This is a genomic window from Bacillus cereus group sp. MYBK245-2 (assembly GCF_051916145.1).
GTDB lineage: Bacteria > Bacillota > Bacilli > Bacillales > Bacillaceae_G > Bacillus_A > Bacillus_A pacificus.
The window spans coordinates 1-115,343 of sequence record NZ_JBQAGB010000012.1; the positions used below are offsets into that span (position 1 = coordinate 1).

The following is a 115,343-nucleotide window of genomic DNA, read 5'->3' on the forward strand; positions in this document are numbered from 1 at the left end:
CAGATACACGCTCGTCACGATGATTTTTTAAAGCACCCATCATAAGAAATCTCTCCTTTTCCTCTTTTTTATCAGTGTTGACACATAAAAAGAGGTTCAGACACAAAAACAGGCTGTGGAGAAGACTTTCTCCACAGCCTGAAAAAAGATGGTTAAAAACCATCTTTTTTATTTTGTCATCTATTTAAAAAGATTTGATATATTATCTGGTGGTGAGGATATACAATTAAAAGCATCCTTTTTTTCTTTTTTGTTCAATGAGGTAAGAAATTGCTTCAATATGATCGCCAATGATTTGCTGTGTTGCTAATGAAAGGAAACCTTCTTGAGAGAAGTGTTTTTCTGGTCGAACCCGATTCATCTTATCAACGTCGACAGAATGGACATTTTGTACATGAAGGCCTGCTAAAATTGTTTTAACTTGACTCGAGGTAGGTGAAAGAAGTGAATCAAAACCAATTGTATCAATACATTTTCGACTAAAAGCGTGAGGCACAGCAATTGTGGATCCCATCCCTAAATCCTTTCGATTACATGCTAAATTCACAACATATTTACATGCGGTCACGATAGAATAAGGAAATCGATACATATAGTAGTACTCTAACTTATTTAAAGCTAAATCTGTACCATTTTGAACAGATTGTACAAATGGTAATAGATCAGAACTAGGAATTAAGAAATCGCCATCTATAAATAATAATATATCACCTTTTGCAAAACGTGCGCCAACAGCACGTCCAGTATCATTACCAAGTGGCTCTTTGTAGCTAATAACTGTTGCACCACAATTCTTTGCCAATGCCTCTGTTCTATCTGTTGCTCCATTAACAATAATGATAATTTCTAAAGGTTTTAATTTTTGTACCTCATAAATTACAGATTCTATCGTTTTTTCTTCATTTTGAACAGGGATGATAACCGATAATTGTTTATCCCCATAAGTATTCGAATAAAATTCTTTACCTGTACTTATTTTTGGCATATATTTTTGTTCGCCGTTTTGAAGCCCTAAAATAATATCCCGCCTTCGATTACTATCAGTATAGTTTCCTCTTGAATCTTGCGCTATATTTATCCAATTTTCAATAGCTTCAAGATGATAACAAGTGAGTTGTTTTGAAGGGAAGGAGGGGATTTGAGGTATATAAATTTTTAAATGATTGCAAATCTGAAATTTATATTTAATAATTTTCATTTGTGCCAATATCGGATTTGATAAACTTTCTGGAGTAATTGCCTCTAGAACTTCTTTTGTTATTGCGTAGGGAGGAAATAATAATGAGTTAACATTTAAATCTGAACGATGAAAAAAATGATTCGTAACTTGCTGCCACATCATTGCTATATTCGGCCGTTGCTTCTTATAAAAAAAATAATCCAAATTATTTAATACTACATCAGCGGATCCGTCTAGTAATGGTTGAAGAAATTGTATAAGTGTGGAAGATTGAATAATGTAATTTTCATCTAAACATAATAGGCAATTACCTCTCGCTTTTTTTGCTCCAATCGTATAACAAATATTATATTCTGTTGATTCTTCTAGTGTAATAACTTTACAACTGTAAGATCGTGCAATATCAATACAATCATCAATACATCCGTTAATAATAAGAATAACTTCTAAAGGTTTCAGTTGTTGACATGCTTTTAAAATTTCGGGTAAAACGCTTGTTTTATGCTGTATGGGGATAATAATAGAGATTGAATTTTTACACATAAGTAGTCTCCTTTTTAATCAGGGGTAGTTATTAATAAGAATAGATAAAATAGGAGATAAATATTTTCTTGTTACAAACATAGCAATTATTTAGTTTTATCTGACTCCGAATTTTCATTAACTGAATTAGAACCTTTGTTTATACCAGAAGCTATTAAATTATTGAGAACACTAAGATCTAATTGCATAGGGATTGAGTTTTCGGATGTAGTTTTCTCATTTTCTTTTTTTGTAGTTAATATTGTTCTTATGTTTTTTATTTCTTTATATTGTTTTAAGATAATGAAAAAACCAGAAATGATTAAGAGAAAAGACAAAAAAGTAAGCAAAAATATTATCTCCAACATAAAATATCCTCCTTCAAAAAGAAAATTATAATAATATTATTTAATAAGGTATTTAATGATACTCCATACTTTTATGGTTGAATGCAATAAGAAAAAATTCATACTAATGAGTTCGCTTTTCTAAATATATGCAAAATTTTAGCAAAAGTTACTGGTTTTTAAGTTAGAGGAAATAATTATAGGTACGTTATACAATCTAATGAATTAAAGATTCATTTGTAGTGTAAAGGTATATATTATATAAGCTACACGTCATTATATAAAAAGTTAAACAGGGTGTAATTTTATAGAAAAAGAGCATTTAATTGGACAAATAATTAATTATGTGAAACAATAATAACAGATAAGGAGACGTTAATTTTCCTTAAGTGCTTCGAATTAATTTTATTCAATAAGAGAAGGTGTGCTTAAAGAAGTTAAATTAAATAAGGAGCTGTTTTATTATATGCAACAAAATAATGATTTAAATTTTGAACCTCAAGACGTTAATATTGTCAATCCTAAACAAGCCAGGAAAGCAGTAGTTGCTACTGGTATAGGGAATGCAATGGAGTGGTTTGACTTCGGATTATACGCGTATTTAGCGGTAATTTTAAGTCAATTATTCTTCTCAGGTGTTGATAATAGTGGATTGCAACTTGTACTTACATTCGGTACATTTGCTGCAGCCTTTCTCGTTCGACCAATCGGGGGTGTATTCTTTGGTAGAATAGGAGATAAGTACGGCCGAAAAATCGTGTTAAGTACTACTATTATTTTAATGGCACTTTCTACATTATTCATCGCATTACTACCAACCTATGAACAAATTGGTGTATGGGCACCAATACTACTTTTAGTTGCTCGAATGATTCAAGGCTTCTCTACAGGCGGCGAATATTCAGGAGCAATGGTTTATATCGCAGAATCTTCTCCAGATAAAAAGCGTGGTATACTCGGTAGTGGTCTTGAAATTGGAACACTCTCAGGTTACATTGCTGCTTCGGTAATTGTTACCATTTTGACGTTATTGTTAACAGATGAACAAATGCTCAGCTGGGGCTGGCGTATTCCTTTCTTAATAGCTGCACCAATTGGCTTGGTCGGTTTATATTTACGCCGTCATTTAGATGAATCTCCTATCTTTGAAGAGATGGAAAAAGCACAAGAGGAATCTGAAGACAATGAACAATTTTCATTTATGGATATTATGAAATATCACAAAAAAGACTTCTTATTAAGCACAGTAATTGTCGCCTTCTTTAATATTACAAATTATATGATTCTTTCGTATATTCCTTCTTATCTAACTCAAGTACTTAAAGTCAAAGAAACAACTGGCTTATTAATTATTTCAATTACGATGGCACTTATGATTCCGCTAGCACTTTATTTCGGTAAATTAAGTGATAAAATTGGTAATAAACGCGTCGTGCAAATTGGCTTACTTGGTTTAACTGTATTTGCCATTCCAGCATTTTTACTAATAGGTAACGGACATATTGCCGCTATATTTGCAGGTATTTTCGTATTAGGTTTCTTCCTAAGTGTGTATGAAGGAACATTACCTTCATTATTACCATCACTCTTTTTCACCGATGTACGTTATCGAGCACTTTCGATCTCATTTAATATTTCTGTATCAATATTCGGTGGAACAACACCACTTGTATGTTCATACTTAGTTCATGCGACTGGTAACCCGCTCGCACCGGCATTTTATTTAACAGGTGTAAGTATCATTGGATTAGTCGTATTTAGTGTTCTATTCGTTACAACATCAGGACGCGCGCTAAAAGGTTCATATCCTACAGTAGAAACGAAAAAAGAAGCACACCAAATCGCTAAAGAAGACCCTGAAGAAACACTTTGGTGGCATGAAGAGTCATTAGAGATTGAAGCAGGGAAAAACGCCTCAATTTAAAAAATAACGTAGAAGTATAAAAAGACTCCTATGAAAATAGGAGTCTTTTTGTTGTATTATTTTTTCCTTTTCTTTAAATCCTTCTGATACATGTAAAGCTTATGAATTTCATCCTTAAATTCCTGCAAAAGTACGGTGTTTTCCTCATTTGAATAACGCACTGTATTATAAGCATTAATAATAATATGACTTTGAATATTTACATCTTCTTCACTATTTATTCTATCTAACCATGCCTCAATAGTTTCGCCTCGATTTCTATTTAAAGGGGGAGTTAACTTACTTTCAAGCTTAAAAATCTCTTTTCGAATTTCGTTATGTGGCGGTTTGTTTCGTTTCAAACGTTTTTGGCTCATCCCTTCTTTATCAGTGATGATAGTAGATTCAAAGACAGGTATATTTGGTAAACTGAATTGTTTTCGTTTTTTTATTATTTTCCAAACGACATAAATAGCAATGGCTGCACAGGCTATTATGGTTATGCTATTTATAAGAGTTGGATCAAAAGGACGTGGCTCCAATCCATCCTTAATTGTAGGATCTTTTAGATTTCCTTTATTCGACCAAAAATCATCTGTTTCTTTTAACGCGGCTGCTGAAAATAATGGATTAATAGCGTATCCGAACCCTAATGCAACTGCTTCTATGATAAATGAAAAAACAAGACGAATGAAAGGAAACACTTGAATAAGTACTATACTCATTACACCAATCGTAATAATAGAAGCGAAACGTAATAACTGTTGATTACGATTTGCCCCGGTTAACCAAAATGTAATCATAATGTGTAAAACTAATAGTAACAGTTTCCATAAAGGTGGAAAGGGCGTATAAAATATGGCTGAAACACCAAACCAAACAATACCACCTAACGATTTTTGAACTGGATATCCTGGTCCAACTACATGTACGATAAAGAAGAAAAGCGGTAACATAATGGTGCCAAATAGAGAGAAAGGGAGAAAAATAGAACAACCGATTATTTGAGTTATTAACAGTATGACAAATCCTGTTGTTTTTTTCTTCATTAATTTATGAACAAGAAATACACCAATATAGCCTGTTGCTAAAAATATAACAACAGCAACAAGTTCGTCCCTTTCTGTTAATAACGAAAGGAGGAGCAGCAGAATAAAGTCATTAACGTGATAGAGCCAAGTTTTCAAGCTTTTCCACCATCCCTTCGTTATTTATGAGAAACGTAGGTTGCGATAGAAGAGAGAGGTCATTCTTCTGCAAGCCAATGTAAATCATTGTAGACGATCGTTCTCCTTTTCTATTTGTATAATGGAGAAATCCTGGTTTTGGAATTAGTGTGCTATCGTCTGAAATACGTGCCAATTCCTCTAAAGCTTTTGCGTAATGTGTTTGTCCTTCATTTAATGGTAAGTGCAGAGGGCCACCTTCAGCTAATACACTAATAAATAATTCAAACGGTATTTGATGCTTCGTAGCATATTGACAAATGTATGTTGCAAATGAAATAAGATCTTCTATATTATCTTTCCAACCAAACCCGCGATCAGCAGCTAAAGAAAGACAGATCGTCCAACTATAATTTTTTACAGGTTCATATTGCTTCGCCTGTAATTCCTGCATTTTAGCAGATGCTTTCCAATGAATAGAACGGAAAGACTCACGTTCATATCGTTTCACACCGATAATAGATGTTTCATCATTGTAAAATGAAAAATTGGTTCGATAAGATCCATTTAAAAGTTGCTGAAGTTCTTGCAAACCTGCTACTTCTTTAGGAGAAGGGTACACAATAATTTCAGTTCTTAATTTATCAAATACAGGTAAATGTACAGATAATAAATGAAAAGGATCTTTCAAAACACATTCGAATTGTTCAATTTGAAACACGCCACGCTTCGTTGCGGTTAATGATAAATCCCATTTTTGCATTGAATGAGCAGGTTGTGAAAATGGGAAAGAGAATAGTGTTTTTGATATTTGTTCAATTCCTTGATCTTTATTCGGTAGTAGGGACGGATCTAAATGAAAATAACAAACACCATTAACGAGTGGTATATTTGCTCCATTTTTTAAATGAATAAAAAACTGTCCAGATTCATCAGGGAAAAGCCGAGTTGTTTGTTTCTCATTTATCACTTGAAACTTTTTCTCTATGTAAGCGACATATTTATAAATGAAAATCGCAAATAAATAGTAGAAGAAAAAGAAAAACATAATGATTCGTTGCGGCATAAAAAATGTAAATAGTATCGCGCCTGGCACAGATAGTTGAATAATATGAAGTTGAAAAAATAAAGGTACAGTTACAACGCGCTGTCCATTCATGCTTGCTCAATCTCCACTGGCACGTCAACCTCTTTTAAAATCTTTTGCATCATTTCATTTTTTGTCGTACGTAATGCGCCTTCCATTGATAAGACGATACGGTGATTCCAAACAGAAGGAACTAACAATTGTATATCTTCTGGTGTGCAATATTCTCTCTCTCGTAAAAAGGCTAGCGCTTGAACAGCACGTACTAAAGCTAATGTGGCACGTGGACTTACACCGTTAGCGATATAATCATGATTTCTTGTAGCGTGAGCAAGTTTAATAATGTAATGTTCTAACGGTTCTGATACGAAAATTTCTTTCACTCGTTTCTGTGCCTCTAAAATATCATCTAAAGTAATAACAGATGTGACACTTTCTAGTGGTGCATCGTTACGAAAACGTCGCATCATTTGTAGTTCATCTTCAGGATTTGGATAACCTATAGAAATTGTCATTAAAAAACGATCAAGCTGTGCATCTGGAAGAGGGAACGTTCCTTGTGATTCAATTGGATTTTGCGTCGCAATAACAAAGAACGGTTTTGGAAGAGGAGTTGACTGCTTTTCAAGCGTCACTTGTCGTTCTTCCATCGCTTCTAATAAACTAGACTGTGTTCTTGGCATTGCACGGTTAATTTCATCTGCCAATAAAATATTTGCCACGACTGGTCCTAGTCTTAACTCGAATTCGCTCGTTTTCGGATTGAAGTATTCAATACCTGTCACATCACTCGGAAGTACATCGGGTGTAAATTGAACGCGAGAAAAATTACCACCAATACTTTTTGAAAGTGTTTTCGCAAGTAACGTTTTCCCAGTACCAGGTACATCCTCAAGAAGCACATGACCGTCAGCAAGCAAGGAAACAATTAATAGATCTATAACATTTTCTTTACCTACAAAAACTGATCCTATATTTTCTTTCAATTTATTTATCATATGTATCATTCCTTTCAAAATATAAACGGATATTTCTATATTTTAACAAATTATTCAGAAAATTTATACGGTTTTTCAATTCAAAGAAATAAATATTCAATTATTAAATTATATTCTTGCACATTTTGGAATGCAAATATATAATATCGGTATACGATGTATCGTAAGTCGATATATCATGAAGCGATGTATCGGAGGTGGTTATAATGAATACGAAAGCGAGAAAATATATTCCGTTAACTGAGGCGACATATTACATATTGTTATCACTAGTGAAACCAATGCACGGATATGGAATTATGCAATTGGTAGAAGAGATGACAAATGGAGAAGTAAAGCTCGGTCCTGGAACTTTATACGGGAATACGACGAAGTTACTAAAAGAGAAGTTAATAGTTGAAGTGGCTTCTACAGATAGAAAGAAGTGCTATGAATTAACGCCGTTTGGGAGAGAAGTGTTGGAGCTAGAGTACAATAGATTACAGCGTTCGGTTAAAAATGGGAATAGTATATTAGGGGAGTGATTGGAAGATGGAGACAAAAAGGGTATTTAAATTTTACGCGGGATGGAGTTTAGAAAAAGAGGAAGCCTTTTTAAGAAAAATGCATCAACAAGGCTGGGCGCTACAAAGGTATAATATGATGTATACGTTTAAGAAAACTGAGCCGAAAGATGTAATTTATAAAGCAGATTTTAGGTTGGATTATAAAGATTCAAAAGAAAAGAAAAAAGAATATATTGATATATATGAAATGTGTGGATGGAAACATGTAACGAGTTTTGCGAAATGGAATTATTTTTGCAAAGAGGTAGAAGAGGAAAATGAGTTGCCTGATATATATTCAGATAAGGAAACGAAGATACAAAAACTTACTGAGTTGTTACAAGTCATTGCAATTATGTTTGCAACATTAATTCCAGCACTTTACTTATGTCTTTTTGGAGTATCAGAATCTGGATTATATAAAGGTATGGTAGGTTTTTTGGGTTGTTTATATTTATATATACTTATTAATTTATATTGGAAGATTAATAAAATGAAAAAGGAAATATTGTAACAAAGGTTGCGACTATTAAAAGGGGAGGATTGGGATTGTATAGAATCAGCTCCTTTAATTTTTATATATGTTTATTTTGTTCGATCTTTTTTACATAATAAAAGACCTCCTTTTTAATTCATAGAACTAACAGTTACAAAGATAATCCCAGTAATGATACCTAAAAAAATCATAAATGAAGAAGTAATTAATAATAACGAACTAGTAATTAATATCACTTTATTAGATTTTTGTTTTTTATAAATGAAATAAAGTAAAAGACCACAAACAGTAGAAAGTATCCATGTAGCTAAACCGTAAGAAGTCGAGATTTTCTTCCAGTTGAAAATCCAAAAGTAAAAGATGACTATGTGACAAGTTAATAGTAGAAATGTTGATGGAAACATTATCTTTTTATTTAAAATCATTTGTTTTACCTCCCTTATGTAAATATTACTAAAAAAGTGTAGGGTTTAATATATATAATAAGGAAGAAATACATTTTTAATTAACGTATTAAACGAAAAAATCCCTTATAGAAAAATCTATTTCTACAAGGGATAATCATGTTTTTATTAGAAAGACTGATTTTGTGCAGGTTTAATAAATTGTTCAGGATTTTCAACAAGTCCGCATACAGCGCATTGGACTCTGTATGTAGGTCCTTGGTAAGCCATATGAAAAGCATTCATCGTTTCATTTGTGTATTCTTCTTCTACTTGACCAGTTTGTGGATTTAATTTAACTGGTTTTACTTGTTGCTCAAGAATATTAAAGCGCGTGCGGTTCGTTTTACAACTTGGACATAGCATTGGTTCCATATGTATACACCTCCATTTGTAGCATTTCTTAAACTCATTAATTTTATGCAAACAAAAAAACTTTCTCAATATAAATAGGTGTTTAATGTATTTAAAATTCAGAAAAAATAAAATATAATAAGAGTACGAACTGGTTATGTCCAAACCAAATCTCCTGTTTTATGCCAATAAGCTGGGGGGCCGAGAAATCGGCCTCATTTTTTTGTGCTCGCTACTATAGGAAACAAGGTTTTTATGAGACTTTTGTCGAAATTTTAGGGATGGATATAAAGGGGGATTAATAATGGATTTGAAGATGAAGTACATCATTTTATATGTAGAAAAGTTTGAGGAATGTTTAAAATTCTATAAAGATATTTTACAGTTGCCTATAAAAGCAGAGCACGGTACATATATTGAATTTAATACGGGATCTACAATATTAGCAATGAATACGCGGCAAGACGTGAAAGAATTAATAGGATTACCACTTACAGAAGGCGAGTTACAATCTTCTCATTTTGAATTAGGATTCGTTGTTGAAAATGTAGAAAAAATGATTGAGCAATTTAGAGAACAAGGTATTACGATTTTAGTTGAACCAATTGTAAAGCCGTGGGGACAAACAATTGCATACATTGCTGATCCAGATGGGAATTATATCGAAATTTGCAGTTCATTAGAATAGAAGGAGAAAAAGAGATGGGGTTTCCGAAACTAGAAACAGAACGTTTACAATTAAGAGAATTAACACTGTTAGATGCAGAAACGATGTTCCGTTATTTTTCAAAAGAATCTGTTATACGTTATTTCGGAATGGATTCTTTCGAAAATATTGAGCAAGCGAAAACAACGATTCAAACGTTTAAAAATCGTTATGAAGAGGGAAGTGTATTTCGCTGGGGAATAGAGAAAAAGGGGACGGGCCAATTAATCGGAACGTGTGGTTTTCATTTAATTAACCATCATCATAAGCGAGCTGAAATTGGTTATGAATTAGACGATACATATTGGGGACAAGGATACGCATCGGAAGCGTTACAGGCGATTTTAGCTTACGGGTTTGAAACATTGCAACTTATAAGAATTGCTGCTGTTGTATATGTAGAAAATAAAGCTTCTCAAAAATTATTAAATAAAGCAGGATTTCAAGAAGAAGGATTACTTCGAAAACATATGATTCAAAATGGAGTTGCGCATGATACGATTTTATATTCTTTATTAAAAGAAGAGTGGAAGAAATAATGAGTACAAACGAACTTATAACTATTATGAAGAAGCATAGGGAAAATAGATTCATTTTAGGTATAGATGGTTTAAGTCGTTCAGGAAAAACAACATTTGTTGCAAATTTAAAGGAAAATATGAAACAGGAAAGCATTCCGTTTCATATTTTTCATATTGATGATCATATAGTGGAGCGTAATAAACGCTACGATACCGGATTTGAAGAATGGTATGAGTATTATTATTTGCAATGGGATATTGAGTGGCTTCGGCAGAAATTTTTTCGAAAGTTACAAAATGAAACGAGACTGAAATTACCGTTCTATAATGATGAGGTAGACTTATGTGAAATGAAAAAAGTACAGATCCCCATAGTAGGTGTCATAGTAATTGAAGGTGTTTTTCTACAGCGAAAAGAATGGAGAAATTTCTTTCACTATATGGTGTATTTGGATTGTCCAAGAGAGACACGGTTTCTACGGGAAAGCGAAGAGACCCAAAAGAAACTTTCGAAGTTTCAAAATAGGTATTGGAAAGCAGAGGATTATTACTTAGAGATGGAATCGCCGAAGGATAGGGCGGATTTAATCATCAAATGATTTGAAAATAGAAGGTGGACATAATGAATATTTTATGGGATTTTGATGGTACGTTATTTGATACGTATCCTGCATATACAATGATGCTATCTGAAATATTGGGTGATAGTGTAGATGAACAAGAAATTTACAAAAATCTAAAAATATCATATTCACATGCAATTCACTATTATAATATTTCACGTGAACAGGAAGAAAGGATTAAAATTTTGAAGGGGAAAATCACTCCAAAAGATATGAAACCTTTTGGAGGTGTTGAAGAGATTTTGAAATATGCGGATAAAAATGTGATTATGACTCATAAACATAGGGCGGGGGTTATGGAAATTTTAGAATATTACGGCTGGGACAAATACTTCGTCGACATGGTTACAATTGACGATGGTTTCCCCCGAAAACCGAACCCTTTATCTTATGATTATTTGCATAAAAAGCACAATATTGATTTAGCTATTGGTGATAGAGAGTTAGATTTATTACCTGCAAAAGAATTAGGTATTTCAACATGTATGTTTCAAGGGGATTGTGATGTAGCGGATTATTCTTTATCGCATTACTCGGAATTTTTTAAAGTGGTGAATGATAGAGGGTTTTCTTTATAAAATAAGTGATTATTAAAGACTGTATCTTTCCATTTAAAGATACAGTCTTTATTTTTTAGAGTTATTGCATCTTTATTTTCTATACACTTCAATACGTTCGTTCCCCCAGGTATTCAACAAGGTTTCTATGTGTACCAATTGCCATGGATTAAAGAATGATTGTCCATCTTTATTAAAGAAATAACCGTCGCCTAGATGAAAAGAGGCATGTAGTACTTTGTTCTTTTCATTTTTCCAAACAAGGATATCGCTAGGTTGTAAAGAATCGATAGAAGCTGATTTTAATCGATACTGTTTTATTTGTAAACCTTTTAGAAAGCTATTATCATGTACCCATTTCGTAATAATCCATTTTGTCTCAGATTTTTCACTACAAATACTCGCTAAAGTAGCTGCAAGACAATTTGCTCCGTTTGCAGTTGAAAAAGTATTAAAATAGGGAGCGATATAGGGAAAACTTTTTTTGAATTTTTTGATTTGCTCTTTACTTAATGAAGTTTGATAAACAAATTGTTTTGTTAATAAAAGTAAAAATTTATATTGAAACTCTTTATGTAAGTTATCCCATAGTGATTTTTGCATACTTATATAACGCTTCGAATCATATGTAAATGAATAAGGAGATACATGTTGTAATATGAACGTTTTACTTGAAGGAGATGGTATATCCTCTAGTACACATTCAATCATATCCCATTCATAAATAGAGCCTCTATTAACTTCAAATTGAATTCGGAAAATACTTTCGCGTGTTTCTTTGTCCCATTGCATAATCAAACTAGGGTTTGCTACACAAACAAATTGAATGTCCTTATGAATATTCCATACTTGATAACTATTTCTGCTATTAATATTGTTAAAAATGGTATGGTTAGAAAATTCCTCCTTAGGCATTAGTAAAGTATTAGATGTGAAATGTTCTACTACTGTTCCATACTTTTTAGGGAAAAAGAATAAATCATATTCAGGTAGAAATTGTTCAATCCATTTATTTAGTATATTTGTTTCGATTTGTATACTTGTCATTAAAAATCACCTCTAAATCTATATTCTACACTAGTACTTTAAACACCTTCTTAATATACAGAAAAAGCAATATTACTTATCATTAGATATGAAAATATAGGAAATATTATTCAGTGTTTGTAAGTATTCATGTTATTCTAATAATAGATTTCAATAAAGCGAGTGATCACATGAGTATTTTCATTTTAGAAGACGATGTCATACAAGCACAGCAAATGAAGCGGCTAGTTGAAGAGATTTGCGAGAAATATAGGTTGCCTTTTGATTTTATTGAGGTAACTAGTAAAAGTGAAAACATCATTACTAACATTGCTAAGGCGAAGTATGTCCCAATCTATTTTTTAGATATAGAGATTAAAAGGGAAGAGCGTAAAGGGTTACAAGTAGCACAAGAGATACGAAAGTATGATACGCAAGGAATTATCGTGTTTGTAACGACGCATTCTGAATTTGCACCTATTTCATACCAATACATGGTAGCAGCTTTAACTTTCATTGATAAAGGGTTGCCATACAAGGAGAGATATAAAGTTTTTGAACAATGTTTACTTCAATATGAAGCAAGAAATAAGCATATTATTCCGTCCGATGACTTTATCGTTGAAAATAGTAATGCCACTGTGCGGGTTCCTTTTCATGAAGTTGAATATGTTATGACTGATGAACCGCACCGTTTAGCATTAGTGACGTTAGATCGTATCGTTTATTTTTATGGAGCATTAAAGGAGATAGAAATAATAGATGAACGTTTATTTCGTTGTCATCAATCCTATATCGTGAATACGAAGCAAATGTCTTCTTATGATGCGAAGCAAAAAATGATAGTTTTAAAAAGCGGGAAACGTATTCCGGTATCACGTCGTTTAGTGAGTAAAGTACGTAACATGTTAAAGGGTGAGATGTAATGTATATTTATGATTTATTTGCAATATTGCTTACTAGTATGTGTCATACGTTTTTATACATACAATTAATCCGGTATAACAGATTGTCAGTTAGAATGTTAATAGCTTTAAGTGCGGTATTCATTATTTTACTTGCTATTGTCGTAACAGTAACGAGATATCCAGAATTGAATAGTACGATTGTGTTATTTTTAATAAGTTTAGGATTAATGCAAAATGAACTAAAACTTAAGCATAATGTATATTTTGCACTAGTGAGCATGGTGATTATAACGTTAGTAAAAATGTTGCTTTTGGATTTAGGAATGAAACTCTTTATGTTAACGCCATTCAATTTATATTTATGGACAGGAAGTATAATTCATCTTATCGTAACGACACTTACTTTTATCGGTATTCTATTAGCGCGTAAAAGAATTCAAAAAATTGCTCAATATATAGTAAGTAGTCCGTTATATTATATAACTTACATATTATTAATTGTCGGGTTTATTATTGAACTAATTTTAACTCAACCGTCAACTGAGTTTTTAGCAAAAATAAATCAACAATACAGTGAAGTAAGTTATAATTCAGCGATTATTATTTTTTTATTATTACTAATCATTGTACTAATAAGCTCACATTTATCGAAAGAAAAGTTACGAGAAGAGCATGAAAAACGTTTAGATAAAGAGTTATTAGATTATGTGGAGAAATTAGAGAATATGCATGATGAGCTTGCTAGTTTCCGTCATGATTATATGAATGTATTACTATCGTTAGAAGAGGGAATACGTACAAAAAATGTGAAAGAAATTGAGAAAGTGTACTACGATGTTATTGCTCCCACATTCAAAACAATAAATGATCATGAACTTGATATCGCAAAATTATCTCGCATACATATTCCTGAAGTAAGGAGTGTATTAAGAGCGAAAGTCGGTACTGCCCAGCAGCAACAAATAAAAGTAATGCTTGATATACCAGAGAACATTGAAAGTGTTTCGATGGCGATTATTTCATTTATTCGCATCATTTCAGTTTTAGTAGACAATGCAATTGAAGAAGCCGTACAAAGTGAGGAGAAGATATTGCAAATCGCATTCTTTAAAATGGATTCACGACAATATTTCATCGTGCGTAATAGTTCAAAAAGTGAAGGGATTGATTTGCAAAAAATTTATGAAAAAAACCATTCAAGTAAAGAAGGGACTAGAGGATACGGACTATTCTCATTAAAACGTATCATGAATAAAACAAATAATGCGACGTTAGAAACAACTTATGTAAGTCCCTATTTCACGCAAACATTTATATTAAAAGAGATGAAATAACCATCTATGATGAAAATGAAACCGAATAGGAAATAACTACATACTTTCTTCACTCATTTTTATACACTTCAAGTAAGAGGTGAAGCGAGATGAATGGTCTTATTTTTACAGCAATGATTAGCTTTGGTTTACCGCTTATTGCACTTTTATATGCTTTTTGGAAGAAACGCTATATTCCATATATGTTAGGGGTATTGGCTTTTGTTGTATCACAAATATTGATTCGTATACCAATACTGAATTATGTAAATGGAACTAGCACAGATTTTCAAATGTTTTCTGTTATGCAGCCTGTCCTATTTGCGCTTTTGCTTAGTTTATCAGCTGGAATTTTTGAAGAGGTAGCTCGTTTTATCGCCATGCGCTATTTTATGAAACAACGAGATTGGCAGTCTGGTTTTTTATTTGGGGCAGGACATGGTGGTATTGAGGCAGTGTTAATAGTTGGCATCCCAGTAATATCCCTATTATTTTCACAAACAGTCATTCAAAATGGTGACAGTTACTATTTCGGCGGCATTGAGCGTATTTTTGCGATGGTATTACATGTTGGGCTTTCCTTCATTGTATTACAAGCTGTCGTCCAAAAAAAATTTCGTTATGTTGTATATGCAATTCTCATCCATGGGGCTGCAAATGCAATAGCGGGCATTATATCACTTTATGTACCAGGAAAAAGCGGGATCATTATATCAGAAATTTCAATAGCAATTTGTGCGTTACTCGTTTTTAGTTATAGTTTCATTTTAAAAAGAAAGGGTGTATGAAAATGAGAAGAATGTTACTTATTATTATAAGTGCTATCGCGGCGTTCGCGCTCGCAGCATGTACCGGTAATAAAGTAGATGAAAGTACGTCAAAAAAGTTTATTCCAAAGGCGGAAGAAATTGTATCATTATTAAATGAGGCAAAGTATAAAGACGTGCGTGAAAAATTTGATAGTAAAATGAAAGCTGCATTGTCAGAAGAAAAGATGAAAGATCTTACACCTATAATAGAGAAAGCTGGTACATTCGAAAAAATTGAAAAACAATCGATTGAAGAAAAAGATGGCTTATATACTGTTATTCTTGTAGCAAAATATAGTAAAGAACAACGGACATTCATTATAACTTATAATGATAAAGAAGAAATAGCAGGTTTAGTTATTAAATAAAAAGAGTCCTTCTCGTATGAAGGACTCTTTTTATTCGATATCTTCAGGTCGATATTCTAAAATATCCCCAGGTTGGCATTCTAATGCTTTACAAATGGCTTCTAAAGTTGAAAACCGAACTGCTTTTGCTTTTCCGTTTTTCAAAATAGAAAGGTTAGCCATTGTAATTCCAACCTTCTCCGAAAGCTCTGTTACACTCATTTTTCTTTTCGCTAACATTACATCAATATTAATAATAATTGCCATATTATTCACCTCAGACCGTTAAATCATTTTCTGATTTTATATCTATCGCATCTTTTAATAGTCTTTGGAGAACGGCAGCAAAGACCGCGATTACCATTGAAGCAAAAATCATAATCATTCCAATAATAATAATGCCAGGGGCGTCATCTCTCTCTGCCACAAGATAGAAAAGTGGCATACCTAATACATATAATACACTAATTGCTAGTGCGCTGTACTTAATATTTTTTAAGGCTTTAACAGATAGTTCTGAGAATGCATTGTTCTTATCAATATAGTTTAAAAGCTTAAATGTTTGGTACAAAGCAAAATAATAAGGTATTGCTGTTGCGTATAAGTTGATAAATACAAGATATTTAATATATGCAATATCAGGATATAGTTCAGCAGCGAAGTTTCCTATTTTAGGAACTAAAAAAATGCACATAGCAAGAACAGGGATACCCATTAGAATCACAGCTGTCTTTAGGAAGAGTGTTGATCCTTGTTTCATAAAAAGCACCTCATTTATTTAATATCTTATTAATTTACCACGGAATTTATTGTTAAACAATAAATTTTTGTTTAATTCAATTGGGGATTTATTGTTTAACAAGTTAATAATAAAAAATCTTCTTTATAAGATAGATGAACTATACCGACATGTAATGAATAAGAAAGTTACTATTGTTAGCTTTAGAAAAATTGGGAACTAATAAAACATATGTAGGCAGTCAGAATTTTGTATGTAAATGAATGTGAAACTAATGGAGGCGCAATCATGTTTGTATTGGGTTTAAAGATGAAGAAGTTACTGTTAGTAGGAACGATCACACTAAGTATGTTATGTACTGAAAGTATGATGGATGATCATACGGTGGAAGCGAAAGTGAAAAAAGTAGAACGTCAACCGAAAAATGTAATCATAATGGTTATGGACGGAACGAGTTCTTCAGCAACTACATTAGCTCGCTTGTATAAAGGGAAACCACTTGCATTAGATGAAATTGTAACAGGAGGAGTTCGTACATATTCGGCGGAATCAGCTATAACAGACTCAGCTCCAGCAGCTACAGCTTTAGCGACGGGGAATAAATCGAATTCTGGATATGTAGGGGTATTACCTACTATTGTGAGTTCACCTGGCTTAAAATCAATAAAAGAAGAGGACAAGTTACGTCCAGTTGCCAATGTTTTAGAAGGTGCGAAACGTACTGGTCGCGCAACTGGAATTGTTGCTACAGCTGAAATTCAGCATGCTACTCCCGCTGGATTCTCTGCTCACCATGTAAACCGCAAGCATTTTGACGTAATTGCGGAGCAACAAGTGTATCAAAATATAGATGTCGTATTAGGCGGGGGAAAAGCGGCACTGCTACCTATAAAAAGAAAAGATGGTGAAGATTTAGTAAAAGTGATTCAAAATAAAGGCTACGACTTTATTGAAACGAAAGAGGCATTATTGAAATCTAAATCTAATAAAATGTGGGGCTCTTTCTCACATAATGCCTTAGCGTTTGATATGGATCGTGAAGCAACAAATCCGGAGCAACCAACACTTTCGCAAATGACGGAAAAAGCAATTCAAACGTTATCAAAAGATAAAGATGGGTTCTTTTTATTTGTGGAAGGAAGTAAGCCAGATTGGGCTGCACATGTGAATGATCCAATTGGGATGATTAGTGATGTATTGGCATTTGATAATGCAGTTGCAGAAGCATTAAGATTTGCAAAAAAAGATGGTAATACGATGCTAATAGCCGTAGCGGACCATGGTAACAGCGGTATTTCTATTGGCAATATGAATACGACAAAAGGTTATAATACTACGCCGGTCTCTACATATATTGATCCATTGAAAAAAGCGAAAATGACACTTGAAGGGACTATCAATAATTTGAAATCTGATATATCCAATGTAGAAGAGGTAGCTAAATTATACGGGTTGGACAATTTAACTTATGATGAAAAAGAAAGGTTAAAAGTGGTTAAAAAGAAAATAGATGTAGGTCCAATTTTCACTACATTATTGGCTAACCGTGCGAACATAGGCTTCACAACAGGAGGGCATACTGGTGAGGATGTATTTTTATATTCATACGGTCCTCAAAAGCCAGTTGGTTTGATTCAAAACACGGACGTTGCAAAGACAATGGCGAAAGCGATGGGCTTTAATTTAGAAGAAGTAACAAACAAATTATTTGTAGAGAGTGAATTAGCCTTTAAGCAGAATGGTGCGACTGTAACAGTAGATAATACTAATGCAGTAAATCCTGTGCTCATAGTAAAACGTAATAATGTAACAGCTCAATTATTTGTTAACAAAAATATAATTCGTATTAAGAATAAAGATTATGAATTAGGAAGTGTTGTTGTAGAAAGCAATGGTAAATTCTATGTACCAGAAGAAGCAAGTCGTTTATTCATAAAGCATTCTCGTTAAAAAAACGCCAATTCCTTAGCTACTACTTAGGAATTGGCATTTTTGTGTAGATGAGATTTCACTTGAAAAAAGAGGAAAGAGAACCACAAATTCTAGAGTGAACTTCTTGTAAATTCACCTATTTATGTTTTTCATCCTAGAAAAAATATTTCTCAACATTTTAGTACTTTAAAAAGATTGAATATTCGTATTATAACGAATATTATATTGCTATCGGCAAAAATCGATAATTTGCAGACACTGGGGAGGAAATACATTGAAAAAGAAAAAGAAATTAAAACCTTTAGCGGTATTAACAACAGCAGCAGTGCTAAGTAGTACGTTTGCTTTTGGAAGTCATGCAGCGTATGCTGATACGCCACCATCTCTACCAATTGATGAACATTTAATACCAGAGGAACGCTTGGCAGAAGCGCTGAAGCAACGGGGAGTAATCGATCAATCTGCATCACAAGCTGAGACATCAAAGGCTGTCGAAAAATATGTTGAGAAAAAGAAAGGGGAAAACCCTGGAAAAGAAATCTTGACAGGAGATAATCTTACGCAAGAAGCTTCAGATTTTATGAAAAAAGTAAAAGATACAAAAATGAAGGAAAATGAACAGGCGCAGCAACCCGAAGTAGGATCAGTAGATGGGCAAGGTCTAGGATTGAACCCAGGAAAATTAAATGGAAAAGTACCGACTACACCAGCGAAGCAAGCTGAGTACAATGGGGCTGTTCGAAAAGATAAAGTACTTGTATTACTCGTAGAATTTAGCGATTTTAAGCATAATAATATTGATCAAGAACCGGGTTATATGTATTCTAAGGACTTTAATCGTGAACATTATCAAAAAATGCTATTTGGTGATGAGCCATTTACGTTATTTGATGGATCGAAGATTAATACATTTAAACAATATTATGAAGAACAATCTGGCGGAAGCTACACAGTTGATGGAACTGTAACGGAATGGCTTACTGTTCCAGGAAAAGCGTCAGATTACGGTGCTGATGCGGGAACTGGCCATGATAACAAGGGACCTTTAGGACCAAAAGATCTTGTGAAAGAAGCATTAAAAGCAGCGGTAGCAAAAGGTATCAATTTAGCAGATTATGACCAATTTGATCAATACGATCAAGATGGTGATGGAAATAAAAATGAGCCAGATGGAATTATTGATCATTTAATGGTAGTACATGCAGGCGTGGGTCAAGAAGCTGGCGGTGGTAAATTGAAAGATGATGCAATTTGGTCTCATCGTTCAAAACTAGGGTCGAAGCCATATGCGATTGATGGTACAAAATCTTCTGTTTCGAACTGGGGCGGAAAGATGGCTGCATATGATTATACAATCGAGCCAGAAGACGGAGCGGTTGGTGTGTTTGCACATGAGTATGGTCATGATTTAGGCTTACCAGATGAATATGATACAAAGTATTCAGGACAAGGTGAACCAGTTGAATCATGGTCTATAATGAGCGGCGGTAGCTGGGCCGGAAAAATTGCAGGTACAGAGCCAACAAGTTTCTCACCGCAAAATAAAGAGTTTTTCCAAAAAAATATGAAGGGGAACTGGGCGAATATTGTTGAGGTAGATTATGATAAACTTCGTACGGCAATCGGTACTGCAACATATTTAGATCAAAGTGTGACAAAATCAAAACGACCAGGAATCATTCGTGTTAACTTGCCAGACAAAGATATAAAAAATATTGAGTCAGCATTTGGTAAGAAGTTTTATTACAGCACGAAAGGAAATGACATTCATACAACACTTGAGACACCAGTATTTGACTTAACGACTGCAACGGATGCTAAGTTTGATTATAAGGCATTTTATGAACTGGAAGCGAAGTATGATTTCCTTGACGTATATGCGATTGCAGAAGATGGAACGAAGACACGCATTGATCGAATGGGTGAAAAAGATGTAAAAGGTGGTATAGATACAACGGATGGTAAGTGGGTTGATAAATCATATGATTTAAATCAATTCAAAGGAAAGAAAGTAAAACTGCAATTTGAGTATGTAACAGATATTGCGGTAGCTTATAAAGGATTTGCGTTAGACAATGCAGCATTAACTGTAGATGGAAAAGTTGTTTTCTCTGATGACGCAGAAGGCCAGCCAGCAATGACATTAAAAGGATTTACTGTGTCTAACGGATTTGAACAGAAGAAACATAACTACTATATCGAGTGGCGTAATTACGCTGGGTCTGATACTGCATTACAATATGCACGTGGTCCAGTATTTAATACAGGAATGGTTGTATGGTATGCGGATCAAAGCTTTACAGATAACTGGGTAGGCGTTCATCCAGGTGAAGGGTTCCTTGGAGTAGTAGATTCTCATCCAGAGGCAATCGTAGGAACATTAAACGGACAACCTACTGTGAAGAGCAGTACACGTTATCAAATTGCCGATGCGGCATTCTCATTTGATCAAACGCCAGCATGGAAAGTAAATTCACCAACTCGCGGTATCTTTGACTATAAAGGATTACCAGGAGTTGCAAAATTTGATGATTCTAAGCAATACATCAACAGCGTTATTCCAGATGCGGGACGTAAGTTACCTAAACTAGGATTGAAGTTTGAAGTAGTAGGTCAAGCTGAAGACAAGTCTGCAGGTGCAGTTTGGATCCATCGATAAAATAAAATGAAATGAAGAGGAGCTGCCATAAGCTGGTGAAACTGACTTATGGCAGCTCTTTTCTGCTTGTGAAAAAGTTTGTAGAAGTTCATTTTATAAATGAAATGCTCCATTTGTCCAATTATAGCGCTATTTTGGGAGTAAGTAATTTGTAAGTATTGAGTAAGAAAAAAGAGATTTTTATAGTATATAATATTTATTATATCTACTTTTAACACCTGATACTAATAGTATGCTATAATATGAATTAGCAACAAAAAGGAAAGGAATTAGAAAAATGACATTAGAAAATACTAAAAATTTAAAAAAACAAGTTGCTCCGTATGAAAAATCAACGATTAAAAAAAGTGTGTGGCAACTTATTAACACAGTCGTGCCATTTGTTATTTTATGGTACCTTGCTTATAAAAGTTTGTCTGTTTCTTATCTGTTAGCATTAGTTCCATCTTTGTTAGCTGCTGGTTTTATGACAAGAATTTTCATAATTTTTCATGATTGCACCCATTATTCATTCTTTAAAAGTCGACCTGCTAATAGAATAGTAGGGACATGTATGGGGGTGTTAACGTTATTCCCATTTGATCAATGGGGGCATGAGCATGCGATTCATCATGCTACAAGTGGTAATTTAGATAAGCGAGGTACAGGAGATATTTGGACGCTTACAGTCGATGAATATGTAGCTGCACCATTTAGACTTCGTTTAGCATATCGTTTATATCGCAATCCATTCGTTATGTTTGGATTAGGTCCGATTTATGTTTTCTTGCTTAAAAATAGATTTAACCGAAAAGGTGCAAGACAGAAAGAACGTATGAATACGTATTTGACGAATATTATTATCGTTGCTGTAGTAGCAATACTTTGCTGGGCAATAGGGTGGCAATCGTTTCTGTTCGTACACGGTACGATATTCTTAATAGCAGGTTCAGTAGGGATTTGGCTGTTTTACGTACAGCACACTTTTGAGGATTCTTATTTTGAAGAGGATAAAGATTGGGAATATGTAAAAGCGGCAGTAGAAGGAAGTTCATTTTATAAACTTCCAAAAATCTTGCAATTCTTAACTGGTAATATTGGATTCCATCATGTTCACCATTTAAGCCCAAGAGTACCTAATTATAAGCTAGAAGAGGCACACAATAATACGCTTCCGTTAAAAAATGTACCAACAATTACACTTGCTACAAGCTTACAATCACTACGCTTCCGTCTTTGGGATGAGAAAAGTAACAATTTTGTTAGCTTTAAAGATGTAAAAAATATAATTAAAAATAATGTTTCTGTTCGGGTGAAATCGGAATTATAATTTCATCGGCTATAAAACTCCCCTTAATCATTTTCGATTTAAGGGGAGTTTTTGTTATATATGACGGATATTGAGGACGTGGAATACTCATATGTATGTATAAATTCAAGGGTACGGTAATCATATTATGTAAATAAGATAAAACATCATTATTTTTTATTATTGTGAAGGATATCATACATATATAATGGAAAGCAGAAGGTAGAGGAGAGTAATGATAAGAACAGAAACAACGTAATAAAATAATTCTTTCAAAAGGGAGGGGACAGGAAAGATGTTGAAATTACAAGGAAAATATAATGAAGCGAAAGTATTTACAAATAACGTTGATGAGACGGCGACTGGGCAGATTATTGATCTTTGTAATCAAGAATTTGTAAGGGATAGTCAAATTCGTATTATGCCAGATACACATGCGGGAGCAGGGTGTACGATTGGAACAACAATGACAATACAAGATAAAATTGTTCCTAATCTTGTAGGGGTAGACATTGGTTGTGGTATGGAAGTTGTTGTAATTGATAAGAAAAAAGAAGAAATTAATTTCGATTATTTAGACGAAACAATTCGTAAATTTGTTCCAAGTGGTTTTCGTATCCGAGATAAAGAACATCGATTCTCAAAAATGATTGATTTTGATGGTGTGAGAGCTCCATTTACATTACAACGCGCTCAAAAAAGTATAGGTACTCTTGGGGGAGGGAATCATTTCATCGAACTAAATGAAGACGATAAAGGGAATGTATATATTGTCATTCATAGTGGTTCTCGTAATTTAGGAAAGCAAATAGCAGAGTATTATCAGAACTTCGCATATGAACAACTCATTGATGTTACATCAATGAAAGATGAGATTATTAAGAGATTAATGAAAGAGGGGAGAGAAAAAGAAATACAAGAAACTTTACGTGGAATAAAGAAGCCTAATATTCGAAAAGAATTAGCTTATTTAGAAGGACAGGGATTCAAAGATTATATGAATGACATGAATATTGCTCAAAAGTATGCTGAGTTAAATCGTAAAGCAATGATTGATGAAATTGTTACGAGAATGGACTGGAAAATTACGGATCAGTTTACTACAATACATAACTATATAGACATAGAAAATATGATTCTACGAAAAGGTGCTATTTCAGCTCAGAAAGGTGAACGAGTCATTATTCCAATTAACATGAGGGATGGTTCAATTATTGCATTTGGTAAAGGTAATGCAGACTGGAATTTTTCTGGTCCGCATGGGGCAGGACGTATCATGAGTCGTAAGAAGGCTAAAGAATCATTCAGTCTAGAGGAATTTCAAAATACGATGACAGAGGTGTGGACTACATCAGTGGTAGAAAGCACAATTGATGAGGCACCAATGGTATACAAGCCAATGGGTGAAATTATCGAAAATACGAAAGAGACAATAGATATAAAGCATATTATTAAGCCATTATATAATTTTAAAGCGAATTAAAATGATAAAAGACCGCACATGAAGTGAAAGCCACGTGCGGTCTTTTATATAAGCAGGGTATTACATCGTCTCGCTAATTTTAGTCTCACTATTAGTGTTAGTAGAAATTCTTTTCTTAACTTTTAAGTGATAATAAGTGTAGCAAAAGATAATAAATGGTACAGTGCAATAGATTCCAAGTCGTTGTTCTGGGATAAAGATTAGACTGATTAATATAATGCCGTACAATCCAAAACCAAGTATTGGTACAAGTGGATAAAGTGGAGTTTTGAACTTTAAGTCCTCTAATTTTCCGCCGTCTGCTAAATAATGTTTACGGAAAAAGAATTGAGAGACACAAATTGACATCCAAACAATGATTGTTATGACGCCAGAAATGGAAATGAGCCATAAGTAAACCGTTTCAGCAGCTACAACGCTTGTTAAAAGAGAAAAAGCAGAAATAGCAATTGTCATAATTAAAGCATTCAAAGGTATTCCTCGTGATGATAATTTCTTTAAAAAGGCTGGAGCCATTTCATTTTTGGATAATGACCAAAGCATACGAGTTGCCGCGTACAGTCCTGAGTTTGCGACAGAAAGAACAGCAGTAAGAATAACAAAGTTCATAATATCAGCCGCATATGGAATGCCGATATTATCAAAAACAGCAACGAACGGACTTTTTGTTAATCCTGCTTCTTCCCAAGGAATTAAAGCAACGAGAACAAAGATTGCTAAGACGAAGAAAAACATCGTGCGCCATATAATATTTCTAATAGAACGAGGTAAAGTTTTTGCTGGATCTTCACTTTCACCTGCTGCGATTCCGACAAGTTCTGTACCTTGGAAGGAATAATTGACTGTAACCATTGTTAATAGGATAGCTGCAAGTCCATTTGGGAATAAACCACCATGATTTACGAAATTTGATAATAGCGGAGCTGGTTCGTCGCCTTTTAAATCGATAAAACCGAACATAGCGGCGCCGCCAAGAATAATAAAAGCGATAATGGCAGATACTTTTATACTTGAAAACCAAAATTCTGTTTCTGCATAACTACGAGCAGATAGTGCGTTAATCGTGAAGATCGTAACGCCAAATAGTAAACACCAAACCCAAACAGGAATATCAGGAAACCAGCGCTGCATTGTAATGCCGGCAGTTGTAAATTCAAGGCCGGTCGTATTCGCCCAGCTTAACCAATACAACCATCCGATTGTAAAACCAGTTGCAGGATTAATAAACTTAGTGGCATATTCCTGGAATGAACCTGAAACAGGCATGGCTACAGCAAGCTCACCAAGACATAGCATAACGAAATACATTAATAATCCACCAGCAATAAAGGCAAGTACGGAACCACCAGGTCCAGCCTGACTTATAATAAAGCCAGATCCGTTAAATAACCCCGTTCCAATCACACCACCGAGTGCAATCATGAATAAGTGTCTACTTTTCATCGTACGTTTTAATTCATTGTTTGTATTATTTACTTGCGCCATTGTTTTCCTCACTTTCGTAGTTGATAGAATAAAGTTTGATGTTTTTCCGTATTGTGGAATATATTCCGGGATGTGAAATCTTGTTATAATTTTCAGATAATTAAAAAGAAAAGTCAATATTTTTTTGTTTGCGTTTTCAAATTATCGTTCGCAGTATATTTTTATTTTTAGAAAATTGAATAAATAGATTGATTTCATTTCGGATTTTTGTTAAATTGATAGGTAATTGAGCGTACTAATATATTACAAGTGAAGTAGAGGTGAGTTATGGTACAGTCCATTGATCGAGCGATAAGTATTATAAAGTTATTAAATTCTACTAATGAAAAAGAGTATTGGGCCATTTCTGATATAGCGGACAGAACACATCTCCCAGTTAGTACAGTACATAGATTACTTAATTCTCTAATCGAGCATGGGCTAGTTATGCAAATTTCAGAAACGAAACAGTACAAAATTGGACCGATGTGGATGGAAATAGGATTACGACAATTGGAGAAAGTAGACTACAGATCTGTGGCAAGAGAAGTGATGAAGCGATTAGCCTCTGAAGTGGAAGAAAGTGTGTATTTGAACATTCCAAATGGAACACATTCTATTATCATTGAAAGAATTGATAGCCCATTAAAAATTCGAGTTATTGATAATCTAGGGGAACAGATTCCTCTTTCGATTGGTGCCGCAAATAAAACGATGCTTGCCAATATGAAACAGAATGAGATGGAATATATTGTTGAGCAGCTACTTTCTGCTTTACCAGAACAAAAGCAAATTCTTCTTGAGCAAATAAACCAAATAAGAAACGAAGGATATGCTGTCAGTTATGGAGAAAAAACAGAAGGGACAGCTTCAGTAGCTGCACCTATTATCGGATTTAATCATAAAGTAGTAGGAGCATTAAGTGTGGGGTTAATTAGTCATCGCATTAATGATGATCGACTTTCTTTTCTTATTAGTAAGGTGAAACAAGCAGCTCATGAAATATCAATAAAAATCGGCAGTACATCAGAACTATAATTTTGATAACTGTCGTCATTTTTTATTCATATACTGGAATTGATTTTCATAATGCGGAAAAATAGGGGGATATATATGTCAAAGTGGCAATCAAAAGAACAATTGATTCAATTATTAAGCAGTCTTGTTGAAATTCCTAGTATTACAGGGACAGAAGCTGAAGTGATATTGCCAGACTTCGTTGTGGAACAATTATCTGATTTACAGTATTTCAAAGAAAATCCGCACCATTTGCAAAAAAATCCGACAGGGGACGGACGATATTTTGTTACAGCACTAGTAAAGAAAAGCGATCGTACAAAAAATACCGTAATTCTAGTAAGTCACTTTGATGTTGTAGATGTACAAGATTACGGAGTGTGGAAAGAAGATGCATTCAATCCTAAAAAGTTAACGTCTATGTTTTATGCTCATAAAGATGAGCTTCCAGACCATGTACGTGAAGATATAGAACAAGGAGAATGGTTGTTTGGTAGAGGAACAATGGACATGAAATGCGGTCTAGCTTTACAAATGGCAATGATTGAGCAAGCTTGCGAAGGAAGATTTGATGGGAATGTTCTTTTATTGGCTGTACCAGATGAAGAAGTAAACTCGGTAGGGATGAGAGCTGCTATTCCAAGATTACTAGAATTAGCAAGAGAACATGATTTAGAGTATAAAACGGTACTAAATTCAGAGCCTATGTTTGCAAGACATCCTGGTGATCAAAAGAAATATATTTATACTGGTTCTATTGGTAAGGTGTTACCTGGTTTTCTTTGCTATGGTAAAGAAACACATGTAGGTGAACCTTTTGCAGGCTTAAATGGGAGTTATATGGCTTCATTAATAACAGCAGAATTAGAGTTAAATACAGACCTTTGTGATATTGTAGAAGGAGAAGCGAGTCCTCCGCCAACTAATTTACTTCAAAGGGACTTAAAGGAGGATTACTCTGTACAAATTCCGCATCGTGCCGTCACGTTATTTAATTTGTTTTTATTAGAAAAATCAATGACAGATGTCGTTTCATTGCTACGTCAAAAAGTAACGAAAGTAGCAGAGAAAATAGAAGAGCAATATGAAAAGCAAGCATATCGTTTTTCTAAATATAATCCGTTTATACCGCCTAATATGAAGGTGAATGTATTAACGTATGAAGAGCTTATCGCTTATGCAATTGAACAACATGGGCAAGAGAAAATAGATGATATTCAATCTAGTATAATAAAAAATAGAGAAGAGAAAGATGATCGTGCGGTAACCATTGATTTAGTAGATAAACTAGCTATTTTATGTAAAGAAAAGGCGCCGATGATTGTACTTTTCTTTGCTCCGCCATATTATCCAGCCGTAAGTTCACGCAACAATCCGTTAATTAAAGAAGTAGTTACAGAAATGGAAAAGTATGCAAACCTCAATCATAACATTACATTTGAAAACCAAAACTATTTTGGAGGAATTTCAGATTTGAGCTATGTGGGCTTACAAAATCCATTACATTCAATGAGTTCACTTGTAGACAATATGCCACTATGGGATAAAGGTTACTCAATTCCACTTCAGGAACTAGAAGAATTTGACGTTCCAGTTTTAAATATGGGACCGGTAGGAAAAGATGCCCATCAATGGACAGAACGTCTAGATGTAAATTACGCATTTGAAACGCTATTAGACATGTTACCGATTTGTATTGAAAAATTACTTGTTTCTAATAAAATTACACAAGTATAGTAGGGAAGGGGTGATTGAAGTTATTTTAATATAATTAACAACTAAAACGGCCAAACTCAAGTATATTCGAGTTTGGCTGTTTATCATGTAGTGCATTTCTAATTACATTCATGTGAAGTTATAGTTTTACTTTTTCGTTTGACCAGATAGTTCAACAGACTTTTGTGTACAACGTTGCATAGCTGAAATGATGGCTGTTCGTAAGCCTTTTTCCTCTAAAGTTGCTACAGCTTCTATCGTTGTTCCGCCAGGAGAACAAACCATATCTTTCAATTCACCTGGATGTATTCCTGTTTCTAGTACCATTTTTGCAGAGCCTAATACTGCTTGAGCAGCGAATTTATATGCTTGATTTCTTGGCATGCCATCTAGTACAGCAGCATCTGCCATCGCTTCTATAATCATATATACGTATGCTGGTGAAGAGCCACTTACAGATGTTACAACATCCATTAACTTTTCACTTACGATCTCTGATTGACCAAAACTATTGAAAATGTTTAGCACATCTTCTAAATCCTTTTCTGTCACCATTTCATTTGGGCATAATGCAGACATTCCTTCTCCAACAAGAGCAGGAGTATTAGGCATTACTCGTACAACTTTTAATTTTTGATTAAAGGCATTTTCAGTACTTTCAATACTTTTACCAGCAGCGATCGTAACGATGATAGCATCGTTTTTTATTACTTCTTTAATTTCGTTAATTACTAATGGGTATAAGTCTGGTTTAATTGATAAAATTAAAATATCAGCATTTTTAGCGACTTCATTGTTGTCAGTAGTTATAGTTATTCCGTACTTTTCACTAGCCTTTTCTAAATTCGTCGTGTTTAAATCTGAACACATGATTTTATTTGAAGACACTATCTTTTTGTTTAGCATCCCGCCAATTATAGCCATCCCCATATTTCCGCATCCGATGAATCCAATTTGTTTATCCATAATAATTCAATCTGGCTCCTTTTTAATAAATTATATCATTTCGAAAGTATTATCTTAATATAACAATAACATCTCTGTGCAATATAAAGAAACATTCTAAGAGAATATATTCCTTTTTGCAATACGAAAAGATAAAAATCGATTATATTCAATATTCTGTAAATATATACACTATAATATAAGGTTTATGTTTATAAATATGAGTTGAACTTATATCGATTTGTATTTTCATTCAGTAGGGAAATAATTTCATACAAGTAACTGGCAGCTCTATGTATTTTTAAAAATACCTCTTGACACGAAATCGAACTATATCGCATAATATAAAAAAATTAAACAGTAAATCGTTGAAGGGAAATAGTACATATGTCTTCTTGCGAAAGAGAGTGGAATTCACCGGCTGAAAGATTCCTCGTATAGAATATATCGAACCTATCCCTGAGTCTTAAATGAAAGTTTAGGCGTTCGCCTGCGTTATAGGCGCCAAGTGGATATCTATGTATATCAATTAAGGTGGTACCGCGGAACAATGACCGTTTCGTCCTTTTTATTTTATGAAGGGCGAAGCGGTCATTTTTATTTTGCTCTTAAATAGGCTAGGTGCAGCACTCATTAGAATAGAAATCGTTGCAAGCTGTATGAATAGAAGTGTAATGTATAAAAAACTTTGATTTTAGACTTGGGGGATAAAAAAGTGAAGAAACAGCGAATAGTTGTAAAGATTGGGAGTAGTTCTTTGGCGGATAGTCATGGAGGCATTTCTAAAGAACAACTTTCAGATCATGTTGCCGCATTGGCTCGATTGAAAGAGGAAGGGCATGAAGTTTTATTAATTACATCTGGGGCCGTTGCTGCAGGTTTTTCTGCTCTAGGATATCCTAGCAGACCTGTAACAATTAAAGGGAAACAGGCTGCAGCAGCTGTCGGACAAAGTTTATTAATGCAGGCGTACACGGAGGAATTCCGTAAATATGGTATTGTTACTGCGCAACTTTTGCTGACGAGAAGTGATTTTTCTAGAAAAGAACAATATAGTAACGCATACGCTACGTTAGGAGAGTTACTAAACCGTTCTGCTCTTCCAATTATTAATGAAAATGATTCCATCTCTTTAGAGGAGTTAACGTTCGGTGATAATGATATGCTGTCAGCTTTAGTAAGCGGACTTGTTTCGGCAGATATGCTTATGATTTTTACAGATGTGAACGGTTTATATGATAAAAATCCTCAAAAAAATGAGGATGCGAAAAAATATTATTTCCTTCCTGAAGTTACAGAAGAAATTGCTTCTCTTGCTGGAGATGCTGGCTCAAAACTTGGGACTGGCGGTATGAAATCAAAAATTGATGCTGCAAAGACGGCGCTATCTCTTGGGGTAAGTGTATTTATCGGTACAGGACGTGGACAAGAGAAATTTGTTGATGTTTTAAAGGGGAAAGGTGACGGAACGTATGTCGGAAATGCCCCTCAAAAAGAAATAAAGATGAACAAGCAATGGATTGCCTTGCATTCGGTTGTTAGCGGTCAAATTGAAATAGACGCCGGAGCAACTACAGCTATCATTCAGCATGGTAAAAGTCTTCTTCCTGCTGGTGTTACAAATGTGTCAGGATTTTTCAAAGTTGGCGATGTTGTAGAAGTCATGACGCAACAAGGGCGCGTAATTGGAAAAGGACAATGCACATATAGCGCAGAGGAATTAAGAGAGATAAAAGGTATGCAAAGCCAACATATTCAAGCAAGAGGCGAAAGGCATAATTATGAAGTCATCCATAGGGATCATTGGGTTTCACTTTAAGATAATCTTAAAAAGGAGGAAATAAAAATGAATGAAGTGTTGGCAAAGGGGAAACGAGCAAAAGAGGTTGCTAGGGAACTTGTACTAAAATCTACAAATGAAAAAAACGAAGCACTTGTTGCAGTTGCAAATCAATTAATACATGAAACAGCTTATATTTTAGGGGAAAACAAACGGGATATAGAAGAAGGTAAGGCAAAAGGATTTTCTGATTCACTTCTTGATCGTCTTATGCTAACTGAAAATCGTATTATTGATATGACAGAGGGGATTAAGCAGCTAATTGAATTACGTGATCCTGTAGGAGAATGTGTAAGGGAATGGGAACGGCCAAATGGATTATCTATTCAGGAGATGCGTGTACCACTTGGTGTTGTTGGCATGATTTATGAGGCAAGACCGAATGTAACAGTGGATGCTGCTACAATTTGTTTGAAAACAGGAAACGCAGTCATATTACGTGGTAGTTCTTCTGCTATTCATTCTAATAAAGCACTTGTTGCCGTTATTCACAGAGCGCTCAAACAAACAAGCTTACCAAAAGAAAGTGTACAGCTTATAGAAGATACAACGCGAGATAGCGCAAAGCAGTTGTTTACAATGAATGATTATCTAGACGTTCTTATTCCAAGAGGTGGTAAACAATTAATCGATACTGTTGTGAGAGAAGCATCTGTTCCAGTACTTGAAACTGGTGCGGGAAATTGTCATATTTTCATTGATGAAACAGCGAATACGCAAATGGCAATTGATATTATTATAAATGCAAAAACGCAGCGACCATCTGTATGTAATGCGATTGAAACGATTGTACTTCATGAGAAGTGGGCACAGCAATATGGTAGCGAGCTGTTCTCTTCTTTGAAGGAAAGAGGCGTGGAGCTACGTGGTGATCAGAGAGCATTGGCATTGGATTCTTCAATTGTACTTGCTTCAGAAGAAGATTGGGGAACAGAATTTTTATCTCTCACGCTGGCGGTTAAAGTAGTTTCTTCTATTGAAGAAGCGATTCATCACATAAATACGTATGGGTCTATGCATTCTGAAGCGATTATTACAGAGGACGAGGAAAATGCCAGCAAATTTTTCACTGCTGTTGATGCGGCTGCACTGTATCATAATGCATCAACTCGTTTTACTGATGGATCTGAATTCGGATTTGGAGCAGAAATTGGGATCAGTACACAAAAGCTACACGTAAGAGGACCAATGGGGCTTCCAGCATTAACTTCCACAAAATATATAATTCGTGGTAATGGACAAATTCGAAAATAAAAATAAAAGACACTCAATTCGTTTGGGTGTCTTTTATTTTAAAAATTATTTACCATACAAAAAGCCCAACGAGCATAGCGCTTAATAAGGAAACAGCCATTCCGCTCACAAGAAGCTTCCAAACATTTTTACCGATGACTGATGATTTTTCTCCGCCAAATAATGAATTGTAAGTTCCGTAAATCATACCTACTGTACTAAAGTTAGCAAAAGAAGCTAGAAATGTCGTTGCAACCGCAACCGTATGCGGTTGTAACGACTTTAAGTTTGATTTTAAATCCATCATTGCAACAAATTCATTCGTCGTTATTTTAATCCCCATTAATTCAGCTACATACATAGCATCGCTGCCCGATAAACCGAGTAAAAAAGCGAAAGGACTAAAGATAATGGAGAAGATTTTTTGAATTGTTAAACCTGTTACAAAAAATCCTAAAATCCCATTTAAACATGCTGTTAAAGCTACATAACCAATTACCATAGCTAAAATAACGATAACCATATTCATCCCGACTAACATACTGTTGGAAATAGTAGAAAAGAAATCCTTTTTTTCATGTTTGGAAGGTGTGTAAACAACGTCTTCTTCTTTCGAAACTTCCACAGGATTTAATACATTGGCTAAAATTAAGGCGTTAATACAGTTCAATGGGATTGCACTGAAAATATAAGTTGCTGGAACCATTGATAAATAAGCACCAAGAATGGATCCGCTGACGCTACTCATACTCATAATTCCAAAAGTCAGCAGACGATTTTCTTTTAAAACAGATAATTGATCCCGAACAACAGCAAGCGCTTCGGTGTTCCCTAAAAACATCATTTGAATCGAAAAGAAACTTTCTAACTTTGGTAAACGAGAAATCTTTGAAATAACTGCACCTACTTTATCAATAATCCAAGTTAAGATTCCGAAATAAGATAGAATATCGAAAAAAGTAATAACAAAGATGATAGGAAGTAATGCACTAAAGAAGAAATCAATGTGTGGACTGTCCATAGATGAAGGAAATGCAAATCGAATTCCTTCATTCGCACATGCCAGTAGCCAACTGAAAAATGAAGCAATTTTATTAATGATAATACTGCCTAGCTTTGTGCCTAACATAAACCACGTAATAAAAAGCTCCAATATGATGAGAATTACAATTGGTCTCCATTTTATATGTTTTTTATTAGGCGAACATAAGTAAACAATTAATATGACAACGAAAATCCCTAACATATTCAATATGAAATACATGTCAACAACTCCTTGAGGCTTATTATTTGTATATAAAAAAGCTCCTATTCTTCTTAATTTAGAATGAATGTATTTCAACTAAAATTTTGTTAATTCTAAAAATTCAGAAGGTAAAATTCGATAAACATAGAATTTAATATATAACAAACAAGGAGGGATAAAAATGGAGGTCTATCACATAACGAGTAGAAAGAGGGAAACTTATAACGTTCAAGTGAAATATTCGATACTTTTCGAATGTGCGCTTGGAATTGCTGCGATTACTCATAAGCGGTTAATTGATACTCTTGAAAAGAGCCAAAATGAATGGGAAGAAATTAAGAATTCATTAACAGAAGAAATGAGAGAGCACTTACAATTTGTCGAAGAACATAATACGTGGAAAGCATTGCTTCAGTTGTTGTATGAAGAAGATTTTCACGATGTATCGCAGTTTCATACTACAATCGATTCACTTTCAGAAGAAGATTTGAAGTATATATGTTTACCGTTTTTAGGGGAGAAGTATGAGGAGAAAAGACATTTAGCAGCAAGTGGAGATGTAACTGCAATATATGAATTAGAGGAGCTGACACAAGATCATCAGTTTTTCTCTACATATATTCGTTTTATATGTAATGTTGATGTACAAGTGCTGAAACCTCATTTAATCGCTGTAATGACAGGTTGGTATGAGAGTGTTATTCAGAAAGAGGAAGAAGAAATACTTTCTATATTAAAACGAGACTATGAAACAAAGGTTGAAATGAATAAAAAGATGAAACCAGAAGAGTTCGTCGAGTGGGCCACTGGTGGCGTGAACTATATGCCAGAGCCAAGTGTTCATCACGTACTTCTTATTCCGCAAATGACGTACAGACCGTGGAATATTGAGGCCGATATTGAAGATACGAAAGTATTCCATTATCCAGTTGCAAACGAAAGTATCCATCCTGAAGATCCATATGAACCGAACTATTTTTTAGTTCAAAAACATAAAGCTCTTGGAGATGAAGCGAGGTTACGCATTGTAAAAATGTTGTTCGAAAAAGAACGAACATTGCAGGAAATTACAGAAAGACTGCAACTTGGTAAATCGACTGTACACCACCATTTGAAATTGTTACGTGCAGCGAAGTTAGTGGATATACATGAAGGAAAATATGTATTAAGAAAGAAAGCAGTACAGTCTTTAGCGAAAGAATTAGATATGTTTTTGAATAGATAATTAACAACGAGAATGTACATAAAGGGAGGAATATAAAAGAAAAGTTGGTGTATGAAATTGAAAAATGTATTGAAAAATCGTTCGTTCTTTTTTATGTGGATTGGTAGTGCAATCTCAGAATTAGGAGGCAGTTTCGGAACGTTATGTAATTCAATTCTAGTATATGAGTTAACAGGGTCAGAAATGGCTTTAAGTAGTATGTGGTTATTATATTTCATCCCATCACTCATACTGCAATTAATAAGTGGCCCATTTATTGATAAATGGAGCCGGAAGTGGATTATGATATTTTCACAATGGATACGAGCGTCTGTATTCTTATTACCTTTGGTGATGCTAGTTTTAGGTAGTATAGAAGTTTGGCACATTTATGTTGTTCAAATTGTAGTGGGACTTATTACACCACTTTATACACCTGCAAGTCAAGCAATTACACCGAGTATTGTAGGGAAAGAACAGCTTCAAGATGCAAATGCGTACATTGATGGAATGACTCGCCTTATGATGTTTCTTGCGCCAGTATTAGGCGGAGTAGTCATTCATTTGATTGGAACAGAACTTACATTATCTTTCGTATGCATATGTTTATTTGTTAGTGGTACTGTCTTACTTTATATAAAAGAAAATAGAACGTCGCAACCTATACGGAAAACGTGGCTAGAACAGTTTCTTCACGGTTTTACATATTTTTTCACAAAACCAATCATCGTTTGGCTCGGTATATTTCTAACTTTTGTTCAATTTGGAGTAGGAGTAACAATGGTCACAAACCTTCCTTATATAAAAAGCGAGCTGTCAGCGGGATATGCGGAATTTGGTTATTTTATGGCCGGATTCCCACTTGGCTATGTAGTTGGATCTATACTAGTCGGAAAAGTAACATATAAAAGCCGGCGTATACTTATGCTTGGAGGATTGTTTATAGGGGGGCTCACATACATTTCGCTAGGGTTCAATCATAGTATTATCATTGCAATAATAATTGAAGTAATAGCAGGGATTTGTATTGCATTTTTCAATGTTCATAACACAACGATATGCCAACAGTCAGTTCCGAACAATATGATAGGACAAGTATTTTCAGTGCGATTATTTTTCATACGATCCGCTATGCCGTTAGGTGTGCTAGTAGGGGGAATATTGAGTGAAATGTGGGGAGTAAGAGCGCTATACTTTATTATAGGTTCAATTATATGTGTCACTTCTTTAATCGGAATCTTACTCCCATATTTCAAATTTTTAGATGGGGCACTTGAAGAGAAAACAGCATAATTCGAAAAATCTAAACTTTATAATTGAAAATAATTATCATAATCAACTATAATAGAAGTATAGTAGTATTCGTATTACAATGAAGGAGTGGGATATATGTTTATCGAAACGAAAACATTTACAGTAAAAGAAGGTACATCAAATATAGTTGTAGAACGTTTTACTGGAGAAGGTATTATTGAAAAATTTGAAGGCTTTATCGATTTAAGTGTTCTTGTGAAAAAAGTAAGACGAGGCGACGAAGAAGTAGTCGTTATGATTCGCTGGGAATCTGAAGAAGCTTGGAAAAACTGGGAAACAAGTGAAGAACATTTAGCTGGACATAGAGCGAGCCGTGGTAAACCAAAACCAGATCATATTATTAATGTGGATCACGCAGTTTATTATGTGAAATCATCGAAAGCGGCTTATCAGCAGTCGTAATATATATAATGGTAGAGGATATTTGTTTATTAAGAAACAAATATCCTCTTTTTTTTGATTTATAGTAAAATATGGATGTGATAAATGTTTATTTGTAAATGGAGGTAAATGAAGTGAAAAGAATATTACTAATGACATCTTTGGCAACGATATTATTATCAGCGTGTAGTAATAATAATGTGAAAAAAGAAGTATTTAAGAATGAGGAAGAAAAACGTGAAAGCAGTGCAAACATAGTAGAGCAGAAGGAGTATATCATTATTGATAAGAAACATAATGATATATTTCTAAAAGATGCTAGCTCAAATAAAGAAGACAGTGTGAAAGTAAGTTTAAATGATTTAAACTCAACAAAATGGAAGGCGCCTAAAAGAAACGGTATCCTAGATATAGGTGATCATATCTCTTTGGAAAAAGAAGAGGGTAAATATACACCTACATTAGTAAAAGATCTTGTTGGTGAAATAAAATATGATGGTACAATTAAATATAAAATTTTAGAAGCAACTAGTAAATCGGTAAAGTGGTTTCCGCTAAATAAAGAGAACAATGGAGGATATGTTCCGCCAGAGATGGTAAAAGTAGTGAACGCTTCGAAAATAAAAGCTGGAGACATTGTAACGATTCAAGATAAAACAAAAAGCAGTGAAGATGTAATTATATATGAACTGACAATTGTTGAATAAGTATGTAGAAGATGAAAGATATAAGAGAAGTAAAATATATAGGTAACGAATAACTCCTTAATAATGTGTGTGGAGGTTACAAATGTTAGAAGCACAAATATTTAAACATGAACAACATAAAAAATTAGTGCAAACAATAGTAGCGGAAACCTTGTGTACGGAAAAGGTAAATGGATTCATGCTCATCGGATCTGTCGCGAGAGGTGACGCATATCCTGACTCGGATTTAGATTTTTATATTCTTTTAGAAAACGGACAAAAGAAGAAATTTCGTTCTGAAACGAGAGAAGGTATTTTTGTTGAATATAAGTATGCAGATGTTAATCAAATATTAGTAAACTTTAAAAACAATCCGATGGAACTATATTCATTTTTAGAAGGTGAAATTTTATTTGATAAAAGTGGTGACTAAAAAAAATTAAAGGGAATAGCTATATCTGAATTTGAAAACTATCGTGTTTCTAGCGATAAAGTGAAAGGTATTTTTCATTGGTTGCATAGTTCGTTAATTAAAATTCAATCTGCTTTAAAAGCAAATGATGAGTTAAAAGTTTCATACATAGTTCATACGTCAACTTGGACATTGTTAGATGGGATATGGGCTGTTAATAATAAGCCTATACCACCAGCGGGATCTGTTTTGAAGTATATTAAAACTTTATCTATAGTACCAGTTAATTTTGAGGATTATATAAATAGATTGTTTTTAGGTGATACGAAGGACCGTATTAAAGCAGCAATGGAGTTAATTGAGTGGGTGCTTCATAAATAATACTGTGTCGGTAAATCGATATGTTGTTTCGAATCGTCGATATATTGAGAAAATCGTTGATATAAATTTCATATACTGTATAAGTAGCAACTAAAAGAGTGTAATCTAGTCAATTTTTTAACTAGATTACGCTCTTTTTAGCCCAACTGTATTTCAAATTCAAGCATAGCTTGATCTTTCCTAAACGGCATATCGAGTTCTTTAAATCGTAAGCTTATTCCAAACAAATTATTAGGAAGGGCAGGAGATACAACGAAATGATGACTCATATGTCCATCAGTGCCGCCACCACCTTCTGACCAACAGTCGTATGTATCATCTATTGATAATTGGAAGAAACTATGAGGCTTAACTTCATTCGTGGAATCCCAATCGCTATATAAATAAATTACACTAGCGTTTGCATATTGCCGAATAAAAGTTACGGTATACATGATACCTTTATATTCATACGTTTTACAAACAGGTATATGTTTTTGGAATTTAGTTGGTTCGACGCGAGGTTTAAATTCACCTTCGTCCATCATGGAAGAGAATAGTGAATTTAGATAGTCTGGATAAAATTCGTATTGCTTTGCCCATTTATAAATCGCTTCATCATGAGGAAAACCTGGGTTACCATCTGAAAGTTCTTTTCGTTCTTTTAATAGAGCACAAATCTTTTCATCGATAGTATATAATCTTTCATCGTAATAATCAGTAGGGCGTTCAAAACCCATTCGTTTCATAATCATTCCTCCTTTTCTTTATTTTAACAAATAAGAAAGGACGATATATTTTTTAATGTAAAAATTAAGTGAAAACTTAAAATCATTTATAAATTAAATATTGTAGATTTAAAATGAAGTTTCATAACAAGGTCTATTTTGCAGAGAAATTAATTATGTATAAAATAACAATAATATATCTTAATGCAAGAAAATCTAGAGAATCAAGCAGGTTTCCCATATGGTACAGTACGAAACGATTATAAGTAGTACAGTGATATAAATAGGAGGTTATCGCTATGACATCTGTATTTAAAGATATGGCGTTCCAGCTAAGAACGGAACGACTCGACCTGAATATGTGGGAGGAATCTGATGCAGTCTGGCTTAGAGAACTAATTGGTGAACGTGGAGTGGAAATGCCAACCGTTGAATCTGTTCGTAACGATCTTATTGAGAAGCGCAAGATAGCAGTTGAAAATGGTATTTCTCTTCTCACGATTCGTAGACGAGACGAAGGCGATTTCATCGGTTACTGTGGCTTAATTATCGGTCGTTCCACGCTTGAAGAGCCGGAGATTGCATACGAGTTGTTCCGCAGTGCTCATCGCATGGGTTATGCGACAGAGGCAGCATCAGCGGTATTGGAGGCTGCGATTGCTACGGGGCGCAAAAGACTATGGTCTACTGTAGGCGCTTGGAATACTGTGTCTTTTCGGGTGTTAGAGAAGTTAGGATTTAAGCGGCATCATAGTACGTTTGGCGAACGCGGTGAGATTGTTTGGAATGTGCGCGATCTATAGAGACCTGGCCAAATTTGAAATAATAAGAAATGTCAAAGAAAGCCCATATGTTAGGTATGGGCTTTTCCTTATAGTAAATATTGATTTTTTATTTATTTAAGTGTAATAGTCTATCTCTCACCTTAATTTTTCACATCATTATATAATTCCAACGCCTCTTTCACATTCAATCCATTTTTCACAATACCATGTATCGCTTGAATCATCGCAGCTGGATGTTCGGATTGCCATATGTTGCGACCCATATCTACGCCGATTGCACCTTCTTGCAGCGCGTTGTACGTAATGTTTAATGCATCTTCAATTGAATCCAGTTTTGGGCCACCAGCAATTACGACTGGGGCAGGGCATGTGCTCGTAATTTTTTCGAACCCTTCGCAGTAATACGTTTTAATAATGTCAGCACCCATTTCAACACATACACGGGAAGCAAGTGCTAGAAAGCGAGCTTCACGTTTTTGTAGTTCTTTCGCAACTGCGGTAATGCCGAGTACTGGCAGACCATAATCGTGAGCTTCTGAAACTACGTTTGCGAGATTCGTAACCGTTTGTGTCTCATAGTCGGACCCGACGAAAACAGACACACCTACGCCAATCGCGTTTTGTTTTACTGCTTCTTTTACAGGTGTAACAATTGTCTCATTCGCTAAATCTTTACCGACGACAGTAGCCCCGCCAGATACACGCATAACCATCGGTGTACTGCAGTTTTCAGGAATGCAGGAGCTAAGTACACCACGCGTCAAAAAGAGAGAATCCGTATAAGGAAGTAAGTTTTTAACTGTTTCAAGTGGCTGTTCAAGCCCATGAATTGGTCCTAAAAAGTAGCCGTGATCTATCGCTAACATAACCGCTCTGCCATCAGGTAAAATTGTATTTAATCGATTTTTAAATCCCCAAGTCATTCGAAATCACTCCTTTGTTAATGTTGGATTTTCCGTTTGTACCGTATCTTTATTTGGTAAATGTGGTGACTTTATAAAAACTGCTTTAAAAGGTTTGTCAGAATGGTTAATAAGATAGTGAGATTCATGTGGGCGAACTTGCAGGACATCCCCTTGTTTAATTGGAACTCTTTCGTTATTTACATAGAAATCTATTTCACCTTCTAATGCATAGAATACCTCTTCGCACGTTGTATGATAATGGTTTTGAAACTCTTGCCCAGGCTGAATGACAACAAGGCCTAAATCAATATTCGGCCCTTGTATTAAATATTTCGGCCCATTATCACCGAAGCGATAAGAGAAATCATTTTCATTCGCTTTTAACATACATTTCACTCCTTTATCCCGTATTAACGGGCAGTAAAACTCCCATCTCAAAATTTGTCTGGAGCAAAGAAGGTAGGTGGAGATCAACTGCCCGTAAAAGCCTGATTAGTTGAACTTTATGTAATCTGTTACAGTGCACCAGGCGCAATCCACATATGTGAGGTGAGCCCTTTATCAGCTAAAGCGAGCTGACTGTCATACACAGTTTTCCATGTTTCATAGAACTCTTTATATAGTTCGTGATTTTCAGTAACTGGTTCGAATGTTTGCTCCCACTGTACAAACTCTTCGGCAGTTTCTTCCATAGATGCATATATGCCAGCGGCAAATCCAGCAGCAATTGCGGTTCCTAAAGCAGCTGCTTCTTTCACAACAGGTACTTTTACAGGAATACCAAGGACGTCTGATAGAATTTGTGGCCATAGTTTTCCTTTAGCGGCACCACCAGCAAAAACGACTTCAGAAGGGAATGTCCCTGTGAGATTTTCTATTAATTTTAAGTTTCCAAGTGTAACGAAGGCTGCATTTTCTTCAATAGCACGGAACAGTTCTTTTTTTCCGCATTTGTCAGCATCTAAACTTAAGTTTAAAAAAGAAGGTGCGGCATGACGCCAAGAAATGTAGTTCATAACGTTTGAAAAAGTAGGGATAATCCCATGTGAGCCGACAGGTACGTCTTTCGCTTGTTCTTCTAGTAATTGATAAGCATCTACACCGAGTTTGTCAGCAAGTTTCTTTTCCTCTTGGCAAAAAGCGTCTCGAAACCAGCGCATAACGAGGCCTGGGAAAAAGGCAATCGTTTCGTATTGCCATAGATTAGGTACGACGTGACAATTTATACGAATCGCAGCTTGTGGATCTGGTATTGGCTCAGTAACATTCACTTCTTGTTGCCAAAAACTACCTCCACATATTAATGTTTGATTCGGTTTCACGACTCCAGTTCCAAGCGATGCCATTTGAGCATCTCCGCCCCCAGCTACGACAGGAATTCCTTCACGTAATCCAGTTAATGCTGCACACTCTTTTGTAACGATGCCAATTACTGTACCAGCTTCATTTACTGTTGGTGAAAATGGCAATGTTAAACCACACTTGATAGCGACATCGTTATCCCATACTCTATTTTGTAGATCAAAAATACCGGATGTACATCCGTTTGAAGGATCGATTTGTAGTACGCCGCTTAGTTTATATAAAATCCAATCGTTTAACATCGTAAAAGAATGAATATTGCTATAGACTTCTGGTTCATGTTTTTTAATCCAAAGTAGGCGGGGTAAAGCGCCTAATGAAAAAGTTTGACCAGATCTAGTATATAAATCTTCTTCAAGATGTGACCGTATTTCTTTTAGCTCACTAACTTCAGCGGATGCACGTCCATCAACATTTGCGCAAGCCCAAATTTCTTGCCCATTTTTATCATATAAAACAAAACCTTCTCGCATACTAGTAGCGCTAATAGCTTGAATGGAAGAGGGCGAGATATTACTTCTTTGTAAAACTTCTTTCGTGCATTGTTGTACTAGCTTCCAGTTTTCTATTACATCAAAATTCATAGAACCTGGGTAACGAGGATCTGTATTATGAACCCATTCTTTTTGACTGACAGCAATTTGATTACCTAGTAAATCAAAAAGAACAGCTCGAATGCTTCCTGTACCAGCATCAAAAGCTAATAAATGAGACATTAACAATCACCATTCTTTCGTAATAAGGAGAGGGCCGTTTCCTCATCGGTAATTAATGTATGAATAAACTTTCCTTTTAAGGCACCATAAATTGCGTCTATCTTTTCTGTACCTCCAGCAACACCGACGACATGATTCATATTGCGCAAAATAGAGAGAGGCGTGCCAATTAGACGATTGTGATGCGAGAGCTCTAGTAAATCGCCATTTGTATTATAAAACTGTCCTAAAATATCGCCAGCACCGTTTTGACTACGAATATATGTCATCTCACGTAGTGTTAATTTTTCTTCTTTTACAATCGTAGCGTCTTGAGATAATCCGCCAATACCGACAATAGCTGTATGTGCAAGTGAAGCGACATGAAGCATATCTTTTACACTCGGTTCTGATAAAATACTTTGTGCCATTTCGGTTGTAGACGCTAGAAACGGCGTAGGGATAATGTGAAGATCACCTTGCATGTAGTGTAAATAGTTTTGTTTTCTCGAGAGATAGTGATTTACTCCGCCTGTTAACGTTACGATTGAAAGATTAATAGAAGTCTCAAAATGAATGTTTTCTAGCATTTTGCTAATTGTTTCTCCCCATCCAATACCGAGTAAATCGCCTTGCTGGAGATGAGTTTCTAAATATTGTGCAGCAGCTTTTCCGAGAGAAGCGTGATAATTGTTTACTGGGGTCGGGATAATAAAAGCATCTTTTAAGTGGAATTTTTTCATTAAGTCACGCTCAATACTTAAACAGTGCAAACCAGTCCCTTTTACGTGAAATGTAACGATACCTTCACTTCGCGCCTTATCTAATAACCGGACGACTTTATTTCTTGAAATATGAAGAAGTGAAGCGATCTCTTGTTGTGTTAATTGGTCTTTATAATAGTACCAAGCGACTTTCGTTAATAAATTCTCTTCAAAGTTCAGCTGAGTCATACTCTTCATCCCTTTCAACAATTGACCACTGCTTAAACATATGTGCCATATATTTTGTTTATTCCAGTTGAAACGATGAATAGTATGTAGAAAAAATTGTTCTAGATATAAAAAAAGGAATATACAATGCTACAAAACAAGTAGAACAAATAATCATTTTCTCAAAAAATGTTCTGGATAAAGGCAGGTGATATCAAGTGGAGAACGTACCTTTATTACAAGTAAATAAAGTGAGTAAGGCGTTTTCAAATCAACTTGTATTAAAAGAAGTGAACTTACAAGTAGAGCGCGGAGATATATACGCTTTAGTTGGGGGAAATGGCGCCGGGAAATCAACATTAATGAAAATATTAACGGGGTTATATTCGTATGATGATGGAGAAATGTATGTAAAAGGAACGAAGCAACAGTTTTCAAATCCGTCAGAAGCACACCGAAAAGGTATTTATTTAATACCGCAAGAACCGCTCATTTTTCCGCATATGACTATTGAAGAAAATATATGTATCGGGTTAACAGAAAAGAAAAAGAAATTAAGAGTACAGATTGAGCAATTGATTAACAGTCTAGGGTGGGATATTGACCTTAATGAACTAGGAGGATTATTATCGATTGCGCAACAACAGTTAGTAGAAATTGTGAGAGGATTAATACGAGAAGCTGAGATTCTTATTTTAGATGAGCCAACATCGACATTAACAACTCACGAAATTAAGAGTCTTTTTATGTTGATGAAAAGTTTACAAGAAAAAGGAATTGGGATGATTTATATTACGCATCGCTTTCCAGAAATCTTTGAAATTGCCAACAAAGTAGCAATACTACGTGATGGAATGATTGTAAGCCAAGGTGACGTATGTGACTATACATATGACATGCTGATGGAGGGGCTGTTGCCAAAAGGGTATAAACAGAAAGAGAAAATAGAAGTAGTTCAAGAGACAGCAAGGACGAAAAAAATATTAGAAGTGATCGATATAACGAGCCACGCATTCAAAAATATATCATTCACTGTACATGCGGGTGAGATTGTAGGTGTTGCTGGCATTATAGGATCTGGCAGGACTGAATTAGCAGAAGTGATATTTGGATTGAAAACTATAAAATCAGGGTCTATCTTATTAGAGGGAAAATCAATTGATGCGTGTTCTTTGCATAAAAGGCTAGAAGAGGGACTGGTTTATGTGCCAGAGGATAGGGCGAGGAATGGAATCTTCTCAATTGCTTCTGTTAAAGAAAATATTGCAGCAGCAAGTTTACAGCAAAATAATCGCTTTTTTATAAATCAAGAAAAAGAAAGCGCTTTAGTTAATTCATTTATAGAACAGTTCCGAATTGTTATACAAAATATGAATGAAGAACTGGCATCTTTATCAGGAGGTAATCAGCAGAAGGTCGTGCTTGCAAAGTATCTCGCATGCAATCCTAAAGTTATTATTCTGGATGAGCCGACTCGTGGAATTGATGCGAAAGCAAGGATTGAAGTGTATGAGACGATCGAAAAAATGAAAAGGGAAGGACTCGCAATTTTATTAATCTCTTCAGATGTTGAAGAAATTGTTCAATTAGTAAACCGTGTATATGTAATGAGAAATGGACGATTTGTTTCTCATATGGAAAAAGAACAACTAAGTGTGAATGAAATTACACGCCTTGCATACGGAGGTGTAGCGGAATGAAACGCATGTTAAAAATGCATGAAACGTCTATCATACTGTTACTACTAATGTATATAGCTATTGTAGGAATAATAAACCCTAGTTTTATTCAATTTAACTCGTTATCTTTACTGATGAAATCAAGCGTTATTTTAGTCGTGCTAGCAATTGGCCAATCGTTCGTCTTATTTACGAAAAATATAGATGTATCAGTTGGTTCAATTATGGGATTAAGCGCAGCAGTTTGCGGAATGTTGTTAACTGATGGATATCATGCATCTCTGTCCATACTTGCTGCTATTTTACTTGGCGCTATTCTCGGTTTTATAAATGGAATTGGTGTTGCGAAGTTTCGGGTACCGGCCATTATTATGACATTAGGTATGTTAGGGGTCATTAGAGGTGCGATGTTAATCTTTACAGGTGGAAAGTGGATTGAAGATATACCAAACGATTTTAAGCAACTGTCATCGATCATCACACTTGGTTTGCCGATCATTGTATGGATTGTTCTTATTATTTTACTACTACTATACTTCTTTTTAAGGAAAGTGCCATACGGAAGGTACTTCTATGCGGTTGGTGATAATGAAGATGGCGCGAGACTTATTGGTATACCTGTTAATAAAGTGAAGATATATGCGTTTATAATTTCAGGCATAAGCGCTGCGCTCGCTGGTTGCATATTTGTTATGATTATCGGATTCGTTCCAAATCAAACAGGAACTGGGATAGAACTACAGGTTATCGCAGCTGCTGTACTAGGAGGAGTTCATTTAAAAGGAGGAACGGGTTCTATAGTTGGAGCTGCATTAGGAGCGATATTTTTAGAGGCGATAAGCAGCTCACTCGTCTTTTTAAAAATACCAGCATTTTGGAATAATGCTATTTCAGGTTTCTTATTATTGCTAATCGTCATATTAGATAGCGTTATGAAAAAGTGGAAGGCAGAAAGGAGGATGAATCTATGAAGTATGTATACAGATGGGAAGGTGTTCTAATCGTATTACTTCTTTTAGAATTCATTCTCTTTAGTTTTATAAATAGTGATTTCTTAAATATTAGTAATCTCCTTTTTAGTACAAATGATTTCCTATTTATCGCAATTGCGGCGATACCAATGACTTTCGTTATAGTAACAGGAGGAATTGATGTATCGGTCGGCTCCATAATGGGTCTCACTTCGATCTTAATCGGTGTACTTTGGCTGAACGGAATACCTATTTTGTTTGCTGTCATAGTTGCCCTAATAATTAGTTGTTTAGCAGGCGCTTTAAACGGACTTATTATAAAAATGACAGATGTAGAACCACTAGTTGTTACACTCGGAACGATGTTTTTATACGGAGGAATTGCACTTGTCATTTCAGGAGGGGCAGGTGCTTCTGGGTATGAAGGAATAAGTGGTTTACCTGACACATTTGTACAACTGGCAAACGGTAGTTTTATAGGAATACCGAATTTATTATGGTTACTAATTATATTAATGATTTTATGCACGATATTGTTTCATCGCACCATATATGGGCGCCACGTAAAATTAACAGGTGCGAACGAAAATGCAGCCAAATACACCGGGATTAAAACAAAAAAAGTAGTCATCATGGCTTACATACTTTCCGGGCTAGGAGGTGGATTAGGAGGTGCTTTCTTAACCGCGTATTTTGGTTCCGCACGTGCTGATATGGGAAGTGAAACAATATTACCAATCATTACAGCAGTCGTGTTAGGCGGGACACTTATTACAGGCGGAAAAGGAAGTATTATCGGTACTGTACTTGCGAGTATTTTTATAGGACTCATGCAGTATGGTTTGCAAATGACGGGTTTAACAAATGAACAATCTAATGTAGTTATTGGTATTATTCTTATTCTTTCAGTTATTATGAGGCATTTCAAATTACATCAATTCACACCGCGGAAAAGAAAGAACTTGCATAAGGGGGAAATGTCATGAAGAGAAAATTAGGGATTGTATTCATTGTATGCATTTGTTTAATCGGTTTAATCGCTTGCTCTAGTCAAACCGCAGATAAGAAAAAAGCTGATGATGTGAAATTTGCATTTATCCCAAAACTAACTGGAGTTGGCTTCTTTACATCAGGTGGTGAAGGAGCAAAAGAGATGGGAGATAAGTTAGGCGTACAAGTGAAATACGATGGACCATCTGAAGCGAGTGTTTCTGGGCAAGTAAAATATATAAACAATTTCATTAACCAAAACTATGATGCACTTATGGTCTCTTCTACGTCAGTAGATGGTTTATCACAATCATTGCAACGTGCTAAGAAAAAAGGTATGACGGTGTTAACATGGGATTCTGATGTCAATCCGAAAGACCGTTCCTTTTATATAAGCCAAGGAACACCGGATCAACTTGCTAACTTATTAATTGAAATGACTTCTAAGCAAATTGGAGATAAAGGAAAAGTAGCCTTCTTTTACTCTAGTCCAACAGTAACGGATCAAAACCAATGGGTAACGAAAGCGAAAGAAATTATTAAAAAGAAATATCCGAACTGGGAAATTGTAACGACGCAGTACGGTGAAAATAATGCACAAAAGTCTTTGTCGGTAGGGGAGAATATTTTAAAAACGTATCCAGATATTAATGCAGTCATTTGTCCGGATGCAACGGCACTTCCAGCAATGGCACAAGCAGCTGAAAATTTAAAAATGGATAAAAAAGTAGTCGTAACTGGCTTCTCTACACCAAACGTGATGCGTGATTACGTAAAACGAGGAACAGTAGCGCAATTTGGTTTATGGGATGTCAAACAACAAGGTGCACTCGCAACGTATGTTGCAAATGAAATAGTAGTAAAAGGGAAGAAGTTAAAAGTAGGGGATAGCTTTGAAGTAAAAGGGATTGGGAAAGTGAAGGTAGAGCCAAACTCCATTCAAGGATATGATTATGAGGCAGAAGGGAACGGAATTATCGTACTACCAGAACGAGTCGTATTTACGAAGGATAATATTGATAAATATAATTTCTAGTAACGAAAAAACGTCCGAATGTATCGGACGTTTTTTTCTTTATTAGTTATGAACTGTTTCTTTTTCGTTTAATCCAAGCGTACGCCCTGTAGAAGTGTGAAGGTCTTGGAACAATCTTGGATTTTCTGTTAATGAAATGCCGTAAGAAGGGATCATTTCTTTTATTTTTCCTTCCCATTCTACCATTCGGCTTGGGAAACATTTTTCTAATACTTCAAGCATAACATGAACGGCAGTAGAAGCACCCGGTGATGCACCTAGTAACGCCGCGATTGATCCATCAGCCGCACTAACAACTTCAGTACCGAATTGAAGTGTTCCTTTACCGCCAGCGTCAGTATCTTTAATTACTTGTACACGCTGACCAGCAACTACAATATCCCAATCTTCACTTTTTGCGTTCGGAATGAATTCGCGTAATTCTTCCATACGTTTCTCGTGCGATAACATAACTTGTTGAATTAAGTATTTTGTTAATCCCATTTCTTTTACACCAGCAGCTAACATCGTTAAGACGTTATTCGGTTTTACAGAACCAATTAAGTCAAGGTTTGAACCAGTTTTTAAGAACTTAGGAGAGAACCCTGCGAACGGTCCAAATAGTAAAGCTTTTTTATTGTCTATATATCTCGTATCAAGGTGAGGTACAGACATTGGCGGAGCGCCAACTTTAGCTTTACCGTATACTTTTGCATGATGTTGCTCTACAACTTTTTGGTTTTTACATACCATAAATAGTCCACTTACTGGGAATCCACCGATATGTTTTGATTCAGGAATACCAGTCTTTTGTAGTAGAGGTAGACTACCGCCGCCGCCACCGATAAAGACGAATTTTGCAGTATGATGCTCGATTTTACCACTATTCATATCGTGTACTTTTACTTCCCACAAACCATTCTTCGTGCGTTTAATATTTTCGACACTATGTTTGTAGTTTAGCTCGACATCTTTCGTTTTTAAGTAATCAAACAACATTCGTGTTAATGCACCGAAGTTAACATCTGTTCCAGAGTCAATCTTCGTTGCCGCCATAGGTTCATTAGATGTACGACCTTCCATAATGAGTGGAAGCCATTTTTTTAATGTTTCAGGAGCATCGGAAAATTCCATTCCTTGAAACAGTGGATTTTTTGAAAGCGCTTCAAAACGGTTTTTTAGAAACTGAACATTTTTTTCACCTTGTACTAAACTCATATGAGGTAGAGGCATAATGAAATCTTGTGGATTACGAATTAATTTGCTTTTTACAAGATATGCCCAAAATTGTCTTGAAAGCTGGAATTGTTCATTCACTTTTACAGCCTTACTAATATCTATAGATCCGTCAGATTTTTCGGAAGTATAGTTCAGTTCGCATAGCGCAGAATGCCCTGTACCTGCATTATTCCATTCATTAGAGCTCTCTTCCCCGGCACTAGCGAGTTTTTCAAAAACTTTAATTTCCCATTCAGGTGCTAATTCTTTTAGCAATGAGCCTAACGTTGCACTCATAATTCCTGCACCAATTAAGATAACGTCTGTTTTTTGCTGCATGTTGCTCATGATAATCTCTCCATCCCCTATATTGGCAAAAAAGAGTAGGTGTTTTCTATGTCTAAGCCGTAAAAGAGAAACACCGCCTAGGCCCCACCTAGGTATTTACCTTTTTTGTCTCAATTATATAACCATCTCATACTCTATTATAATAATTAATAGACTAAAATATCTAGTGTTATCTGATAATTTTAAACTATTTAACGTTTTATTCGCCAAAAATCTTATTTAACAAGCTCTTTTAAGTTGGTAAATAGAAAAAAATTACAGTTTGAAATTATCTCGAAAAAGCTTACGTATCCAAAGGTGAGTAGAAGGGATACCTTTTTATGGGATTTTTTGCTTTGTTTATTGTGTAATTATTCTGAAATTTTAAAAGGAGGGATACACATGCGTACACAAGAACAAATCGCAAACTTATTTCGAAATTTTTCAATAAAGGAATGTAAAGGGTCAAGTGACTTATATGAATACTTATCAATACAAATTGCTGAAGATGAGGAAGTACTTACACTATCTTCCTACGCTCAAGCAGGTCAACCAGTCCCAAACTTATTATTAGGTGCAGTACATTATTTATTATTAGCAGGGAAAGAACATCATTTAAAAACGTACTATAGTAGCTTAGTTGAAAATGCTAATACAGATTTAGATCAAGCTTTTGCTCATTTTAAAGATTTCTGTAAAATATACAGAGAGGAAATCATTACTTTATTACAAACGAAACTTGTTCAAACGAATGAAGTAAGAAGATGTGCGTACTTATATCCAAGTTTCAGTTACATATTTAGCAAAGTGAATAAACCGTTAGCGTTAATAGAAATTGGGACAAGTTCTGGATTACAACTATTTTGGGACCAATATAGCTATTCGTACGGTACAGATGAAACATACGGAAATATAAATTCGAATGTACATGTAACTTCTGAAATAAGAGGGGAGAATGTGCCTCATTTATTAAAAGAAAGTCCACCTGTCGTAGAAAGAATCGGACTAGATTTACATGTAAATGATTTACATAGTGATGAAGATTATTTATGGCTACGTGCACTCATATGGCCAGAACATAAAGAAAGGCTTGAACTGTTTGACCAAGCTGCATCTTTAGTAAAAAATAAATCTGTTCAATTAATAGAAGGAGACGGTGTAGAGCTATTATCATCTATCATTGAACGAATAAGTGAAGAGGCGGTTATCTGTATTTTCCATACACACGTCGCAAATCAAATACCTGAACAAATAAAACGTAAGCTGGAAAAACAAATTCAAGAAATAGGTGCAAAACGTGATGTATTCCACTTATATAACAACATGTGGGACCGGGATCTTCATATTGATTATTATATTAACGGAAACGAATATCGTGAAACAGTCGGAGAAACAGAAGGGCATGGGAGATGGTTTAGTTGGAAGCTTGGGAAGGAGACACTTTGTTAATATTTGAGAAGTTTTTATTTTCAAGAAATTAGATAATGAAATTCCAGAAAATGAAAGTAACTAGTTACTTTCATTTTTCTTTTGTGATAATATGTTAGTAATTACTTACTTACATATTGAATGGAGGAATATAGATGGGGAAATTAACAGCACGAGAAAAAGTTATGGAAGCTGCTACTTTATTATTCGGGGAAAAGGGGTATACAGCGACAACCATTCGTGAAGTGGCAGAAAAAGCAGGAGTAAGCGAATTAACGATATTTCGTAATTTTAAAAATAAGGAAAATCTTTTTAGGGAGAGTATTATTTTACGGACGACACCAGTTGCTTTGCTAGAGGAAATAGAAGAGCAATTTACTGGTGATTTACATAAGGACCTTACGAAAGTGGCGGAAACATATATTCAAACCAATTTACCAAAGCTAAATTATATTTGGGCTGCGTTAATAGAATCAAGACAAAATAGTGAAATGAAAGCATTACTACATGAGTTGAATTCACATCTAGTGAATCACTTAGAACAATATTTAAAGCAACTTGGTGAGAAGGGACACATTTCCACCTGTAATTACCGTTTGATAGCGAATATGTTTTATGGACAATTGTTTTTATACATTATGAATGTAAGTATATCGGAAGAAGAAATTCAGTTAGAAGAGTATATAGAGACATGTGTAAATTTATTTATGAATGGGATTTTAAATAAATAAAAAGAATAAGGGTGGCAGAAATGAGGAATATATTAGCATTAATAGCTTTAATTGCAGGTTTTTTTATGGCAATTTTAGATTCGAATATTGTGAATATTGCATTACCAGAAATGACAAAGACATTTCATACTTCAATTGATACAATTTCTTGGGTTGCTAATAGTTATAATGTTGCCTTTGTATCGTGTTTATTAATTGCAGCACGCCTGGCGGATCAGTTTGGTCGCAAGAAACTGTATATTATTGGTTTATTGTTTTTTTCTATTAGTTCATTTATGTGCGGTATAGCCACTTCTTTTCATACATTAGTTGCTTTTAGGGTAATACAAGGAGTTTCCGCCGCAGTTATCGTACCAGTTGCTATGCCATTAGGCCTTAATTTAGTACCGAAAGAAAAACAAGGTATGATAGGAGGCGTCATGGGAGCTTTTGGGGGATTAGCAGCGGCGATTGGCCCTTCACTTGGAGGCGTTTTAATTGACAAATTAAATTGGAGTTGGGTGTTTTTTATTAATATACCAGTGAGTATATTATCTTTCATCTTCGTGATTCTTTGTATTAAAGAATCGTATGATCATGCTACAAGCTCTAAAATAGATTGGGCAGGTATGATTACTTCTGCATCTGCACTATGCTTACTCGTATATGCACTCATACAAGTAAATACAAATCATTTAAGCACGATAAGCTTAATACTTCTTTTTATGCTCTCATTCATAGGTTTTATATTATTTTTTATCATTGAAAAGAAAAGTGAAAATCCAATGTTGCCATTAAGAATATTCACAAATAAAGAGTTCTCAATCTCGAATTTTTCTTTATTCTTTGTTGGAATGGGACTAATGAACTTTTTATTTATACTTGCTTTTTATTTTGTTCAAGTAGAAGGTATGTCTGAATTACAGTCAGGTTTAATAATTAGCACGCTAGCGATTGTTTCGATGCTTGTTACAGCAATAGTAACACCACTCGCAGCAAAGCGGGGAAGTTCATTAATAGGTAGTATAGGGCTATTAACATTTATCGTAGCGTCATATTTATTTAGTCAAATAGATTCAAACTTTACTACATGGGATTATATTTGGAGGCTAATAATCGTTGGAATTGGAACTGGGTGCACATTAGCACCATATACAACAACGGCAGTTTTAAGTGTGCCTATTGAAAAGTCAGGTGTTGCTGCAAGTATTTGTAATATTTCAAGAACAGTTGGAAGTATTGTTGGGGTTGCGATACTTGTGATGTTTCTGAATCATCAATTGTTAGTTGAAAAAGAGAAGGTAAATAGGGAAGTAGTAACTGTGATTAAAAAAAGTGATTTGTCAAATTTAGAAAGGGGGGAAGTATTGCAAGCGATAAATAAAAAACAGCAAATCATCTTAAAATCTGATGGAGAGCGAAAAATTTACAAACAAGTAAAGGAGGAATATCAGCAAGGAATAATTCGTAGTTATAATTTAGCATTTTTAATGGGCGCAACTATATTTTTTATCGCATTTATTTTTAATATAGGAAGAGTCTTATTAGAGAAGAAAAGAAGAGGATCGTTTGAATAAAGAAAAAGGCTGTGCGTCATATAGAGCACAGCCTTTTTATAGTGATATGTATTTAATCAAAACCCAGGTAATCCATCAATCTCACAAACTTTCTTGGATGTAAAACCGATATTTAGTAAAATTTTGCGCGAGGGGATGTTGTTCGGATCAATAATTACAATATAGTTTTGGCATAGTATTCCTCCAAACTAAAATTTTTATTGTTCGTCAGAAAAGATTGTCTTTAACACTATTACTTACACTACCATAACCGTTGTTTTCAGTAAAACACGCTCCATCTATTGTAAGATTCCCTGAATGTTGTAATGTATTAAAAGTTCATTGGTACGCTCATTACTAAGTCGTAACATGTCATATATGTATTTTTGGCTATATTGAGGATAGGTTGGTTTTATATATGTTTTAGTAATTGAAAGAAAACTATTAAGTATGAAGAAGGGGATCAAACGTTTATAGGGGATATATAAAGTTATTATATATAGAATTAGAAATAAGAATTTGATAGTATTGGAGTAAGGAGTTTTAATAGCAGTATATTAAGTGGTACTAATATATTGTTGCAAATACTTCCATGAATTTATGGAAGCATTTGATAGAATTCAAAAAAATATAATGGAGGCTCATATGAAAAAAGTAATTGGCGCAGCAACAGCAACTGTTTTCGGATTGGGAGCATTTACTACAACTGCTACCGCAGAAACAATCGTAACAGCAGATGTACTCAACGTACGTGAAAAACCGACTACGGAATCAAAAGTTGTAGAAAAGGTAAAAAATGGGCAAGAATTAAAAGTCATCAATACTGAAGATGGCTGGTCAAAAATTGAATTGAATGGTAAAGAAGTATTTGTAAGCTCGGAGTTTACAAAAGATGTGTATCATGTAACAGCAAATTTATTAAATGTTCGTACGGAAGCAAACACAGAATCAAAAATTCTTGGCAGACTGAAAAAAGATGATGTAATTGAATCAATGAACCAAGTAAAAGATGGATGGCTACAATTTGAGTATAAAGGAAAAACAGCTTATGTAAATGTTTCTTTCTTATCTAGTACAGCACCAGTTGAAAAAAAGGCTGACGAGAAAACGAAGCAAGTAGCGAAAGTGCAAAAAATGGTTAAAGCTAAGGAAGAAGCGAAAACACAGAAGGTAACAAAGGCAAAAGAAACAATTAAACCTAAGGAAGAAGAGAAAGTACAAGAAGTAGTAAAAGTACAAGAAGAAGCAAAAGTACAAGAAGTAGCAAAACCTAAGGAAGAAGAGAAAGTACAAGAAGTAGTAAAACCTAAGGAAGAAGAGAAAGTACAAGAAGTAGTAAAGCCTAAGGAAGAAGAGAAAGTACAAGAAGAAGCAAAGGCAAAAGAAGAAGAGAAGGCACGAGAAATAGCAAAGGCTAAAGAAGAAGAGAAGGCGCAAGAAATAGCAAAGGCTAAAGAAGAAGCAAAAGCGCAAGAAATAGCGAAGGCTAAAGAAGAAGAGAAAGCCCGAGAAATAGCAAAGGCTAAAGAAGAAGCAAAAGCTAAAGAAGAAGCAAAAGCCCAAGAAATAGCCAAAGCTAAGGAAGAGGCGAAAGCCCGAGAAATAGCAAAAGCTAAAGAAGAAGCAAAAGCCCAAGAAATAGCCAAAGCTAAGGAAGAGGCGAAAGCCCGAGAAATAGCTAAGGCCAAGGAAGAAGCAAAAGCCCGAGAAGCAATAAAGGCAAAAGAAGAGCCTAAAAATAACACGCAGTCCGCTAAACGTGAATTAACAGTGGTGGCGACAGCATATACTGCTGATCCAAGTGAAAATGGTACATATGGTGGACGCGTTTTAACTGCGATGGGGCATGATTTAACGGCTAATCCGAATATGAGAATTATCGCAGTTGACCCGAAAGTAATTCCTTTAGGATCTAAAGTATGGGTAGAAGGTTATGGAGAAGCAATCGCTGGAGATACCGGAAGTGCAATTAAAGGTAATCGCATTGATGTTTTAATGGGCTCAAAAAGTAAAGCTATGAATTGGGGAAGACAAACTGTTAAAGTGAAAATTTTATAATAAATCTAGAATATAACATAATGAAAATAAGACCGACATATTCTGTCGGTCTTATTTTCGTACCATAATATCATTAAGGATCGCATCAAATATATCTTTTTGCGTGAAGTGATCTGTAAAAATAGTTTCCCTAGCAACTTCAATTGTATCGTGCGGATTATACCATTTTTCTAGGGAATCCTCACCAAATTCATGCCTTTTTTCCCTTGTGTTATGTCGTCGAATCGTTTCTTTTAACGATAAATCAAAGTAATATGTATACGCGTTTCCTTCAAAAAAATGTATTAATTCTTTCAGCATATCACCATATCTTCGACTGTTTAAAATACCTTCTAAAATAACAAGTTCACATTTTCCTTTTCCATACTTTGTAATTTCACATAGTAAATCATGTGATAAATTCCCCATCGTATCGTGTACTCTAAGCATATCTCTACGTACAACATCTTGTGATACTAAAAGTGTCCCTTGTCCGAAATATTCTTGTAGTTGCTTTGCGATTGTTGTTTTACCACTTGCGGAGTTTCCTCTAAGAATGATTAATGTTGATTTATGTATAGGATTAGACATAGTGAATTCCCCCAGCATGAATGATTGTATAGAAAATTTTAACAAATTAAACGTAGAAAGTGTATAATTAATAAGGATGCAAATAAAAAAGGTGGGGGTTAAATGGAAGGTAAATTAAATAGGGCGCAGCCGATTTGGAAACGGACATGGTTTCGCTATCTAGGGGCATTTATAATTTTACAATTACTGTTTATTATTTGTGAAGTAACTGCATGGGCACCAAACTTTAGACCTGGCGGAGAATTTTTTAATAGAGTATTAAATTCTCAATTTTTCACAGAATGGTTCACGCCATATAAAATCCCTCAATTTAATGTGTTTACAGCATTTTTTGCGATTACATTGTTACCATACGCATTAATAGGTGCAATGAAAGATTTCACAAAAAGGAAAAATATAAATAATTAAAAAGAGGTATCATATGCTATTTCAAAAAGATAATGTATCGGTTCGGTACGTAAAAGAAGAGGATGCACCAATCATTTCAAAATGGTTAACAGAACCAGAAGTCCTGCAATATTACGAAGGACGAGATAATCCGCAATCTGTAGAAATGGTACTGGATCATTTCATACATAATCCAAACAGTTATGAAAAAAGATGTTTAATAGAGTTTGATACCACTCCAATTGGTTACATACAAATGTACCCCATTGATTCTGAATGGAAAACATTATATGGCTATGAAGAATCACAATATGTATGGGGAATGGATCAATTTATCGGAGAGCCGACTTATTGGGGAAAAGGCATTGGAACGAAACTCGTTTAGACAGCAATTACATATATTATGGAGAACACGGGGGCAGAAGCCATTGCAATGGACCCGAAAGTAAATAATGAACGTGCAATAAAGTGTTATGAAAAATGTGGATTTAAAAAGGTAAAGGTTTTAAAAGAACATGAACTGCATGAAGGGGTATTAGAAGATTGTTGGATGATGGAATATAAACGTATAGAGGATAGGTGATAGAAGTGAAGGCGCTACTTGTATTAGATATGCAGAAGGGGATTTTAGAGTGCAAGGATTTTTCTGTTGAAAAAGAGTTCATTGCAAATGTTTTAAAACAATTTAAAGCGGAGAATGAACCTATTATTTTCTTAAAACACCGAGATGATAATCCAGAAAGTACATTGTATTATGAATCAACTGGAAGTGAATTAGTAGAAGAATATACCAGGTTTGCGGATTATATAGCCGAGAAGACAACACCTAGTGCGTTTAAAGATACAAGTGTTGAAGATATATTAACGAAACATAAAGTTGATCATGTTGTTATCGTTGGATTTAATACGGAATTTTGTTGTTTATTTACAAGTATCGCTGCTTTTGAAAAAGGCTATAAAGTTACGCTTATTGAAGATGCGACGGGAACTGCTAACGATGAAGAAGTATACGAAATGCCTGGATTAGATATAAAGGATTTCGTTGGATCAATCTTGAATTGGTCCAATGTAATTGAAGTACTGTATTATGATGAATATGTAGAGGCCTATACAAACAAAGGGAGCTGCGCGAAATGAAAAAAGCATTAATCGTAATCGATGTGCAAGCAGGTATGTATACAGCAGGAATGCCAGTACATAATGGGGAAAAGTTTTTAGAAATATTGCAAGAGCTTATTGGAGAATGCCGTTCAAATGATATTCCGGTAATTTATGTGCAACATAATGGACCGAAAGATCATCCGTTAGAAAAGGGTACAGAGGGGTGGAAGATTCATAAGGCAATCGCTCCACTAGAAGAGGATTGTGTTGTTGAAAAAACGACCCCAGATTCATTCCACAAGACGGACCTAAAAGAAGTATTGCAAGACAAGGGAATCGATCATGTTATCATTTCAGGAATGCAAACGCAGTATTGTGTGGATACGACAACTCGCAGGGCGTTTAGTGAAGGGTATAAAGTAACGTTAGTGAGCGATGCACATAGTACGTTTGATACAGAGGTGTTACGTGCTGAAGACATTGTGAAGCATCATAACGTAGTGTTTGGAGCGTTTGCTGATGTCATTACATTAAAAGATTTGAAAGAAACTGTCTCTAAATAAGAGGCAGTTTTTTATCCGACTTTAATGGGCAGTAAGACCCCCACCTCAAAATGCAGCGAAAGCAAAGAGGTTAGGTGGGGGATCAACTGTCCATAAAAGTCCGATTGGTTCAACTAATAATCAGTGGGGGATGAAGAAAACCCCCACTGATTAAAGTTTCACTTTATTAGAGGAAATCATGTCAAATAGTGTCGGTAAGTCGATATCCTGGTTCCGTCAAGAAGTCTGTGTAAATTGTTTGGGCTAGGTACATTGGTTTATCCAGTATATAATTATTAATTGTTTGGTGTGGGAACAGTGAAGCTAGCTTCACTGTTCCCACACCATTTTTTTATGTTTTTAACTCGATAACGATTTTTCTTCATAACGCTCTTTAAACATTTTATAAATTTTTTCATGTGCTAAACCAAATCCAGCTGTTCGTTTGGTAGTCCAACTGTCGTTATAATTATTTGATACTAAATATACAATTTTCTCTACAGATTCTATACTCGGAAGACTATTCATGGTTTTTAAGCGTTTGCGTACCTCTTTAATTGTTCGCTCAATCATATTCGTTGTATAGATATAAGATCGGATCTCTTTTGGATACTTATAAAAAGTAAGAAGAACAGGTAAATCTTTTTCCCATGATTCCACCTCTTTTTTATACTTCTTGCCCCATTTTTCTTTTACCATTTGAAACGCTTCTTCCGCACTTGGTAAATCTACAGCTTTATACACTTGTTTAAAGTCACTTGCGACTTCTTTCTGATCAGATTTTCTTACTTTAGACAACACATTTCTCATTTTATGCACGACACAGCGTTGAACATCCGCTTTAGGGTATACACTTAGAAACGCTGTTTCTAAGCCAGTTAATCCATCGAAAATACCTAGTAAGACGTTTTTTACACCTCGTTCATGTAGATTTTCTAGAATTTCTCTCCAACCACTTGCCGATTCTCTTCCGCCAACATAAAAACCTAAGATTTCACGTTTCCCTTCCAATGTAATACCTAAAGCGATATAAATAGCCTCTTTTTCAACCGTATCGCGACGCACACTAAAAAATAAGCAATCTAAATAAAGTGCCGTGTAATTCGACTCTAATGTACGTGATTGCCAACTTTCGATATTGTCCCTAATCTTTTCGGTAATATTAGATACAGTAGTAGCTGAGTAAGGATTACCATCTAATAAACGCTCCACAAATTTACCAACTTGTCGCGTACTTACACCGCTTTGATATAGGCTTAGAACCGCTTTTTCTAACCAACCATCACGTCGTTGATACGGCTGGAATAGAGAGGTTTGAAAGTCACCATTTCGATCTCTTGGGACAGATAAATCTTCTATTCGTCCAAATTTTGTATCCAACATTCTTTGATAGTAACCATTTTTAGAATTAGGTTCATTTTGAGCTTCCGTCTTCAGGAAGTTTTGAATTTCCTCTCTAAGAATCATTTCTAATTTATCTTGTACAAAGTCTTTTACCATGGCTTCAATTTGTTTACCTAAATCTAAATTGGGTATACTATTATTAGGCATGAGGCAAAGTCTCCTTTTATTTTAGGTTCTGGATAAACCTAGGGGGTACTTTGCCTTATTTTTTGCCTAAAAATGTTTACACATACTTTTATACATCATCGATATCCTTTGTCGAAACGTCGATATATTGAAATAATCGTTGATATATTTGAAAAAACGTCGATATAATTTCACGTACCATAATAAAAACACAAAAAAGGAGCACCACATAATTAAAAAGGGCGCTCCTGCATCAAAATATTACTTTTTCTTATCTTTATCCAATATATTCTGCTCTTCAGCAAACTCTGTACCATATGCAAAGCGGCGATTAATATGAATATTATCGTTGTGGTGCCTTGTGTGGGAGTTAGAGAAGCGATGAACGATTACTTCTGATAATGTGAAGACAATTGCGGAAAGGATGCTTCCCCATGCAATTTGCATATAGTTGTCTAATAAAATATTACCGAAAATCCATACGCTTAAATATGTTAGTAAGAAATCCGACATAATGGCACCAGTATTGCCGATTCGATTTAATATGATTTTATCAACGAACATATAAGATACGATTGTTACAAAGAGACTAAATGAAATAATTTGGACGAACGTTGCAGGGAAAAATAAAGCGAGTCCAATACTAAATGCGATAATGCACGATATAAACTTGATAAGCACTACAGTAAAACCATTCAATATTTACACCTCCGATTTATACATAGTTTTACAATAAATTTAGGAGTTCATACATTGTAACGAATATATTTATATAAAACTTTTTCATGTTCAATCTTTGTCTAAATATTAAAAAAACAAAGAAAAAATGTTATAGTAAAATGAGAGTATATGACATTTTTAGGTAAGGGGGAATCCTGGGTGTGGATTACTTCAGAAGTAGAAATTCCAGACGAGTTAATTGATCATCTTGAACAAGGAAAGTTAGTATTATTTGTTGGAGCGGGAGTTTCTATGAAAGGGAAATCAAACTTACCGAATTTTGATGATCTTGTTGATGAAATTGCGAAAACGTTATATGTAGAAAAACGTGAAATAACAGAACCACATGATTATTATCTTGGTAAAATTGCGAAATCAAAAGATGTACATCAAGTTGCAAGAGATCTAGTTCATATAGAAAAGTCAAAACCGAATCCGCTTCATTATGCAATTCCGAGGTTGTTTCCTTTAGACACGGAAGTTCGTATTGTAACGACAAATTTTGATCGACATTTTACAACTGCGATAAAAGAAATGAATAGAGAATTAAACGTATATTACGCACCTGCGTTACCTACAGGTAGAGCGTTTAAAGGACTCGCTTACATACATGGCAATATAGAACAAGAGAAAGAAGCATTAATTTTAACAGATGGTGATTTTGGAAGGGCTTACTTGACGGAAGGATGGGCGAGAAGATTTTTAGTTGATTTATTCTCGAATTATACCGTTTTGTTCGTTGGATATAGCCATAATGATCCAGTAATGAAATATTTAGCAACTGGTTTACCACCAAGTACAAGGCGTTATGCATTTGTCGCACAAGGAGAAAATACATATCATTGGGAGCATTTAGGAATACGGCCGATTGTATATCCGAATAAAGGTAATAATCATCAGTCGCTCGTTAAAGCAGTAAAACGATGGGCGGAGTTAATGGGTGATAATTATATTACAAAACGAATGCGCATTCGTGACATAGTAACAGTTCCACCTTCTGTAGAGCAGGAACAATTATCATACATAAAACAATCCATTAAAAAAATTGAAACAGTCCGCTACTTCGTTGAATTTGCTCATGATTATGAGTGGGTGGAATGGCTTGAAGCGGAAGGAAAATTACAAAATTTATTTTTAATTACATCAAATTATAACGAGGTAGATGAATTACTTGCAAAATGGTTAGTGGAACAATTTCTTTTTAGTCACCAAAAAGAATTATTTCAATTAATTTTTAAAAATCAATCTAAACTATCTCCGTTATTATGGAGAACAATTTGTAGTTACTTAAGTGAGACGAAAATCGAGATGGACCCATTGTTGTTTGCACGGTGGACACTGCTTTTATTAGAAACAGCTGAAAAAGATAGTAAATCGATCGAAACAATTTCTTACTTACTGCAAAAATGTTCTTTTCCTGAGCATAAAGAAATCGCTTTATTGTTATTAACGTTTATTTTGGACGGAAAACTTAAATTGAAGCGTGAAAGAAAGTGGGGAAATGATAATACGCAAGAATCAATAGAACTTGAGGAGTCGAGTCGTTTACCCGTGTCTACATTTTCTTATGTGGAGCAAATTTGGAATGAAAAGATGAAACCGCATATTTCTTATTACGCCGTTCCAATTATGATGATGGGAATAGAGAAGTTGCGGATGTTATCACTAAGGCAAACGGCACTGAAAAAAAGGGATAAGGAAAATGTGGAAAAAGAGTTTCAGCAAAATGATCTTGCGTTTTTAATTCAAATTGTAAAAGAGTGTTTAGCCTATTTATGTGAAAACAATGAGAAAAAAGCAAATTATTATATTACTGAAATGATAGAAGCAAGCAGCATACTTCAAAATCGAATTGCCATTGATGCGATGAATAAAAATATATTTGTAAGCGCCGATGAGAAGATGAAATGGTTGTTACAGGAAGAAATTCTTTTAGATGTCACGTATAAACAAGAAGTTTTTCAACTTATAAAAAATCATTACGCACTCTCTTTAGAAAAAACAAAGGAAGAAGTCATTCAAATTGTATTAAAGAACCTTGCAGAGGAGAGGGCATTTGATGTTTGTTTACTGTTAGATTTATTATTCACGTGTGATTCAAATAGTTCATCTACAGCAAAAGGTTATGAGTTAATGAAGCAAAAACATCCACACTTTCATTCTGATCGATACAGTGTAAAAAAGAGAGAGACGACAGAACAAAGTATTACTTGTAATGTAACTGCTGATGGATTATTACAGCTGAAAGATGAAGAAATTATGAAACAAGTTCGCCAATTCTCTCAAGATGGTGTGTTTGAACAACGTCATTTTTTAGAGATGTTATCGAAAGCATGTAAATTGAATACAGAATGGAGTATTTCATTTGCTTATCAATTAGTAGGTATGCACGAAATAAGTAATGAAGTTTGGTTTGTTTGTATTAGAGAGTGGCGAAATAACCGAGGACTGACAAATGAACAAATACAAAAAGTTATTCCTCTGTTGCAGAAATTCGTTAGAAATACTGCATTTCATTGGTTAATTAGTAGCTTTCTATATGAAATTAGCAATCGGTTAGAAGAGTTAGAGGAAAATAGTATACGCAATGTAAAACGGTTTGCTTTTTCAGTATTCCCTCAAGTAATGAAAAGTGACACGGATTTTAAGCTTGGAAAACAAGATTTTTACAATGAATCGATTCAGCATCCTGTTGGGAAAATGACAGCTGTATTATTAAAACTGTTATCATATGATCATTTATACGATCGTAATGTGTATGAATATTTATTTTTATTTGAAGAACAAGTAAGAATTAGTACAGAACGGACAAATTTTATGTTAGCACGTTTAGTAGCGGATATTACATTTCTTTATCATATTGAGAAACAATGGTGCCGAAAATATTTGTTACCGTACTTAGAGTTAAAGAAGGAAAATGAGATTACGAAATATGCATGGGCCGGCTTATGTTACACGCAAATAAATTTACCTTTATTTACAGAAATGAAGCGATTTATTAAGTATGCAGTAGAACATTTAGAAGTATTACATCCGCATACGAGGGAAGCTTTCTTAAAATGGCTCAGTTTTGTATTTATTAAATGTGTACTGTATTGGGAACAAAAAACAGACTGGTTATACCCTTTACTTATACGAGAAAATGAAGAAAATAAAATTAAGTTTATGCAGTTTTTATGCTATTACGTCAAAACGTTAAGCGCAAAAGAGCAACAAAAATTTTGGGCAGCTTGGCTCAGTATATTTTTGCGAGAACGACCGAAAATGGGTGAAATCACAGCTAGAGAATATGTAATGCTTTTACGTATTATTTTATTTATGGATGAAATAGTAGAAAGAGGGTTATCGATAATTTGTAAATCATTTTCGGACGTAGGTGGAAAGGGAAATCAAACGGAGTTAAAACAGTTATTCAATGAAATACTTGAGAAGACAGAGAGTATAAAAATGTATAAAGAGTTGTATGCAAACGTATTTTTTACTTTACTGCAAACGCTTCAGGAAGCGGATTTACTTGAAACGGAAATCATTCAAATAAAAGAATTATTAATCGGGTATAAAGTAGAAAAATGTGTAATAAATGCAATAGATAATGAGATAATTCGCATCGGAATTGTTATGGAGAATTTACAAGAAGAAATGTAGGGCGAAAGTGGAATTTTAAAAAATATATAAAAAGTTGTTGACAGTGTTTTGAAAAGCGTTCTATAATACGAATCATACTTATTCAATTTCAAAAAACATTTGAATAAACAAAGTGCAATGAAGAGATCACAGTAGTGGTTAGTCTTACTGTAACAGAGAGCTGGTGGTTGGTGTGAACCAGTACAGGGATAATCATGAATTACAGTCTTGGAGCATCTTTTTCGTAGTAAAGATAGTATTGTCTTTATGAAGAAAAAGCGGTCAATTGATCGTTAACAGTGAAGAGAGGTAGACGGAAAGATAGTCTACAACTAGGGTGGTACCGCGATAAATATCGTCCCTACTGATTTATTCAGTAGGGACTTTTTGTATTTTAGTGGCCCAACTTGAAAATTAAATATGTATGCGTTGAAAGGAAAAGCAGTAGTTGTTGTTTCCCTGTAACAGAGAGCTGGTGGTTGGTGTGAACCAGTACAAAAACAAGAGCGAATTACAGTCCTAGAGCATCTTTTTCGTAGTAAAGATAGCATTGTCTTTATGAAGGGAAAGACGGTCAGATGATCGTTAACAATGAAGAGAGGTAGACGAAAGAAGTCTACAACTAGGGTGGTACCGCGATAAATATCGTCCCTACTGATTGAATCAGTAGGGATTTTTTGTACAAAAAAGTGGGTTTTTAATTAGTAGATAGTGTCTTTGTACTAATTATTAGTTTAAAATAAGAAGAGGGATCGATTCCACTTTAAATTTGTATAATTGACCAGTTCAGAAAATAGAGAATTTTTCATTCTCTTACTATAACTTTTAAAACATTAGAGGAGGATTTCCAAATGGCAAATCATGAATTAGATCAATTACGTAAACAGGTAGATGAAATTAACTTACAACTATTACACCTTTTAAACAAACGTGGTGAAATCGTTCAAAAAATTGGGGAGCAAAAGCAAGTACAAGGTACGAAACGTTTTGATCCAGTACGTGAGCGTGAAGTACTTGATATGATCGCAGAGAATAACGAAGGACCATTCGAAACATCAACGGTTCAACATATTTTCAAAACAATCTTCAAAGCTAGCTTAGAATTACAAGAAGATGATAACCGTAAAGCATTACTAGTATCACGTAAAAAGAAACAAGAAAACACAATTGTTGACGTAAAAGGTGAATTGATTGGTAACGGAACACAAACGTTCATTATGGGACCTTGTGCGGTAGAAAGCTTAGAGCAAGTTCGCCAAGTAGGGCAAGCGATGAAAGACCAAGGCTTAAAATTAATGCGCGGTGGTGCTTTCAAACCGAGAACATCTCCATACGATTTCCAAGGTTTAGGAGTAGAAGGATTACAAATCTTACGCCAAGTAGCAGATGAGTTCGACTTAGCGATTATTAGTGAAATTTTAAATCCGAACGATGTTGAAATGGCATTAGACTACGTTGATGTAATTCAAGTTGGTGCACGTAACATGCAAAACTTCGATTTACTACGAGCTGTAGGTAAAGTTAACAAGCCAGTATTATTAAAACGTGGATTAGCAGCAACAATTGATGAGTTCATTAATGCAGCGGAATACATCATTGCACAAGGTAACGACCAAATTATTCTTTGTGAGCGCGGTATCCGCACATACGAAAGAGCGACACGTAACACATTAGACATTTCAGCAGTACCGATTTTAAAGAAAGAAACACATTTACCAGTTGTTGTTGACGTAACGCATTCAACTGGACGTAGAGATTTATTATTACCAACAGCAAAAGCAGCACTTGCAATTGGCGCAGATGCAGTAATGGCTGAAGTACACCCAGACCCAGCAGTTGCATTATCAGATTCTGCACAACAAATGGATATTCCAGAATTCCATAAATTCATGGAAGAGTTAAAAGGATTCAAAAATAAATTATCTTAATTCCATATCACATATGCGCTGAAGAGGAAACAGTAGTGCTTATCTCCCTGTTAAAGAGAGCTGATGGTCGGTGTGAATCAGTACAAAGGTAAGCATGAATTACAGCCTTGGAGCATCTTTTTCGCCAAATTTTGGAGGAAAAGACGGTCTTACGATCGTTAAAGAAGAGAGGTAGACGAAAGAAGTCTACAACTAGGGTGGTACCGCGATAAACATCGTCCCTACTGAGCGCTCAGTAGGGACTTTTTTGTACAAAAAAATAGTAAAGGGGCAAGAGAAATGAGATACATTACAGCTGGAGAATCACATGGACCGCAGTTAACAGTTATTTTAGAAGGTGTACCAGCAGGTTTAACGCTGGCAGCGGAACATATAAATAAAGAATTATTAAGAAGGCAAAAAGGGCACGGACGCGGAAGACGTATGCAAATTGAAACGGATACAGTTGAAATTGTAAGTGGTGTTCGTCATGGGATGACACTTGGCTCACCAATTACGTTAATCGTAAAAAATGATGATTTCAAACATTGGACGAAAGTAATGGGTGCAGAGCCAATTTCGGAAAAAGAAAGTAAAGACATGAAACGTACAATTACGAAGCCACGTCCAGGACATGCGGATTTAAATGGAGCAATTAAATACGGTCACCGTGATATAAGAAACGTACTAGAGCGCTCGTCTGCAAGAGAAACGACAGTAAGGGTTGCAGCTGGAGCAGTTGCGAAACAAATTTTAAAAGAATTAGGCGTAGAAATTGCAGGGCATGTACTTGAAATCGGTGGAGTAAAAGCAAAACATATTTCTAACTTGTCAATTGAAGAAATTCAAACGATTACTGAAAACTCACCAGTTCGATGTTTAGATAAAGAAGTAGAACAAGAGATGATGAATGCAATTGATAATGCAAAAAGTAGCGGAGATTCAATAGGAGGCATTGTAGAAGTCATTGCAGAAGGAATGCCGATTGGCGTTGGTAGTTACGTTCATTACGATCGTAAATTAGATGCAAAACTTGCTGGTGCAATTATGAGCATTAATGCATTTAAAGGTGCTGAAATTGGTGTTGGTTTTGAAGCAGCAAGACAGCCAGGAAGTAAAGTGCACGATGAAATTTTATGGGATGAAGAACAAGGATACACGAGAAAAACGAATAATGCCGGTGGTTTAGAGGGCGGTATGACAACGGGAATGCCAATTGTCGTAAGAGGTGTAATGAAACCAATACCTACATTATACAAACCGTTAGCAAGTGTTGATATTGATACGAAAGAAGCATTTCAAGCGAGTATTGAAAGGTCGGATAGCTGTGCAGTACCAGCAGCAGGTGTAGTAGCTGAATCTGTTGTAGCATGGGAACTTGCACATGCACTAGTCGAACAATTCGGAAAAGATCGTATGGAGTTAATTCAACAAAACATTACGCAACATAATAAATACGCAAAAGAATTTTAATAAAAAGGTGGTTTTAACATGCAAGTAAAAGATCAACTATCATCATTACAACCATATAAACCAGGTAAATCACCTGAACAAATGAAAGAAGTGTACGGAGATCATGCATTTGTGAAATTAGCATCGAATGAAAATCCATTCGGCTGTTCACCACGTGTTTTAGATGAGTTGCAAAAATCGTGGTTGGACCATGCTTTATATCCTGACGGAGGTGCGACAACGCTCCGTCAAACAATTGCAAATAAATTACAAGTACAAATGGAACAAGTACTTTGCGGTAGTGGTTTAGATGAAGTCATTCAAATCATAAGTCGTGCAGCACTTAAAGCAGGAGATAACATCGTAACGGCAGGTGCAACATTCCCGCAGTACCGTCATCATGCGATTATTGAAGGCTGTGAAGTGAAAGAAGTTCCACTAAATAACGGTGTATACGATTTAGACGAAATTTCGTCAGCGGTAAATAATAATACGAAAATCGTATGGATTTGTAATCCAAATAATCCGACAGGCACATATGTGAATGACCGAAAATTGACTCAATTCATTGAAGGGATTAGTGAAAATACGTTAATTGTCATTGATGAAGCGTACTATGAATACGTAACAGCAAAAGATTTCCCAGAGACATTACCGCTTTTAGAAAAGCATAAAAATATTCTTGTGCTTAGAACATTTTCCAAAGCGTACGGATTAGCTTCTTTCCGCGTAGGATATGCGATTGGACAGGAAGAGTTAATTGAGAAATTAAATGTCGTACGTTTGCCATTTAACGTATCTTCATTAGCGCAAAAAGCAGCGACGATTGCTTTTGGTGATGACGAGTTTATTGAAGAAATAGTTCGTGTAAATACAGAAGGATTACAACAATACGAGAGCTTTTGTAAGGAAAATGATATTCCATTTTATCCATCGCAAACAAATTTCATCTTCTTACCAGTTGAGAATGCTGGAGAGATTTATGAAGCTTGTGCACACGCAGGATTTATTATTCGGCCGTTCCCAAATGGTGTCCGTATTACAGTCGGAACAAGGGAGCAAAATGAAGGAGTGATTTCAGTGTTACAACAACACTTTGAAAATAAAAAAAGAAAGTCTCGAGATGAGGCAAATGCGTAAGAAGGTAGTATTAATTGGAACTGGTTTAATCGGAGGCTCTCTCGCATTAGCAATTAAGAAAGAGCACGATGTAACGATAACAGGTTATGATATATTTCAAGAACAAGTAGAGCGTGCAAAAGAATTACACGTAGTAGATGAAATAGCAGTAAATTTACAACATGCATGTGAAGAGGCACATCTAATTATTTTTGCTTCTCCAGTTGAAGAAACGAAGAAGTTATTACACAAATTAGCGTCATTTCGGTTACGAGAAGATGTTATCGTAACCGATGTTGGTAGTACAAAAGGAACGATTATGAATGAAGCAGAAGCTTTGTTTTCAAAGGAAATTTCTTTCATTGGTGGACATCCGATGGCAGGTTCTCATAAAACGGGAGTTGAAAGTGCAAAAGCGCATTTATTTGAAAATGCATTTTACATTTTAACACCGATGCATCACGTGCCAAATGAAGATGTGGAAGAGTTGAAAGATTGGTTAAAAGGAACAGGGTCACATTTCCTTGTTTTAAACACAGAAGAACACGATTATGTAACAGGAATTGTAAGTCATTTCCCGCATCTTATTGCAGCTGGATTAGTAAAGCAAGTGGAGAAACATGCAGAAGATAATCCGCTCATTCATCAGCTAGCTGCTGGAGGTTTCAAAGACATTACACGTATCGCATCTAGTAGTCCGAAAATGTGGAGTGATATTGTTAAGCAAAATCGAGAGCATTTAATGGTATTATTAAAAGAGTGGATCTCTGAAATGGAAGATTTATATGATACAGTTTCTAGCGGAGATGCAGGCGAGATTCAAAACTATTTTGCAGACGCGAAAGAATACCGTGACTCTTTACCGGTAAGAAAGAGAGGGGCGATTCCTGCCTATCACGACTTATACGTCGATGTTTTAGATAAAGTAGGGGCATTGGCTCACATTACAAGTATTTTAGCGCGCGAAGAAATTAGTATTACGAACTTGCAAATATTAGAAGCGCGTGAAGGATTACTTGGAGTATTACGTATTAGCTTCCAACGAGAAGAAGATCGTATGCAAGCAACACTCGCGCTTGGAGAAGAAAAATACCAAACTTATGAAACAATTTAAATGAGAAGGTGAAAACGTGAAGGAAAGAACAATTCAACCTGTTAATAACGGATTAAATGGCAACATTACAATTCCAGGAGATAAATCAATTTCTCACCGTGCTGTCATGTTCGGTGCGATTGCAGAAGGAAAAACAACAATTAAAGGTTTCTTGCCCGGTGCAGATTGTTTAAGTACAATTTCTTGTTTTAAAGAAATGGGAGTAGACATCGTGCAAAACGGTGATGAAGTCACTGTAGTTGGTAAAGGATTAGAAGGTTTACAAGAACCGAAAGCTGTATTAGATGTTGGTAATTCGGGTACAACTATACGTTTAATGTCAGGAATTTTGGCAAATACACCATTTTTCTCTTGCGTACAAGGTGATGCATCTATTGCAAAAAGACCGATGAAACGTGTAACAAATCCATTAAAACAAATGGGTGCGAACATTGATGGGCGCGAAGAAGGAACGTTTACACCGCTAACAATACGTGGTGGAGATTTAAAAGCAATTGAATACACTTCGCCGGTAGCAAGCGCACAAGTAAAGTCAGCTATTTTACTTGCAGGACTTCGGGCAGAAGGTGTAACAGCTGTTACAGAACCACATATTTCACGCGATCATACGGAAAGAATGCTCGAAGCATTTGGCGTTAAAGTAACTCGCGAAGGAAAGACAGTGAAACTAGCAGGTGGACAAAAGTTAACAGCGACAGATGTTCAAGTACCAGGTGACGTATCATCAGCTGCCTTTTTCTTAGTAGCAGGTGCAATTATTCCAAATAGTAAACTAGTATTACAAAATGTAGGAATGAATCCAACTCGTACAGGTATTATTGATGTTTTAGAGAAAATGGGTGCTACGTTCACTGTAGAGCCAATTAACGAAGGAGCATCAGAGCCAGCTGCAAACATTACAATTGAAACATCTTCATTAAAAGGAATTGAAATCGGCGGAGATATTATCCCTAGATTAATTGATGAAATTCCTGTTATCGCTTTAGCGGCAACGCAAGCAGAAGGAATTACAGTAATTAAAGGTGCACACGAATTAAAAGTTAAAGAAACAAACCGTATTGATACAGTCGTAGCGGAATTAACAAAACTTGGTGCGCGCATAGAGGCAACTGACGACGGGATGATTATTTACGGGAAATCAGCTCTAAAAGGTAATACAGTTAATAGCTATGGTGATCACCGCATCGGAATGATGCTTGCGATTGCGGGATGTATTGCAGAAGGAAAAACAACAATTGAAGATGCAGAAGCAGTTGGTGTATCATACCCTACATTCTTCGAAGAACTTCAAAAGTTAGCTAAATAAAGTGATGAGAAGCAGATACGAGATGTATCTGCTTTTTCATATTGGATGTTTGTTAGTAAGCTAGTATAATTTCATTCACCGAACTGTAACGTTTAGAATTATGGTACAATTCAAATAAAGGAGGGAGGAGAAATATATGAACGTTATACGATTAACAGAAGATAAATTTAGAGAAGCATTACGCTTATCAGAATACGCTTTTCAATATAAAATTGAAGAGGATCGATTGCAGCAGCAACTTACAAGAATGAAGGAAAGTCATGAAGTGTACGGTATTATGGAAGGTAATGACTTAGCGGCAAAACTACACCTTATTCCGTTTCATATATACATAGGAAAAGAAAAATTTAAAATGGGTGGCGTTGCAGGGGTAGCAACGTATCCAGAGTATAGAAGAAGCGGATATGTGAAAGAATTACTTCAACATTCACTTCAAACGATGAAAAAAGACGGATATACAGTATCGATGTTACATCCATTTGCTGTTGCATTTTACCGTAAATATGGCTGGGAACTTTGTGCGAATCTTCTTGTATGTCATATGACAAAGAGTGATTTAGTTATGAAAAAACAAGTGAATGGTACTGTGAAACGTTTCAATAAAGAAAATCACTCAGAAGAAGTCGAGAAGCTTTATGAAACATTTGCAGAACGTTTTTCTGGTATGCTAGTTCGCAATGAAAAATGGTGGTTACAAGCAGTTTATGATGATTTAACATTAGCAATTTACTACGATGAAAATAAAACTGCAGCAGGTTACATGTTATATAAAATAGAAAAATCTAAAATGACTGTAGAAGAATTCGTACCACTGCATAATGAAGCACGAAATGGTCTATGGAACTTTATTTGCCAACATGATTCTATGATTAAAGAACTTGAAATGACAGTAAGTGAAAACGAACAGTTGTTATATACATTGCAAGAACCACGTGTGAAAACAGAAATAAAACCATATTTTATGGGAAGAATTGTAGATGTAGAGCAGTTCTTAAAACAGTATGAGTTAAACTGGAACAATATACAACAAGAAATAATTTTACATATTACAGATTCATTTGCACCGTGGAATAATGTATCGGTGAGACTTGCAAATTATGAAATAACAATTATAGAAGAACCAATGGATAAAGGGATCAAGCTAGATATAAATGCACTATCTACAATATTGCTTGGATACAAACGCCCATTAGAACTAAATGAACTTGAATTAATTAACGGAAGCGAAGAGGAAATACGAGCGTTTGAGAAAATAGTTCCGGTACGAGAAGCCTTTATTTATGATTTCTTTTAAAAAATAGGGCTGTCCAAAATCAAACTTTGGGACAGCTTTCTCTTTGGGTGTTGGTTTTTGTCGGTAAGTTGATATATCCTGAAAATCGCTGATATAATTTTATTCACAAATAAGGGTATACGTAGTCACACACTTGACTTTTATTTTCTGTAATTTATAATTAAAAACGGAATGAATTTTCATTCCTGAAAATAGAGGTGGAAAAAATGGCTAAAAACAAACAAGAGGATATTTTTGATGCTGCGATGCAACTTTTTGCGGAGCGTGGTTACGATGGTACGACAATTCCAATGATCGCTGAAAAGGCAAAAGTCGGTGCGGGTACTATTTATCGCTATTTTGAAAATAAAGAGGCGCTTGTTAACTCATTATTTTCAAAAAGTATGTTACAGCTTTCTGAAATGATAAAAACGGATTTTCCTGTTGAAGCAAATATTCGTGAACAGTTTAGTCATACGTATAACCGTTTATTTGAATTTGCGAGAAATAATGTGGATGCTTTTCTGTTTACAAATTCTCACTGTGATAGTTATTTTCTTGATGAACAAAGCAAGAAAATATTTGATGATTTTATAGGCTTCTTTATGAATATTATAGAAGATGGGATTGTAAAAGGCTTACTCCGTCCGTTACCTCCAGTTGCTTTAATTATTATTGTATATCAACCGTTAGAAAAATTAATTAAAGTAATTGCAACAGGGCAATTAGAGTACTCAAAAGAATTAGTAAAAGAATTGGAAGAAAGCTCTTGGAACGCTATAAGAATCATTTGATTCTATAGCTTTATAAGGACAGGAATGAATATTCATTCCTGAATAGAATTAAAAAATGAGAGTAGGAGAGGGTATTTGTGTAACTAAAGGAATGAACATTCATTCCGAAAAAGTAGTTTAATAGAGTTTATAAAACAATGTAATAGAGTAATAGGAATGAATATTCATTCCGCAACTAACATGAAATTTTAATCGCGGGAGATGATGCAAATGAGCAAGCTGAAAAATTGGAGAAGTTTATCTTTTCTATTATGGATAGTTATTACTATTACAATGATCGTTACGATGCCCAATATGGATAAATTAGTGAAAGAAAAAGGGCATATTACGATTCCTAATACAGAACAAAGTAGTATTGCTGACAAAATGATAAAAGAAATGAATAAAGACGGGACAGAAAAGTATGAGATTATAGCAGTTTTTAATAGTGGTAGTAAAACAGCTTTAACGACTGAACAAAAAGAGGAAATTACAAAAACAATCAACGTTTTGCAAAATGAAAAAGAACAATTAGGAATTAAAGAAGTTGTTTCACATTTAGATAATAAAGATTTAGAGAAACAATTAGTTTCTAAAGATAATACGACTATTTTAACGCAAATATCGATAGATAAAAAGCATGGTGAAATATCGAAAGTTACAAATAATCTTCATAATAAAGTGAAAACGAAAGGGGTAACAACGTACTTAACAGGAAGTGACTTAATCGCGGGCGATTTTCTTACATCCTCTCAAGAGGGAGTGAAAAAGACTGAAGTTATTTCAATTATTTTCATTCTTGTAATATTAATCATTGTATTCCGTTCACCTATTGTTCCAATTGTTTCTCTTCTTACTGTTGGGGTATCATATTTAGTTTCAATGGGGATTATTGCCCATTTAGTAGATCAATTTAATTTTCCGTTTTCTAACTTTACGCAAGTGTTTGTCGTTGTTGTCCTGTTTGGGGTTGGAACAGACTATAATATTTTATTATTTACAAGATTTAAAGAAGAATTAAGTAAACAAGAAAACGCATTTTTGGCTACGAAAGAAACATTTAAATCGGCAGGGAAAACCGTTTTATATAGCGGGATAGCAGTGCTAATTGGTTTTGCATCTCTTGCTTTAGCGAGTTTTAAATTATATCAATCTACTTCAGCGGTAGCAATTGGTGTCGCAGTTTTATTACTAGTATTAACTACGTTAAATCCGTTTTTCATGGTGCTTTTAGGAAAAGGGATGTTTTATCCCGTTAAAACATTTAAAGGTCATGAAGACAGTCGTCTATGGGGATTCTTTGCGAAAAACGCAGTAGTAAGACCATTTGTAGCTTTAATTATCGTATTTGTGATATCGATTCCTTTCATATTAAAGTATTCTAATACACTTAATTACAACGACTTATTTGAAGTAGACAATAAATATGAGTCGAAAATGGGGATTAACGTAATAGAAGAACATTTTCCACCTGGTTTTTCTTCACCAAGTACGTTAGTCATTCAATCGAATAACAAGTTAGATGAGGCGAGTTCGCTTCAAACTTTAGATGAACTAACTGATAAGATTTTGAAAGTGAAAGGTGTTTCAGAAGTATATGCACCGACACGTCCAACTGGTGATAGGATTAAAGAACTATATATAAATAAACAAGCGGGTGAACTAAATACAGGTTTAGGAGATGCCAATGGTGGTATAAAGGAAATTAATGATGGATTAACTACTGCGAAAGATAAGATGGGTAATAAGGACTCAAATAGTCTTGCAAACGTTCAAAAGTTAATTGATGGAACAAATGAAGCGAAGAATGGTGTATCGGCATTAGGAACAGCTTTAAATCAACTATCTAATGGCATAAATGATGGAGCAAAAGGTGCGCAGCAAATTGAGAGTGGGTTAACTTCAGTAAATGAAAATATAAGTATATTATCTCATGCAGCTTCACAACTTCATGCTGGCTATACGCAGTTAGAAAAAGGTTTAAGTTCTTACGGTCAATACTTCGGAAGTATTTCTCAAGCGATTGACGGTGCGAAGAAAGGTTATGAACAAATTGAAATGTTAATGACCAATTTCATCCAAACGAAACCAGAATTAGCAAATGATCCTAACATTCTGCAGACGATAGGAATTGCTAAAGAGGCTCAAAAGCAATTAGGTGGGCTTTCAAATGAATTAAATCAATTAGCAACGCAACACAATGCGGCGATGGGATCATTTAAAGAAGCGAATCAATTGTTATTGAAAGTGGATAATGGCTTAAAAGAAATGAGCAACGGAGTTACTAAGTTACAAAAAGGAGCAGCTGATCTTAAAAATGGATTAAATGAAGGTGCTTCAGGTTCAAAACAAATTGCGAACAAGTCATCTGAATTACAAACCGGATTAACGAAAATAAACGATGGGCAAGGCCAGCTATTAACCGGACTGAAAGACTTGCAAGAACAGATGGGGCAATTACAATCAGGACTATCTAAAAGTACAGAAGGCCTTGAAAAGGTAAGTAACGGCCTAGGGGATGCTCAGAAATATTTAGGAGAACTAAATGAATCAAAAAGCTCTGAGAAATTCTATATTCCAAAAGAAGTTTTGGAGGGAGAAGATTTCCAAAAAGCTTTGAATACGTACATGTCACATGATAGAAAGACTGCTAAAATGACAATCATTTTAGACGTAAATCCGTATTCAAAAGAAGCGATGCCAGTTATTCAAGAAATCAATAAAACGATAGATGGTACTTTGAAGGGGACGGAATTAAATCATGCGAAAACAGCAATTGGAGGAACGACAGCTAGAAACGTTGATTTAAAAGAAGTAACAGGGCAAGACTTCTTACGTACAGCTACAATTATGTTAATTGGAATTGCGATTGTATTAATGATGATTACACGTTCATTATTAAATACCATCTTTATTATTGGATCGTTACTATTAGCGTACTTTGCATCATTAGGGATAAGTGAACAAATTAGTACGCATGTTTTACATGTAGATTCATTAAGCTGGAATGTTCCGTTCTTTAGTTTCATAATGATAGTCGCTTTAGGAGTGGATTATAGTATTTTTGTAATGATGAGATACAATGAGTTAGAAGGGGACCCAGCGACGAAAATTGTAACTGCTTCTCGTCATATTGGAGGAGTCGTATTATCAGCAGCACTTATTTTAGGAGGTACATTTGCTGCATTAATCCCTTCAGGTGTATTAACGCTTATACAAGTAGCATCCGTTGTTGGTGTTGCACTGTTACTATTAGCTATTATTGTGATGCCAATATTGTTACCTGCTTTAATAGGATTAACGAGTAAAATGAAGAATTATGCAAAGAAATTAAGTGAAAGGAAATAAAAGAATCCACTTTTAAAAGTAACTGGTTCCGTTATAGGATAGAAAATATAAAATAACACACAAATTAGGGATGCAAAATCACATATGATTTTGCATCCTTTTTTATATAGTTCACTCAAATAATGGTGGAATATCTTTTTTAAAAGGTAAATGGAAAATTTATGTTAAAATAATGATAGAGATTATGAAAAAATATTCTTAAGTTAACGGTCAGGTTACTTTAAGAAGGATTTTTCAAAGGAAATGTTGAATATCGTATTTTGAAGGAGTGATTGCAGTGGAGTAAGTAATTTTTTAAATCTTGGTTAAATACTTTGAAGGAAGGGATTTATAAATATGAATACAAAACTAATAATAGTAGAAGGTTTACCTGGATTCGGAAAATCGACCACTGCAAAGCTAATAAATGAAATTCTAAACCAAAATAAAATTGAAGTTGAACTATTTTTAGAGGGGAATTTGAACCACCCCGCCGACTATGATGGTGTATCTTGTTTTAATAAATTTGAATTCGATAGATTAGTATCTAACAGTGGAGATTTTAAAGAAGTTCTTCTTAAAAGAGTTTTAAAAAAAGGAAGCAATTATTTATTACCATACAGAAAGATAAAAAATGAGTTTGGTGACCAGTTTTCGGACGAATTATGTAACGATATTTCAAGAAACGATATATATGAATTACCATTCGATAAAAATATTGAATTAATTGCTGACAAATGGAATGACTTTGCTGAAATTGCTCTAGAAGATAATAAGGTTTATATTTTTGAATGTTGTTTCATACAAAATCCATTAACAATTGGGATGATTAAATACGGTGAACAAAAAGAAAAAATAATAAATTATGTAATGAAAATTGCAAAAATCATAGAGAATTTAAATCCAATGTTATTCTATGTAGAACAAGATGATCTTGAATTTTCATTTAGGAAGGCATTAAAAGAAAGAAATCCAGAATGGTCCAAAGGAATTGTCGACTATTACACGAACCAAGGCTATGGGAAAGAACATAATCATTCAGGTGTAGAAGGAACGATAAAAGTTCTTGAGGCTAGAAGGGATTTAGAGTTAGAAATATTCGATATGTTAAAAATGAAAAAAGAAAAAATCAATAATACAAAATATGAAATTGACTCATATAGTTCAATGCTAAAAGATAAGTTAACAATAAAAATGGTGAAATAGCTTTTTACACTAACGGGTGCTTTAGTTGAAGAAGGAAATAAAAACGCTGAGAATATTTTGTGAGCGTTTTAGTTTGCTATTTATAATGCGAAATGCATTCAAATGATTGTATTATTTCAATGGATAAACATAATGCTCCAATTATAAATATTTTTTTCAAAATGAATCCTTCTTAAAGTGTGTATGTAACTTTAATATAATTAAAAACAAAGGTTTTATTCAAGTTTGTAAAGAAAGGAATAGCAATCAACCGTTGCTATTCATCCAGCTTCTACTATATAATAGCTATAGTCTACAATAATTGAGTCGTAATATGCGATTTTTTAAGACAATCGGTGAGAAAACGCTGAAATAAGCGGTATTAGTAGGAGGACACAAATGATTACAGTAAGTAACGTTAGTTTGCGTTTCGCGGATCGCAAATTGTTTGAAGATGTTAACATAAAATTCACGCCAGGTAACTGCTACGGCTTAATCGGAGCAAACGGTGCTGGTAAATCAACGTTTCTAAAGATTTTATCTGGAGAAATCGAACCATCAACAGGTGACATACATATTACGCCAGGCGAGCGTCTAGCAGTATTAAAACAGAACCACTTTGAATATGAAGAGTTTCCAGTATTAGAAACTGTAATTATGGGTCATACTCGTCTTTACAAAGTAATGCAAGAGAAAAATGCCATTTACATGAAAGAAGACTTTAGTGATGAAGATGGAATGCGTGCTGCAGAACTTGAAGGTGAGTTCGCTGAGCTTAACGGTTGGGAAGCTGAGTCAGAAGCTGCAATCCTTCTTAAAGGTTTAGGTATTGGTGAAGACCTTCATGATAAGAAAATGTCTGAGTTAACTGGTGCAGAGAAAGTAAAAGTATTACTTGCTCAAGCTTTATTCGGTCAACCTGATATTCTATTACTAGATGAGCCTACGAACCACTTGGACTTAAAAGCGATCCAATGGTTAGAAAACTTCTTAATGAACTTTGAAAATACAGTAATCGTTGTATCCCATGACCGTCACTTCTTAAATAAAGTATGTACACACATGGCTGATCTTGATTTCGGTAAAATTCAACTTTATGTTGGTAACTATGACTTCTGGTATGAGTCAAGCCAATTAGCTTTAAAATTAACGCAAGATGCTAATAAGAAAAAAGAAGAGAAAGTAAAAGAGTTACAAAACTTCATTGCACGTTTTAGCTCAAACGCATCTAAAGCGAAACAAGCAACTTCTCGTAAAAAATTATTAGATAAAATTACATTAGATGATATTAAGCCATCATCTCGTCGTTATCCATTTGTTGGCTTCACACCAGAGCGTGAAGTAGGAAATGACTTATTAACTGTTGAAGGTCTTTCTAAAACGATTGATGGTGAAAAAGTGTTAGATAATGTGTACTTCACTTTAAATAAAGGTGATAAAGTTGCATTTATCGGTCGTAACGATATTGCAATGACGACATTATTCAAAATCCTTATGGGTGAAATGGAGCCAGATAGTGGTTCATTTAAATGGGGCGTTACAACATCTCAATCGTACTTCCCAAGAGATAACTCTAAGTACTTTGAGAACAGTGACTACAACTTAGTTGAATGGTTACGTCAATTCTCTCCACAAGATGAGTCAGAAAGCTTCTTACGTGGTTTCTTAGGCCGTATGTTATTCTCAGGAGAAGAAGTTAAGAAGAACGTTTCTGTATTATCTGGAGGCGAAAAAGTTCGTTGTATGTTATCTAAAATGATGTTAAGTGGTGCAAACGTAATTACACTTGACGATCCAACGAACCACTTAGACCTTGAGTCTATCACTGCATTAAACAATGGTTTAATCGCATTTAAAGGTACAATTTTATTCACATCTCATGACCATCAGTTCGTACAAACAATTGCAAACCGCATTATCGAAGTAACGCCAAACGGTGTAATCGATAAAGAGGCTACTTACGATGAGTTCTTAGAAAATGAAGAACTTCAAAAACAAGTAGATGCAATGTACAAAGGTCAATAATAAATGATGAAAACCCTCGCTTTCGTTTTGAGAGCGAGGGTTTTTATAATCATTATTTTTATGGATTGTGAATAATTATTCAAGAATAACTTTATTAGAGGAAAGAGATTTGGATTTTGCACATAGAAGAATGGCTGAAGCATAAATAACTGAATGAAGAAATAATATATATCAAAAAATTAAATGCTATCTATTGTGAATTTCATTATATTACATTAATGTTCCAGAACTGGAGACATATTTATTTGCGAAGTAGTGAATAAAGGTTTATAGTATGTGATGTCATAATTAGTGGATGAATCTTGGGAGAAAACAGGAAATGTTACAAATTTATTTTGTTAAATAGAAACCAAGGTCAAAATGTCTAAAAAGAAATAGTTGAATAAATACTAGCTTCAAATTATAATTACTAGTATTCTTCATATAGTTAAATATATAAAATCTATTTGAAGATAAAAAATTGAATAGAGAGACAGACTTATAAAAAAATAAGCCTTGGATGATCAAAAGAGGTGGAGAAATGAAACAATTCTTATTAAAGAGCAAAAGTGTGTTAAGCAATCATTTTGGATTCTTTCTGTTTGCCGTTATTTTATTTTGGCTCAAAACATATGCAGCTTATGTAACGGAATTTAATTTAGGAATTTCAAACACAATCCAAAAATTCTTGCTGTTTTTCAACCCACTTAGTTCAGCAGTTCTATTTTTAGGACTTGCATTATTTGCAAAAGGGAAACGATCTTATATTTGGTTAATTGTTATCAACTTGTTATTGTCGATTCTTTTATACGCAAACGTCGTATACTATCGCTTTTTCAGTGACTTTATTACGTTCCCGACATTAACACAAACGAATAACTTTGGAGATTTAGGTGGTAGTATTATTGCGTTGTTACATCTTTATGATCCGCTATACTTCTTAGATACAATTATTTTAATTGTGTTAGTAGCAACGAAATTTGTAAATCCAAAACCAATTCGTGTTGCGAAACATAAATTATCTTTAGTATTTGTAGCAGGTATTTTATTATTCAGTGTTAACTTAGGACTTGCAGAATCTGACCGTCCTGAATTATTAACAAGAACATTCGATCGTAATTATATTGTGAAATATTTAGGGGCATATAACTATACAATTTATGATGGAATTCAAAGTGCGAAAGCATCAACAGAACGAGCATTAGCTGATGGAGATAATATGACAGAAGTAAGAAATTATTTGACATCAACTTACGCTAGTCCAAACCCTGAGTATTTCGGTAAAGGAAAGGGAATGAACGTAATCTATATTCATTTAGAGTCATTCCAAAACTTCTTAATTGACTATAAATTAAATGGTCAAGAAGTAACGCCGTTCTTAAACTCATTTACAAAAGATGCGAATACGCTTTACTTTGATAACTTCTTCCATCAAACAGGGCAAGGGAAAACGTCTGATGCGGAGTTTATGTTAGAGAATTCTATGTTTGGTTTACCACAAGGATCTGTATTTACAACGAAATCTCATAATACGTATCAATCAGCACCAGCTATTTTAGGGCAACAAGGATACACATCAGCAGTATTCCACGGTAACTATAAAACATTCTGGAACCGTGACGATATTTATAAATCATTTGGTTTTAATAAATTCTTTGATGCTTCATACTATGATATGAACGAAAAAGATGTAGTAAACTATGGATTAAAAGATAAACCATTCTTTAATGAATCCATTCCGTTATTAGAAACATTGAAACAACCGTTCTATACGAAGTTTATTACGTTATCGAATCACTTCCCGTATCCAATTGATAAAGAGGAAGCGACAATTGAACCAGCGAACACAGGTGACTCGTCTGTAGATACGTATTTCCAAACAGCACGTTATTTAGACGAATCTGTAAAAGGTTTCATCGATTACTTGAAACAATCTGGTTTATACGATAATTCTATTATCGTTATGTACGGAGACCATTACGGTATTTCAGATAATCATAACGCAGCAATGTCAAAAGTAATGGGTAAAGAAATTAACTCGTTTGAAAATGCACAGTTACAGCGTGTACCTTTAATCGTTCGTGTACCAGGTGTGAAAGGTGGCGTACAACATCAATACGGTGGTGAAATTGATGTTCTTCCAACTCTTTTACACTTACTTGGAACAGATACAAAAGATTATGTTCAATTTGGTTCAGATTTATTATCACCAGATCATAAACAAGTCGTTGCGTTCCGTAATGGTAACTACGTAAGTCCAACAGTTACTGCATTAAACGGCAAATACTATGATACAACGACTGGAAAACCAGTAGAATTTACAGATGAAATAAAACAAAATGAACAAATGGTTCAAAAATCGTTAAAATACTCTGACCAAGTCGTGAATGGTGACTTATTACGATTCTACACACCGGAAGGATTTACACCGGTTGATCGTTCAAAGTACAACTATAACCATCGTGATAAAAATAAAACGAAGGTAAAGACGACTGAAGATGGGGAAACGAAATAAATATTAAAAAGCGCTACTCATATGAGTGGCGCTTTTGTTTATAAATAGAACGTTGTTATTATATAGAAACATCTTTAGTCTTTTGTTTCATCTTTCCAAAGAACACTACACCAGCAATGACAATAATGATGAATGCCCATTTAATGAAAGGGTTACTTTCGAAAAATGCAGTGAACCACTTTTCATCCACAATCATTTTCGCGGCAGTATAAGCTAAAACAGCTGCTCCAATTGTAATAATGATAGGATAACGGTCGACCCATTTTAAAATTAATCTACTGCCCCAAACTACTACTGGAATTGAAACCAATAGCCCAATGATTACTAAAGAAAAGTTGCCATGCGCAGCTCCAGCAACAGCGAGGACATTATCAATGCCCATTAATGCATCAGCAATGATAATGGTTTTAATAGCAGACCAAAAACCTTCTTCTGCTTTAATATCATGATCTTTGCCTTCAGCAATTAATTTGTAAGCGATCCATATAAGAAGTACACCACCAATTAGAAGTAACCCTGGTATTTTTAACAACCAAACGACAACTAAAGTAGCGAGAGCTCTAATCGCGATTGCCCCGATAGTTCCCCATATAATTACTTTCTTTTGTTGATCTTTCGGTAATCGTCTTGCTGCTAATCCAATTACAATGGCATTATCACCGGCTAGCACTAAATCAATTACAATAATGGCAAGCAAGGCTGACAAATATTCGGCTGAAAGAAAATCCATATACACATCACTCCTTAAGAGTAATATGTGCTAAAGTGTTGATAATATAAAAAATAGGATTGAATTTGTATATTCAATCCATAATTACCATTTTTGAATTTTTTTTACCCCAAGCTTTATGATTTCGGTTTGGGTAATGAGTTGCTTCCCAGACCCAAATAGGATAGTTACCTTCGTAATGAGGCAATCTTGTTTTAGCAACGCGCACCATCCAGTCATATGAATATAAATCGTCTTGATCAATGAATTTTTTATTACCTTCTAAATAACCAACTTTCTTAAATTGCTTCCAAGCTTCTTCAGTTTGTACTGTATAAACGATCATATGGCACCTACTTATTTAAACTAGATTATAGTATAACATGTGATTTTTTTAAGTTAAATTCATGTGATTTTGAATTTTTATTAATATTAGAGAAGGGGGAGTTTGAGCGGAATATACGAGGAATAATTCTAAAACGATAAAAAGACTTGATTCCTAAATAAAGGAAATCAAGTCTTTTTCATTACATACGATTATCATGCCAGAAGTTTAATGGGAAGTGTTCGTTCTCACTATAGGCTTCTAATTCATATCCTTTTTCTTTCAGTCCTTTAATAATACCAGGTACTGCTTTTACGGATTGTGGGTGAATATCGTGCATAAGGATAACTTCTGTTGGCTTGTTAGCGCCATTTAGAACGTTTTCTACAATTTTAGCTGATGCAGCATCAACCTGCATTTTGTTATACTTCCAGTCTAAAGAATCGATTGTCCAATCCCAAACTTTTAAGCCATTCTCAACAACTTTGTTGCGAAGAGCCTCATTTAATCCTGGCATTGATCCGTAAGACGGACGAGTTAATACTGGTGATTTGCCTAAAACGCCAGCGATTAAGCCTTGATCTTCCTTCATCTCATCTACATAATGACCTTCTGTGTAAAGCTTCTTGTAGTTATGAGTCATACTGTGCATCCCAACGTAGTGGCCTTCAGCATCTTCACGTTTTACAAGATCAGGGAAAGCTTTTACATTTGAACCAATAAGGAAGAATGTTGCTTTTGCATTTTCTCTCTTTAACATATCTAAAAGCTCAGCTGTGTATTTTCCAGGACCATCATCAAATGTTAAGTAAGCTACTTTTCTAACTTGCCCATTATATTGTTTTGGAGCTTCTTTCGGTGCAAGAGATGATTGAATTTCACTTACAAGTTGAACAGATTTTGCTTCATCCTCTGTACTCGCTAGAGCAGTATGTGCTGATCCTAAGGCCGCTTCGTATGTAAATAATACCCCCGCGCAAATCAACATAGTCCTTTTCACTAAAGTTGTCATTCGAATTCCATTGTGCATAATTTTCCTTCTCTCTATAAAAGTTCTACTCTACTATATTAGCAATTATAGGGAGGTAATTGCAAAAAAACTTTTTTACAAGAGCAAAAAAGTTTGTCCAAAAGTATGCAAGATTTCAATATTTTGCTGGTTTACTAAAATGAAACAAGGATGGAATGAAAATGCATGTAGTTTGTTGCTATATATAATAAACCCAATGAGTGAGTTATACAGAGAATGCTGACGAAGAGTGTGCCTGTTGCATTAAAACGCATCTACAAAATTTCACATACCGTATTTTGAAAAATAAATATAGGAAAACCAAAAAGTAATGTAGAATATATCGTACATACATATATGAAGTCAACAGAAAAGATAAAGAGGTGGGCATATGTTACTTGAAGAAGTAATGCAGCAACTAGAGGAATACGGAACAGAACAGAATCGTAAAACGTATAAAAACCACGGAGCGAAAGAGCCACTATTCGGAGTTAGTTTTGCTAATTTAAAATTGTTAAAAAAGAAAATAAAAAAAGATCATGATTTAGCAATTTTATTATGGGAAACAAAAAATATGGATGCAATGACATTAGCAACAATGATTTTAGATCCAAAGAAAGTTACGACAGAACTGCTAAATAAATGGGTACAGGAAGTTGATTATTATTGTTTAATGGATGTTTTAATGACGGCTATTTGTACGTCGCCAATCGCGATAGAAAAAATGGAAGAATGGACAAAGTGTGATGATGAATGGATTGGAAGAGCAGGCTGGTCTTTATTAGCAAATATAGCGATGAAAAATAAAACGTTACAAGACGATTTCTTCTCTCCGTATTTAGAAGAAATTAAAGTAAATATACATAATGAAAAAAATAGAAAAAAAGAAGCGATGAATCGTGCTTTAATCGCGATAGGAATTCGTAATGAAGACTTAGAGCAAGCAGCGATTGAAATTGCACGTGAAATTGGAAAAGTACACGTTGATCACGGGGCAACGTCATGCAAAACACCAGACGCAGAGCCGTATATAAAAAAAGCGAGAGAAAGAGCTGAAAAAAAGAAAGTGAAATAAGAAAAGAGGAACGGTTATGAAAGCAATGGAAGCGGCAAAAAGCATCATTACATCACAATTTCCGGATTGTGATGTAGCTTTACTTGGAGGAAGTGTTGCAAGGGGAGAAGCGACAAAAACATCTGATTTGGACATTGTAATAGTTGATCAAAGTTTAATGTCTTGTTATCGAGAATCTTTCTATAGTAATGGGTGGCCAGTTGAGGTATTTGTACATAATTTTGAAACGTTAAAAACCTTCTTTAAAATAGATTGTGACCGCGGAAGACCTTCGTTACCACAATTAGTTGCAGAAGGTATTGTATTAAAAGGGGAAAATGAAATTGTTGAGAAATTAAAAAGCGAAGCGAATGAGTTACTAAATAAAGGGCCAGCTAAATGGACGGAAGAAATGATGGAGCAGAAGCGTTATTTTATTACAGATACTTTGGATGATTTTATTGGTGCATCAAAAAGAGAAGAAGAGTTGTTTATCGCGAATTTATTAGCTGATTTATTACATGAATATGTATTAAGAGTAAATGGTAAATGGCTTGGAAGTTCAAAATGGTTTATAAGGGTACTTAGAAGATATGATGAACAATACGCAGATCAATTTGTAACAGCATTCGATCATTTTTATAAAACAGGAGAGAAAAGAAAATTAATTACTTTTGTAGAAAAAACGTTAGAACAGTATGGAGGAAGAATGTTCGAAGGGTTTTCTATAGGAAAGTAAAAGGGGGATAATACAATGAATATACCATTCGTTCAATTAAGAGAACTGACACTAGATGATGTAGAAGACCGATATCAATGGTCATTAGATACAAAAGTAACAAAACATTTAGTTGTACCAGATCAATATCCACCGTTCACTCGTGAAGATACAAAAAAATGGATTGAAGCATGTATAAATCGAAAAAATGGTTATGAACAAAGAGCAATCACTACAGAGAACGGCATACATATTGGATGGGTAGATCTTAAAAACTTTGATAAAACAAATAAAAATGCAGAATTGGGAATCGCGATTGGTAATAAAGAATACTGGGGTAAAGGGTATGGAATAGCAGCCCTATATAGTATGTTACATATAGCATTCTTTGAATTTGAATTAGAAAAAGTATGGCTACGTGTAGATGAAGATAATTTTCAAGCTAGAAAGAGCTATGAAAAGGCTGGTTTTGTATGCGAAGGGTTAATGAGAAATGATCGATTACGTAAAGGTCAGTTCATTCATCGCTATCGTTATAGTATGTTAAGAGAAGAATATCAATCTTTAATTAGTAGCTTATAAAAATATTATGTTAATTAAAAGGGGATAGAGAAATATGATTCGATTACTTACGAAAGAAGATGCAAAAAAATATTGGGACTTACGGTTACAAGCATTACAAGTAAACCCTGAGGCATTTGTAACAACTTATGAAGAGGCGATTCGTCAGGAAAATCCTATTAAGCGAGTGGAAAGTAATTTATCAGCTGCTACTAGTTGTACATTTGGTGCTTTTAATGAAGAGAATCAATTAGTTGGAGTTGTCACTTTACTAACAGAAGAGAAAGAGGCGTATAAACATAAAGGGCATATCGTTGCGATGTATGTAGATGCAAGCAATCGAAGAAGTGGCCTTGCACGTGAGTTAATACGTAAGGCAATTGAAAGAGCAAGAGAAATGGACTTGGAACAATTGACATTAGGTGTTGTTTCCACAAATGAGCCAGCAAAAAAGTTGTATGAATCTATGGGCTTTAAAACGTATGGGATTGAAAAAAGAGCTATAAAGATGAATGGTGTGTATAGTGATGATGAACATATGGTGTTGTTCTTGTAAGGGGGGAGTTTCATATGAAAGATCTACTTTTGCAAAGAAATATGAACCCGCAAGTTGCGATTTTGTATGCGACGGTTACGGATACATTTAAACGACTGCAAAAGTTAGTAGAAGGTACTGATGAGAAAGAACTGTCATTTAAAGGGACAGAAAATAATGAAAATAGTATTGGACAACTACTTCAACATTTAGCAGTTGTCGATTTACATTGGGTGTACCGATTAAAAGGGGAAGCAATTCCGCTCGCACTTGAAAATATATATGGACCTATGTTAAATGAAGCAGGAGAGCTGCCAAGTTTAAGAAAACAGACGTTGCAACAATTAATGCAAAATTATGAAGTTGTGCAACATATGTTTTATGAGGAATGTATGAAACTAACAGAAAATGATTTAACACGAGAAGTTTTTTATGAAAAGGGAGAAAATGCGACTATAAGGTGGGGGATATGGCACATAGCTGATCATAATCGGTACCATCAAGCTCATATTAGTCAGTTAAGAAAACTATATAGAGCTAGATACACGCGAGATGAAAAGTTTGAATTTTAATTATATTTAAATTGTTGTATAGTAGTAAGAAGAAACTGAACAAGGGGTTTTATAATGAAAGCTATAGCAGTAGGGATATTGGCATCATTTTTCTTTGCCTTTACCTTCGTTTTAAACCGGGCGATGGACTTAGAAGGTGGAAGCTGGATTTGGAGTGCATCATTACGGTACTACTTTATGGTTCCGATGCTTTTACTTATTGTCATGTATAGAGGAAACTTAAAGCAACTCTTTCAATATATGAAAAACAATCCGAAAGAATGGTTAGTTTGGAGTATCGTTGGATTTGGTCTCTTCTATGCACCACTTAGTTTTGCCGGAGCTTTTGGACCTGGTTGGCTCGTTGCATCAACATGGCAAATTACAATCGTCGCAGGGATTTTATTAACACCATTTTTTGCGGTAGATCCATTACATAAAAAACTCCCAATGAAGGAATTAGTTATGTCGGGTATTATTTTATGCGGTGTTGTACTTATGCAAGTAGAACATGCTTCTTCATTAGGAATTCGTGAAACTGTTTTATGTGTCGTTCCTGTACTTATTGCAGCGTTTGCGTATCCTCTTGGAAATCGAAAAATGATGCAAGTTTGTAAAGGGGAGTTAGATGTATTCCAGCGAGTTCTCGGTATGACTTTAGCCAGTTTACCATTTTGGTTTTTACTATCTGGTTATGAAGTATCAACAGGCGGACTACCGTCAAGTAGTCAAGTTTTTCAATGTTTTATTGTAGCAGTTAGTTCTGGCTTAATCGCAACGGTATTATTCTTCTTTGCGACAGATCTTGTAAAAGATGATCCACAAAAACTAGCAACAGTGGAAGCGACTCAGTCCAGTGAGGTTTTATTTGCGCTAGTAGGAGAACTTATCTTGTTATCTGCACCAATTCCGTCATCTTTATCTTGGATTGGTATGAGCCTCGTTATTATCGGAATGATACTACATAGTTATGTAGCGGTCGTTGTGAAGAAAGAAGAAAAAATAACTGCGTGATGAGATTAGCTCTTTATATAAAGAGCTAATCTTTTTTCATAGAAAGGAATGATGATATGAATTTGCAATGTGTTAAACAAATTGAGAAAGATCCCATATTAAATGTACTACTGTATGCAGTCGGCCCAAGTGAATCTAGCAAAAAGAAAGCAGTTTTATTTTATGAAAGCAATAAAGGGACTTTGCATAAATATGAGGAAAAGGCTTGCATAGGTATTGAAATAACCGGAGCAAATAAAGCGAGAATATGCCACATAGCAGTGGTACCGCAATATCGTCATAAAGGAATAGCGGTGCAAATGATAAAGGAAATAGTAAGAATGTATCAATTGACGTATCTAGAGGCAGAGACAGACGCTGAGGCAGTAAAATTTTATAAGAAAATGGGTTTTCAGATTCAAAGTTTAGGAGAAAAATATCCGGGGATTGAAAGGTTTCATTGTTATTTGGAAAAATAGTACGAAAATATGCAAATATATATTGTGTTTAGTTTGAAAAAAGTAACATTTACATTATATAATAAAGGTATCTGGAAAAATATAGATAATGGAAATTAGGTGTATAACACATGAGAATGGATAAAAGTAAATTTATAAAAATTGCTACTTCAATAGGGGTATCATCTTTTTTATTAACTGGATGTGGTGATTATGAAGAAGATACTGCTCAACAAGAAAGTACTGCTGTTAAAACAGATGGTGCAAAACAGGGAAATGAACAAGAAACATTAAATTGCGATGATAAAACGCCTACTAATGAAAATGTAGAAAATGATGAGTTATGTAAGGAAATGAATCCATCATTTTCATCGTATCATGAAAATTCACATTTACCGATACTTCCATTCGTAGCAGGATATTTATTAGCAAGCAGAACTTCAAATATGAATTATACAGCAAAACCAAATATAATGAAGAAACCGTATGCAAATAATATTATTCCATATCGTGAGAAAGACCAAAGTAGAACTGGTGGCAGCGGTGGAGGAGGATACTACGGTGGAACTAACAGCAACAACAATAATTCTTCTAATAAAGTGGATTTAAATAAACAACAGCCAAATTCCTCAAATAAAGCGACGCCAGATACAAATACGCCAAAATCATCTACGACACAAACGCCAAAAGTGAATTCAGGTTCAAGTGGAATTGGGAACGCAAAAGCGCCAGCCGGATCATAACACGAAAGGATAATAGAATCATGTATACAGAACAAGAGCAGAAAGAGTATATGAAAGTATGGTTTTCACTAGCGGAAGAGGCTGGTCGGAATGGATTTACTTGGCCGAGTCTATTAGAAAATGAAGAATGGAATCAATATATGGCAACAGGTATGTATCGTATGCCTGTAAACACATATACTGCTATTTCGAAAGCAACAGAAGAAATTATGTACGTGTTATATAGAACGTATCAATATATTCTCAATACGGCAGAAGATTTTCAAACACTAGGATTTCCTGCTGAAACATGGGAAATTGCGAGAATGAAACACACTGGTTTGTTTTCATATTTTACGAGATTTGACTTTATCGTAAATGGTGAAGATATAAAGTTAATAGAAGTAAATTGTGATACACCAACAGGTTATTTAGAGCCATCTGTCGCAAATGAAGTGTTGTGCCGTTATCACGATGTAAATCACCCAAATCATATAGAAGAGCATATTGTGCAGGCGTGGGAACAAATTAAACATGACTATAGTATAGATCCTAGAGAAACGATTTATTTTACGAGTTATGATTGGCATGATGAAGACCATCAAACGGTTCAATTTTTAAGAAGTTATTGTTTAGATCAGTCAACGGATTATATAGGTATACAAGATATTGTCGTTGCAGATGATGGTATATATACGCAAAATGGTGAACGAATTCATTATTTATATAGACTATATCCAATTGAATATTTAGTTTCAGATGCTGATAAAAACGGGAAAAGAATTGGACTCCAGTTTTTAGATCATATTGCGCAAGGTAGAGTGAAAATCATTAATCCACCAGCTGCTTTTCTTATGCAAAATAAAAGTGTACTCGCATTAATATGGCAACTTTACGAAGAGGAAGTTTTCTTTGAGGAAGAGGAGCGAGGAATCATTCAGAACTACTTTTTACCGACATATTTTACAAATAAACCGTTTATAGAACGAAATGAATCATATGTATCTAAACCTTTATACGGCCGTGAAGGCGGAGGAGTATCTATATACGAAAATAATGAACTATTAGCTGAAGATAAAACAGAGTATTACTTTGAACAGCGGAAAATATATCAGCAATACATAGAAATGCCTGACTATACAATTGACACATGGGACGGTCTGTATACTGGTAAACTATTAATTGGTTCACACTGTATTAGCGGGAGAGCTGCTGGTTTATTTTTACGTGTAGGTGAGAAAATAACGGGAAACTTATCGATGTTTACTGGAGTTACAATTGAAGGATAAATGGAACAAAGAGCTCATCATTTTTGATGGGCTCTTTCGTTTAAATATATTGTTTTTATTGCTGTGATGTAACGCCTTCATGTTGCTTCTTTTGTTATATAAAACTAATTTATTACCATTTTTTGTGTAGATAAAAATGATTAAGTTAAAAATTAAGAAAAATATGATAATATATGTATGTAGTAGTTTAAAACAAAATGGGGGAACAATCGTGAAAATGAATGAAATAGTGGCAAGTACGCCATTGCCAAATACAATTAAAACAATTATAAATGATTTAAGAAAATTAGGATTAGAAAAAGGAATGACAGTTATTGTACATTCTTCGTTAAGTTCCATAGGCTGGGTATCTGGAGGCGCAGTTGCAGTAGTAGAGGCGTTAATGAATGTTATTACAGAAGAGGGAACGATCATTATGCCAACTCAATCTTCGGATTTATCTGATCCGAAACATTGGTCAAGACCACCTGTACCTGAAGAATGGTGGCAAATTATTCGGGATAACGTCCCAGCATTTGAGCCACATATAACGCCAACAAGGGCAATGGGAAAAGTAGTTGAATGTTTTCGTACATATCCGAATGTAGTACGTAGTAACCATCCATTAGGAAGTTTTGCTGCATGGGGAAGACATGCAGAAGAAATAACGATGAATCAGTCACTATCAATGAGTTTAGGAGAAGAATCTCCATTAAGAAAAATATACGATTTAGACGGATACATATTATTAATTGGTGTTGGATATGATTCCAATACTTCTGTACATTTATCAGAAGTACGTTCTGGTGCGTGTGAGTTAATAAAAGTAGGGGCACCCATTATAGAAAATGGTGAAAGAGTGTGGAAAGAATTTGTTGATATGGATTACGATTCTGACAAATTTGTAGAAATTGGTGTGGAATTTGAGCAAAAGGGAACTGTGAAAATAGGGAAAATAGGAAACGCAAAGTGCCGTCTTATGAAACAACGTGATATAGTTGATTTTGGAACAGAATGGTTTCGTAAGAAAAATTAGTAAGGGATGGTTACAATGAAGGGGAAAAAGGTATTAATTACAAGCGGTGGTTGTTTAGAAAAATGGGATCAAGTTCGTGGTCATACGAATATGGCAAAAGGAACAATTGGAAGAACAATCGCCGAAGAACTTATAAGTAAAGGGGCCTATGTTATATATTTACATGGTTATTTTGCGGAGAAACCGAATGATATAAACAATCAATTAGAATTACACCCATTTGAAGGAATTGTTGATTTACAAGATAAAATGAAGAGTATAATTACGCACGAAAAGGTCGATGCAGTCATTATGGCAGCGGCTGGATCTGATTGGATTGTGGACAAGATTTGTGATCAAGAGGGCAATGTTCTTGATATGAATGGAAAAATCTCAAGTGATATAGCGCCAATTATACATTTTCAAAAGGCACCGAAAGTATTAAAACAAATAAAAGAGTGGGATCCAGAAACTGTACTCGTTGGCTTTAAACTTGAAAGTGACGTAAATAAAGAAGAACTGTTTGAAAGAGCGAAAAATAGAATGGAAGAAGCGAAGGCGAGTGTAATGATTGCAAATTCACCACATTCTTTATATTCGCGCGGAGCAATGCACTACGTAATTGGACAAGACGGTAAAGGGCAGTTCTGTAATGGAAAAGATGAAACAGCGAAAGAAATTGTCAAAAGGTTAGAAGTACTATGTAATCGCGTTACTGCTTCATAATTTTAAGTATTTGGATAAGAGTGAATCCGCATAGTATATATTGGTAAGCGAAACTTTAATTTATGGGAATTTTACTTTTGCACAAACGTTAACCATTCAATATGGATACATAGAATAATTGGTGAGGAGTGAATTCTATGGAACATTTATTAAAGCAAGCTATTAAACTCCGGAAAGAAAAGAAATATGCGCAGTCTAAAGAGATACTCATCGGATTAACAAACTTTACGAGGGATGCAGAAGTACTTTATCAATGTGCCTGGATACATGATGTAATGGGTCTTGAAACAGAAGCTATGCCGTATTATGAACAGGCAATTGCAAACGGTCTTGAAGGGGAGTCACTTTGCGGCGCATATATCGGTCTTGGTAGTACATATCGTTGTATAGGCGAGTATGATAAAGCAATTACTGTTTTAGAAACAGGTTTGCAGCAGTTTCCAGATAATGATGTGATGAAAGTATTTTTGTCATTAGCGAAATATAACGTAAACGATCATGAATCCGCGATGAAATTATTACTTGAAACAGTCGTAAAAGTAGAAGAAGTTAAAGAGTTTGAACGGGCTATTTCATTTTATAAAGACCATTTAAACGAGGTTTTTAAATAGAGGAGTGAAAGTATGAGTGTCACACTTTCGCGAAGGCGAAAAGGTATATGGATTGGACTCGTATCTTTAATCTTATTATCAAACTATTTATTGTATGCTCTTCCGATTGTACCAGCTACTCCGAAAGAAGTTGTTCTTGGGTCATTATTAGATTGTATGTTTGTAATTCCGGTCATTACGTATTTCTTTATTATTCGAAAAAGATACTCGTTAACGTATATATTCCCTGTCGTAATAGCTGGTTATATATTTGCAAGATTTATTATTCCAAGCGACTATTTACAAGCTTTTTCATACGTTTCTTATATTATAGTTGCAGGAGAAATTGCTTTTGTATGTGTAGAGTCATTCCTTCTATATAAAATTGTTAGAAAGCTTCCTAACATAATAAAAAAATATAAAGAATATAAAAGTGAGTATTCTTCATTTTCTTATGCAATTGATGCTGCGTTTGACGCTGCTATGAAAAGAAATAAATTAGTAGATATTATTGTAACAGAGTGTAAGTTAATCTATTATGCATTTTTATCGTGGCGTGAAAAAGTACCAGAAGGTGAATACGTATACTCATATCACAAAAAGACTGGCGCAATAGGTGTATATATTATGATCATCCATGCGACCTTAATAGAAAGTATCGGCTTTCATTATTTGTTTCATCAATGGAATCCAGTTGTAGCATGGGTGTTACTTATTTTAAACGTATATGCAATGTTTCATTTTTTTGCTGAAATACAAGCAATGCGTAAAAATCCAATTATTGTTACAGAAAAAAAGATAATCATTCAAATCGGATTAGGAAAGAAAATTATTATACCTTTTACACAAATTGATAAGATTACGTTCTATAAAGGAGAACTTTTAAAGAAAGAGAAAGAGGTTCTTGACGCAACGGTGATGGAATTTATAAAGGAACCTCCAACATTTGAAATTATACTTAAAGAGCCGGCGAAAGTACAATTGTTATATGGGTTTTCTAAAACAGTAAGTCGTGTTCACTTAAATGTTGATGAGGAACGGAATTTTTATGATGTGATGACGGAGAAATTGAACCATGAATAATGCTACTAATTTTCATCGTACGTTTGGTGTGTATGGCATTTGTATCGAAAACAATAACATATTAGTAATAGATAAAATTAAAGGTCCATATAAGAACAGATATGATCTACCTGGAGGGAGCTTAAATGAAGAGGAGTCGTTGTTATCGGCACTCCATAGGGAATGTAAAGAAGAAACTGGATTAGAAGTAAAGGTTATAAAGCAAGTAGGTACGGTTGATTTTCAATACCCTTCAAAGTTTAAAGATTATACACATGTACACCATATTGCAGTTTTGTATGATGTTGAAAAGAGTGCAGGGAAAATCATAGTACCAAAACAATTTGAAGGTCAAGATTCTTTAGGAGCGAGATGGGTTTCTATAGAAAGCATTACAGAAGACAATTCATCTCCACTTGTATGTAGTGCAGTAGAATGGCTGAAAACAAATGAGCTTCCATTAGAAGTGAAAAAATATGAAGCATGGACAGTGAAAAACTCCTTCTAAAATAAGAAGGAGTTTTATTGTGTACTTGGAGACCAAATACTTCTTTATGACTATATAAACCGATATAATAAAGCTAGAAATAGCATAAGGGGAAACAAAGAATGAATAAATTACTAACATCCAAAAGTGAAATTATAGAAAGAAAAATACGATATGACTCGACAACAGTAGAACACACTTGTTTATTACTTGAAAAGCAGTTGCGAAGTATCGTGTTATTTCATGAGGTTCAGTATTCATTTACGATGAATACACATGATTCAAGTTTAACAATCCCGAAAGGCAGTTACACCATTGCATACTACTGGGAGGATCGTCCGTACAATTTATACATATGGAGAGATAAGGATGGAATGTATGTAGGCTCTTATTTTAATGTTGTAAAAAATACGCAAATAACAGATGAACTAGTGTCATTTGAAGATTTAATTATTGATATTTTGGTACTTCCAAGTGGAGAATATTTTATTTTAGATGAGGATGAGTTGCCTGAGTCTTTAGAGGAGTTTGAGGATGGTTATGTGAATGAAGCTCTTAATGTATTAGAGGAAATAATTCAAAAGACCCTTCCTCAAATGATTGTAGAAACAGAAAGAGTGAGGTTAAACTAAAGTGTAATCGATTTGAAAATAGAATACGTGTTTAATGAAATTGAGTAGTCTCAAGTTATATAATCTAACTTTTTTGATAAGTCTAAGGTTAGATGTATATTTCTTGGGATTACTCTTTTTTGTAGAAATTAATGTTGACTGAATATAGTTCAGTCATTTATGATTGAATCAGATTCAGTCGAGGACAAAATTAGTAGGAGATGACCTATGAAAAGAATATCAAAAGAACCAGATATAAGACGACAAGAGTTAATGGATATTGGCTTTGAACTATATTTGAAAAATGGTATGAAAGGATTTGGCATAAAAGATGTTGTGAATCATGCAGGTGTAGCAACAGGCTTATTTTATTATTACTTCAAGTCTAAAGATAACTTTGTTGATGAAGTTTTAAATGATTTTATTGTGAAAAATATGGAGTTAATCGAAGAAGTACTAATTTCAAATGAACGGTCTGTCATGCAAAAGATGGAAGATTCTCTAAATATATTTTGGACATTTATTGAAAAATTAGCGCCTTATAAAAATGTGAGTTCTTTTCAGACAGAACAACATTTTCAACTGGAACAGAAATTATTCACGCGAATTCAGCCATTAATTCGACAAGTGATTGAAGAAGGGATGAAAACGGGGATTTTTAATACTGATAACTCATTACTAGCTTCAGGTTTTATTTTATACGGTCTTAGCAGTGTTGCTCATTCAGAGGTGAATTTGAATTTAGATACGAAGCAAGAAATGGTTAATTTAGTATTAAATACACTACGATATGATCAAAGAGAAGGAGAATATATATGAAGATTATGATCGATGGAAACAATATTTCGAATGAACAACTTACAAAATGGAAAAGAGAACGTATTAAAAAAGTTTTAAATACATTAGGACATAAAGAGCAAGAATTAAATGATACAGACGTTATGATAAAAAAACTAACGGAACTAAAATTAAATTATTCATACGATGAAATGTATGATAAGTTGAAGTCTAAACTTAAATTAAGTGAAATGGGTATGCGTATCGCTACAGTTTTATCTGGTAATAGACGGAAATTTTCAAAAACAAGTATTTATTTAGATGGGATTACAGCAGAAGAAGCGATAAATGGGATTGACAGTTTTATGCTTGAACAATCACGTGAAAATAATCAGGTGAACTTGTCAGCTTGTCCTGATCACTATGTACTAAGACCGTTTGGGGAAAATGAATTAGAAGTTATCGAAACAACTGGTAATTCTCCATTTCCAGTTCAATTTTTTATTGTTTTTGGTGACGAAACGGGATTGAAGACACCTAGAGATAAGTCTTATCAATACCAATCAACAGGTGTTGCACGTATGAAAGATGGTACTACTATTGGTGGAGTTCGACATCAATTCAAAGATACAGATACTGGTATAGAAGTAAGTCTAGTTGTAGAGTTTCCAGCACTTTGTCCTAATAGCCTTATTAAATCGCACCAAATGCATTTGGCATGTGAGTTTTCTTATTGGTTACAGTGGATTAAGAACCATAAAAAATAAATAACAATAAGGATGTTCAAACGAACCATATGTATTTTTTAACAAAACCTAGTTGACTTATCGGAAATATTTGTATAATATGTACTTAATTCTATTACGTATTGCTGATTGGAGAAACCAAAGGCATTTTATCTATTGATAAAATGCCTTTGGTTTTTTTATTGCATAAATACTGAATCGGTTCATTTAGATGAATCATTTCAAGGAGGCGAAGAAGTGACTGTTTCAATTGATGGAGTATCAAAATATTTTTCGAAACAAACTCGTACTGTTCAAGTATTAGAGAATATTAATTTTCAATTAGAGAAAGGGGATTTTGTTACAGTAATTGGTCCGAGTGGCTGCGGAAAAAGTACACTATTAAAAATTATTGCAGGCTTAGACAGCGATTTTGAAGGAGAAATCATTATTGACGGAGAGCGTATAACAAAACCGAGTAAGAAGCAAGGATTTATATTTCAAGAGCATCGATTGTTTCCGTGGCTTACAGTGGAAGAAAATATTGCGGCTGATTTGTCATTAAAAGATAAGTATGTGAAGGATAAGGTAAAGGAATGGGTTGAAATTGTTCGACTAGATGGTTTTGAAAAATCATATCCGAAAGAAATATCAGGCGGGATGTCACAACGTGTTGCGATTGCAAGAGCGTTGCTAAGAGATCCTAATGTATTATTACTTGATGAACCATTTGGAGCACTGGATGCATTTACCCGAAGTCATTTGCAAGAAGTACTGCTCAATATTTGGGAACAAAAAAAGACGACAATGATATTCGTTACACATGATATAGACGAAGCAATATACCTTTCAAACAGAATTGTCATCATGAGTGCAAAGCCTGGAAAAATACATAAAGTAATTGAAAATAATTTACCTTATCCGCGTAGTAAAACTTCGGAGTCATTCCAAGAAATTCGAAAGAAAGTATTACAGCAGTTTGAGTATGGAGAATTGATTCAAACAAGTTTATAGGGAGAGGGTGAGTATTTATGTATAAAAAATTTAAAGTTCTTTCTTTTGCATTAGCTATTTCTTTATTTTTATTCGGATGTGAGAAAAGTACAGCAAGTAGTAAGAAGGAAGATGTAACAGTACAAATTGGTATTCAGCAAGGATTAAGTCCACTATTACTCGCACAGAAAAAGGGATGGTTTGAAGAGGAGTTTAAAAAAGAAGGAGTTAAGGTGAAATGGACAGAATTCCAAAGCGGACCTCCTTATTTTGAGGCAATCGCATCAAATCGATTAGACTTTGGTGAAGTTGGCAATTCTCCAGTTATTTCCGCGCAAGCAGCAGGTATTGAATTTACCGAAATTGCTAATACAAGTTATGCGAGAAAAGGAACAGGGATTCTTGTACAAAAAGATAGCAAGATTACGAGTGTAAAAGATTTAAAAGGTAAAAAAATCGCAGTAGCAAAAGGAAGTAGCGCATTTAATTTATTGTATCGAGCGCTTGATAAAGAAGGTATCAATGCGAAAGATGTAAATGTCATTCAGTTACAACCAGATGAAGCGCAGCCAGCATTTGAATCAGGATCAGTAGATGCATGGGCAATTTGGGATCCTTTCATATCGTTACATACGGTAAATAAAGGAGCGAAGGTGATTACAGATGGTGAACAATTAAATGTATCTTCTCCAGAGTTTTTAATTGCGAGAACAAAATTTGCGAAAGAGCATCCAGAATTAGTGGAGAAATTCCTTAAAGTATATGAAAAAGCACGTGTATGGCAAGATGAAAACTTGGATGAAGCAATAAAAATATATACTTCTGCAAAGAAAATAGATGCAGATATTGTAAAAGAAGTGTTTAATCACGACAAACCCATCTTAGTTCCGGTAACGAAAGAAATAGTTGCAGAACAGCAACAGACAGCAGATTTTCAATATAAGCTTGGTTCTATAAAGAAAGAAATTAAGACAGATAAAGTTGTAGATAATTCTTTCGTAGAAAAAGCGTTAAAGGCGAAGTGAAAAGAGGTTGTATAAATTGGAGAATACGAAAGCGGTTATTAAAAGGGCGAGTATAACGATTGAGAAAAACAATGTAAAGAAAGTACAGAAGACGAATATCAAATTTTTGATAAGGGCAATTACTATACCGATTATTATATTAATAATTTGGCAATTGGCCGGCGTATTCGGTCTAGTTTCTAAAACAGTTTTACCAACGCCGCTAGATATATTTTTAGCTTTTCAAGAACTTATAAAAACAGGAGAGTTATTCGGTCATTTAAGTATTAGTGTATTCAGGGCTGCGGCTGGTTTCTTTATTGGCGGGAGTTTAGGGATTATTTTAGGAACAATTGTTGGATTTTCAACGAGAAGTGAGCAATATTTAGATCCGTCAGTACAAATGTTAAGAACTGTGCCTCACTTAGCTGTTGCACCGCTTTTCGTATTATGGTTCGGTTTTGGGGAAACATCAAAAGTGTTATTAATTGCAGATGGTGCATTTTTTCCTTTATACGTAAACGCGTTTCTAGGAATACGAGGTGTAGATTCAAAGTTATTTGATGTTGCGAGAGTGTTAGAGTTTAGTAAAAGAAAATTAATTACAAAATTAATTTTACCTGCCGCATTACCTAACCTTTTACTAGGAGCAAGATTATCATTAGGAGTTGCATGGGTGAGTTTAGTAGTCGCAGAACTTATGGGATCTACAGAAGGTATTGGCTATATGATAATGGATGCAAGGCAATTTTCAAATACAGATATCGTATTTGTTGGTATTATCATCTTTGCATTCGTTGGGAAGTTTTCGGATTCACTCGTACGTTTACTAGAAGTGAAGTTTTTAAGATGGCGAGATAATTTTAAAGGTGAGATAGGAAATTAACATATAAATTATTAGGGGTAATTTATATAGAGTAGTTTAGTGTACGTTTCAAAATAAATAAGGGGTGTGTAAAGGTATGGAATTATTATGGTTTATTCCGGCGTATGGAGATGGACGATATTTAGGAACGACAAAACGAGGAAGAGCAGCTGAGTATGGTTATTATAAACAAGTTGCACAGGCAGCTGATTATTTAGGATATACAGGTGTGTTACTTCCAACTGGCCAAGGTTGTGAAGATCCATGGGTATTAGCATCGGCACTTGCAGCTGAGACAGAAAAGCTAAAATTTTTAGTAGCAGTTAGACCGGGACTAATGTCACCGACAGTTGCAGCAAGGATGGCATCTACATTTGATAGAATTTCAGACGGGAGACTACTGATTAATGTAGTCGCTGGAGGAGATCCAGTTGAATTACAAGGAGATGGAGTGTATCTTGAGCATGATGAAAGATATGAAGCAGCTGATGAGTTTTTAAAAGTTTGGAAATCGACATTGAAAGGTGAAACCATTTCATTAGAAGGGAAACATATTAAAGTTACAGATAGTAAAGTTGTGTTCCCGCCAGTTCAAACGCCATATCCTCCTATATATTTTGGAGGATCATCCGATGCTGGAAAGGAAGTTGCGGCTGAACATAGTGATGTATATTTAACGTGGGGAGAACCGCCAGAGCAAGTGAAGGAGAAAATAGAGGAAGTAAGAAAGCTGGCAGAAGAGAAGGGGCGTTCAGTACGATTTGGCATCAGGTTACACGTAATTGTAAGAGAAACAGAAGAAGAAGCATGGGAAGAGGCAGAACGTTTAATTCAATATGTAGATAATGAGACAATTGAGCTTGCTCAAAAAACATTTGCAAGGTACGATTCAGTTGGTCAAAAACGAATGACACATTTAAATAAAGGAACAAGAGAGTCGTTAGAGATAAGTCCAAACTTATGGGCTGGTATAGGACTTGTAAGAGGTGGTGCAGGTACTGCACTTGTAGGAGATCCGCATACAGTAGCAGATAGAATAAAAGAATATGAAGCGTTAGGAATTGATACATTTGTATTATCGGGATATCCTCATTTAGAAGAGGCATATGAAGTGGCAGAACTGTTATTTCCTTTATTGAAGGAAGATAAGAAGCAAGAAAATAAAATTGTTGGTGAAATGATAGCTGATGCATATGCATTAAAAAAATAGTGAGAAAAAACCCGCAAGTAAATCACTTGCGGGTTTTCATCGTAAACTATCAGAAAATATGGTAAAATTAAATAGTAACTTAAGGTACGGTTGGTTGTTCAATTATCACTTCTCTAAGTAGGAGGGGGGTGATAATAAGTGAGTGAAATAGCGTTGTTACTGCAAGGTGGACTGTTTCTCGTTGCATTGTTAACATTCGTCGTCGTTTTAATAGACAAGCTCAAAAAATAACAACCCACCTATGCCAATAGAATGTGGGTTGTTTTGTTTGTAAGAAACAAATAGGATAAATGAACAATCCAATCTGCTAAGTTACGTGGACTAGTGTGTAGCCGCACACTAGTCTTTTTTATTTATATACAATTTATAATTGGTTTATGTGATTGTATTGTTCTTTTCATACTTATTATAACACAGTGTCTTTTCATCAAGAAAGGAGACCGTATGTTCTGTTTCTAATTAAATAGAAGGTGTGTTTTCTTTGAAGAGCCCGTCCATATACTGTTTTAAAGTTTGGACGTAAAATTCTTGCTTATTTACATTATTTACGCCGACAATTGGTGATGGAAGTTCATATCTCTTTTCGGATAAATGAACGACAACGTCAAAAATATCAAATAGACGAATGAAACAGAACAGGCCATCTTTATCACTTAATAAAATAAAGTAATGGTTTTCACTATTTGTATTTAATGTATTCCATAAAGAACTTTTGCTTAAATCACGAACAATGCTCTTTTCTTTTAATTCCATGAAGTCGGCATTCGATAGGATGCTAGAAATATCAATCGCATCTGGATCTTCAAAATAGCCATCGACTGCTTGTACAGCGAAAGTATAAGCCATTTTTAATACACTCATTTTATACTTACGGTTATCTAAAAGTAATTCACGTTGAATAGAGCTAGCTACTTTCGTTACACGTTCTTCTTTCCAGATTTCGTTATGTAGTGAGATATCGTGCTTTTTACATAGTTTCATAATTAATGCATTGGAATAAAGTATTTCGTCACTTACTTCAACAACATCTGTCTCAGCGGCCGCAAGTTCCTCACCATGCTCATTTGTATAGAGGGGGGAGTCAATCTGTTTTTTCATTTGCTCAATCTTAAATTGACTTAATTTATGCCGAATTAAGGGGCGATCAATATTTGTTGTCATTTGTTCATGACAAGTATCACAAATTGAGTTTGTGAAATAATATCCACATAATATTTCTGGGATGACATATTGTTCACTAAGTTCTTTCGTATCTTTTCTGCAAATGATGCATTGTGTCATTTTTATCACCTTTACCTGCAAATTTGTATGTAATCTCATTGTAGTGTATTTATTGGTATTTTGGAATATTGTAAAGGAAAATATTATGTGAAATTGTCACTTATTTTGGTACAATGAAGAGAAGTGCTAGTTTAAAGGAGGACGTTTTTTTGAAATCGAAAGTGCACTTTTGGACATTAGAAGTGCTAATGGTTGTAGCGATCATATTTATTTGCACAAAAATATCGTTTCTATTTCAACCGATTGGTATCTTCATATCAACGTTGTTTTTCCCAATCTTAATCGCGCTATTTTTATACTTCATATTTAATCCGGTATTAGTCTTTTTGGAGGATAAAAAAGTACCTAGAAATTTAGCGATTTTACTGTTATATCTTTTTATCATAACATTAACCGCGGTTGGAGTTGGGGTAGTAGTACCAACGATCTCCCAACAGCTAATGGATTTAGTGAAAAATATGCCAGGCTATATAAAAGAGGGAAAAGTATACATACAAGATTTATCCCATCATAGACTGTTTGAATGGTTATCTACACAAAACTATGTTTCCATTGAAACAATTGAAAAAAATGCAATTGAATACTTAAAGGATATACCAAACACCATTACGTCGAGTGCAACGGCTTTATTTGGTATTATAACGAATGTCGCATTAGTTATCTTTACAGTACCGTTCATTTTATTTTATATGTTTAAAGATGGACATGCGTTTCCAGGGAAAGCGGTTAGTCTATTACCTGAATCTTACCGTGAAGAAGGACTTCGTATCATTAAGGAAACGAACGAAACATTATCTGCTTATATTCAAGGGCAAGCGCTCGTTTGTATATTTGTAGGTGCTTTTACTTTTATCGGTTATTTAATTATCGATTTACCATACGCTTTTGTTTTAGGGATTATAGCAGCATTTACAAATATCATTCCTAACTTAGGTCCATTTATCGGTGCAGCGCCAGCTGTTATTGTAGGTCTGTTCGTATCTCCGATGCAAGCGTTGTACGTAATTATTATCGTAACAATTGTACAACAATTTGAAAGTAACATCATTTCACCGCGTATTATGAGTTCAAAATTAAATATCCATCCGTTAACAATTATTATTTTAATTTTAGGGGTAGGTAACTTTGCGGGAATTATCGGAATGATTTTGGCGGTGCCAGTTTATGCAGTAACGAAAACAGTTGTATCAAACTTAGTGAGATTGTTTAAGACGAAACGAAGTAATCGAAAATAGTATATGTTGAGAAAGATACACCACTTTTTAAGTGGTGTATCTTTGTTTATTAATCAATGTTAAAAAGTGTACGAATGCAATTTTATTATATATTTATTACATATCAAATAAAACGGTAAACTTGGATGATATAGCCCCAAATAAACTATGTGGAATCCCTCTGAACTATCCAAATCATTTCCTTACAACGTGCTATCAACATCATAATCGACTCCTTTCAGTTTTATATTTTTAAAGGATTATAGGTGAGTGTAGTATTTGCTTCTACGATCTCGAATTTCGTCCATAATCTTTTTGTATTGTTGCTCTTGTTTTAATTCATCTTCAGAAAAGATTTCTTTCTGGATTGTAATTGTTAAAAAGAAAAGGTGAAACTTCATGATACATTCCTCCTTTCGAAAGGAATTATAGATGGCTACAGTAGTGACTTTGACGTTCTTTTACATCTTCCATAGCTTTATTAATTTGATGGTCATGCAATATCTCACTGTCCGAGAACTTAGTTTTTTGAATCGTGATAGTTAAAAAGAATACTTTAAATTTCATTAGATAAAACCCCTTTATAAGTTTATTAGAAAAGACGGCTGTAATAAGAAGCTTGACGTTCTTTTACTTCGTCCATAATAGTTTGAATGTGTTGCTCACGCAAAATCTCTTTCTGTGAAAGTTTACGTTTTTGAATGGTGATAGTTAAAAAGAATGCTTTAAATTTCATTAGATAAAACCCCTTTATAAGTTTATTAGAAAAGACGGCTGTAATAAGAAGCTTGACGCTCTTTTACTTCGTCCATAATGGATTGAATGTGTTGCTCACGTAAAATTTCGTTGTGAGAAAGTTTACGTTTTTGAATGGTGATAGTTAAAAAGAATGCTTTAAATTTCATGAAGGTAGTTCTCCTTAAAAATATATTTTTAATACATATGCGTATAATATGAACTTTTAATGTCAGTCATTTTATCAGTCAGCTGTTTTATTTGTTGTTTACGACGGATCTCAGCTTCAGTTAAAGTGTTTTTCTGAAGTACAGTCGTAAAAAAGAAAATATGAAAAGTCATAAATGAATTCCTCCTTTCGAAAAGGAATTACATGTGATCACAATAAAGTGCTTGGCGCTCCTTAACATCATTCATAGCTTTTTCTATTTGCTCATTATGAAACATTTTATCTTTAGAAATTTTATTTCTTTGAATCGTAATACTTAAAAACAATACGCTAATAGTCATCGAATGTTGCTCCTTTCTTTAAAAAATAATATAAGAGACTAAAAAATCGCACAAAAAAGCCACAGGAAGATATAGTTCTCCTATGGCCAGGCGTGAAAAAGCCACAGGAAAGTATACGACCTCCTGTGGCGAATTTATGAATTAATCGAAATAATGTACGATTTTCAATTCTCCATTAGGGTGGTCGAATTCATATTGAATTGTCCAGAAAACACAGGTGCAGTTAACACTAAAGTTAAAGCATGTAATTGTAATTTCATCATTTCCTTCGACCTCCTTTTAGAATATTTTTCTTACGTTAGTAAGTATATACAATTAATGGATAATTGTAAACATAAAAAATGAAAATTTTAAATTTTGATTAAAATGCGTATATTTTAAAGGGTTTTGAGAAGGTGTATTGTAATTAACGAAATATCGATAAAAATGGGGGATGCTAAATGAAATATATGCATCGTAATGTAGTTGTTATGCTAACAATTTTTTTATTTATTACTGCTTGTTCTAGCGGAGAAAGGATAAAAGAAATATCCGATGTTGAACCTGGTGATTTTAAGAAATATGCGGGGACATACGTTGGGAATAACTCAGATGTAGTTGCAATTGTTAATCATTTACCCGGTGGTGAAACATTTCAAAGTGTAAGTTTAGAGAATGAAAGTATAAAGGTGAACTATGGTGCAAAAGGGAATGAACCCCTTACAGAAGATATGGTTGCGACGTATTGGTTTGATAGTAAAGATACGATGAAGAAGAATTTTCTCTTTAACGCTATTTATCTTGCAGTTTTAGTACCAAATGCAAAAAGTTATGAGTTTCAAGTAGAAAATAAAAAGTTTACGATAAAAAGGGAAGAAATACTATCAATCTTGCATGAAAAATTTGATGATTTTCCAAAAGAAAATGATATATGGGATAAAAAGAAAGTAGTAAAGTTTCTTAACGAAAATAACGAAGAAATTACAATGCTTATGAATGATAAAGAGTTTCGGAAATCTTTATTTACTAAATATCCAGTGCAGCAGTTGAAATGATGGGAGGAGAAAAGGTGGAGTTAGTATACAAAATTACTTATCATAGAATGAAGGATCATTATTTATATAAGCTAGTACAAGCAATTAGGTTCGTTAGTGAAGATGAATTGTGGAAAGAAAGAGCTTCTGTTAACTCAATTGGTGGAATCGTACTGCATATTTGTGAACATATACTGAGAAATACTAGTCGTTATAAAGATCCAAATATAGTTTTCGAAAAGGGAATCGAGGAGTATTTTCCAACAAAACGACAACGTACTGAAGTTTTGACAAAAACTGTTGAAGAAATATTTGATGAGTGGGGAAAAGCATTTATACAAGCTTTTGCAGAAAAAGGGCATATTGATCTACATAGTTTATTACATTTAGTGGAGCACACAAGTTATCATTTAGGGCAAATAGTAGATCGTACAAAATCAATAAAAGGACAACAATTTAACTTTTGTCAAAATGGTATAAATGAAAAGAATTTGAGGACAAGAGTTGAAACTTCGAATTTTTAGAAAGAGAATCATTCCTAAATGAATGATTCTCTTTTTTTGTAAAAGGAATTTATGGAAATAAATATGTTTATGTGGTATGGTTAATTACATAAGTAATGAACCTAAGAACCTAAGGTGGTGAAATTGTGAAACCTACTCTGGAGCAAAATAAATTAATATACTTACAAATTGCAGAAACGATTGAATCTGATATTTTAAAAGACATATTGCTTGAAGAAGAACAAGTTCCATCAACAAATCAATTTGCAAAGATGCTACAAATAAATCCAGCTACTGCAGCTAAAGGGGTAAACGTATTAGTGGATGAAGGGATTTTATATAAAAAGAGAGGGATCGGGATGTTTGTTGCAAAGGGAGCGAAAGAAGTCGTACTTAAAAAAAGACAAAATACTTTTATGACCGAATACTTACCTAAAGTATGGGAAGAAGCAAAAGTATTAGAAATATCAAAAGATGAATTGATGGATATGATTCAAAAAATTACGAAGGAGGGGAAAGAGGAATGATTGCACTTGAAACGAAAGATGTAACGAAAAAATATAAAAAGAATGTAGCGGTAAATGAAGTAACGATTTCATTGGAAGAGCACAAAATATATGGTTTGCTCGGTAGAAACGGTGCAGGAAAAACGACACTATTAAATTTACTTGCAGGCCAAATTACTTCAAGTAGTGGTAGCATATCAATATTTGGTGAAAATGTTTTTGAAAATAGTAAAGCAATGCAAAATATTTGTTTTGTTAGAGTGAAAGAAGAAGCACATTTCAGTTATAAAGTAAAAGATATTTTTAAGATGTGTAGCATGTTTTATAAAAACTGGGATGGAAAGTATGCTGAAGAACTCGCTAATAAATTTCAGCTTAATATGAAAGTGAAATATCATAAGCTATCACACGGTATGCAAACAGTTGTTGGAATTATTCAAGGATTAGCAAGCAGGGCACCAATTACTATTTTTGATGAACCAACTACAGGTTTAGACGCAGCACATCGTGAATTATTTTATAGTCTACTCCTAGAAGATTACGGTGAGTATCCACGAACTATTATATTATCAACACATCTAGTAGAAGAAGTAACCCATGTGATTGAAGATGTGATCATCATAAAAGAAGGAAGATTAGTTGTTCAATCATTGGTGGAAGATTTATTACAACAAGTTCAGATTATTTCAGGGCAAAAGGATAAAGTGGACGAGTTCTTGATCGATAAAAAAGTATTAAATCGAGAAGTTTATGGAAATAAGGGTATTGCTGTTATATGGGAAGAATTGTCTAATGAAGATTATGACTCTATTGAAAAATTAGGATTAGTAGTTGATGGAATAACATTACAAAAATTATTTATTCACATAACTGGTGGTGAAGTGAAATGACGATATTAATGAAGCAGTTAAAGTTACATATTAATTTTCATTATAAAGCAATTTTAATATTTTGGATTGTAGCCTTATTAATAAAAGGGGCTTTAAATGCTGCTCATTTAAATGGAGCGAACATTGGTTATTTACCCGAAATTATAAATAATCCTTCAATAGCAATTATGTTATTTATAGTAGGGAGTGTTTTCATCATACAAGATGAGCTATTTCGTTTAGCAGTTTCATTCGGTGTAACGAGAATACAATATTTTATCGGGGCAATTTGTTATATCGTATTGCAATCTGCATTATTTTCATTTCTTCAAGTTATGCTGTTACAAGATATAAAATATAATTTAGTAAATGTTAGTTTTGGAGAGCAATCGGTACAACAATTTATTTTGCACTTTTTATTTTATGTTACAACAGCATGTTTCTTTCAAGTGGTAGTAGTTTTTAAACAACGATTTCAGTGGATCGGTCTTATGATTGGTGGGACCCTTTTCTTATCAACAAATAGTGTACTTTATGGAGAAGCAGGGGTAACCGGTTTATTATTTACGAGTGATGGATCTTTAGTAGATATACCGTATTTTATTGTTATTTCAATTGGATTAACTGTTCTTTATATCATAACTAGTAGTATATTTATTCGTAAAGTATCATTCGAAAAAACGATTTGAAATATTATTAGATTACTATAGAGAGAAGGATAGTAAATGGGAGACACATCTTCACTCATTACAGTCTTTTTAGGGATTGCACTATTAATATTCTGGCGTCGTTATCGCTCCATGCATAAGCCAATAAAGGGATCAGGAAAAGGTATTTTATGGCCGTTATTATTTTTAACACCAGGTGTTGTATGGTTTTTTGGTCCCGTACATCCAGCTATATTACAAGTAGTTATAGCGGTATTCATTGGGGTACTTTTTGCTGTGCCGCTTATAGTATTAACAAATTATGAACGAAGGGACGATGGGAATATTTATACGAAAAAAAGTGCAGCTTTTTTAATTACTTTTATTGCACTTGTCGTTTTAAGGTATGGTTCAAGGAAATATATTGCTAATTTAGATCAACAAACGATAGGTTTATTATTTTACGTCGTTGCAGTATCGTATATTATTCCTTGGAGAATTGCTTGTTATATAAAGTTTAGGAAAGTTTTGCGTGGGACTAGTAATCATGCTAAATAAAAACTTCTCGTTTGAGAAGTTTTTATTTTTACATGTAAGCAAAATAATTTGTTGATGTTCAAGGCTATCATAGAATACGATACATATTAAAATGAGAGGAAAGTAGAGGGATAAAAATGCGTACTATTTTAGTCTTTCTAAATAACATGTCCATCGATAAAATAGAGGACATTAGACAAAAACATGATCCTTTATTTGGATTAATTCCACCGCATATAACAATCGTATTTCCATTTAAGAGTAATATTTCAAATGATGAATTAAAATCTCATATTTTGAATTTATCAAAAGGGGTAGGGAAAATTGAAATTGAGTTTGCAAATCGTATCACTAGTGTAGGAAACTATTTGTTTTTAGAAGTTGAGGGAGGGAAAGAACAAATAGAAGAACTACATGACTTGCTGTATACAGGACCTTTAATCCAATTTTTAAAAGAAGATATTCCATACATACCGCATGTAACAGTCGGGAGAAAAGAAAGTGCGGAGTTAGCAGCTGAAGTAGCTAAGGAAATTCATAGTTTCCCTCAAAAGTTACAATGTGTAATTGATAGAATTAGTGTAGAGCGAATTGGAGAGAACGGGGAATCAATTATTGAATTTGAAGTACCGTTGCAAAAAAGCTGACAAAAGTCAGCTTTTTTTATTCGCAACATGAAGTAAAGCACCAATCGCACCGCTATTACCACCATCTTGTAAAAAAATAGGTATTTTATTTTGATATTTTGTGTAGCTACTAATAATATTTTGAAGATGTATGTTATTACATAGAGTCGAACCAATATAAATAATATGGTCAATGTTTTTTGTTTCGGCAAATTGAAGGCTTAATGCAGTAACGACTTCACCGACGAGTCCTTGTACAGTAGCAAGTATATCTGAGCTATTATAATTTGATTCTATAGTAGCGGCTTTACCAAAATTGCTTGCAGTTAAACTATTATCAATAGGGGAGCGAATACCGCCATAAATATCACCAACTGTAATATCTAATTCTTTTCTAGAACCTACTTTTGTTAAAGGGATCACATCTTCAAAATGCTCTAGATTTGTTAACAATTTTGAAAGTCCCATAATAGTACCACCGCCAACACCAGTTCCGCCAGCTCGAATATATTGGTCATTATAAACGTAATGAATAGAAGTACCTGTGCCGATATTTGTTAAAATAAAGTTGTTTATATCATACTTCTCTTCTTTTAAAATGTATCGGACGCCTATAAGAGTAGCTTCAAATTCATTTAGTTCTACTATTTTATATGAGTTTGAAAGTAGTTGCTGTAATTGTTTTGCTTTACCACCTGTAATACATATTTGTTTTTTACCAGTGTTTTGCTTAAGCCAATCTATTATTTTATTTTGTTCATTTGAATAAAACTTTTCAAAAGCTAATTGCATTTTTTCGTTCAAATAAGCAATTTTCGTTAATGTTCCTCCAGCATCGATACCGATAGTACGTTCCATTTACCTGCTCCTAACTACGTAATATGCTTTCGTGTTAAATCATACTCTCAACTAATGTAAGGAACACTCTAATCAGCTTGATATATTAATAGCTTTTCTATCGTTACAATCGGCTGATTATTAACAGTTGCGGTGCCTTTACCTAGAATAAAACCTCGGCGATTGCGAGTTAGCTCATAATGTAAATCAAGTTTATCACCAGGATATGCTTTTCCGTGGAATACAACTCCATCTAAAGAGGAGAGAAAGCCTAGTCCTTCAGAGTCACTCGTATGTACAAATGCACTAAGCTGAGCAAGTGCTTCTACAATTAACATATGAGGCATATGTTTTTGACTATCATTTATAAACCACTCATTATTTGTAATGAGTTTATATCCTGTAACGGATTCGCGTTGTTTTACATTTGTTACTTTATCAATCATTAAAAATGGATAACGATGAGGAAGAGTGTCCTTAATATGCATATGAAAGTACCTCCAATAAATAATACCCCTGCTACAGTTAAGCAGGGGAGTTGCAATTAATTTTTAACTAATTCTTCTGCTTTTTCAAGAGAAAAAATACCACTATTTCTAATGTTTTCAACAACTTGTTGTAACACTTCTTTATCTTGAACGAGTGCAATACGTACAAAGCCTTCTCCGTGAGGTCCAAATGCATGACCTGGCGTAACAACGACATTCGCACGATCCATTAATGCATATGCGAAATCTATAGAAGTCCAGCCGTTCGGAATTTCAGCCCAAACGAACATACTACCAGCTGGTTTATCGACATTCCAGCCAAATGTTTTGAACCCATCGATTAAAGTATCTCTACGTTCTTGATAAATACCGCGGTTTTTCTCACAAAAAGCAGCGCCATTTTTTAGTGCAGCACATGCCGCTTTTTGAATTGGTAAAAACACTCCGTAATCTGTATTGGATTTAAACTGGGTAAGCGCACGAACAATTTCTTCATTTCCAATCATATATCCAATACGACTACCTGCTAAACTATAACTTTTTGACAAAGAGTTGATTTCTACGCCAACTTCTTTAGCGCCAGGTACAGAGAGGAAGCTAATTGGTTTATTACCATCAAAATAAAATTCAGCATAAGCAAAATCATGGACAACAATAATATTATGCTTTTTCGCGAATACAATTACCTCTTTAAAGAAATCTGCATGAGCCATTGCTGGAACCGGATTCCCTGGGAAGTTTAAAATCATCATCTTCGCTTTATCTGCAATTTCTTCAGGAATTAGCTCTAAGTTAGGTAAGAAATCATTATCTTTCTTTAAAGGCATGTAGTAAGATGTTGCTCCAGCCATTTGAATTCCTGTTTCATAAGCTGTATATCCTGGATCAGGAACTAATATAATATCTCCCGGATTCGCATAAACCATAGGTAAATGAACGAGTCCATCCTGTGACCCCATTAATAATAAAACTTCTTTATCGGCATTTAATATAACATTATGAGTGTTGTTGTAATATTCAGTTACAGCTTCGTGAAATTCTTGAATACCACTTAATGTGTATCCATAGCTTTCTTTTTGATTTGCTGTATGTACCATTTCTTCTCTTACGAAATCAGCAGGTGGCATATCAGGATTCCCGATACTTAAATCAATCATTTTGTGACCTGCTGCAATTTTTTCTTTTTTATAAGCCCCTAATTCACTAAATATAGAAGATTGGAATGCTTTCATTCTAGTTGCTAACGTGTAAGTCATCAAAACCCCTCCTAAAAACAGTGTTTTCTTTCTGCGTTTTTAATTATTCTGAAAACACATGAGTACATTTTATCATTTTTTTATGAAAATTAAAACGATTGACAAATTTAGAGGGAGGTTAAAGAGATGGAATACAAAATAACGCAGAAAACATTTTCTGCGTTTGATATGAAGTGTAATTATTTCTTTTTATATGTACATAATTTTTCCACTGCATAAAAGTATACATTTAATTTGCCATCGACAACTTGTAAAGTTTGATCCGATGTAAATGAGTTACCATAATCAATGTGATATACATTTGAATCTTTTACAAATGAACCTTTATATAAATCTTCTTTTTTCTTTGTTGTTTGCATCTCTACTAAATATTGAATGATTTTTTCTTTCTTTTCTTCTTTTACAACTGTTTCAAATTTATACGATACAGGACAAAGACCATTTTTGTTGTCAACGACTTCCCAAGTACCATATATGTCATTATTGCTACATCCACTGAGTAGTATAATGAATAATGGAATAAGTAATAGAACCTTTTTCATTTTGTACTCCTTTCTTTTTACTTTCAATAAACGTGCGAATACGATAGGAATATTGTAATAAAAAAAGTTTAAATTTTTATAAAGAATTATTTAATTTCATATAAAAATTCAGGGGGAATTGAAAAAGCATGAATCTAGTACAAAGTTAGATTCATGCTGAGTACTGTAGCTTATGTTATGTTTCTTTTGAGGAAAAATAAAGAGGAAAGTAGGACCATTATTCCATTTGAAATATATACAATTGCAACAATAAAGGCTAATGTACCTGCGCCAAATCCAGCTTTATCAAATATAGAAGCGAATGCTGTGGTAGTCAAAAAGACAAGGGGAGTCAGTAGTGAAAATATGGAACCTGCGACAATTCTTCTTTTAAAGTTATGCTTAGAAAGGAAAATGGCTAAAAAGTTTAGGATGCTAAACATAACTATTACAAAAATAAAGATAATAAATAATTGCATACCATCAGACATTCCTACACCGCCTTGTTGTAGATAATAGTTTATATAATGTATTCGAAGGTAAGAGTGTTTACTTCTTTTAATAATTTTAATAAACGTAATAAATAAGATTATATAAAACAAAGAAGCATGGATTAGTTTAATACTACTAAATCCATGCTTCTTTAATTATGTTATAAATTCGCAGATTGCGACGGTTGTTTTTCATACTGTTTCTGTTTAGATAGCGATATAAAAATAATTAATAATGAAATAACTCCGAAGATTAGAACCATATATTGCAATCCAATCGTATCTAAGAAGAAACCAGTACCGAGTAAAACGATTTGGAACATCACTCTCTCAAACATATTACGGAATGAGAATAGACGGCCGTGATAACTTTTTTCCACTTTCGTTTGGAAAATTGTCGACATAATAGGGAAGAAGCAACCGACACTAAAACCAAATAAACCAAATGATGTAAGAGACATCCATTTTATATCGCTAAAGAACAATGATAGATGTGCAAAAGCGGTACAAGCTGCGAAGAAATATAGTAACTTTTCAGGTTTGAAATGGTCCGATAAACGTTTAATAACGAAGGCACCTAACATAAATGCGATACCTTCAATTGTATATATAAATCCTTTAATCGTTGGATCATGTTGCATTTCGCTAATATTAATTACCATTAAATTAAATCCTGCTATAAATAATAGAGGGATAATACTTAATATAAGTGCTGTGAAAGCAATCGGAATTCCTTTTAAAATACGAAATACTTCCATAAAGCTATTATCTTTTGCCGCTTGTTTACTTGGTGTTGTTGATTTCTTATCTTCGAATTGTAGGAAGAAAGTTGAGAGGAATAATAAAGCGTACGCTGCCATTGAGAAGGCATACATATACTGTAAACTCATTACCACTAAAAGAATTCCACCTAGTGAAGTACCTGCAATACGAGCGATTGTACCTACATTCATATGTACACCGTTCATTTGTAATAACTCATGCTCACGTACGATGAGCGGGATTACAGATTGTAATGCAGGGAAATAAAATGCTGCTGAAATTTGAAGAGCAACCATAAATGCAATCATAAAGGCAATACTTTCAAATTGGATAGCGAAAAACATAAAAATAACACTTATAACACGACCAAACCCGGCGTAAAGAAGAACTTTTTTCTTTTCATATTGATCAATTATGCGACCTGCCATAGGACCAACTAGAACACCAGCTAATAGTCCGATAAATAATATAACTGATTTCATGAAATCAGAAGGGACATATTTTTGCATAAATTCAAGGTTACCAAGAATACCAAGCCATAACCCTAGACCAGCAATAAACTCCCCGATTAAAACAATCCAAACATTTTTATTACGCCACATAATATAAAACCTCTCCGTCTTTTAAAATGAAAAACTCGTATATAAAACCTCCTTATTTTATGTATTATTAGTAACGAACTTTTTTAGAGTCAGAGTCTATATTACGTGTTTCATCAGCGGATTTCAATCTTTTTGATTTATCAAAAAAATAAAAAAGCAAGAACATATAACTATGTCTCGCTTTTCTCAATTGCAAAATTAAACATTAGATTCACTTAGCAGCATTTACGCTCTTGTCCAATAGCTAAAGCGCTAAAAGATAGAGGACCAACAACTTCTGCGCTTGCACCACTAGTAAGGTTTTCTACAGTTAATGAATATTCGTGTGTGCCACTGCTAACATTTTGATCTATAGCTTGAAATGTTTGAGTGTAGAATTGCTCAGAATCTGTAGATTCAATACCTGCTTGTGCATTGAAAATTTCGAAGTTATCACGGAAAATTCGGAATAAAACTTGTGAAGTCCCAGATATACCTTCTACACCAATTGTAGCGATTAATTCTACTCGATTATTACGTGAATCTCTACTTGAAATTCTTACTTTCAAATTTGCTAGAATTGCTTTATTTGGAGAAGCTGGGATTGCAAAAGTGGTTTCACCCGTTTTACTTATAGGTTGAGTAGCTTGGTAATCAATGATATGAGTCATATTCGTCACCTCCTCATATACTAAAATATGAAAGTAGCAATCGAATGGCTTGGACAAATAATGGAATATTTTAATAGAGTCGACAATAATTATTGAAAAGGAGTAATTCATAAAAAAGCATCAAGAAAATATCACAATAAAGTGAGGTTTTTCTTGATGCTTTTTGTAATTAAGCAGAATATTCTTCTTTACGTACTTCAAAAAATTCATTACGACGTAAGTAGTTATAAACTTTCTCGGATACCTCTTCTTCTTCAGACATTAAGAAACGATGATTAAAAGCATAGAAGGATTGACCTTTAATTAATTTTACGTAGTAAATTTTACACGCCTCCTCTAGCAAAATTAGTATTCACTTAATATTATGATGACCTATATGCTTGTGAATCATACTTGAAGTTTCAAAGTATAGAAGCGAAACAAATTAAAAAGCTTACAAAACTGTAATGTTGTTGTCACGTTTTCCGATAGTTAAAAATAACCAATCTCTTCTATACTACAAATAAGTTACATAAAATAAGGGGGTAAAAATGATGGATGAAGTGATTGGAGAAGTTGTAGCAGGAATTTGTGAATTTGTGGTGGAAGTAACAGCAGATGCTATTGGGAATTTAGTTTCTGGAAAGGATGAGGAAAAAGAAACATTATAATAGTTTGTAAAAGTATACAGATGATTAAACTATAAAGGCTGATTTCTAAAGGGAAGTCAGCTTTTTTATTTTTTACATTATATTAATATTATTTGAATA

The 115,343-nt window shown here is 34.3% G+C and carries 116 protein-coding genes, 4 pseudogenes and 4 other annotated features; of the genes and pseudogenes, 79 read left to right on the top strand and 41 right to left on the bottom strand.

All coding sequences use genetic code 11. The annotated features are described in order from the left end of the window. Positions 1-226: 226 nt before the first annotated feature. Together ACTFRN_RS19065 and ACTFRN_RS19070 are read right to left on the bottom strand one after the other, a co-directional pair. A complete protein-coding gene (locus ACTFRN_RS19065; protein WP_000335275.1) occupies positions 227-1,723 on the bottom strand; it encodes a glycosyltransferase in 1,497 nt (498 codons plus the stop codon). An 86-nt stretch (positions 1,724-1,809) separates the two neighbouring features. Beyond that, positions 1,810-2,070 carry a hypothetical protein gene (locus ACTFRN_RS19070; protein WP_014893623.1) on the bottom strand — a complete coding sequence of 87 codons (261 nt, stop codon included), beginning with the start codon at positions 2,068-2,070 and terminating at the stop codon, positions 1,810-1,812. Between the two features lie 445 nt (positions 2,071-2,515). Between ACTFRN_RS19070 and ACTFRN_RS19075 the strand changes: the two genes are divergently transcribed. Continuing rightward, positions 2,516-3,973, top strand: a complete 1,458-nt coding sequence (locus ACTFRN_RS19075) for an MFS transporter (RefSeq protein ID WP_001186945.1) — start codon at positions 2,516-2,518, stop codon at positions 3,971-3,973. Positions 3,974-4,029: 56 nt separating this feature from the next. Here ACTFRN_RS19075 and ACTFRN_RS19080 read toward each other — a convergent pair whose 3' ends face one another. Genes ACTFRN_RS19080 through ACTFRN_RS19090 form a run of 3 tightly spaced genes read right to left on the bottom strand, consistent with a single transcriptional unit; the run spans position 4,030 to position 7,203 of the window. Then, positions 4,030-5,139 (bottom strand): DUF4018 domain-containing protein, encoded by a 1,110-nt coding sequence (locus tag ACTFRN_RS19080; protein ID WP_014893624.1) that lies wholly within the window; start codon positions 5,137-5,139, stop codon positions 4,030-4,032. Beyond that, a complete protein-coding gene (locus tag ACTFRN_RS19085; protein WP_074568390.1) occupies positions 5,114-6,277 on the bottom strand; it encodes a DUF58 domain-containing protein in 1,164 nt (387 codons plus the stop codon). The genes ACTFRN_RS19080 and ACTFRN_RS19085 overlap by 26 nt, the downstream gene beginning before the upstream one ends. Then, on the bottom strand, positions 6,274-7,203 hold the full coding sequence (locus tag ACTFRN_RS19090) for an AAA family ATPase (RefSeq protein WP_000608765.1): 930 nt from the start codon (positions 7,201-7,203) through the stop codon (positions 6,274-6,276). The genes ACTFRN_RS19085 and ACTFRN_RS19090 overlap by 4 nt, the downstream gene beginning before the upstream one ends. 206 nt (positions 7,204-7,409) lie before the next feature. On the opposite strand from ACTFRN_RS19090, the gene ACTFRN_RS19095 reads away from it, so the two are divergent. Together ACTFRN_RS19095 and ACTFRN_RS19100 are read left to right on the top strand one after the other, a co-directional pair. Continuing rightward, on the top strand, positions 7,410-7,727 hold the full coding sequence (locus ACTFRN_RS19095; RefSeq protein WP_001092634.1) for a PadR family transcriptional regulator: 318 nt from the start codon (positions 7,410-7,412) through the stop codon (positions 7,725-7,727). A 7-nt stretch (positions 7,728-7,734) separates the two neighbouring features. Further along, positions 7,735-8,262 carry a DUF2812 domain-containing protein gene (locus ACTFRN_RS19100; RefSeq protein ID WP_074568389.1) on the top strand — a complete coding sequence of 176 codons (528 nt, stop codon included), beginning with the start codon at positions 7,735-7,737 and terminating at the stop codon, positions 8,260-8,262. A gap of 113 nt (positions 8,263-8,375) precedes the next feature. Here the strand turns inward: ACTFRN_RS19100 and ACTFRN_RS19105 are convergent, their stop codons facing one another. Together ACTFRN_RS19105 and ACTFRN_RS19110 are read right to left on the bottom strand one after the other, a co-directional pair. Then, complete coding sequence (locus tag ACTFRN_RS19105) at positions 8,376-8,669, bottom strand: hypothetical protein (RefSeq protein WP_074568388.1); 294 nt, start codon at positions 8,667-8,669, stop codon at positions 8,376-8,378. Between the two features lie 147 nt (positions 8,670-8,816). Further along, positions 8,817-9,062, bottom strand: a complete 246-nt coding sequence (locus ACTFRN_RS19110) for a hypothetical protein (RefSeq protein ID WP_000433609.1) — start codon at positions 9,060-9,062, stop codon at positions 8,817-8,819. A gap of 283 nt (positions 9,063-9,345) precedes the next feature. On the opposite strand from ACTFRN_RS19110, the gene ACTFRN_RS19115 reads away from it, so the two are divergent. The 4 genes from ACTFRN_RS19115 to ACTFRN_RS19130 are packed head-to-tail and all read left to right on the top strand — an operon-like array spanning position 9,346 to position 11,469. Beyond that, a complete protein-coding gene (locus ACTFRN_RS19115; RefSeq protein WP_049111781.1) occupies positions 9,346-9,729 on the top strand; it encodes a VOC family protein in 384 nt (127 codons plus the stop codon). A gap of 14 nt (positions 9,730-9,743) precedes the next feature. Continuing rightward, positions 9,744-10,286, top strand: coding sequence for a GNAT family N-acetyltransferase (locus ACTFRN_RS19120; protein ID WP_000506666.1), 543 nt, complete (start codon positions 9,744-9,746; stop codon positions 10,284-10,286). Beyond that, a complete protein-coding gene (locus tag ACTFRN_RS19125; protein ID WP_049111785.1) occupies positions 10,286-10,867 on the top strand; it encodes a kinase in 582 nt (193 codons plus the stop codon). The genes ACTFRN_RS19120 and ACTFRN_RS19125 overlap by 1 nt, the downstream gene beginning before the upstream one ends. A gap of 23 nt (positions 10,868-10,890) precedes the next feature. Next, positions 10,891-11,469: an HAD-IA family hydrolase gene (locus tag ACTFRN_RS19130; RefSeq protein ID WP_049111787.1), complete on the top strand. Its 579-nt coding sequence runs from the start codon at positions 10,891-10,893 to the stop codon at positions 11,467-11,469. A gap of 72 nt (positions 11,470-11,541) precedes the next feature. Here ACTFRN_RS19130 and ACTFRN_RS19135 read toward each other — a convergent pair whose 3' ends face one another. Beyond that, on the bottom strand, positions 11,542-12,495 hold the full coding sequence (locus tag ACTFRN_RS19135) for a hypothetical protein (protein ID WP_074568387.1): 954 nt from the start codon (positions 12,493-12,495) through the stop codon (positions 11,542-11,544). A gap of 170 nt (positions 12,496-12,665) precedes the next feature. On the opposite strand from ACTFRN_RS19135, the gene ACTFRN_RS19140 reads away from it, so the two are divergent. The 4 genes from ACTFRN_RS19140 (at position 12,666) to ACTFRN_RS19155 (ending at position 15,872) form a co-directional block, all read left to right on the top strand. Beyond that, entirely contained in the window at positions 12,666-13,400 is a 735-nt protein-coding gene (locus ACTFRN_RS19140) for a LytR/AlgR family response regulator transcription factor (protein WP_074568391.1), read from the top strand. Further along, positions 13,400-14,716, top strand: coding sequence for a GHKL domain-containing protein (locus tag ACTFRN_RS19145; protein ID WP_046647447.1), 1,317 nt, complete (start codon positions 13,400-13,402; stop codon positions 14,714-14,716). Before ACTFRN_RS19140 ends, ACTFRN_RS19145 begins: the two co-directional genes overlap by 1 nt. A gap of 89 nt (positions 14,717-14,805) precedes the next feature. Further along, on the top strand, positions 14,806-15,483 hold the full coding sequence (locus tag ACTFRN_RS19150; protein WP_074568385.1) for a YhfC family glutamic-type intramembrane protease: 678 nt from the start codon (positions 14,806-14,808) through the stop codon (positions 15,481-15,483). Positions 15,484-15,485: 2 nt separating this feature from the next. Continuing rightward, positions 15,486-15,872 carry a DUF3887 domain-containing protein gene (locus ACTFRN_RS19155; protein WP_001253792.1) on the top strand — a complete coding sequence of 129 codons (387 nt, stop codon included), beginning with the start codon at positions 15,486-15,488 and terminating at the stop codon, positions 15,870-15,872. Between the two features lie 30 nt (positions 15,873-15,902). On the opposite strand, the gene ACTFRN_RS19160 is transcribed toward ACTFRN_RS19155, so the two are convergent. Both ACTFRN_RS19160 and ACTFRN_RS19165 read right to left on the bottom strand, forming a co-directional pair. Then, positions 15,903-16,118 (bottom strand): helix-turn-helix domain-containing protein, encoded by a 216-nt coding sequence (locus tag ACTFRN_RS19160; RefSeq protein ID WP_000974624.1) that lies wholly within the window; start codon positions 16,116-16,118, stop codon positions 15,903-15,905. Between the two features lie 10 nt (positions 16,119-16,128). Then, positions 16,129-16,611, bottom strand: a complete 483-nt coding sequence (locus ACTFRN_RS19165; RefSeq protein WP_000809097.1) for a DUF2975 domain-containing protein — start codon at positions 16,609-16,611, stop codon at positions 16,129-16,131. Between the two features lie 267 nt (positions 16,612-16,878). On the opposite strand from ACTFRN_RS19165, the gene ACTFRN_RS19170 reads away from it, so the two are divergent. The 4 genes from ACTFRN_RS19170 to ACTFRN_RS19185 all read left to right on the top strand — a co-directional run bounded on the left by ACTFRN_RS19170 (position 16,879) and on the right by ACTFRN_RS19185 (position 23,952). Next, a complete protein-coding gene (locus ACTFRN_RS19170) occupies positions 16,879-18,540 on the top strand; it encodes an alkaline phosphatase (RefSeq protein WP_000497798.1) in 1,662 nt (553 codons plus the stop codon). A 256-nt stretch (positions 18,541-18,796) separates the two neighbouring features. Next, on the top strand, positions 18,797-21,181 hold the full coding sequence (locus ACTFRN_RS19175; protein WP_088106741.1) for an immune inhibitor A domain-containing protein: 2,385 nt from the start codon (positions 18,797-18,799) through the stop codon (positions 21,179-21,181). 277 nt (positions 21,182-21,458) lie between these two features. After that, positions 21,459-22,490, top strand: a complete 1,032-nt coding sequence (locus tag ACTFRN_RS19180; RefSeq protein ID WP_000171513.1) for a fatty acid desaturase — start codon at positions 21,459-21,461, stop codon at positions 22,488-22,490. Positions 22,491-22,764: 274 nt separating this feature from the next. Next, positions 22,765-23,952 carry an RtcB family protein gene (locus tag ACTFRN_RS19185; RefSeq protein ID WP_000916237.1) on the top strand — a complete coding sequence of 396 codons (1,188 nt, stop codon included), beginning with the start codon at positions 22,765-22,767 and terminating at the stop codon, positions 23,950-23,952. 60 nt (positions 23,953-24,012) lie between these two features. Here ACTFRN_RS19185 and ACTFRN_RS19190 read toward each other — a convergent pair whose 3' ends face one another. After that, positions 24,013-25,437 carry an amino acid permease gene (locus ACTFRN_RS19190; protein ID WP_000079961.1) on the bottom strand — a complete coding sequence of 475 codons (1,425 nt, stop codon included), beginning with the start codon at positions 25,435-25,437 and terminating at the stop codon, positions 24,013-24,015. A gap of 267 nt (positions 25,438-25,704) precedes the next feature. On the opposite strand from ACTFRN_RS19190, the gene ACTFRN_RS19195 reads away from it, so the two are divergent. Beyond that, positions 25,705-26,454, top strand: a complete 750-nt coding sequence (locus ACTFRN_RS19195; RefSeq protein WP_000250762.1) for an IclR family transcriptional regulator — start codon at positions 25,705-25,707, stop codon at positions 26,452-26,454. 75 nt (positions 26,455-26,529) lie between these two features. Next, positions 26,530-28,170, top strand: coding sequence for a M20/M25/M40 family metallo-hydrolase (locus ACTFRN_RS19200; RefSeq protein WP_000049551.1), 1,641 nt, complete (start codon positions 26,530-26,532; stop codon positions 28,168-28,170). A gap of 126 nt (positions 28,171-28,296) precedes the next feature. Here ACTFRN_RS19200 and proC read toward each other — a convergent pair whose 3' ends face one another. Further along, a complete protein-coding gene (gene proC / locus ACTFRN_RS19205; RefSeq protein WP_088106740.1) occupies positions 28,297-29,115 on the bottom strand; it encodes a pyrroline-5-carboxylate reductase in 819 nt (272 codons plus the stop codon). A 338-nt stretch (positions 29,116-29,453) separates the two neighbouring features. Next, positions 29,454-29,664, top strand: a binding site (T-box leader). Between the two features lie 145 nt (positions 29,665-29,809). Between proC and proB the strand changes: the two genes are divergently transcribed. Further along, entirely contained in the window at positions 29,810-30,913 is a 1,104-nt protein-coding gene (proB, locus tag ACTFRN_RS19210; protein WP_000744721.1) for a glutamate 5-kinase, read from the top strand. A gap of 27 nt (positions 30,914-30,940) precedes the next feature. Then, complete coding sequence (locus tag ACTFRN_RS19215; RefSeq protein WP_088106739.1) at positions 30,941-32,188, top strand: glutamate-5-semialdehyde dehydrogenase; 1,248 nt, start codon at positions 30,941-30,943, stop codon at positions 32,186-32,188. Between the two features lie 49 nt (positions 32,189-32,237). On the opposite strand, the gene ACTFRN_RS19220 is transcribed toward ACTFRN_RS19215, so the two are convergent. After that, on the bottom strand, positions 32,238-33,431 hold the full coding sequence (locus ACTFRN_RS19220; protein ID WP_074568057.1) for a NupC/NupG family nucleoside CNT transporter: 1,194 nt from the start codon (positions 33,429-33,431) through the stop codon (positions 32,238-32,240). Positions 33,432-33,594: 163 nt separating this feature from the next. Here ACTFRN_RS19220 and ACTFRN_RS19225 point away from each other — a divergent pair, with 163 nt between their 5' ends. From ACTFRN_RS19225 to ACTFRN_RS19245, 5 genes and pseudogenes are all read left to right on the top strand, one after another. Further along, positions 33,595-34,638, top strand: a complete 1,044-nt coding sequence (locus ACTFRN_RS19225; RefSeq protein ID WP_074568058.1) for an ArsR/SmtB family transcription factor — start codon at positions 33,595-33,597, stop codon at positions 34,636-34,638. A gap of 51 nt (positions 34,639-34,689) precedes the next feature. After that, complete coding sequence (locus ACTFRN_RS19230; RefSeq protein ID WP_088106738.1) at positions 34,690-35,910, top strand: MFS transporter; 1,221 nt, start codon at positions 34,690-34,692, stop codon at positions 35,908-35,910. A 96-nt stretch (positions 35,911-36,006) separates the two neighbouring features. Further along, entirely contained in the window at positions 36,007-36,333 is a 327-nt protein-coding gene (hmoA, locus tag ACTFRN_RS19235) for a heme-degrading monooxygenase HmoA (RefSeq protein WP_000469503.1), read from the top strand. A 98-nt stretch (positions 36,334-36,431) separates the two neighbouring features. Next, on the top strand, positions 36,432-37,019 hold the full coding sequence (locus ACTFRN_RS19240) for a hypothetical protein (RefSeq protein ID WP_014893627.1): 588 nt from the start codon (positions 36,432-36,434) through the stop codon (positions 37,017-37,019). 82 nt (positions 37,020-37,101) lie between these two features. Next, positions 37,102-37,791, top strand: a pseudogene (locus ACTFRN_RS19245) (nucleotidyltransferase domain-containing protein). A gap of 137 nt (positions 37,792-37,928) precedes the next feature. On the opposite strand, the gene ACTFRN_RS19250 reads toward ACTFRN_RS19245, so the two are convergent. Next, on the bottom strand, positions 37,929-38,525 hold the full coding sequence (locus tag ACTFRN_RS19250; RefSeq protein WP_070806326.1) for a hypothetical protein: 597 nt from the start codon (positions 38,523-38,525) through the stop codon (positions 37,929-37,931). A gap of 272 nt (positions 38,526-38,797) precedes the next feature. On the opposite strand from ACTFRN_RS19250, the gene ACTFRN_RS19255 reads away from it, so the two are divergent. Then, on the top strand, positions 38,798-39,301 hold the full coding sequence (locus ACTFRN_RS19255; RefSeq protein ID WP_074568061.1) for a GNAT family N-acetyltransferase: 504 nt from the start codon (positions 38,798-38,800) through the stop codon (positions 39,299-39,301). A 122-nt stretch (positions 39,302-39,423) separates the two neighbouring features. Here the strand turns inward: ACTFRN_RS19255 and lsrF are convergent, their stop codons facing one another. The 4 genes from lsrF to ACTFRN_RS19275 form a co-directional block, all read right to left on the bottom strand. Next, the gene (gene lsrF / locus ACTFRN_RS19260) at positions 39,424-40,206 is read right to left on the bottom strand and encodes a 3-hydroxy-5-phosphonooxypentane-2,4-dione thiolase (protein WP_000219783.1); all 783 of its coding nucleotides are present in this window, start codon (positions 40,204-40,206) and stop codon (positions 39,424-39,426) included. A 6-nt stretch (positions 40,207-40,212) separates the two neighbouring features. Continuing rightward, a complete protein-coding gene (locus ACTFRN_RS19265) occupies positions 40,213-40,575 on the bottom strand; it encodes a cupin domain-containing protein (RefSeq protein WP_000909986.1) in 363 nt (120 codons plus the stop codon). A 128-nt stretch (positions 40,576-40,703) separates the two neighbouring features. Beyond that, a complete protein-coding gene (gene lsrK, locus ACTFRN_RS19270) occupies positions 40,704-42,266 on the bottom strand; it encodes an autoinducer-2 kinase (protein WP_140383374.1) in 1,563 nt (520 codons plus the stop codon). Beyond that, positions 42,266-43,198: a sugar-binding transcriptional regulator gene (locus tag ACTFRN_RS19275; RefSeq protein WP_088106736.1), complete on the bottom strand. Its 933-nt coding sequence runs from the start codon at positions 43,196-43,198 to the stop codon at positions 42,266-42,268. The genes lsrK and ACTFRN_RS19275 overlap by 1 nt, the downstream gene beginning before the upstream one ends. Positions 43,199-43,395: 197 nt before the next feature. On the opposite strand from ACTFRN_RS19275, the gene ACTFRN_RS19280 reads away from it, so the two are divergent. Genes ACTFRN_RS19280 through lsrB form a run of 4 tightly spaced genes read left to right on the top strand, consistent with a single transcriptional unit; the run spans position 43,396 to position 47,853 of the window. Next, positions 43,396-44,877, top strand: a complete 1,482-nt coding sequence (locus ACTFRN_RS19280) for a sugar ABC transporter ATP-binding protein (protein WP_074568063.1) — start codon at positions 43,396-43,398, stop codon at positions 44,875-44,877. Beyond that, the gene (locus ACTFRN_RS19285) at positions 44,874-45,827 is read left to right on the top strand and encodes an ABC transporter permease subunit (protein ID WP_000827502.1); all 954 of its coding nucleotides are present in this window, start codon (positions 44,874-44,876) and stop codon (positions 45,825-45,827) included. The genes ACTFRN_RS19280 and ACTFRN_RS19285 overlap by 4 nt, the downstream gene beginning before the upstream one ends. Then, the gene (locus tag ACTFRN_RS19290) at positions 45,824-46,813 is read left to right on the top strand and encodes an ABC transporter permease subunit (protein WP_124878409.1); all 990 of its coding nucleotides are present in this window, start codon (positions 45,824-45,826) and stop codon (positions 46,811-46,813) included. The genes ACTFRN_RS19285 and ACTFRN_RS19290 overlap by 4 nt, the downstream gene beginning before the upstream one ends. Continuing rightward, positions 46,810-47,853, top strand: a complete 1,044-nt coding sequence (lsrB, locus tag ACTFRN_RS19295) for an autoinducer 2 ABC transporter substrate-binding protein LsrB (protein ID WP_000823633.1) — start codon at positions 46,810-46,812, stop codon at positions 47,851-47,853. The genes ACTFRN_RS19290 and lsrB overlap by 4 nt, the downstream gene beginning before the upstream one ends. A gap of 42 nt (positions 47,854-47,895) precedes the next feature. Here lsrB and ACTFRN_RS19300 read toward each other — a convergent pair whose 3' ends face one another. Further along, a complete protein-coding gene (locus tag ACTFRN_RS19300) occupies positions 47,896-49,398 on the bottom strand; it encodes a malate:quinone oxidoreductase (RefSeq protein ID WP_000069165.1) in 1,503 nt (500 codons plus the stop codon). A gap of 381 nt (positions 49,399-49,779) precedes the next feature. On the opposite strand from ACTFRN_RS19300, the gene ACTFRN_RS19305 reads away from it, so the two are divergent. The 3 genes from ACTFRN_RS19305 to ACTFRN_RS19315 all read left to right on the top strand — a co-directional run bounded on the left by ACTFRN_RS19305 (position 49,780) and on the right by ACTFRN_RS19315 (position 53,092). Continuing rightward, positions 49,780-50,826: a DUF2332 domain-containing protein gene (locus ACTFRN_RS19305; protein WP_074568065.1), complete on the top strand. Its 1,047-nt coding sequence runs from the start codon at positions 49,780-49,782 to the stop codon at positions 50,824-50,826. Between the two features lie 134 nt (positions 50,827-50,960). After that, positions 50,961-51,536 (top strand): TetR/AcrR family transcriptional regulator, encoded by a 576-nt coding sequence (locus tag ACTFRN_RS19310; RefSeq protein WP_000517412.1) that lies wholly within the window; start codon positions 50,961-50,963, stop codon positions 51,534-51,536. A gap of 20 nt (positions 51,537-51,556) precedes the next feature. Further along, positions 51,557-53,092, top strand: coding sequence for an MFS transporter (locus ACTFRN_RS19315; protein ID WP_049113872.1), 1,536 nt, complete (start codon positions 51,557-51,559; stop codon positions 53,090-53,092). A 56-nt stretch (positions 53,093-53,148) separates the two neighbouring features. On the opposite strand, the pseudogene ACTFRN_RS19320 reads toward ACTFRN_RS19315, so the two are convergent. Next, positions 53,149-53,247: pseudogene (locus tag ACTFRN_RS19320) on the bottom strand (GNAT family N-acetyltransferase); the annotation flags it as partial. A gap of 469 nt (positions 53,248-53,716) precedes the next feature. Here ACTFRN_RS19320 and entB point away from each other — a divergent pair. After that, on the top strand, positions 53,717-55,129 hold the full coding sequence (gene entB / locus ACTFRN_RS19325; protein ID WP_088106735.1) for a cell wall-binding protein EntB: 1,413 nt from the start codon (positions 53,717-53,719) through the stop codon (positions 55,127-55,129). Between the two features lie 51 nt (positions 55,130-55,180). On the opposite strand, the gene ACTFRN_RS19330 is transcribed toward entB, so the two are convergent. Beyond that, a complete protein-coding gene (locus tag ACTFRN_RS19330; protein WP_049111065.1) occupies positions 55,181-55,699 on the bottom strand; it encodes a kinase in 519 nt (172 codons plus the stop codon). 102 nt (positions 55,700-55,801) lie between these two features. Between ACTFRN_RS19330 and ACTFRN_RS19335 the strand changes: the two genes are divergently transcribed. The 4 genes and pseudogenes from ACTFRN_RS19335 (at position 55,802) to ACTFRN_RS19350 (ending at position 57,750) form a co-directional block, all read left to right on the top strand. Next, positions 55,802-56,107, top strand: coding sequence for a YfzA family protein (locus ACTFRN_RS19335; RefSeq protein ID WP_000398605.1), 306 nt, complete (start codon positions 55,802-55,804; stop codon positions 56,105-56,107). Between the two features lie 13 nt (positions 56,108-56,120). Continuing rightward, a pseudogene (locus tag ACTFRN_RS19340) lies at positions 56,121-56,669 on the top strand (GNAT family N-acetyltransferase). Between the two features lie 5 nt (positions 56,670-56,674). Further along, entirely contained in the window at positions 56,675-57,223 is a 549-nt protein-coding gene (locus tag ACTFRN_RS19345; protein ID WP_014893633.1) for an isochorismatase family protein, read from the top strand. Beyond that, entirely contained in the window at positions 57,220-57,750 is a 531-nt protein-coding gene (locus ACTFRN_RS19350) for a cysteine hydrolase family protein (protein WP_000709525.1), read from the top strand. The genes ACTFRN_RS19345 and ACTFRN_RS19350 overlap by 4 nt, the downstream gene beginning before the upstream one ends. Before the next feature lie 339 nt (positions 57,751-58,089). Here the strand turns inward: ACTFRN_RS19350 and ACTFRN_RS19355 are convergent, their stop codons facing one another. Next, entirely contained in the window at positions 58,090-59,280 is a 1,191-nt protein-coding gene (locus tag ACTFRN_RS19355) for an IS256 family transposase (protein ID WP_001133492.1), read from the bottom strand. A gap of 240 nt (positions 59,281-59,520) precedes the next feature. After that, positions 59,521-59,958 (bottom strand): YndM family protein, encoded by a 438-nt coding sequence (locus tag ACTFRN_RS19360; RefSeq protein ID WP_001013099.1) that lies wholly within the window; start codon positions 59,956-59,958, stop codon positions 59,521-59,523. Positions 59,959-60,108: 150 nt separating this feature from the next. On the opposite strand from ACTFRN_RS19360, the gene ACTFRN_RS19365 reads away from it, so the two are divergent. From ACTFRN_RS19365 to ACTFRN_RS19420, 12 genes are all read left to right on the top strand, one after another. After that, positions 60,109-63,624: a DUF4020 domain-containing protein gene (locus ACTFRN_RS19365; RefSeq protein ID WP_074568067.1), complete on the top strand. Its 3,516-nt coding sequence runs from the start codon at positions 60,109-60,111 to the stop codon at positions 63,622-63,624. Between the two features lie 108 nt (positions 63,625-63,732). Next, positions 63,733-63,969: a binding site (T-box leader), on the top strand. Between the two features lie 54 nt (positions 63,970-64,023). Then, positions 64,024-64,259: a binding site (T-box leader), on the top strand. Positions 64,260-64,454: 195 nt separating this feature from the next. After that, entirely contained in the window at positions 64,455-65,531 is a 1,077-nt protein-coding gene (locus ACTFRN_RS19370) for a bifunctional 3-deoxy-7-phosphoheptulonate synthase/chorismate mutase (protein ID WP_001273581.1), read from the top strand. A 9-nt stretch (positions 65,532-65,540) separates the two neighbouring features. Further along, positions 65,541-65,757, top strand: a binding site (T-box leader). Positions 65,758-65,810: 53 nt separating this feature from the next. After that, a complete protein-coding gene (gene aroC, locus ACTFRN_RS19375) occupies positions 65,811-66,983 on the top strand; it encodes a chorismate synthase (RefSeq protein ID WP_001269403.1) in 1,173 nt (390 codons plus the stop codon). A gap of 18 nt (positions 66,984-67,001) precedes the next feature. Then, a complete protein-coding gene (hisC, locus tag ACTFRN_RS19380; protein ID WP_001197235.1) occupies positions 67,002-68,102 on the top strand; it encodes a histidinol-phosphate transaminase in 1,101 nt (366 codons plus the stop codon). Then, positions 68,095-69,195, top strand: a complete 1,101-nt coding sequence (gene tyrA, locus ACTFRN_RS19385; protein ID WP_001228144.1) for a prephenate dehydrogenase — start codon at positions 68,095-68,097, stop codon at positions 69,193-69,195. Before hisC ends, tyrA begins: the two co-directional genes overlap by 8 nt. A 16-nt stretch (positions 69,196-69,211) precedes the next feature. Further along, positions 69,212-70,501 (top strand): 3-phosphoshikimate 1-carboxyvinyltransferase, encoded by a 1,290-nt coding sequence (gene aroA / locus ACTFRN_RS19390; protein ID WP_088106734.1) that lies wholly within the window; start codon positions 69,212-69,214, stop codon positions 70,499-70,501. Between the two features lie 136 nt (positions 70,502-70,637). Beyond that, positions 70,638-71,795, top strand: a complete 1,158-nt coding sequence (locus ACTFRN_RS19395; protein WP_074568068.1) for a GNAT family N-acetyltransferase — start codon at positions 70,638-70,640, stop codon at positions 71,793-71,795. Positions 71,796-72,001: 206 nt separating this feature from the next. Next, positions 72,002-72,568: a TetR/AcrR family transcriptional regulator gene (locus ACTFRN_RS19400; RefSeq protein WP_001107304.1), complete on the top strand. Its 567-nt coding sequence runs from the start codon at positions 72,002-72,004 to the stop codon at positions 72,566-72,568. Between the two features lie 210 nt (positions 72,569-72,778). After that, a complete protein-coding gene (locus ACTFRN_RS19405) occupies positions 72,779-75,895 on the top strand; it encodes an MMPL family transporter (RefSeq protein ID WP_000040246.1) in 3,117 nt (1,038 codons plus the stop codon). A gap of 336 nt (positions 75,896-76,231) precedes the next feature. Further along, positions 76,232-77,080, top strand: a complete 849-nt coding sequence (locus ACTFRN_RS19410) for a hypothetical protein (protein ID WP_001093184.1) — start codon at positions 76,232-76,234, stop codon at positions 77,078-77,080. 378 nt (positions 77,081-77,458) lie between these two features. Beyond that, a complete protein-coding gene (locus tag ACTFRN_RS19415; protein ID WP_000633868.1) occupies positions 77,459-79,084 on the top strand; it encodes an ABC-F family ATP-binding cassette domain-containing protein in 1,626 nt (541 codons plus the stop codon). Positions 79,085-79,604: 520 nt separating this feature from the next. After that, positions 79,605-81,578 carry an LTA synthase family protein gene (locus ACTFRN_RS19420; protein ID WP_074568070.1) on the top strand — a complete coding sequence of 658 codons (1,974 nt, stop codon included), beginning with the start codon at positions 79,605-79,607 and terminating at the stop codon, positions 81,576-81,578. Between the two features lie 58 nt (positions 81,579-81,636). Here ACTFRN_RS19420 and ACTFRN_RS19425 read toward each other — a convergent pair whose 3' ends face one another. The 3 genes and pseudogenes from ACTFRN_RS19425 to ACTFRN_RS19435 form a co-directional block, all read right to left on the bottom strand. Beyond that, on the bottom strand, positions 81,637-82,308 hold the full coding sequence (locus ACTFRN_RS19425; RefSeq protein WP_000346927.1) for a TerC family protein: 672 nt from the start codon (positions 82,306-82,308) through the stop codon (positions 81,637-81,639). Positions 82,309-82,387: 79 nt separating this feature from the next. After that, a pseudogene (locus tag ACTFRN_RS19430) lies at positions 82,388-82,633 on the bottom strand (DUF3841 domain-containing protein); the annotation flags it as partial. A 181-nt stretch (positions 82,634-82,814) separates the two neighbouring features. Next, positions 82,815-83,642: a peptidoglycan-N-acetylglucosamine deacetylase gene (locus ACTFRN_RS19435; RefSeq protein WP_088106733.1), complete on the bottom strand. Its 828-nt coding sequence runs from the start codon at positions 83,640-83,642 to the stop codon at positions 82,815-82,817. Between the two features lie 370 nt (positions 83,643-84,012). On the opposite strand from ACTFRN_RS19435, the gene ACTFRN_RS19440 reads away from it, so the two are divergent. The 22 genes from ACTFRN_RS19440 to ACTFRN_RS19545 all read left to right on the top strand — a co-directional run bounded on the left by ACTFRN_RS19440 (position 84,013) and on the right by ACTFRN_RS19545 (position 100,777). Further along, positions 84,013-84,696, top strand: coding sequence for a DNA alkylation repair protein (locus ACTFRN_RS19440; RefSeq protein WP_000923426.1), 684 nt, complete (start codon positions 84,013-84,015; stop codon positions 84,694-84,696). 16 nt (positions 84,697-84,712) lie between these two features. Beyond that, positions 84,713-85,414 (top strand): nucleotidyltransferase domain-containing protein, encoded by a 702-nt coding sequence (locus ACTFRN_RS19445; RefSeq protein WP_074568071.1) that lies wholly within the window; start codon positions 84,713-84,715, stop codon positions 85,412-85,414. 15 nt (positions 85,415-85,429) lie between these two features. Then, a complete protein-coding gene (locus ACTFRN_RS19450; RefSeq protein WP_049112820.1) occupies positions 85,430-85,975 on the top strand; it encodes a GNAT family N-acetyltransferase in 546 nt (181 codons plus the stop codon). A gap of 34 nt (positions 85,976-86,009) precedes the next feature. Further along, a complete protein-coding gene (locus tag ACTFRN_RS19455; protein ID WP_000620338.1) occupies positions 86,010-86,510 on the top strand; it encodes a GNAT family N-acetyltransferase in 501 nt (166 codons plus the stop codon). 14 nt (positions 86,511-86,524) lie between these two features. After that, complete coding sequence (locus tag ACTFRN_RS19460) at positions 86,525-87,061, top strand: DinB family protein (protein ID WP_000653990.1); 537 nt, start codon at positions 86,525-86,527, stop codon at positions 87,059-87,061. A 54-nt stretch (positions 87,062-87,115) separates the two neighbouring features. Beyond that, positions 87,116-88,054, top strand: a complete 939-nt coding sequence (locus tag ACTFRN_RS19465) for a DMT family transporter (protein ID WP_049112817.1) — start codon at positions 87,116-87,118, stop codon at positions 88,052-88,054. 56 nt (positions 88,055-88,110) lie between these two features. Continuing rightward, positions 88,111-88,512: a GNAT family N-acetyltransferase gene (locus tag ACTFRN_RS19470; protein WP_001053113.1), complete on the top strand. Its 402-nt coding sequence runs from the start codon at positions 88,111-88,113 to the stop codon at positions 88,510-88,512. Between the two features lie 110 nt (positions 88,513-88,622). Continuing rightward, positions 88,623-89,234: a hypothetical protein gene (locus ACTFRN_RS19475; RefSeq protein WP_001242159.1), complete on the top strand. Its 612-nt coding sequence runs from the start codon at positions 88,623-88,625 to the stop codon at positions 89,232-89,234. A gap of 20 nt (positions 89,235-89,254) precedes the next feature. Then, positions 89,255-90,502, top strand: a complete 1,248-nt coding sequence (locus ACTFRN_RS19480) for a glutathionylspermidine synthase family protein (protein WP_000287877.1) — start codon at positions 89,255-89,257, stop codon at positions 90,500-90,502. A gap of 217 nt (positions 90,503-90,719) precedes the next feature. Next, entirely contained in the window at positions 90,720-91,517 is a 798-nt protein-coding gene (gene aacC / locus ACTFRN_RS19485; RefSeq protein ID WP_124878413.1) for a BA2930 family N-acetyltransferase, read from the top strand. 15 nt (positions 91,518-91,532) lie between these two features. Next, the gene (locus ACTFRN_RS19490) at positions 91,533-92,222 is read left to right on the top strand and encodes a phosphopantothenoylcysteine decarboxylase domain-containing protein (RefSeq protein WP_000676730.1); all 690 of its coding nucleotides are present in this window, start codon (positions 91,533-91,535) and stop codon (positions 92,220-92,222) included. A 137-nt stretch (positions 92,223-92,359) separates the two neighbouring features. Beyond that, on the top strand, positions 92,360-92,833 hold the full coding sequence (locus tag ACTFRN_RS19495) for a tetratricopeptide repeat protein (protein ID WP_000400626.1): 474 nt from the start codon (positions 92,360-92,362) through the stop codon (positions 92,831-92,833). Between the two features lie 12 nt (positions 92,834-92,845). Further along, complete coding sequence (locus ACTFRN_RS19500; protein WP_440038413.1) at positions 92,846-93,895, top strand: hypothetical protein; 1,050 nt, start codon at positions 92,846-92,848, stop codon at positions 93,893-93,895. Then, positions 93,888-94,382 carry an NUDIX hydrolase gene (locus ACTFRN_RS19505; protein WP_001057916.1) on the top strand — a complete coding sequence of 165 codons (495 nt, stop codon included), beginning with the start codon at positions 93,888-93,890 and terminating at the stop codon, positions 94,380-94,382. The genes ACTFRN_RS19500 and ACTFRN_RS19505 overlap by 8 nt, the downstream gene beginning before the upstream one ends. A gap of 101 nt (positions 94,383-94,483) precedes the next feature. Beyond that, the gene (locus ACTFRN_RS19510) at positions 94,484-94,993 is read left to right on the top strand and encodes a DUF402 domain-containing protein (protein WP_001037888.1); all 510 of its coding nucleotides are present in this window, start codon (positions 94,484-94,486) and stop codon (positions 94,991-94,993) included. Positions 94,994-95,200: 207 nt separating this feature from the next. Continuing rightward, positions 95,201-95,791: a TetR/AcrR family transcriptional regulator gene (locus ACTFRN_RS19515; protein WP_049112815.1), complete on the top strand. Its 591-nt coding sequence runs from the start codon at positions 95,201-95,203 to the stop codon at positions 95,789-95,791. After that, on the top strand, positions 95,788-96,516 hold the full coding sequence (locus ACTFRN_RS19520; RefSeq protein WP_000699957.1) for a hypothetical protein: 729 nt from the start codon (positions 95,788-95,790) through the stop codon (positions 96,514-96,516). Before ACTFRN_RS19515 ends, ACTFRN_RS19520 begins: the two co-directional genes overlap by 4 nt. A 216-nt stretch (positions 96,517-96,732) precedes the next feature. Beyond that, entirely contained in the window at positions 96,733-97,488 is a 756-nt protein-coding gene (locus ACTFRN_RS19525) for an ABC transporter ATP-binding protein (protein WP_000218593.1), read from the top strand. A gap of 17 nt (positions 97,489-97,505) precedes the next feature. Next, on the top strand, positions 97,506-98,492 hold the full coding sequence (locus ACTFRN_RS19530) for an aliphatic sulfonate ABC transporter substrate-binding protein (RefSeq protein ID WP_000276920.1): 987 nt from the start codon (positions 97,506-97,508) through the stop codon (positions 98,490-98,492). A gap of 16 nt (positions 98,493-98,508) precedes the next feature. Further along, complete coding sequence (locus ACTFRN_RS19535; RefSeq protein ID WP_000432111.1) at positions 98,509-99,357, top strand: ABC transporter permease; 849 nt, start codon at positions 98,509-98,511, stop codon at positions 99,355-99,357. Between the two features lie 76 nt (positions 99,358-99,433). Beyond that, a complete protein-coding gene (gene ssuD, locus ACTFRN_RS19540; protein WP_049112812.1) occupies positions 99,434-100,546 on the top strand; it encodes an FMNH2-dependent alkanesulfonate monooxygenase in 1,113 nt (370 codons plus the stop codon). A 138-nt stretch (positions 100,547-100,684) separates the two neighbouring features. Then, positions 100,685-100,777, top strand: coding sequence for a putative holin-like toxin (locus tag ACTFRN_RS19545; protein ID WP_001289320.1), 93 nt, complete (start codon positions 100,685-100,687; stop codon positions 100,775-100,777). Positions 100,778-101,005: 228 nt separating this feature from the next. On the opposite strand, the gene ACTFRN_RS19550 is transcribed toward ACTFRN_RS19545, so the two are convergent. After that, positions 101,006-101,827, bottom strand: a complete 822-nt coding sequence (locus tag ACTFRN_RS19550; RefSeq protein ID WP_014893635.1) for an HNH endonuclease — start codon at positions 101,825-101,827, stop codon at positions 101,006-101,008. 149 nt (positions 101,828-101,976) lie between these two features. On the opposite strand from ACTFRN_RS19550, the gene ACTFRN_RS19555 reads away from it, so the two are divergent. Beyond that, a complete protein-coding gene (locus ACTFRN_RS19555; protein ID WP_000837885.1) occupies positions 101,977-103,062 on the top strand; it encodes an AI-2E family transporter in 1,086 nt (361 codons plus the stop codon). Between the two features lie 239 nt (positions 103,063-103,301). Here the strand turns inward: ACTFRN_RS19555 and ACTFRN_RS19560 are convergent, their stop codons facing one another. Genes ACTFRN_RS19560 through ACTFRN_RS19585 form a run of 6 tightly spaced genes read right to left on the bottom strand, consistent with a single transcriptional unit; the run spans position 103,302 to position 104,286 of the window. Further along, positions 103,302-103,442, bottom strand: coding sequence for a YrzI family small protein (locus ACTFRN_RS19560; RefSeq protein ID WP_000668488.1), 141 nt, complete (start codon positions 103,440-103,442; stop codon positions 103,302-103,304). A 25-nt stretch (positions 103,443-103,467) separates the two neighbouring features. Further along, positions 103,468-103,608: a YrzI family small protein gene (locus tag ACTFRN_RS19565; protein ID WP_000669812.1), complete on the bottom strand. Its 141-nt coding sequence runs from the start codon at positions 103,606-103,608 to the stop codon at positions 103,468-103,470. Between the two features lie 25 nt (positions 103,609-103,633). Further along, positions 103,634-103,777, bottom strand: coding sequence for a YrzI family small protein (locus ACTFRN_RS19570; protein WP_000668966.1), 144 nt, complete (start codon positions 103,775-103,777; stop codon positions 103,634-103,636). Between the two features lie 25 nt (positions 103,778-103,802). Continuing rightward, complete coding sequence (locus ACTFRN_RS19575; RefSeq protein WP_000668957.1) at positions 103,803-103,946, bottom strand: YrzI family small protein; 144 nt, start codon at positions 103,944-103,946, stop codon at positions 103,803-103,805. Between the two features lie 28 nt (positions 103,947-103,974). Next, positions 103,975-104,118 (bottom strand): YrzI family small protein, encoded by a 144-nt coding sequence (locus ACTFRN_RS19580; RefSeq protein WP_074568074.1) that lies wholly within the window; start codon positions 104,116-104,118, stop codon positions 103,975-103,977. Positions 104,119-104,145: 27 nt separating this feature from the next. Then, complete coding sequence (locus tag ACTFRN_RS19585) at positions 104,146-104,286, bottom strand: YrzI family small protein (protein WP_000156180.1); 141 nt, start codon at positions 104,284-104,286, stop codon at positions 104,146-104,148. Positions 104,287-104,726: 440 nt separating this feature from the next. Between ACTFRN_RS19585 and ACTFRN_RS19590 the strand changes: the two genes are divergently transcribed. The 7 genes from ACTFRN_RS19590 to ACTFRN_RS19620 all read left to right on the top strand — a co-directional run bounded on the left by ACTFRN_RS19590 (position 104,727) and on the right by ACTFRN_RS19620 (position 109,008). Further along, complete coding sequence (locus ACTFRN_RS19590) at positions 104,727-105,320, top strand: DUF4825 domain-containing protein (protein ID WP_088106731.1); 594 nt, start codon at positions 104,727-104,729, stop codon at positions 105,318-105,320. Between the two features lie 14 nt (positions 105,321-105,334). Continuing rightward, a complete protein-coding gene (locus ACTFRN_RS19595) occupies positions 105,335-105,823 on the top strand; it encodes a DinB family protein (RefSeq protein WP_088106730.1) in 489 nt (162 codons plus the stop codon). 125 nt (positions 105,824-105,948) lie between these two features. Then, positions 105,949-106,329 (top strand): GntR family transcriptional regulator, encoded by a 381-nt coding sequence (locus ACTFRN_RS19600; RefSeq protein ID WP_000805193.1) that lies wholly within the window; start codon positions 105,949-105,951, stop codon positions 106,327-106,329. Beyond that, positions 106,326-107,198, top strand: coding sequence for an ABC transporter ATP-binding protein (locus ACTFRN_RS19605; protein WP_000560927.1), 873 nt, complete (start codon positions 106,326-106,328; stop codon positions 107,196-107,198). The genes ACTFRN_RS19600 and ACTFRN_RS19605 overlap by 4 nt, the downstream gene beginning before the upstream one ends. Next, on the top strand, positions 107,195-107,866 hold the full coding sequence (locus ACTFRN_RS19610; protein ID WP_000153894.1) for a DUF4052 family protein: 672 nt from the start codon (positions 107,195-107,197) through the stop codon (positions 107,864-107,866). Before ACTFRN_RS19605 ends, ACTFRN_RS19610 begins: the two co-directional genes overlap by 4 nt. Positions 107,867-107,902: 36 nt before the next feature. Next, entirely contained in the window at positions 107,903-108,382 is a 480-nt protein-coding gene (locus ACTFRN_RS19615; protein ID WP_074568076.1) for a CcdC family protein, read from the top strand. Positions 108,383-108,498: 116 nt separating this feature from the next. Further along, the gene (locus ACTFRN_RS19620) at positions 108,499-109,008 is read left to right on the top strand and encodes a 2'-5' RNA ligase family protein (RefSeq protein ID WP_074568077.1); all 510 of its coding nucleotides are present in this window, start codon (positions 108,499-108,501) and stop codon (positions 109,006-109,008) included. A 6-nt stretch (positions 109,009-109,014) separates the two neighbouring features. Here ACTFRN_RS19620 and coaW read toward each other — a convergent pair whose 3' ends face one another. The 8 genes from coaW to ACTFRN_RS19660 form a co-directional block, all read right to left on the bottom strand. After that, positions 109,015-109,845, bottom strand: coding sequence for a type II pantothenate kinase (gene coaW, locus ACTFRN_RS19625; RefSeq protein ID WP_074568078.1), 831 nt, complete (start codon positions 109,843-109,845; stop codon positions 109,015-109,017). Between the two features lie 68 nt (positions 109,846-109,913). Beyond that, positions 109,914-110,312 (bottom strand): 3-hydroxyacyl-ACP dehydratase FabZ family protein, encoded by a 399-nt coding sequence (locus ACTFRN_RS19630; protein ID WP_000547666.1) that lies wholly within the window; start codon positions 110,310-110,312, stop codon positions 109,914-109,916. Between the two features lie 56 nt (positions 110,313-110,368). Beyond that, positions 110,369-111,568, bottom strand: coding sequence for an LL-diaminopimelate aminotransferase (locus ACTFRN_RS19635; RefSeq protein WP_124878415.1), 1,200 nt, complete (start codon positions 111,566-111,568; stop codon positions 110,369-110,371). A gap of 179 nt (positions 111,569-111,747) precedes the next feature. Next, a complete protein-coding gene (locus ACTFRN_RS19640) occupies positions 111,748-112,110 on the bottom strand; it encodes a hypothetical protein (RefSeq protein WP_014893639.1) in 363 nt (120 codons plus the stop codon). Between the two features lie 170 nt (positions 112,111-112,280). Further along, positions 112,281-112,580 (bottom strand): hypothetical protein, encoded by a 300-nt coding sequence (locus ACTFRN_RS19645; protein WP_041184518.1) that lies wholly within the window; start codon positions 112,578-112,580, stop codon positions 112,281-112,283. 161 nt (positions 112,581-112,741) lie between these two features. Continuing rightward, entirely contained in the window at positions 112,742-113,944 is a 1,203-nt protein-coding gene (locus tag ACTFRN_RS19650) for an MFS transporter (RefSeq protein WP_000269241.1), read from the bottom strand. Positions 113,945-114,159: 215 nt separating this feature from the next. Beyond that, positions 114,160-114,594, bottom strand: coding sequence for an exosporium protein ExsC (gene exsC / locus ACTFRN_RS19655; RefSeq protein WP_016717751.1), 435 nt, complete (start codon positions 114,592-114,594; stop codon positions 114,160-114,162). 169 nt (positions 114,595-114,763) lie between these two features. Next, positions 114,764-114,916: a YqbF domain-containing protein gene (locus ACTFRN_RS19660; RefSeq protein WP_073541767.1), complete on the bottom strand. Its 153-nt coding sequence runs from the start codon at positions 114,914-114,916 to the stop codon at positions 114,764-114,766. Positions 114,917-115,343 lie beyond the last annotated feature (427 nt).

Excerpts from the sequence above, each read along its gene's own strand:
- ACTFRN_RS19190 (WP_000079961.1), bottom strand. The coding sequence starts at position 25,437 with ATGGCGCAAGTAAATAATACAAACAATGAATTAAAACGTACGATGAAA.
- ACTFRN_RS19425 (WP_000346927.1), bottom strand. The coding sequence starts at position 82,308 with ATGGATTTTCTTTCAGCCGAATATTTGTCAGCCTTGCTTGCCATTATT.
- ACTFRN_RS19440 (WP_000923426.1), top strand. The coding sequence starts at position 84,013 with ATGTTACTTGAAGAAGTAATGCAGCAACTAGAGGAATACGGAACAGAA.
- ACTFRN_RS19220 (WP_074568057.1), bottom strand. The coding sequence starts at position 33,431 with ATGTATTTCATATTGAATATGTTAGGGATTTTCGTTGTCATATTAATT.
- ACTFRN_RS19125 (WP_049111785.1), top strand. The coding sequence starts at position 10,286 with ATGAGTACAAACGAACTTATAACTATTATGAAGAAGCATAGGGAAAAT.
- ACTFRN_RS19465 (WP_049112817.1), top strand. The coding sequence starts at position 87,116 with ATGAAAGCTATAGCAGTAGGGATATTGGCATCATTTTTCTTTGCCTTT.
- ACTFRN_RS19575 (WP_000668957.1), bottom strand. The coding sequence starts at position 103,946 with ATGAAATTTAAAGCATTCTTTTTAACTATCACCATTCAAAAACGTAAA.
- ACTFRN_RS19155 (WP_001253792.1), top strand. The coding sequence starts at position 15,486 with ATGAGAAGAATGTTACTTATTATTATAAGTGCTATCGCGGCGTTCGCG.
- ACTFRN_RS19450 (WP_049112820.1), top strand. The coding sequence starts at position 85,430 with ATGAATATACCATTCGTTCAATTAAGAGAACTGACACTAGATGATGTA.
- ACTFRN_RS19310 (WP_000517412.1), top strand. The coding sequence starts at position 50,961 with ATGGGGAAATTAACAGCACGAGAAAAAGTTATGGAAGCTGCTACTTTA.
- ACTFRN_RS19165 (WP_000809097.1), bottom strand. The coding sequence starts at position 16,611 with ATGAAACAAGGATCAACACTCTTCCTAAAGACAGCTGTGATTCTAATG.
- ACTFRN_RS19290 (WP_124878409.1), top strand. The coding sequence starts at position 45,824 with ATGAAGTATGTATACAGATGGGAAGGTGTTCTAATCGTATTACTTCTT.
- lsrB (WP_000823633.1), top strand. The coding sequence starts at position 46,810 with ATGAAGAGAAAATTAGGGATTGTATTCATTGTATGCATTTGTTTAATC.
- ACTFRN_RS19170 (WP_000497798.1), top strand. The coding sequence starts at position 16,879 with ATGTTTGTATTGGGTTTAAAGATGAAGAAGTTACTGTTAGTAGGAACG.
- ACTFRN_RS19255 (WP_074568061.1), top strand. The coding sequence starts at position 38,798 with ATGACATCTGTATTTAAAGATATGGCGTTCCAGCTAAGAACGGAACGA.
- ACTFRN_RS19510 (WP_001037888.1), top strand. The coding sequence starts at position 94,484 with ATGAATAAATTACTAACATCCAAAAGTGAAATTATAGAAAGAAAAATA.
- ACTFRN_RS19505 (WP_001057916.1), top strand. The coding sequence starts at position 93,888 with ATGAATAATGCTACTAATTTTCATCGTACGTTTGGTGTGTATGGCATT.
- ACTFRN_RS19610 (WP_000153894.1), top strand. The coding sequence starts at position 107,195 with ATGACGATATTAATGAAGCAGTTAAAGTTACATATTAATTTTCATTAT.
- ACTFRN_RS19490 (WP_000676730.1), top strand. The coding sequence starts at position 91,533 with ATGAAGGGGAAAAAGGTATTAATTACAAGCGGTGGTTGTTTAGAAAAA.
- ACTFRN_RS19075 (WP_001186945.1), top strand. The coding sequence starts at position 2,516 with ATGCAACAAAATAATGATTTAAATTTTGAACCTCAAGACGTTAATATT.
- ACTFRN_RS19330 (WP_049111065.1), bottom strand. The coding sequence starts at position 55,699 with ATGTCTAATCCTATACATAAATCAACATTAATCATTCTTAGAGGAAAC.
- ACTFRN_RS19475 (WP_001242159.1), top strand. The coding sequence starts at position 88,623 with ATGAGAATGGATAAAAGTAAATTTATAAAAATTGCTACTTCAATAGGG.
- lsrF (WP_000219783.1), bottom strand. The coding sequence starts at position 40,206 with ATGACTTGGGGATTTAAAAATCGATTAAATACAATTTTACCTGATGGC.
- ACTFRN_RS19435 (WP_088106733.1), bottom strand. The coding sequence starts at position 83,642 with ATGCACAATGGAATTCGAATGACAACTTTAGTGAAAAGGACTATGTTG.
- ACTFRN_RS19415 (WP_000633868.1), top strand. The coding sequence starts at position 77,459 with ATGATTACAGTAAGTAACGTTAGTTTGCGTTTCGCGGATCGCAAATTG.
- ACTFRN_RS19265 (WP_000909986.1), bottom strand. The coding sequence starts at position 40,575 with ATGTTAAAAGCGAATGAAAATGATTTCTCTTATCGCTTCGGTGATAAT.
- ACTFRN_RS19580 (WP_074568074.1), bottom strand. The coding sequence starts at position 104,118 with ATGACTTTTCATATTTTCTTTTTTACGACTGTACTTCAGAAAAACACT.
- ACTFRN_RS19400 (WP_001107304.1), top strand. The coding sequence starts at position 72,002 with ATGGCTAAAAACAAACAAGAGGATATTTTTGATGCTGCGATGCAACTT.
- ACTFRN_RS19240 (WP_014893627.1), top strand. The coding sequence starts at position 36,432 with ATGGAGGTAAATGAAGTGAAAAGAATATTACTAATGACATCTTTGGCA.
- ACTFRN_RS19135 (WP_074568387.1), bottom strand. The coding sequence starts at position 12,495 with ATGACAAGTATACAAATCGAAACAAATATACTAAATAAATGGATTGAA.
- ACTFRN_RS19550 (WP_014893635.1), bottom strand. The coding sequence starts at position 101,827 with ATGACACAATGCATCATTTGCAGAAAAGATACGAAAGAACTTAGTGAA.
- ACTFRN_RS19090 (WP_000608765.1), bottom strand. The coding sequence starts at position 7,203 with ATGATAAATAAATTGAAAGAAAATATAGGATCAGTTTTTGTAGGTAAA.
- ACTFRN_RS19630 (WP_000547666.1), bottom strand. The coding sequence starts at position 110,312 with ATGCATATTAAGGACACTCTTCCTCATCGTTATCCATTTTTAATGATT.
- ACTFRN_RS19335 (WP_000398605.1), top strand. The coding sequence starts at position 55,802 with ATGGAAGGTAAATTAAATAGGGCGCAGCCGATTTGGAAACGGACATGG.
- ACTFRN_RS19215 (WP_088106739.1), top strand. The coding sequence starts at position 30,941 with ATGAATGAAGTGTTGGCAAAGGGGAAACGAGCAAAAGAGGTTGCTAGG.
- ACTFRN_RS19410 (WP_001093184.1), top strand. The coding sequence starts at position 76,232 with ATGAATACAAAACTAATAATAGTAGAAGGTTTACCTGGATTCGGAAAA.
- ACTFRN_RS19305 (WP_074568065.1), top strand. The coding sequence starts at position 49,780 with ATGCGTACACAAGAACAAATCGCAAACTTATTTCGAAATTTTTCAATA.
- ACTFRN_RS19200 (WP_000049551.1), top strand. The coding sequence starts at position 26,530 with ATGTCAAAGTGGCAATCAAAAGAACAATTGATTCAATTATTAAGCAGT.
- ACTFRN_RS19445 (WP_074568071.1), top strand. The coding sequence starts at position 84,713 with ATGAAAGCAATGGAAGCGGCAAAAAGCATCATTACATCACAATTTCCG.
- ACTFRN_RS19640 (WP_014893639.1), bottom strand. The coding sequence starts at position 112,110 with ATGAAAAAGGTTCTATTACTTATTCCATTATTCATTATACTACTCAGT.
- ACTFRN_RS19405 (WP_000040246.1), top strand. The coding sequence starts at position 72,779 with ATGAGCAAGCTGAAAAATTGGAGAAGTTTATCTTTTCTATTATGGATA.
- entB (WP_088106735.1), top strand. The coding sequence starts at position 53,717 with ATGAAAAAAGTAATTGGCGCAGCAACAGCAACTGTTTTCGGATTGGGA.
- ACTFRN_RS19570 (WP_000668966.1), bottom strand. The coding sequence starts at position 103,777 with ATGAAATTTAAAGCATTCTTTTTAACTATCACCATTCAAAAACGTAAA.
- ACTFRN_RS19500 (WP_440038413.1), top strand. The coding sequence starts at position 92,846 with ATGAGTGTCACACTTTCGCGAAGGCGAAAAGGTATATGGATTGGACTC.
- ACTFRN_RS19365 (WP_074568067.1), top strand. The coding sequence starts at position 60,109 with ATGACATTTTTAGGTAAGGGGGAATCCTGGGTGTGGATTACTTCAGAA.
- ACTFRN_RS19085 (WP_074568390.1), bottom strand. The coding sequence starts at position 6,277 with ATGAATGGACAGCGCGTTGTAACTGTACCTTTATTTTTTCAACTTCAT.
- ACTFRN_RS19455 (WP_000620338.1), top strand. The coding sequence starts at position 86,010 with ATGATTCGATTACTTACGAAAGAAGATGCAAAAAAATATTGGGACTTA.
- ACTFRN_RS19115 (WP_049111781.1), top strand. The coding sequence starts at position 9,346 with ATGGATTTGAAGATGAAGTACATCATTTTATATGTAGAAAAGTTTGAG.
- ACTFRN_RS19395 (WP_074568068.1), top strand. The coding sequence starts at position 70,638 with ATGAACGTTATACGATTAACAGAAGATAAATTTAGAGAAGCATTACGC.
- aroC (WP_001269403.1), top strand. The coding sequence starts at position 65,811 with ATGAGATACATTACAGCTGGAGAATCACATGGACCGCAGTTAACAGTT.
- ACTFRN_RS19560 (WP_000668488.1), bottom strand. The coding sequence starts at position 103,442 with ATGAAGTTTCACCTTTTCTTTTTAACAATTACAATCCAGAAAGAAATC.
- lsrK (WP_140383374.1), bottom strand. The coding sequence starts at position 42,266 with ATGTCTCATTTATTAGCTTTTGATGCTGGTACAGGAAGCATTCGAGCT.
- aacC (WP_124878413.1), top strand. The coding sequence starts at position 90,720 with ATGAATGAAATAGTGGCAAGTACGCCATTGCCAAATACAATTAAAACA.
- ACTFRN_RS19285 (WP_000827502.1), top strand. The coding sequence starts at position 44,874 with ATGAAACGCATGTTAAAAATGCATGAAACGTCTATCATACTGTTACTA.
- exsC (WP_016717751.1), bottom strand. The coding sequence starts at position 114,594 with ATGACTCATATCATTGATTACCAAGCTACTCAACCTATAAGTAAAACG.
- coaW (WP_074568078.1), bottom strand. The coding sequence starts at position 109,845 with ATGGAACGTACTATCGGTATCGATGCTGGAGGAACATTAACGAAAATT.
- ACTFRN_RS19225 (WP_074568058.1), top strand. The coding sequence starts at position 33,595 with ATGGAGGTCTATCACATAACGAGTAGAAAGAGGGAAACTTATAACGTT.
- ACTFRN_RS19645 (WP_041184518.1), bottom strand. The coding sequence starts at position 112,580 with ATGTCTGATGGTATGCAATTATTTATTATCTTTATTTTTGTAATAGTT.
- ACTFRN_RS19100 (WP_074568389.1), top strand. The coding sequence starts at position 7,735 with ATGGAGACAAAAAGGGTATTTAAATTTTACGCGGGATGGAGTTTAGAA.
- ACTFRN_RS19495 (WP_000400626.1), top strand. The coding sequence starts at position 92,360 with ATGGAACATTTATTAAAGCAAGCTATTAAACTCCGGAAAGAAAAGAAA.
- ACTFRN_RS19185 (WP_000916237.1), top strand. The coding sequence starts at position 22,765 with ATGTTGAAATTACAAGGAAAATATAATGAAGCGAAAGTATTTACAAAT.
- ACTFRN_RS19150 (WP_074568385.1), top strand. The coding sequence starts at position 14,806 with ATGAATGGTCTTATTTTTACAGCAATGATTAGCTTTGGTTTACCGCTT.
- hmoA (WP_000469503.1), top strand. The coding sequence starts at position 36,007 with ATGTTTATCGAAACGAAAACATTTACAGTAAAAGAAGGTACATCAAAT.
- ACTFRN_RS19110 (WP_000433609.1), bottom strand. The coding sequence starts at position 9,062 with ATGGAACCAATGCTATGTCCAAGTTGTAAAACGAACCGCACGCGCTTT.
- ssuD (WP_049112812.1), top strand. The coding sequence starts at position 99,434 with ATGGAATTATTATGGTTTATTCCGGCGTATGGAGATGGACGATATTTA.
- ACTFRN_RS19145 (WP_046647447.1), top strand. The coding sequence starts at position 13,400 with ATGTATATTTATGATTTATTTGCAATATTGCTTACTAGTATGTGTCAT.
- ACTFRN_RS19420 (WP_074568070.1), top strand. The coding sequence starts at position 79,605 with ATGAAACAATTCTTATTAAAGAGCAAAAGTGTGTTAAGCAATCATTTT.
- ACTFRN_RS19195 (WP_000250762.1), top strand. The coding sequence starts at position 25,705 with ATGGTACAGTCCATTGATCGAGCGATAAGTATTATAAAGTTATTAAAT.
- ACTFRN_RS19565 (WP_000669812.1), bottom strand. The coding sequence starts at position 103,608 with ATGAAATTTAAAGTATTCTTTTTAACTATCACGATTCAAAAAACTAAG.
- ACTFRN_RS19065 (WP_000335275.1), bottom strand. The coding sequence starts at position 1,723 with ATGTGTAAAAATTCAATCTCTATTATTATCCCCATACAGCATAAAACA.
- ACTFRN_RS19315 (WP_049113872.1), top strand. The coding sequence starts at position 51,557 with ATGAGGAATATATTAGCATTAATAGCTTTAATTGCAGGTTTTTTTATG.
- ACTFRN_RS19355 (WP_001133492.1), bottom strand. The coding sequence starts at position 59,280 with ATGCCTAATAATAGTATACCCAATTTAGATTTAGGTAAACAAATTGAA.
- ACTFRN_RS19635 (WP_124878415.1), bottom strand. The coding sequence starts at position 111,568 with ATGACTTACACGTTAGCAACTAGAATGAAAGCATTCCAATCTTCTATA.
- ACTFRN_RS19275 (WP_088106736.1), bottom strand. The coding sequence starts at position 43,198 with ATGACTCAGCTGAACTTTGAAGAGAATTTATTAACGAAAGTCGCTTGG.
- ACTFRN_RS19480 (WP_000287877.1), top strand. The coding sequence starts at position 89,255 with ATGTATACAGAACAAGAGCAGAAAGAGTATATGAAAGTATGGTTTTCA.
- ACTFRN_RS19140 (WP_074568391.1), top strand. The coding sequence starts at position 12,666 with ATGAGTATTTTCATTTTAGAAGACGATGTCATACAAGCACAGCAAATG.
- ACTFRN_RS19615 (WP_074568076.1), top strand. The coding sequence starts at position 107,903 with ATGGGAGACACATCTTCACTCATTACAGTCTTTTTAGGGATTGCACTA.
- ACTFRN_RS19605 (WP_000560927.1), top strand. The coding sequence starts at position 106,326 with ATGATTGCACTTGAAACGAAAGATGTAACGAAAAAATATAAAAAGAAT.
- ACTFRN_RS19070 (WP_014893623.1), bottom strand. The coding sequence starts at position 2,070 with ATGTTGGAGATAATATTTTTGCTTACTTTTTTGTCTTTTCTCTTAATC.
- ACTFRN_RS19370 (WP_001273581.1), top strand. The coding sequence starts at position 64,455 with ATGGCAAATCATGAATTAGATCAATTACGTAAACAGGTAGATGAAATT.
- ACTFRN_RS19470 (WP_001053113.1), top strand. The coding sequence starts at position 88,111 with ATGAATTTGCAATGTGTTAAACAAATTGAGAAAGATCCCATATTAAAT.
- tyrA (WP_001228144.1), top strand. The coding sequence starts at position 68,095 with ATGCGTAAGAAGGTAGTATTAATTGGAACTGGTTTAATCGGAGGCTCT.
- ACTFRN_RS19250 (WP_070806326.1), bottom strand. The coding sequence starts at position 38,525 with ATGATTATGAAACGAATGGGTTTTGAACGCCCTACTGATTATTACGAT.
- ACTFRN_RS19120 (WP_000506666.1), top strand. The coding sequence starts at position 9,744 with ATGGGGTTTCCGAAACTAGAAACAGAACGTTTACAATTAAGAGAATTA.
- ACTFRN_RS19300 (WP_000069165.1), bottom strand. The coding sequence starts at position 49,398 with ATGAGCAACATGCAGCAAAAAACAGACGTTATCTTAATTGGTGCAGGA.
- ACTFRN_RS19095 (WP_001092634.1), top strand. The coding sequence starts at position 7,410 with ATGAATACGAAAGCGAGAAAATATATTCCGTTAACTGAGGCGACATAT.
- ACTFRN_RS19520 (WP_000699957.1), top strand. The coding sequence starts at position 95,788 with ATGAAGATTATGATCGATGGAAACAATATTTCGAATGAACAACTTACA.
- proC (WP_088106740.1), bottom strand. The coding sequence starts at position 29,115 with ATGGATAAACAAATTGGATTCATCGGATGCGGAAATATGGGGATGGCT.
- hisC (WP_001197235.1), top strand. The coding sequence starts at position 67,002 with ATGCAAGTAAAAGATCAACTATCATCATTACAACCATATAAACCAGGT.
- ACTFRN_RS19130 (WP_049111787.1), top strand. The coding sequence starts at position 10,891 with ATGAATATTTTATGGGATTTTGATGGTACGTTATTTGATACGTATCCT.
- ACTFRN_RS19530 (WP_000276920.1), top strand. The coding sequence starts at position 97,506 with ATGTATAAAAAATTTAAAGTTCTTTCTTTTGCATTAGCTATTTCTTTA.
- ACTFRN_RS19350 (WP_000709525.1), top strand. The coding sequence starts at position 57,220 with ATGAAAAAAGCATTAATCGTAATCGATGTGCAAGCAGGTATGTATACA.
- ACTFRN_RS19590 (WP_088106731.1), top strand. The coding sequence starts at position 104,727 with ATGAAATATATGCATCGTAATGTAGTTGTTATGCTAACAATTTTTTTA.
- ACTFRN_RS19105 (WP_074568388.1), bottom strand. The coding sequence starts at position 8,669 with ATGATTTTAAATAAAAAGATAATGTTTCCATCAACATTTCTACTATTA.
- ACTFRN_RS19650 (WP_000269241.1), bottom strand. The coding sequence starts at position 113,944 with ATGTGGCGTAATAAAAATGTTTGGATTGTTTTAATCGGGGAGTTTATT.
- ACTFRN_RS19160 (WP_000974624.1), bottom strand. The coding sequence starts at position 16,118 with ATGGCAATTATTATTAATATTGATGTAATGTTAGCGAAAAGAAAAATG.
- ACTFRN_RS19230 (WP_088106738.1), top strand. The coding sequence starts at position 34,690 with ATGAAATTGAAAAATGTATTGAAAAATCGTTCGTTCTTTTTTATGTGG.
- ACTFRN_RS19460 (WP_000653990.1), top strand. The coding sequence starts at position 86,525 with ATGAAAGATCTACTTTTGCAAAGAAATATGAACCCGCAAGTTGCGATT.
- ACTFRN_RS19620 (WP_074568077.1), top strand. The coding sequence starts at position 108,499 with ATGCGTACTATTTTAGTCTTTCTAAATAACATGTCCATCGATAAAATA.
- ACTFRN_RS19585 (WP_000156180.1), bottom strand. The coding sequence starts at position 104,286 with ATGACTATTAGCGTATTGTTTTTAAGTATTACGATTCAAAGAAATAAA.
- ACTFRN_RS19180 (WP_000171513.1), top strand. The coding sequence starts at position 21,459 with ATGACATTAGAAAATACTAAAAATTTAAAAAAACAAGTTGCTCCGTAT.
- ACTFRN_RS19515 (WP_049112815.1), top strand. The coding sequence starts at position 95,201 with ATGAAAAGAATATCAAAAGAACCAGATATAAGACGACAAGAGTTAATG.